General features: G+C 65.6%; 94 protein-coding genes. 46 read left to right on the top strand and 48 right to left on the bottom strand.

Annotated elements, in window-relative coordinates:
• Window positions 1-73: 73 nt before the first annotated feature.
• Together istA and istB are read left to right on the top strand one after the other, a co-directional pair.
• Window positions 74-1291: an IS21 family transposase gene (istA, locus tag DBZ45_RS20785; protein ID WP_111904276.1), complete on the top strand. Its 1218-nt coding sequence runs from the start codon at window positions 74-76 to the stop codon at window positions 1289-1291.
• On the top strand, window positions 1291-2079 hold the full coding sequence (gene istB, locus DBZ45_RS20780; protein ID WP_111904277.1) for an IS21-like element helper ATPase IstB: 789 nt from the start codon (window positions 1291-1293) through the stop codon (window positions 2077-2079). The genes istA and istB overlap by 1 nt, the downstream gene beginning before the upstream one ends.
• 533 nt (window positions 2080-2612) lie before the next feature.
• Here istB and DBZ45_RS20775 read toward each other — a convergent pair.
• On the bottom strand, window positions 2613-4184 hold the full coding sequence (locus DBZ45_RS20775; protein WP_146617547.1) for a hypothetical protein: 1572 nt from the start codon (window positions 4182-4184) through the stop codon (window positions 2613-2615).
• Window positions 4185-5152: 968 nt separating this feature from the next.
• Here DBZ45_RS20775 and DBZ45_RS20770 point away from each other — a divergent pair.
• The 3 genes from DBZ45_RS20770 (at window position 5153) to DBZ45_RS20760 (ending at window position 6799) form a co-directional block, all read left to right on the top strand.
• On the top strand, window positions 5153-5320 hold the full coding sequence (locus tag DBZ45_RS20770; protein ID WP_223257200.1) for a hypothetical protein: 168 nt from the start codon (window positions 5153-5155) through the stop codon (window positions 5318-5320).
• 83 nt (window positions 5321-5403) lie between these two features.
• Window positions 5404-6456, top strand: coding sequence for a baeRF2 domain-containing protein (locus DBZ45_RS20765; protein ID WP_223257199.1), 1053 nt, complete (start codon window positions 5404-5406; stop codon window positions 6454-6456).
• A 37-nt stretch (window positions 6457-6493) separates the two neighbouring features.
• The gene (locus DBZ45_RS20760) at window positions 6494-6799 is read left to right on the top strand and encodes a hypothetical protein (RefSeq protein ID WP_111905712.1); all 306 of its coding nucleotides are present in this window, start codon (window positions 6494-6496) and stop codon (window positions 6797-6799) included.
• 314 nt (window positions 6800-7113) lie between these two features.
• On the opposite strand, the gene DBZ45_RS20755 is transcribed toward DBZ45_RS20760, so the two are convergent.
• Genes DBZ45_RS20755 through DBZ45_RS20745 form a run of 3 tightly spaced genes read right to left on the bottom strand, consistent with a single transcriptional unit; the run spans window position 7114 to window position 10246 of the window.
• Window positions 7114-8622, bottom strand: a complete 1509-nt coding sequence (locus tag DBZ45_RS20755; RefSeq protein WP_111905711.1) for a tripartite tricarboxylate transporter permease — start codon at window positions 8620-8622, stop codon at window positions 7114-7116.
• Entirely contained in the window at window positions 8622-9269 is a 648-nt protein-coding gene (locus DBZ45_RS20750) for a tripartite tricarboxylate transporter TctB family protein (RefSeq protein WP_111905710.1), read from the bottom strand. Before DBZ45_RS20750 ends, DBZ45_RS20755 begins: the two co-directional genes overlap by 1 nt.
• Window positions 9266-10246: a Bug family tripartite tricarboxylate transporter substrate binding protein gene (locus DBZ45_RS20745; RefSeq protein WP_111905709.1), complete on the bottom strand. Its 981-nt coding sequence runs from the start codon at window positions 10244-10246 to the stop codon at window positions 9266-9268. Before DBZ45_RS20745 ends, DBZ45_RS20750 begins: the two co-directional genes overlap by 4 nt.
• Before the next feature lie 243 nt (window positions 10247-10489).
• Here DBZ45_RS20745 and tcuA point away from each other — a divergent pair, with 243 nt between their 5' ends.
• The 4 genes from tcuA (at window position 10490) to DBZ45_RS20725 (ending at window position 15186) form a co-directional block, all read left to right on the top strand.
• Complete coding sequence (gene tcuA, locus DBZ45_RS20740; protein WP_111905708.1) at window positions 10490-11983, top strand: FAD-dependent tricarballylate dehydrogenase TcuA; 1494 nt, start codon at window positions 10490-10492, stop codon at window positions 11981-11983.
• A gap of 63 nt (window positions 11984-12046) precedes the next feature.
• A complete protein-coding gene (locus tag DBZ45_RS20735; protein WP_111905707.1) occupies window positions 12047-12739 on the top strand; it encodes a GntR family transcriptional regulator in 693 nt (230 codons plus the stop codon).
• A 550-nt stretch (window positions 12740-13289) separates the two neighbouring features.
• Window positions 13290-14138 (top strand): hypothetical protein, encoded by an 849-nt coding sequence (locus DBZ45_RS20730; protein ID WP_223257198.1) that lies wholly within the window; start codon window positions 13290-13292, stop codon window positions 14136-14138.
• A 472-nt stretch (window positions 14139-14610) separates the two neighbouring features.
• A complete protein-coding gene (locus tag DBZ45_RS20725) occupies window positions 14611-15186 on the top strand; it encodes a DUF3090 domain-containing protein (RefSeq protein WP_111905705.1) in 576 nt (191 codons plus the stop codon).
• A 93-nt stretch (window positions 15187-15279) separates the two neighbouring features.
• Here DBZ45_RS20725 and DBZ45_RS20720 read toward each other — a convergent pair whose 3' ends face one another.
• Together DBZ45_RS20720 and DBZ45_RS20715 are read right to left on the bottom strand one after the other, a co-directional pair.
• Entirely contained in the window at window positions 15280-16689 is a 1410-nt protein-coding gene (locus tag DBZ45_RS20720) for a ferredoxin reductase (RefSeq protein ID WP_111905704.1), read from the bottom strand.
• Complete coding sequence (locus DBZ45_RS20715; RefSeq protein ID WP_111905703.1) at window positions 16686-17990, bottom strand: aromatic ring-hydroxylating oxygenase subunit alpha; 1305 nt, start codon at window positions 17988-17990, stop codon at window positions 16686-16688. The genes DBZ45_RS20720 and DBZ45_RS20715 overlap by 4 nt, the downstream gene beginning before the upstream one ends.
• 157 nt (window positions 17991-18147) lie before the next feature.
• Between DBZ45_RS20715 and DBZ45_RS20710 the strand changes: the two genes are divergently transcribed.
• A complete protein-coding gene (locus tag DBZ45_RS20710) occupies window positions 18148-19080 on the top strand; it encodes a LysR family transcriptional regulator (protein ID WP_111905702.1) in 933 nt (310 codons plus the stop codon).
• 134 nt (window positions 19081-19214) lie between these two features.
• On the opposite strand, the gene DBZ45_RS20705 is transcribed toward DBZ45_RS20710, so the two are convergent.
• Window positions 19215-19973, bottom strand: a complete 759-nt coding sequence (locus DBZ45_RS20705; RefSeq protein WP_111905701.1) for an SDR family NAD(P)-dependent oxidoreductase — start codon at window positions 19971-19973, stop codon at window positions 19215-19217.
• On the bottom strand, window positions 19970-21373 hold the full coding sequence (locus DBZ45_RS20700; protein ID WP_111905700.1) for a DUF6421 family protein: 1404 nt from the start codon (window positions 21371-21373) through the stop codon (window positions 19970-19972). Before DBZ45_RS20700 ends, DBZ45_RS20705 begins: the two co-directional genes overlap by 4 nt.
• Window positions 21374-21629: 256 nt before the next feature.
• On the opposite strand from DBZ45_RS20700, the gene DBZ45_RS20695 reads away from it, so the two are divergent.
• Window positions 21630-23213 (top strand): amino acid permease, encoded by a 1584-nt coding sequence (locus DBZ45_RS20695; RefSeq protein ID WP_111905699.1) that lies wholly within the window; start codon window positions 21630-21632, stop codon window positions 23211-23213.
• A 106-nt stretch (window positions 23214-23319) separates the two neighbouring features.
• On the opposite strand, the gene DBZ45_RS20690 is transcribed toward DBZ45_RS20695, so the two are convergent.
• Window positions 23320-23469, bottom strand: a complete 150-nt coding sequence (locus tag DBZ45_RS20690) for a lmo0937 family membrane protein (RefSeq protein ID WP_104137503.1) — start codon at window positions 23467-23469, stop codon at window positions 23320-23322.
• Between the two features lie 153 nt (window positions 23470-23622).
• Window positions 23623-24549 carry a LysR family transcriptional regulator gene (locus tag DBZ45_RS20685; RefSeq protein ID WP_111905698.1) on the bottom strand — a complete coding sequence of 309 codons (927 nt, stop codon included), beginning with the start codon at window positions 24547-24549 and terminating at the stop codon, window positions 23623-23625.
• Between the two features lie 260 nt (window positions 24550-24809).
• On the opposite strand from DBZ45_RS20685, the gene DBZ45_RS20680 reads away from it, so the two are divergent.
• Both DBZ45_RS20680 and DBZ45_RS20675 read left to right on the top strand, forming a co-directional pair.
• Window positions 24810-25151, top strand: a complete 342-nt coding sequence (locus tag DBZ45_RS20680) for a CBU_0592 family membrane protein (RefSeq protein WP_111905697.1) — start codon at window positions 24810-24812, stop codon at window positions 25149-25151.
• 88 nt (window positions 25152-25239) lie between these two features.
• Complete coding sequence (locus tag DBZ45_RS20675; protein WP_111905696.1) at window positions 25240-25605, top strand: hypothetical protein; 366 nt, start codon at window positions 25240-25242, stop codon at window positions 25603-25605.
• Window positions 25606-25618: 13 nt separating this feature from the next.
• Here DBZ45_RS20675 and DBZ45_RS20670 read toward each other — a convergent pair whose 3' ends face one another.
• The 7 genes from DBZ45_RS20670 to DBZ45_RS20640 all read right to left on the bottom strand — a co-directional run bounded on the left by DBZ45_RS20670 (window position 25619) and on the right by DBZ45_RS20640 (window position 34491).
• Complete coding sequence (locus tag DBZ45_RS20670) at window positions 25619-27046, bottom strand: MFS transporter (RefSeq protein WP_190243213.1); 1428 nt, start codon at window positions 27044-27046, stop codon at window positions 25619-25621.
• Between the two features lie 91 nt (window positions 27047-27137).
• Window positions 27138-28478: a right-handed parallel beta-helix repeat-containing protein gene (locus DBZ45_RS20665; protein ID WP_111905695.1), complete on the bottom strand. Its 1341-nt coding sequence runs from the start codon at window positions 28476-28478 to the stop codon at window positions 27138-27140.
• Window positions 28479-28501: 23 nt separating this feature from the next.
• Window positions 28502-30085 carry a glycoside hydrolase family 32 protein gene (locus DBZ45_RS20660; protein WP_111905694.1) on the bottom strand — a complete coding sequence of 528 codons (1584 nt, stop codon included), beginning with the start codon at window positions 30083-30085 and terminating at the stop codon, window positions 28502-28504.
• A gap of 37 nt (window positions 30086-30122) precedes the next feature.
• Window positions 30123-31166, bottom strand: a complete 1044-nt coding sequence (locus DBZ45_RS20655; RefSeq protein WP_111905693.1) for a LacI family DNA-binding transcriptional regulator — start codon at window positions 31164-31166, stop codon at window positions 30123-30125.
• Window positions 31167-31292: 126 nt separating this feature from the next.
• Window positions 31293-32240 (bottom strand): carbohydrate ABC transporter permease, encoded by a 948-nt coding sequence (locus DBZ45_RS20650; protein WP_111905692.1) that lies wholly within the window; start codon window positions 32238-32240, stop codon window positions 31293-31295.
• On the bottom strand, window positions 32240-33127 hold the full coding sequence (locus DBZ45_RS20645; protein WP_111905691.1) for a carbohydrate ABC transporter permease: 888 nt from the start codon (window positions 33125-33127) through the stop codon (window positions 32240-32242). The genes DBZ45_RS20650 and DBZ45_RS20645 overlap by 1 nt, the downstream gene beginning before the upstream one ends.
• A gap of 80 nt (window positions 33128-33207) precedes the next feature.
• A complete protein-coding gene (locus tag DBZ45_RS20640) occupies window positions 33208-34491 on the bottom strand; it encodes an ABC transporter substrate-binding protein (protein ID WP_111905690.1) in 1284 nt (427 codons plus the stop codon).
• Between the two features lie 323 nt (window positions 34492-34814).
• Between DBZ45_RS20640 and DBZ45_RS20635 the strand changes: the two genes are divergently transcribed.
• The 3 genes from DBZ45_RS20635 to DBZ45_RS20625 are packed head-to-tail and all read left to right on the top strand — an operon-like array spanning window position 34815 to window position 39522.
• Entirely contained in the window at window positions 34815-35867 is a 1053-nt protein-coding gene (locus tag DBZ45_RS20635) for a 3-oxoacyl-ACP synthase III (RefSeq protein WP_111905689.1), read from the top strand.
• Window positions 35861-38557: an alpha/beta fold hydrolase gene (locus DBZ45_RS20630; RefSeq protein ID WP_223257197.1), complete on the top strand. Its 2697-nt coding sequence runs from the start codon at window positions 35861-35863 to the stop codon at window positions 38555-38557. Before DBZ45_RS20635 ends, DBZ45_RS20630 begins: the two co-directional genes overlap by 7 nt.
• On the top strand, window positions 38554-39522 hold the full coding sequence (locus DBZ45_RS20625) for an NAD-dependent epimerase/dehydratase family protein (RefSeq protein WP_111905687.1): 969 nt from the start codon (window positions 38554-38556) through the stop codon (window positions 39520-39522). The genes DBZ45_RS20630 and DBZ45_RS20625 overlap by 4 nt, the downstream gene beginning before the upstream one ends.
• Before the next feature lie 22 nt (window positions 39523-39544).
• On the opposite strand, the gene DBZ45_RS20620 is transcribed toward DBZ45_RS20625, so the two are convergent.
• A complete protein-coding gene (locus DBZ45_RS20620) occupies window positions 39545-40207 on the bottom strand; it encodes a TetR/AcrR family transcriptional regulator (RefSeq protein ID WP_111905686.1) in 663 nt (220 codons plus the stop codon).
• Window positions 40208-40303: 96 nt separating this feature from the next.
• Between DBZ45_RS20620 and DBZ45_RS20615 the strand changes: the two genes are divergently transcribed.
• Complete coding sequence (locus tag DBZ45_RS20615) at window positions 40304-41317, top strand: NAD(P)-dependent alcohol dehydrogenase (protein WP_223257196.1); 1014 nt, start codon at window positions 40304-40306, stop codon at window positions 41315-41317.
• A gap of 51 nt (window positions 41318-41368) precedes the next feature.
• On the opposite strand, the gene DBZ45_RS20610 is transcribed toward DBZ45_RS20615, so the two are convergent.
• Window positions 41369-42076 (bottom strand): SCO1664 family protein, encoded by a 708-nt coding sequence (locus DBZ45_RS20610; protein WP_440130541.1) that lies wholly within the window; start codon window positions 42074-42076, stop codon window positions 41369-41371.
• Between the two features lie 18 nt (window positions 42077-42094).
• Window positions 42095-42745 carry an MSMEG_4193 family putative phosphomutase gene (locus tag DBZ45_RS20605; RefSeq protein ID WP_440130540.1) on the bottom strand — a complete coding sequence of 217 codons (651 nt, stop codon included), beginning with the start codon at window positions 42743-42745 and terminating at the stop codon, window positions 42095-42097.
• Between the two features lie 134 nt (window positions 42746-42879).
• Here DBZ45_RS20605 and DBZ45_RS20600 point away from each other — a divergent pair, with 134 nt between their 5' ends.
• Both DBZ45_RS20600 and DBZ45_RS20595 read left to right on the top strand, forming a co-directional pair.
• Window positions 42880-44280, top strand: coding sequence for a sigma 54-interacting transcriptional regulator (locus tag DBZ45_RS20600; RefSeq protein WP_111905684.1), 1401 nt, complete (start codon window positions 42880-42882; stop codon window positions 44278-44280).
• 44 nt (window positions 44281-44324) lie between these two features.
• The gene (locus DBZ45_RS20595) at window positions 44325-46331 is read left to right on the top strand and encodes a vWA domain-containing protein (RefSeq protein WP_111905683.1); all 2007 of its coding nucleotides are present in this window, start codon (window positions 44325-44327) and stop codon (window positions 46329-46331) included.
• Between the two features lies 1 nt (window position 46332).
• Here the strand turns inward: DBZ45_RS20595 and DBZ45_RS20590 are convergent, their stop codons facing one another.
• On the bottom strand, window positions 46333-46692 hold the full coding sequence (locus tag DBZ45_RS20590) for a hypothetical protein (RefSeq protein ID WP_111905682.1): 360 nt from the start codon (window positions 46690-46692) through the stop codon (window positions 46333-46335).
• Between the two features lie 111 nt (window positions 46693-46803).
• Window positions 46804-47685, bottom strand: coding sequence for a helix-turn-helix transcriptional regulator (locus tag DBZ45_RS20585; protein ID WP_111905681.1), 882 nt, complete (start codon window positions 47683-47685; stop codon window positions 46804-46806).
• A gap of 102 nt (window positions 47686-47787) precedes the next feature.
• On the opposite strand from DBZ45_RS20585, the gene DBZ45_RS20580 reads away from it, so the two are divergent.
• Window positions 47788-48675: an aldo/keto reductase gene (locus tag DBZ45_RS20580; protein WP_111905680.1), complete on the top strand. Its 888-nt coding sequence runs from the start codon at window positions 47788-47790 to the stop codon at window positions 48673-48675.
• Between the two features lie 111 nt (window positions 48676-48786).
• Here the strand turns inward: DBZ45_RS20580 and DBZ45_RS20575 are convergent, their stop codons facing one another.
• The 8 genes from DBZ45_RS20575 to DBZ45_RS20540 form a co-directional block, all read right to left on the bottom strand.
• Entirely contained in the window at window positions 48787-49776 is a 990-nt protein-coding gene (locus DBZ45_RS20575; protein ID WP_111905679.1) for a cyclase family protein, read from the bottom strand.
• Window positions 49773-50030 (bottom strand): hypothetical protein, encoded by a 258-nt coding sequence (locus DBZ45_RS20570; RefSeq protein ID WP_111905678.1) that lies wholly within the window; start codon window positions 50028-50030, stop codon window positions 49773-49775. The genes DBZ45_RS20575 and DBZ45_RS20570 overlap by 4 nt, the downstream gene beginning before the upstream one ends.
• A 12-nt stretch (window positions 50031-50042) precedes the next feature.
• A complete protein-coding gene (locus DBZ45_RS20565) occupies window positions 50043-51392 on the bottom strand; it encodes a TRAP transporter large permease subunit (protein WP_111905677.1) in 1350 nt (449 codons plus the stop codon).
• Between the two features lie 79 nt (window positions 51393-51471).
• Window positions 51472-52251: an NAD(P)-dependent oxidoreductase gene (locus DBZ45_RS20560; protein WP_111905676.1), complete on the bottom strand. Its 780-nt coding sequence runs from the start codon at window positions 52249-52251 to the stop codon at window positions 51472-51474.
• Between the two features lie 17 nt (window positions 52252-52268).
• Window positions 52269-52895: an RraA family protein gene (locus tag DBZ45_RS20555; protein ID WP_111905675.1), complete on the bottom strand. Its 627-nt coding sequence runs from the start codon at window positions 52893-52895 to the stop codon at window positions 52269-52271.
• Window positions 52896-52966: 71 nt separating this feature from the next.
• Window positions 52967-53968: a tripartite tricarboxylate transporter substrate binding protein gene (locus DBZ45_RS20550; RefSeq protein WP_111905674.1), complete on the bottom strand. Its 1002-nt coding sequence runs from the start codon at window positions 53966-53968 to the stop codon at window positions 52967-52969.
• 57 nt (window positions 53969-54025) lie between these two features.
• A complete protein-coding gene (locus DBZ45_RS20545; RefSeq protein WP_111905673.1) occupies window positions 54026-55525 on the bottom strand; it encodes a tripartite tricarboxylate transporter permease in 1500 nt (499 codons plus the stop codon).
• Between the two features lie 2 nt (window positions 55526-55527).
• On the bottom strand, window positions 55528-56031 hold the full coding sequence (locus DBZ45_RS20540; protein ID WP_111905719.1) for a tripartite tricarboxylate transporter TctB family protein: 504 nt from the start codon (window positions 56029-56031) through the stop codon (window positions 55528-55530).
• Between the two features lie 121 nt (window positions 56032-56152).
• On the opposite strand from DBZ45_RS20540, the gene DBZ45_RS20535 reads away from it, so the two are divergent.
• The 5 genes from DBZ45_RS20535 to DBZ45_RS20515 all read left to right on the top strand — a co-directional run bounded on the left by DBZ45_RS20535 (window position 56153) and on the right by DBZ45_RS20515 (window position 59182).
• Window positions 56153-56950: an IclR family transcriptional regulator gene (locus DBZ45_RS20535; RefSeq protein WP_111905672.1), complete on the top strand. Its 798-nt coding sequence runs from the start codon at window positions 56153-56155 to the stop codon at window positions 56948-56950.
• Between the two features lie 20 nt (window positions 56951-56970).
• Window positions 56971-57855, top strand: coding sequence for an aminoglycoside phosphotransferase family protein (locus tag DBZ45_RS20530; RefSeq protein WP_111905671.1), 885 nt, complete (start codon window positions 56971-56973; stop codon window positions 57853-57855).
• A 77-nt stretch (window positions 57856-57932) separates the two neighbouring features.
• On the top strand, window positions 57933-58190 hold the full coding sequence (locus DBZ45_RS20525; RefSeq protein WP_146617546.1) for a hypothetical protein: 258 nt from the start codon (window positions 57933-57935) through the stop codon (window positions 58188-58190).
• Window positions 58191-58247: 57 nt separating this feature from the next.
• Entirely contained in the window at window positions 58248-58652 is a 405-nt protein-coding gene (locus DBZ45_RS20520; protein ID WP_111905669.1) for a VOC family protein, read from the top strand.
• Window positions 58653-58669: 17 nt separating this feature from the next.
• The gene (locus tag DBZ45_RS20515) at window positions 58670-59182 is read left to right on the top strand and encodes a universal stress protein (RefSeq protein ID WP_111905668.1); all 513 of its coding nucleotides are present in this window, start codon (window positions 58670-58672) and stop codon (window positions 59180-59182) included.
• 50 nt (window positions 59183-59232) lie between these two features.
• Here the strand turns inward: DBZ45_RS20515 and DBZ45_RS20510 are convergent, their stop codons facing one another.
• From DBZ45_RS20510 to DBZ45_RS20485, 6 genes are all read right to left on the bottom strand, one after another.
• Window positions 59233-59919 (bottom strand): helicase associated domain-containing protein, encoded by a 687-nt coding sequence (locus DBZ45_RS20510; protein WP_146617545.1) that lies wholly within the window; start codon window positions 59917-59919, stop codon window positions 59233-59235.
• A gap of 29 nt (window positions 59920-59948) precedes the next feature.
• Window positions 59949-60365, bottom strand: coding sequence for an SRPBCC family protein (locus DBZ45_RS20505; protein WP_190243212.1), 417 nt, complete (start codon window positions 60363-60365; stop codon window positions 59949-59951).
• Window positions 60366-60526: 161 nt separating this feature from the next.
• On the bottom strand, window positions 60527-61615 hold the full coding sequence (locus DBZ45_RS20500) for a glycerophosphodiester phosphodiesterase (RefSeq protein ID WP_111905665.1): 1089 nt from the start codon (window positions 61613-61615) through the stop codon (window positions 60527-60529).
• A gap of 36 nt (window positions 61616-61651) precedes the next feature.
• Entirely contained in the window at window positions 61652-63322 is a 1671-nt protein-coding gene (locus DBZ45_RS20495; RefSeq protein ID WP_111905664.1) for a phosphodiester glycosidase family protein, read from the bottom strand.
• A 2-nt stretch (window positions 63323-63324) separates the two neighbouring features.
• A complete protein-coding gene (locus DBZ45_RS20490; RefSeq protein WP_111905663.1) occupies window positions 63325-64899 on the bottom strand; it encodes an alkaline phosphatase D family protein in 1575 nt (524 codons plus the stop codon).
• 117 nt (window positions 64900-65016) lie between these two features.
• Entirely contained in the window at window positions 65017-65952 is a 936-nt protein-coding gene (locus DBZ45_RS20485) for an alpha/beta fold hydrolase (protein ID WP_111905662.1), read from the bottom strand.
• A 94-nt stretch (window positions 65953-66046) separates the two neighbouring features.
• Here DBZ45_RS20485 and DBZ45_RS20480 point away from each other — a divergent pair, with 94 nt between their 5' ends.
• Complete coding sequence (locus DBZ45_RS20480) at window positions 66047-66832, top strand: alpha/beta fold hydrolase (RefSeq protein WP_223257195.1); 786 nt, start codon at window positions 66047-66049, stop codon at window positions 66830-66832.
• A 61-nt stretch (window positions 66833-66893) separates the two neighbouring features.
• On the opposite strand, the gene DBZ45_RS23350 is transcribed toward DBZ45_RS20480, so the two are convergent.
• Genes DBZ45_RS23350 through DBZ45_RS20470 form a run of 3 tightly spaced genes read right to left on the bottom strand, consistent with a single transcriptional unit; the run spans window position 66894 to window position 68483 of the window.
• A complete protein-coding gene (locus tag DBZ45_RS23350) occupies window positions 66894-67256 on the bottom strand; it encodes a hypothetical protein (RefSeq protein WP_223257194.1) in 363 nt (120 codons plus the stop codon).
• 41 nt (window positions 67257-67297) lie between these two features.
• Window positions 67298-67804: an NmrA family NAD(P)-binding protein gene (locus tag DBZ45_RS23345; RefSeq protein ID WP_223257193.1), complete on the bottom strand. Its 507-nt coding sequence runs from the start codon at window positions 67802-67804 to the stop codon at window positions 67298-67300.
• Window positions 67805-67838: 34 nt separating this feature from the next.
• On the bottom strand, window positions 67839-68483 hold the full coding sequence (locus DBZ45_RS20470) for a VOC family protein (RefSeq protein WP_111905661.1): 645 nt from the start codon (window positions 68481-68483) through the stop codon (window positions 67839-67841).
• A gap of 118 nt (window positions 68484-68601) precedes the next feature.
• On the opposite strand from DBZ45_RS20470, the gene DBZ45_RS20465 reads away from it, so the two are divergent.
• The 9 genes from DBZ45_RS20465 to DBZ45_RS20425 all read left to right on the top strand — a co-directional run bounded on the left by DBZ45_RS20465 (window position 68602) and on the right by DBZ45_RS20425 (window position 78438).
• Window positions 68602-69825 carry a YncE family protein gene (locus DBZ45_RS20465; RefSeq protein WP_111905660.1) on the top strand — a complete coding sequence of 408 codons (1224 nt, stop codon included), beginning with the start codon at window positions 68602-68604 and terminating at the stop codon, window positions 69823-69825.
• A 42-nt stretch (window positions 69826-69867) separates the two neighbouring features.
• Window positions 69868-70869 carry a LacI family DNA-binding transcriptional regulator gene (locus DBZ45_RS20460; RefSeq protein ID WP_111905659.1) on the top strand — a complete coding sequence of 334 codons (1002 nt, stop codon included), beginning with the start codon at window positions 69868-69870 and terminating at the stop codon, window positions 70867-70869.
• A gap of 183 nt (window positions 70870-71052) precedes the next feature.
• The gene (locus DBZ45_RS20455) at window positions 71053-72402 is read left to right on the top strand and encodes an ABC transporter substrate-binding protein (RefSeq protein ID WP_190243211.1); all 1350 of its coding nucleotides are present in this window, start codon (window positions 71053-71055) and stop codon (window positions 72400-72402) included.
• A 61-nt stretch (window positions 72403-72463) separates the two neighbouring features.
• A complete protein-coding gene (locus DBZ45_RS20450; protein WP_223257192.1) occupies window positions 72464-73456 on the top strand; it encodes a carbohydrate ABC transporter permease in 993 nt (330 codons plus the stop codon).
• Between the two features lie 2 nt (window positions 73457-73458).
• On the top strand, window positions 73459-74355 hold the full coding sequence (locus DBZ45_RS20445; RefSeq protein ID WP_111905658.1) for a carbohydrate ABC transporter permease: 897 nt from the start codon (window positions 73459-73461) through the stop codon (window positions 74353-74355).
• Window positions 74356-74418: 63 nt separating this feature from the next.
• Window positions 74419-75957, top strand: a complete 1539-nt coding sequence (arfA, locus tag DBZ45_RS20440) for an arabinosylfuranosidase ArfA (protein WP_111905657.1) — start codon at window positions 74419-74421, stop codon at window positions 75955-75957.
• A gap of 89 nt (window positions 75958-76046) precedes the next feature.
• Entirely contained in the window at window positions 76047-76628 is a 582-nt protein-coding gene (locus tag DBZ45_RS20435) for a sugar O-acetyltransferase (protein WP_111905656.1), read from the top strand.
• Window positions 76625-77170: a TetR/AcrR family transcriptional regulator gene (locus DBZ45_RS20430; RefSeq protein WP_111905655.1), complete on the top strand. Its 546-nt coding sequence runs from the start codon at window positions 76625-76627 to the stop codon at window positions 77168-77170. The genes DBZ45_RS20435 and DBZ45_RS20430 overlap by 4 nt, the downstream gene beginning before the upstream one ends.
• Complete coding sequence (locus DBZ45_RS20425; RefSeq protein WP_317616971.1) at window positions 77167-78438, top strand: MFS transporter; 1272 nt, start codon at window positions 77167-77169, stop codon at window positions 78436-78438. The genes DBZ45_RS20430 and DBZ45_RS20425 overlap by 4 nt, the downstream gene beginning before the upstream one ends.
• Window positions 78439-78521: 83 nt before the next feature.
• Here DBZ45_RS20425 and DBZ45_RS20420 read toward each other — a convergent pair whose 3' ends face one another.
• The 4 genes from DBZ45_RS20420 to DBZ45_RS20405 are packed head-to-tail and all read right to left on the bottom strand — an operon-like array spanning window position 78522 to window position 81616.
• Entirely contained in the window at window positions 78522-79571 is a 1050-nt protein-coding gene (locus DBZ45_RS20420; protein WP_111905654.1) for a sulfate/molybdate ABC transporter ATP-binding protein, read from the bottom strand.
• On the bottom strand, window positions 79568-80431 hold the full coding sequence (locus DBZ45_RS20415; RefSeq protein ID WP_111905653.1) for an ABC transporter permease: 864 nt from the start codon (window positions 80429-80431) through the stop codon (window positions 79568-79570). The genes DBZ45_RS20420 and DBZ45_RS20415 overlap by 4 nt, the downstream gene beginning before the upstream one ends.
• On the bottom strand, window positions 80406-81209 hold the full coding sequence (gene modA, locus DBZ45_RS20410) for a molybdate ABC transporter substrate-binding protein (protein WP_111905652.1): 804 nt from the start codon (window positions 81207-81209) through the stop codon (window positions 80406-80408). Before modA ends, DBZ45_RS20415 begins: the two co-directional genes overlap by 26 nt.
• On the bottom strand, window positions 81206-81616 hold the full coding sequence (locus tag DBZ45_RS20405) for a TOBE domain-containing protein (RefSeq protein ID WP_111905651.1): 411 nt from the start codon (window positions 81614-81616) through the stop codon (window positions 81206-81208). The genes modA and DBZ45_RS20405 overlap by 4 nt, the downstream gene beginning before the upstream one ends.
• 238 nt (window positions 81617-81854) lie before the next feature.
• Between DBZ45_RS20405 and DBZ45_RS20400 the strand changes: the two genes are divergently transcribed.
• Window positions 81855-82370, top strand: coding sequence for a flavin reductase family protein (locus tag DBZ45_RS20400; protein ID WP_111905650.1), 516 nt, complete (start codon window positions 81855-81857; stop codon window positions 82368-82370).
• A gap of 100 nt (window positions 82371-82470) precedes the next feature.
• On the opposite strand, the gene DBZ45_RS20395 is transcribed toward DBZ45_RS20400, so the two are convergent.
• Together DBZ45_RS20395 and DBZ45_RS20390 are read right to left on the bottom strand one after the other, a co-directional pair.
• Window positions 82471-84648, bottom strand: coding sequence for an amylo-alpha-1,6-glucosidase (locus tag DBZ45_RS20395; RefSeq protein ID WP_111905649.1), 2178 nt, complete (start codon window positions 84646-84648; stop codon window positions 82471-82473).
• Window positions 84649-84747: 99 nt separating this feature from the next.
• Complete coding sequence (locus DBZ45_RS20390) at window positions 84748-85287, bottom strand: hypothetical protein (RefSeq protein ID WP_223257191.1); 540 nt, start codon at window positions 85285-85287, stop codon at window positions 84748-84750.
• 242 nt (window positions 85288-85529) lie between these two features.
• Here DBZ45_RS20390 and DBZ45_RS20385 point away from each other — a divergent pair, with 242 nt between their 5' ends.
• Complete coding sequence (locus DBZ45_RS20385; protein WP_111905647.1) at window positions 85530-86738, top strand: aspartate transaminase; 1209 nt, start codon at window positions 85530-85532, stop codon at window positions 86736-86738.
• Window positions 86739-86789: 51 nt separating this feature from the next.
• Window positions 86790-87467: a 4-carboxy-4-hydroxy-2-oxoadipate aldolase/oxaloacetate decarboxylase gene (locus tag DBZ45_RS20380; protein WP_111905646.1), complete on the top strand. Its 678-nt coding sequence runs from the start codon at window positions 86790-86792 to the stop codon at window positions 87465-87467.
• Between the two features lie 91 nt (window positions 87468-87558).
• Here DBZ45_RS20380 and DBZ45_RS20375 read toward each other — a convergent pair whose 3' ends face one another.
• The 3 genes from DBZ45_RS20375 to nac form a co-directional block, all read right to left on the bottom strand.
• Complete coding sequence (locus tag DBZ45_RS20375; RefSeq protein WP_111905645.1) at window positions 87559-89157, bottom strand: HNH endonuclease; 1599 nt, start codon at window positions 89155-89157, stop codon at window positions 87559-87561.
• Between the two features lie 213 nt (window positions 89158-89370).
• Window positions 89371-89604 (bottom strand): hypothetical protein, encoded by a 234-nt coding sequence (locus DBZ45_RS20370; protein ID WP_111905644.1) that lies wholly within the window; start codon window positions 89602-89604, stop codon window positions 89371-89373.
• Window positions 89605-89728: 124 nt separating this feature from the next.
• Window positions 89729-90652 carry a nitrogen assimilation transcriptional regulator NAC gene (gene nac, locus DBZ45_RS20365; protein WP_111905643.1) on the bottom strand — a complete coding sequence of 308 codons (924 nt, stop codon included), beginning with the start codon at window positions 90650-90652 and terminating at the stop codon, window positions 89729-89731.
• Between the two features lie 545 nt (window positions 90653-91197).
• Here nac and DBZ45_RS20360 point away from each other — a divergent pair.
• From DBZ45_RS20360 to DBZ45_RS20325, 8 genes are all read left to right on the top strand, one after another.
• A complete protein-coding gene (locus DBZ45_RS20360) occupies window positions 91198-91986 on the top strand; it encodes a LamB/YcsF family protein (protein ID WP_111905642.1) in 789 nt (262 codons plus the stop codon).
• A gap of 1 nt (window position 91987) precedes the next feature.
• Window positions 91988-92713 (top strand): 5-oxoprolinase subunit B family protein, encoded by a 726-nt coding sequence (locus DBZ45_RS20355; RefSeq protein ID WP_111905641.1) that lies wholly within the window; start codon window positions 91988-91990, stop codon window positions 92711-92713.
• The gene (locus DBZ45_RS20350; protein WP_111905640.1) at window positions 92710-93723 is read left to right on the top strand and encodes a biotin-dependent carboxyltransferase family protein; all 1014 of its coding nucleotides are present in this window, start codon (window positions 92710-92712) and stop codon (window positions 93721-93723) included. The genes DBZ45_RS20355 and DBZ45_RS20350 overlap by 4 nt, the downstream gene beginning before the upstream one ends.
• Before the next feature lie 48 nt (window positions 93724-93771).
• Window positions 93772-95112: an MFS transporter gene (locus tag DBZ45_RS20345; RefSeq protein ID WP_111905639.1), complete on the top strand. Its 1341-nt coding sequence runs from the start codon at window positions 93772-93774 to the stop codon at window positions 95110-95112.
• Window positions 95113-95142: 30 nt separating this feature from the next.
• A complete protein-coding gene (locus DBZ45_RS20340) occupies window positions 95143-95898 on the top strand; it encodes an SDR family oxidoreductase (protein ID WP_111905638.1) in 756 nt (251 codons plus the stop codon).
• A 75-nt stretch (window positions 95899-95973) separates the two neighbouring features.
• The gene (locus DBZ45_RS20335) at window positions 95974-96915 is read left to right on the top strand and encodes a 2-hydroxyacid dehydrogenase (protein WP_111905637.1); all 942 of its coding nucleotides are present in this window, start codon (window positions 95974-95976) and stop codon (window positions 96913-96915) included.
• Between the two features lie 143 nt (window positions 96916-97058).
• A complete protein-coding gene (locus tag DBZ45_RS20330) occupies window positions 97059-97829 on the top strand; it encodes an SDR family oxidoreductase (RefSeq protein ID WP_111904666.1) in 771 nt (256 codons plus the stop codon).
• Window positions 97829-98803: L-idonate 5-dehydrogenase (locus tag DBZ45_RS20325; RefSeq protein ID WP_111904668.1), on the top strand; the 975-nt coding region annotated here is incomplete at its 3' end. The genes DBZ45_RS20330 and DBZ45_RS20325, both read left to right, overlap by 1 nt.

The raw sequence follows: 98803 nt of genomic DNA, 5'->3' as shown, positions 1-98803 counted from the left end.
TGTCGGTGACGGTCGAAAACTGAACCATTGTGACGGTTGAAAACTGAGCCACCCGTTTCAAACGATTGGGTGGGTGATCACTGTGGAGGATTGGGCGCTTATTCGGCGATTGCATCTTGCCGAGGGTGAGTCGATGAGGTCGATAGCGGCGCGGCTGGGGATCTCCCGGAACACTGTTGCCAAAGCGGTTAGTTCTGATGGTCCGCCTGCGTATGTGCGGGCACCTCAGGACTCCGGGATCAAGGCCGTCGAGCCTGCGATTCGTGCTTTGTTGCAGGAGAACCCGCGGATGCCCGCGACGGTGCTCGCGGAGCGGGTGGGCTGGTCGGGGTCGGCGGCCTGGTTCCGGGAGAACGTGGCCAGGATCCGGCCGGAGTATGCGCCGGCTGATCCTGCTGACCGGATCACCTATGATCCCGGGGATCAGGCGCAGTGCGACCTTTGGTTCCCGGAGGTGCAGATTCCCGTTGGAGCAGGCAAGACGCGGGTGTTGCCCGTGCTGGTGATGGTGTCTTCGCATTCGCGGTTCATCATGGCCAGGATGATCCCGTCGCGGATGACCGGGGACCTGCTGGCCGGGATGTGGGAGCTGCTCGGATCCCTGGGTGCGGTTCCGCGGCGGCTGATCTGGGACAACGAAACCGGGATCGGTCGCCGGAACAGTTACGCCGCCGGGGTGGCTGCGTTCGCCGGGGTCCTCGCCACCCGGGTCGTTCAGGTCAAACCCTATGACCCGGAAAGCAAAGGCGTGGTCGAGCGGGCCAACCAGTTCTTGGAGACCTCGTTCCTGCCGGGCCGGGTCTTCACCTCACCGGAGGATTTCAACGCCCAGCTGGCCATGTGGCTGCCGAAGGCCAATGCGCGGCTCGTCAGGCGGACAGGTGCCCGGCCGGCGGAGCTCATCAATGCGGACAAGAAGGCGATGCTGGCGCTGCCACCGGTTCCACCGGTCACCGGATTCACCGCCAGGGTCCGGCTCCCGCGGGACTACTACGTCCGGATGGGGTCCAACGACTACTCCGTCCACCCGCAGGCCATCGGCCGGTTCGTCGAGGTCACCGCCGACCTCGAAACCGTCACGATCAGCCTGGACGGCAGAACTGTCGGAACCCACACCCGGTCCTGGGGCAAGGGCCTGACGATCACCGACCCAGACCACGTAGAGGCGGCAAAGGCACTACGGAAGGCCTTCCAAACCCCTCAGCCGGTGGGTGAGACAGCCGGGCTGCGGGATCTGGCCGACTACGACCGCGCATTCGGGGTCATCCTTGATGACGGGCAGGTCGCCTGATGCCCGCTATCAAGGAAACCGCTGGCCAGATCGAGTACTACTCCCGGGCAATGAAAGCACCCCGGATCCGGGAAGCAGCAACCCGGCTCGCTGATCAGGCCCGGGAAGGAGGCTGGACCCACGAGGAATACCTCGCCGCTGTGCTGTCGCGGGAAGTGGCCGCGAGGGAAGCCTCCGGAGCAGAGATCAGAGCCAGGGGCGCCGGGTTCCCGGCCCGGAAATCACTCGAGGACTTCAACTTCGATCACCAGCCCGGCCTCAAACGCGACACCATCGCCCACCTTGCCACCGGAGCGTTCCTCACGGAAGCATCCAACATCGTCCTGCTCGGACCGCCCGGCACCGGCAAAACACACCTCGCAACCGGCCTGGGCTTACGGGCCACCCAGCTCGGACATCGGGTCCTGTTCGCGACGGCCATCGACTGGGTAGCCCGCCTCCAGACAGCCCACCAGAACGGCAGACTGCCCCAGGAACTCGTAAGGCTGCGCCGCTACCGGCTGATCATCGTCGATGAAGTCGGCTACATCCCTTTCGAGCAAGATGCCGCGAACCTGTTCTTCCAACTGGTCTCATCGCGCTACGAGCACGCCTCGCTGATCCTGACCTCGAACCTCCCGTTCGCCCGCTGGGGCGACGTGTTCGGCGACCAGGTCGTCGCCTCGGCCATGATCGACCGCATCGTCCACCACGCCGAAGTCATCACCCTCAAAGGCTCCAGCTACCGACTCAAACACACCCAAGTCGACTCACTGCCCTCGACAAGACCCGAAAATACGGCAGAATAACCAACGTCAAAGTGGCTCACTTTTCCACCCGCGAAACGGCTCACTTTTCGACCATCGCTGACAGGCTAGGCCTCTTCCATTTCGTGGAGTTAAACGCTGGGCAGGATCGGGCCAAGTCCGACACCGCGCAGGCACAGAGACGTCGTCAGAGTTCCAGCGCTTTCTGGCTCCATGTCGGGTGATGCCGAGGGCTCTGCCGAAATATGTCGGTTGTCGAAGTCTTCGTCTGCTGGATCCCAGACACGTGTCCACAAGGGATCCAAAACAACGTGCTTCTCGAAGATCCCCGCATAGTCACTACGGCGGGGGACCTGTTTCCCCCGCCGCAACGCCGTGCTTCGGTGAGCTGGAGCAGGCTAGTTCGGCGCGCGAATCAATGTGATGACACTTCGGGTACGCGTACCGTTTTCCCAGTACGCGTGACGCATCGACCAACGACGGGCCGGACGAAACCGCCCACGGAGCCACTGATTGCTGCCAATTCGAGGGGTAGAATCTCGTGGCCACCGACTTCCTGAATTCCGGGACTACATCTACATTTCCAGGAGGAAAGTCAGATCCTTGGTTGACTTGATGGATTGCAGTGCTACCTCGGTACGCGCTATGGCATGAAGCGGGTCCTCGCGTCGAAGATGCGCGGCGACTGCCAACCGATCCAGGAGAGCACCAACCAGTGGCCCTGTCGTCCTGATAGTCGCGGAGAGCGCAACTGGTCGTAGCTCGCCCCCATGCATTACAAGGTTTCGATGGCGATACAGCCTTCGAAGTGCTCCAGCCATATACCCTTCCACGCGTCCCAAGACCGCTTGTGGATTTTGCTTGAGCTGGGCGATTCTCTGCACCGCGGCCTGGTCTCCTAGGCTTAGATCGGCAGTGTTTTCGATTTGATCCCAGTGTTGCAACAGCAAGGCGCAGCGACGGACATTGTCGTCCCCGATTTCATCGAGGCTTGATCGAATTTTCGAGTCGAGCGAGGACGATTTAAGCAGTCGGTAGCTCATACGCGTGAATTCAGCACGAGGCCAAGCAGTGGCTAGTATCTTGGCCGCCCGAGTTGCCACAATTACTTTTCCTCCAACGGACTGGTCCGACTCGCCGGGATCGATCAGGAGGGACTCTAGTGCTGCCCATGCATTCGACACGGCTACCGGCGCGGGTGATCCAATCAGATGAGAAGCCAGTTCGAAGGCATCGTCGATCTTGCCGTGTGCGTCGCCGGCCAGGCGGTCCTCGTACAGCAGTCCAGACTTCGCTAGTGACATTGCGTTGATAGCTGGACCACGGGCTCTAAGGGAAATAGGTTTTCCCTTTTCCCGCCACCACTTGGGATCATAGGAAAGCGGCTTGGATACACGGAGAAAGCGAGTCCTGCTCAGCAATCTCTCCAGCTGGGACCGCACTTGCTCAGCGGCCGCGATTTCGTCCCTTGCACAGACTTCGAACCAGAGCCCACCAGACTGATCGCGCGGTGGCTGCTCGCCGATGCTGCGCATTAGTCGGGCCACGTCTGTCGGATCGATCCATGACGAACGTTGTTCCATCAGCGCCCGCTCGGGTACGTCCGACAGGAGGACCCACCCTGTGAACGCAGTGGTTGGGCGGGCAGCCAGACCTCGGAGTTCCTCGATAAGATCTTCTTCACTATTTCCCGAATGTGTGCGAAGAACCTTCCTCAAGTATTCGGGGTGGAATCCCAAGTCAAGAGCGTAAGAGGCCATATAGCGGGAGCCCCGCTCAAGATGGACCGATCCTTTTCTGGCTGCCTCGAACCAACCGTCGAGGTAGTGTTCAGCCACGTACTCGGTAATCCGCTCAAGTTGTCGGCGGCGCTGGCTGGCGTAGTTCAGCGGTTGCTTGAGAATTGCCTCAAGCTGAGCCCTGGTCGCTGGGTTTGCTAATCCTTGGTCACGCCCAAGCTCTGGCAAGAGGCTGGACCTTAACCATTGCACCGCCGAGTCGGAGAGCACCCCTCTAACAGACCAGCTCGACGCTTCCACAAGCTCTTGTAGGGCCAGCACAGTTCCTGTGTGCCATACCCGCCTGTCCCACGGCGTCCAAGCCTCTATCTGCTCCAAAACACGTGCCTGCAGCAGGTTCGTTACCATTACACCCCTCAAACTTTGATATGCCCCCAATGGGCGCTACTATCGTGACAGGTCCTATGGACCGAAAGCTAAGGCCGGGGAGCCGCGTTCGATGAACGCCGCTCCCCACGCCTATTTAAGAGGACGGGGTCATCTGTTGCCCGCACCGGCGGAAACACGCTGAATGGAGTCACTCGGCGCGACGCCCGTTTCTTTCCCTAGGACTAGGGTTTTGCAGCATTCGCTCCAGAATTTCACGGCCACCGATAACAGTGCACTGATAATTGACGAACCCAAGGACACTCCGGAGTCTCCTTGAATTCCGGCGACGACCCGAAAAGAGCGCGGCGAATGCCGCCCTCAACGCTGCGCACTACGGACGTAGGGCCATAGACGCAAAGTGTGGAGTTGGAGGATATGCCCCCTTACCGCACCAAATGAGCGCCGCTTCGGAGCAAAGATCCTAAGCCTAGCCAAATTCGGGTCTTTCGTTCGTTAACGGCCCAGTAGGCTGGCTTGCTTATTAACCTCGTGGAGGCATAAATGATGCATCTGATGAGATACGCAGGGCTCAGCTTGACATAAGACCGGTTATCGGCGTTTAAGTAGAACGAGTTGCGAGAACTCGTCTTATCCGCCTCAGCCGGCCTGCATCGGAGGCTCAGGCGGTCGGCAATCACAAGGTAGGCCGCGGCGCGAAGGGATCGCCAGAGGTAACAGGCGAATCCTTCCGCCCTGAAGAGCCAGCATCCTGGAACCGCTGTGCGGCGCACCCTGTGCCCCCAGCGAAAGGCAGAGAGCTGGAAGGTGAGAAAGACCTATTCGAGGCGTGCCTCTTTAGGGGTTGCGAGTCACTGCGTTCCCTTCAATCCCCGACGTCCGGGTGCTAACGTGAAACGACGAAGCGACTGTGATACAGATCGCGTGCAGAGGGGATCGTCATGGCTGAACGAGGCAATACAAAGCACGGGCAAGAGCTGGATGACCAGATGAAACACGAAGCCCAAGGAGTGGTCCACGGTAATCAAGCCGCTCACGTGGAGGAAGCACGCGAAACTGAACCGTTCGTGGATGACACTGACTCCGCCGAAATCAGGGATGCGCTTAACCCTGTGGCAGCTCCCGACCCTGTCATTGACGAGGAGGGAGAGCAGTGACGGGGAGCTTGAAGCAATACGCCGACTTATACCGTCTGCCCGGCCCTTGGTGCAGCGCCTATGTCAGTGCCGGAACTGGAACTGTGGACACGCTGGAAGCTTCCGACGTCATGCCAGGAAACGTCCGCGCCCAACTCGAGGCGCAGGGTGCAGCCGCGCCGGACTTGGACGCGATGGCGCAAGCTATCGAGCCGGCAGCAGGCGTCCCCGCTCCGGTCGCCCGCTTTGTCTTGGTACACGACGGCAAGGCAGAAATAAATGAGGTGCTCCCGGGAGAGCTGGTGCTGCCGGAGCGAGTGACAGTGGATCCCGTTCCCGATCTGTTGCCCTTGGTGAAGCACCGGCCTGAAGAGTTTCCCTATGTGGTTGCCGAAGTGAGTCGCGAGCACGGCGAACTCAAGTTGTATTACGCCGGCGCCGGCGCCCCGGAGAGCTCACGGGAGGTTCAGGGAAGCACAGAACATCTGCACAAGTTCCACGGTGGGGGCTGGGCGCATCTCCGGTTCCAGCACCACACTGAAGACGTTTGGCGCCGTAATGCCGATGAAGTGGCCGGCGAGATTGACAGGATCGTCAGTGAGAGCGGCGCCCGACTGGTCGTACTGGCCGGAGACATCCGGGCCCGTGGGCTTGTGCAGGATCAACTGTCCAAATCTACCCAGACCCTGGTCTCGGTGGTCGACTCGCATACCCATACGGCAGGTGCGGACGAGACCCTGCTCATCGACCAGGTCAACCAACGTGTCGCCGAGCAGTGGGCGGCGGAGCAGCAGGCTCTTATGGACCGGTTGGCGATGGAGGAAGGGCAAGCCAATCCGGAGTCGGCAACAGGCATCGGTGCTGTGATCCATGCCCTGCAGCAGGCTCAGGTGGAGGTCCTAATCCTGGATGATGCTGCGCTGGCCGAACGGACCCTGCTTGCGCTTGACGCCGAACCTTGGGTTGCCACCGCTCAGGAGGAATCCCTCACGGCAGGTATCTTGGGAAAGGCTCCGGCACCCGCTGCTCTGCTCCGCGCAGCGGCCTTGACGGACGCACGGGTTCTGCTGGTCCCCGGCCCCGTCCTGCCGGATGGAGTTGACGTTGCAGCCCTGCTGCGTTGGTCGACCGGTCCGGTTGTACCTTCTTCTGAATAGTTCGCAGATAGATAACCCTGGATCGGAAGGTGTAGTCGTGACCGCATCAAATGACGACCCGGATCAGGCCCTGGGCGGTGTGATCCTTCCTGAAGAGGACGCTCTTCCAGAACCAAGCCGGACCGGCCACGGAAAGTTGCCCGAAAATATAGACGACGAGGTATACCAAGCAGCAGTCGAGCAGGAACGGGTCGCTGCAGGCTTGGCCGATTATGCCCCGAGTGACGTTCCGCCGGCCACGGATCCATTGCCACCTGAGGCATCGGAGGCGGCGGACTTGGCACAGCGGGGACTGATGGACGAGGACCTGGACAACCCGGAAGAAGAAAACCCCGGGAATTAGCGTCTTTCAAGCTAGGACGAGGCCCTGCAGAATTGAATCACACCCCAGTCTGACAATAGAAGCCTCGAATCGAGGGCGACGGAGGTAGCGGTGTCCAGAGAGAGAGCAATAGGCCGCTCTTTGCTGACAGCTTCTGACGTGCGGCTTCGGGGCGCTGGGGCATAGGCCTTTCGGCGTCAGTGGCGTGGCCTATCAGTAAGCGACGTTGCAATAAGGGAATCCGGGCAAGTGCCCAGGGCAAAACACTGCGCCTCGATCGTTTGCTGGAAGCAAGCCGTCGAGGCGCAGCGTCTTTAGCGGGTTGGCGTAGACAATCAGGCTTTCCGGTTCGTCCGGTGGCGGAGGTGCTGGACTGCGCTGAGGGCGAGTGCGGCGGCCAGGACCAGGTAGAGGGTGACCGTGATGGGGCTATCTACCAGGATGCCGAGATCTCCTTCGGAGACTGCCAGGGCGCGGCGGAGCTCTGTTTCGGCCATGGGTCCGAGGATCACCGCGATCAGTACTGGCGCCAGCGGGATGTTGTAGCGGCGCATGAGGAATCCGATGAGGCCGATGGCGATGAGCAGCCATAGGTCCAGGATTGCCGAGCTGACTGCGTAGACGCCGAGCATGGAGAAAACGGTGATCCCGGCGTAGAGGTAGTGCTTGGGGATGCTCAGCAGCTTGGCCCAGACGGAGGCGAATGGGATGTTGATCATCACCAGGATGACGAGGCCGACGAACAGTGAGGCGAGCAGGGCCCAGACCAGGTCGCCGCTTCGTTCGAAGAGCAGGGGACCTGGCTGCATTCCGTACTGCTGGAACGCGGCGAGCATGATCGCGGCAGTGGCCGATACGGGCAGCCCGAGGGCGAGCAGCGCTCCCATGGCAGTGCCGGCGGTAGCGTTGGCTGCTGCTTCGGGTGCGGCGAGGCCGCGGATGGAACCCGAGGTGCCGAACTCTGGATCGTTCCGTCGTTTGGCGAGCTGTTTCTCGGTGCCATAGGCGAGGAAGGTGGGGACTTCGGCGCCGCCGGCGGGGATGAGCCCGAACGGGACGCCGAAGGCGGTGCCGCGCAGCCATGCGGGCAGGGCCTTCTTGAAGTCGGCCAGACCCAGCCGGGCGCGGCCTTTGGTGTGGATTCGGGTGGCTGCGGGGTCTCGGTGGATGCGGGAGGCGACGTGGAAGACCTCGCCGAGGGCCAGGAGCCCTACGGTGATGACGATGACGGAGATCCCGTCGAAGAGTTGGGGCATGCCGAGGGTGAATCGGGCGGTGCCGCTGGGGCCGTCTATGCCGACGAGGGCCAGGGCGAGGCCGATGCCGAGGGCGGCGATGCCGCGGATCACGGATTCGGAGACGACGGCGGAGATGGCCAGGAAGGCAAATACTGCCAGTGCGAAGTATTCGGCTGGGCCGAAGACGGTGGCCATCTTGACCAGGGTTGGTGCGAAGAAGACCACGAGGGTGGTGGCGATCAGTCCGCCGATGAAGGCGCCGATTGCGCAGGTGGCGAGTGCTTTGGCGGCCTGGCCGCTTTTGGCCATGCGGTGGCCTTCAAAGGTCGAGGCTATGGCGGAGGAGTGGCCGGGGGTGTTGAGGAGGATTCCGGAGGTGGAGTCGCCGAAGAGTCCGCCGAAGTAGATGCCGGCGAACATGATGAAGGCTGCAGTTGGCTCGAGTGAAAAGGTGATGGGCAGCAGCAGCGCCACGGCCATTGCAGAGCCCAGTCCCGGGACGACGCCGACGGCGGTACCCAGGAGGGCGCCGATCAGTACCCAGAGGAGGTTCATGGGGGTCAGGGCGTTGGCGAAGCCGCCCATGAGTAGTTCGAGTTGTTCCATTAGAGAATCGCTCCTATGAAGCCGGAGGGCAGGCTGAGGCCCAGGGCGGCGCCGAAGGCCAGTTGAATGATTGCGGAGAAGAGCAGGCCGACGCCGATGTCGAAGATCCGGCGACGGCTGCCGAGGGCGTAGGCGACGAGCCAGAACAGTGCAGCGGCGCTGATGATCCAGCCCAGGGGTTCCAGCAGTGCGACGAAGGCGATGACGCTGCCGAGCAGCAGGCCGACGGTGCGCCAATCGGAATAGGTCTTCCACGTCTTGCCCTGGGCTGGAGATGGCATGGCGTCATACGCCGCGTCTTCTTCCTTCCCAAGATGCCCGAGGTCGTGGAGCATGTCTGGGGAGAACTGGCCGTGTCCGGGGTGGATGGTGTTGTCCGGGACGTTCGGTCGGCGGAGGATTTGGATGGCCAGCAGCGTGGCTGCCAGGTACAGGACGATGCATACCAGGATGGGGAAGAATTGCGGCCCCGGGGAAGATTTGCCCTGCACGTGCATTGTCGCGGTGCCGATGGTGAGGGAGATGGCCACTGCGTAGAGCACGGCTACGACGATGAGTTCACTGCGGCCTGTTCCGAAGCTGGACTTTGGTTTGCCGTTTGGCTCCGTGGCGGATCCTGCTTCGGATTGGTGCTGGGTGATGCTCATAGGCCGAGGTCCTTTACGATTTCTTGGGCCGTTGCAACTTCGTTGGTGATGAACTGCTCGAATTCTTCGCCGGTGGAGAATGTGTCCGTCCAGCTGTTGCGCTTCAGGGCTTCCTGCCAGTGCTGGGTGCTGCGCATCTCGGTGACGATCTTGATGAATTCCGCTTTTGCTTCGTCGGTGGTTCCGGGTGCGGCGACGAATCCGCGCCAGTTGGACATGGCCGCGTCAACGCCCTGTTCCTTGAAGGTGGGGACGTCCACGCCGTCAAGCCGTTCCTCCGATGAGATGGCAAGGGCCCGGAGAGTGCCGGCTTCGATCTGGTCCCTGACCTCGTTGTAGCCGGACATCCCGGCGGCGGTCGTGTGGGACAGCAGGGAAGTGAGTGCTTCGCCGCCTCCGGAGTAGGCGATGTAGTTCACGTCTTTGGGGTCGATGCCCACGGTCTTGGCGACCATGGCGCTGAGGAGATGGTCGATCGAGCCCAGGGAGCCGCCGCCGATCGAGGTTCCTCCGGGGTCTTTCTTCCAGGCTTCGAGGAAATCACTGAACGTCTTGAACGTGGAGTCGGCGGGCACCACCAGGGCTGCGTAGTCATCGGCCATACGGGCAATGGGAACGACGTCTGCCATGGACTCGGGGTTGTCGCCGAGCTCGATGGCCCCCACCATGACTCCGCCGGTGACCAGGAGGGCATCTTCACGTCCCGGGGTCTGGACGAACTGGCTCAGCCCGATTGTTCCGCCTGCTCCGGGGACGTTGACCACCTGTGGGTTGTTGACCACGCCGCCGCTTTTGAGTGCCTGCTGTCCTTCTCGGGCGAAACTGTCCCAACCCCCGCCCGGTGCTGCCGGTGCGATCAGGGTGAGCTTGTTTCTCGCGGTGCTCGTTCCGCTGGCAGTGCCGGCATTGATGAACGCAAGCGCGGCCACGACGGCTACGACCAGGCCGAAGATGGCATTGCGTAGAGGGAATTTCATAGTTCTCGTTCCGTAACGACGTTGTTGGGCGGTGCGAAAAGTAGTGTGCCGGTTGGACTCGTCCGCTCGAGGAAGCAGTTGGCAAGCAACCGAGTATCCATCGGCATACCTTTGTACACAATGAAATACAGTTATACCTGTAATGACTGTCACCAGCAAGCCCCGACCAACAAAGGCAGGGGTTGCAAGGCTGCATACCACTGTATACAGTTGGATTCACTGAGCCACTGAAAGGACTTACGGATGTCTATTGGTAATGAAGCCAAGCCCGCGAGCACGGACAAAGTCGACGTGATCGTGGTGGGCGGCGGAAACGCTGGATTTACGGCAGCGCACGCAGCCGCTGTCCGGGGGCGGAAAGTTGTTCTGCTCGAGAAAGGCCATGAGGACATGGCGGGCGGGAACAGCTTTTACACGGCCGGCGCTACGCGCATCGCCCACAGCGGCCTGGCTGATCTGCTGGAGTGGGTGGAACCGGACGAGCGGCACAGCCGCACTGAAGTGCCGCCCTACTCTGCGGATGAATACGCCGCCGACCTCGCCAAGGTCACCGAAGGCCGAAACGACCCGGACCTGACGAAGGTTCTGGTCGAGGAATCCCAGCCCACGTTGCGCTGGCTGAACAGCCTGGGCCTGAAGTACCGCCTGATGTACGAACGCCAGGCCTTTGAACGCCCCGACGGCTCCTACCTCTTCTGGGGCGGACTCCACGTCGGCAACGTCGGCGGTGGTGAAGGGCTGATCGAAGACCATACGCGGGTCGCCGCTGAACTCGGCATAGATGTCCGGTACGGTCACGCGGCGAAAAGCCTCATCGTCGAGGACGGCCGTATCGTTGGAGTCATCGCGGGCTCACCTTCGGGCGAGTTGGAGTTGCGCGCCGAATCGGTCATTCTCACGGCAGGGGGTTTCGAAGCCGATCCTCAACTGCGCAGGGAACACCTGGGCGAAGGCTGGGAAAACGCCAAAGTCAGGGGAACGCCGAACAACACCGGCGACATGATCGCCGCTGCTCTTGAGATCGGGGCAGCACGAGGAGGCGACTGGGCAACGTGCCACAGCGTTCAGTGGGATGCCTTCACCGCCACCAACGAGAGCAACCGTGAACTCACCAACCGGCTGACCCGCCAAAGCTACCCGTTCGGAATTATCGTCAACACCGACGGCGAACGGTTCCTGGATGAAGGCGCGGACTTCAGGAACTACACCTACGCGAAGTACGGCGCCGAGATCCTGAAGCAGCCCGGATCAGTGGCCTACCAGATCTTTGACGCCACCCTCCGGCCCATGCTGCGCACCGAAGAGTACGACATGCCAGGCATATCCGTGGAAGTGGCCGACACCCTCGAAGAGCTGGCGGCCAAGCTCGGCATCGATCCCGAACGGCTCTCAAAGACCGTCAGTGACTTCAACAACTCCATCGATCGCAGCATCAGTTTCGATCCCAACATCAAAGACGGTCGCGCCGCTGCCACAGAGCCGGTAAAGAGCAACTGGGCAGCACCCATCGAAACCGGACCGTACTACGCCTACGGCGTCACCTGCGGGATCACCTTCACCTTCGGTGGCATCAAATCAGACACCCACGGCCGCGTTCTCGACGGCAACGGAAACCACATCCAAGGCCTCTACGTGGCAGGCGAAATGCTCGGCGGCCTGTTCAGCGCCAACTATCCAGGAGGCAGCGGCCTAGCTGCCGGCTGCGTCTTCGGGCGGCGCGCAGGAACGCTGGCGTAAAGTTTCCTTCGACCGCCCCGGCGGCACGAAACAAACCCAGCCCATCATTACAAGGACAACCAAGTGACGGATAGAGCATCAACCCAACGAGCGGATGGCGAAAGCATCTTCCTGACACTGCGGGGCGAAATCCTGTCCGGAGTCCATCAGCCCGGCACAGCAATACGTGAAACTTCATTGGCTGAACGCTTTGGCGTCTCCCGGACCCCAGTCCGGGAGGCGCTGTCCCGCCTCCAGCACGAGCGCCTCCTTGAAAAAGCCGCCAGAGGGTTGCAGGTCCCCCAGGTAGACCCCCAACAAGTCATTCAAATCTATGACATGCGGATCCTCCTTGAGGAAGAAGCCGCCCGCCAAGCCGCCAAATCCCGCCAATTCCCCGACCTTATGCGCCTTGAAGCATTACTGCAGCGCGACAGGCAACTTCAGGACCCCGACGACCACACCAGAATCACCACCAACTTGGAATTCCACGCCGCAGTCTGGAACTGTGCCCACAACGCCGTCCTCCGTGACCTGCTGGACCGGCTGTCGACGCACCTCATCCACGCACCCCGCTCCACCCTCTCAACAGGAAACCGCTGGGCAGAATCCCTGGACGAGCACGAAGCCCTGATACACGCCATCGAACAACAAGACAGCGACACAGCCGGAAAAATCGCACGTCAACACATGGAAACAGCACGCGCCCTCCGACTGCAGCTACTTCGAGAAACCGCCCTGCAACATCCACTGACAACCTACCGTTCCGGCGGCTAAAAGACCTCACCTACCAACTCCGAGGACACCACTCCCGTCAGTGCGTCTCGTCGACGGAGAACGCAGAATCGACGACATCAGCACAAGGAGCCCCACCGACCGCCGGATCAAGTTCCGGCATGCGTGGGCCCTGGCCTGCATTCCATCGCAACAGGCAACCCGAAAGACGGGCGCAGGACAGGGCGCACGCGACAGAGGCGGGGCGACTGAACATGCGGCCCTGCCTCCCCTCGAGACGTCCGGCGGGGGAGAACTGTGATGCTCTGATCGTTCCGGTTGTTCTACAATCAACATACCGGGCGAACCCCCATCTTGCCCGAAGTAGCACCGCCCCCACGAAGGGAGGCGCGGCCCTATGCGCCGCAATCGTGTTATCGCTGGAACGACCGCTTTCCTCTTAGCCGTCCCTGGGCTTTTGGCCCTCAGTATTGGTGGTGGGAACACCTCCAATGGAGTGCCCCAACCAACTAGGGCTTTCGCTGCACCACCCCCACCGTCACCCAAGGCCGCTTCGCCGGGGCGTGGGGTCAGGATCGCTGCTGTCGGCGACATGAACGGCCTGCGGACGTACGCACCGAATAGCCGGTCCGGGCGGAACGGGGCGGCGATCACCAGGCTTGTGCAGAAGAACGAGATTGAAGCGTTCCTGGGGCTCGGGGACTTCCAGTACGACACCGCGTACTGCGCTGACTACGTGAAGTACTGGACGCGGCTGTGGGGTGGCACGAAACCCAAGTTGTACTGGGTGTCCGCACCCAACCATGACTGGAAGCCCGGACGGAACGAAGACCTCGACAACTTCATGAACGGCCAATGCCCGGGGTCTAAGGCGAAGGCTGCGATCAACCAGCAGCGTGGATTCATCGAGAACGGGAAGCCCTACTCGAAGGACTTCGGGAACTGGCACTTCGCGTTCCTGTCCTCCGCGCACTGGCGGTACAACCCCACGCGGGCTCGGGCGTTGACGGCGTGGCTGGACAAGGACCTCGCTGCTGCTCAGGCGGCGGGTAAACACCTGGCGGTCGTGCACCATGAACCGTACTTCACGTCGAACACGAAGGAACATAAGCGGGCCGCCGACCACAAGCCGTGGATCGACGTGATGTACAAGCACCGGGTTCGGCTGACCCTGTCAGGGTCACAGCACAACTACGAACGCTCCTGTCCGGTGAACAACAGGGACCAATGCGTCAGCGACGGGATGACAGCGTTCCAGGTATCCACGGGAGGAATTGGTCTCCGCCCCTTCACCAGCAGTCCGCCGTACATCGTGAAGCGGTTCAGCAACACCCACGGGTTCCTTCGGATGACACTCCGGGACGACGGGTCTTTCACCTGGAAGTTCGTTCCTACGACAGGGTCGGGCACGGACGCAGGTACGCGTGCAGCACCGAAATAGAAGCCACCAAGCCACTGAGGTATGCAGAGAGCATTATTTAACGGAATCTCCATTATCGGCGTTTCGGCCTGGGATCTGGGCGTTAAATACGGCATGCTTTCAGCGCGACCGTGGAAGCATGACAGCAGTTGCAGGAGACCCGGGGGTGAAGGCAGACCAGGATTCGATCCGTCTGCCCGAGCCGGTCCGGGACCTGTGCGCCGCCACCTTTACGGCGGTGAGTCACGGTGACAGCTTCAAGTCAGTCCTCGCCGACTTGTTCTGCATGTACCTTGGCCTGTTCCAGCGCGTTAACCCTGGGCCCCTGCTCCGGATCGACGGTGCTTGCAGCGTAAGTCGGCGAGCCTCTAGGCGACTAACCCCGAAACGGGCGACCTGTTGTGGCTGTCGAACGGCGTCCACCCTGGCGATGCACCGTGGGAGGCGGTGCAGGCAAAAGGCATCATGAACCTCACGTGCCTAAAATACTGACATGCCTACACGTGTTCACGAGTTTGCCTGGCCCGATCGGGTCGTCGTCGGCACCATCGGCCTTCCGGGGGGGCGCACGTTCTACCTGCAGGTGCGCGCAGGGACGCAGATCGTGAGCATTGCCCTGGAGAAGCAGCAGTCGGCCCTGCTGGCCGAGAAGATCGACGAAATTCTCGACCAGCTCCTCACTATCGAGAACAATCCCTTCAGCGTTCCCACGAGCACTCCCATTGAGCTTGTCGACAATGACCAGCTCGAGGCCGTTCAGGAGCAGTTTCGGGCCGGTGCCATGAGCTTAGGTTGGGACCCAACGACGGCGCAGGTCGTTATAGAGGCCTACCCCATCACAGATGTCGATGCTGATGACAACGACGAATCCCTTGATGAGAATGGCCCTAACGAGACCGAGATGCTGCTGGTGCGGTTGCCGGTTGGCACTGCCCGCGCATTCGCCAAGCGCACCCGTGAGGTCGTGGGCGCCGGGCGTCCGATCTGCTCGCTCTGCGGCTACCCCATAGACGCCGACGGGCACATCTGCACCGTGCCCGGGGCCGGAGGCCAGCCCCGGACCTTGTGACCGCCGAGCTGACGCTCACCACGGCCGCGTCATACGCTACGTTTCCGGGCACCATCGGCGAAGTGATGATCGTCGAATGGCAACCGGAAGCGGCTAGGCGTCGATCACCAAATCGGTCTGCGCGGTGGAGCAGCAGGGCAGGAACTTGCCTGCATCGATTTCCCGTGCCCGGATCCCGCCCTGGTGGTTCATGTCGACCTCCCCTGACAGCTTGACAACCTTGCAGGAGCCGCACATGCCCTCCTTGCAGTTCGCGCCGATCCGGACACCGGCACGCTGCGCCGGGCCCAGGATGTGTTCGTCGGGATCGATCCGCACATTAATGCCGGTGCGCATGAAGGACAGGGTGAGGCTCCCCGTTCCCACGGTCTCGAAGCTGGCGGCATCGGGGGCGCTGGTTTCCGGTGCGGCGCCAGCAGCTTCCGTGGAGGCAGCAGCGTCGGGGTTGACCGCTTCCAGCGGCAGCCCGGAAGCCTCCAGGGTTCCATCCTCGTCGTAGCCGGGTTCGTACATACCGAACGCGGCGGGTTGGCTTTCGTAGTAGTCCTCGGCGGAATCGGCGATTTCCTCAGCGATTTCTTCGGCAATGTCCGCTGCAAGCGCGAGCTCCGCCTGGTATTCAAGGAGCGTCTGCCGGTCACCCGAGAAGAACTCCATGTAGATGGAGGTATCGTCGACGCCCACCTTCTTCAGCAGCTCGGTAGCGGTGTTCAGGTACCCTTCTGGGCCACAGGCGTACACCTGCCGGCCGTTGGCGTCGGGGGCCACCTCCTCGATCATCGCCGAGGACAGCCGTCCACTGAAGCCCTCCCAATCCTCCGGCCTGCCGCGGTCGCCCAGGGCGTAGAAGACCTTGACGCGCGAGTCCACGGAAGCGATGTACGCCAGCTCCCGGTGGAAAGCAAAACCTCCGGCTTCCGCACCATGGTAGAGGACGACCACGTCGGCGGTTCCGGGCAGGCAATGGATGGTCCGCAGCATCGACATGACGGGGGTGATGCCCGCACCGGCGGCGAGGAAAAGGTACCGCGCACGCCGGTCTGCATCAGGAAGGTGGAATGCCCCCACGGGGCCCAGCATGTCCAGGACCGTTCCGGGCCTGACGTTCTCGTGCACCCACGGTGAAACCAGTCCGCCGGAGTCGCGTTTGACCGTGACGCTGAAGGTCCAGGGTTCCGTGGGCGAGCTGGACAGCGAGTAGCTGCGGTCCACCGGATCCTGGTCTTCGCCGTTCACCGGGAAGGCAATGTTCACGTACTGGCCCGCACGGAACGCCAGGGGAGCCCCGTCGCAGCGACGGAACACGAACGTCATCATGCCCCCCGCTTCGGGAACGGTCTCGACGCATTCAGCCATGAACTCCTGTGGATGCCAGGGCCCCAGGGCGCGTGCGGCGCCGGCGGGTCCCTCCGTGCTGCCCATCACCCTGTTCCACGGCATCTCCAGGCCGCGGATGCGCTGCGGCTCCTGGACTGCCGCCGTTTCAGTGAGGAGCTCAATCATGCCAAGTGCTCCTGCACCCGCTGCACGTACCAGTTGATGAAGGCCTCCACCTGGTATTCGCTCTTCATGTAGGGGCCGGGCTCGTAGGCGGGGCTGGCGGCGCCCTTCTGGCAGAGTTCCACGAACGCCTTGTCCTGCAGGTTGGTCTGCTTCCAAGTGTAGGTGAGCTTCTCGAGGTCGTAGTCGACGCCTTCCTCGGCGTCGTCGGCCACTAGCCACGTGGTGCGGACCAGGGACTGGTGTTCGTTGATGGGGAAGACTCCGAATGTGATGACGTGGTCGCCAAGGAAGTGGAACCAGCTGTTGGGCTGCAGGTGCATTGAGCAGCGGCCCAGGCGGAAGTCGCGCAGGTCCCCGAGCAGCTTCTTGGACAGCCGGCGCCCGTCGGCGGAGAAGGATTCGCCTTCTCCGTCCAGGGATTCCCGGGAGATGCGGATACCCGCGATGCGCGTGTCCAGCTCCTCGACAACCTCGTAGGGGAGGCCGTAGCGGCGGCACCGCTCCTCGAGCGAGGACTGCGCTTCCTTGTTGCGGTCCCACACCTCCTCGAGGTGGGTGGGGATCAGGCCTTCCGTCAGGCCCCAAGTGGGGAAGAGGGAGCAGGCGAGTTCCGGGTGCCCGTCGCAGTGGTAGCACTCACGGTTGTTCTCCATGACGAGCTTCCAGTTGCCCTCTTCGATGATGTTCTGCTGGTAGGCAATCTTCGTCTTGGACAGGTCGTGCGGTGCGAGGTAGGGCTCGAAGATCTTCGAGGTCTCGTCGAAGTCGGTGGGCGGTTCGTCAGCGATGCAGACGAAGATGAGTCCGGCAACCTCACGGCTGTGGGCCCGCTTGAGGGCGAAGCAGTTCTTGTCGAACTTGGCTTCGCCGGGTGCGGAGGCGTGGATCAGGTTGCCCTCGGGGGAATAGGTCCAGGAGTGGTAGCCGCAAACGAGGTTTCCGGTGGAACCGGCACTTTCGGTCAGGACGCGGGCACCGCGGTGGCGGCAGACGTTGTGTAGGACGTTGACGCCGCCGTCGTCGTTGCGCAGCACGATCAGGGAGTAGGGGCCGTAGTCGACCGTAATGTAGTCGCCTGGCTCGGGCAGCTCGGCAACGCTGCCGGCAAAGATCCAGTGCTGGCCGAAGATGGCCTCCATGTCGATCTTGAAGATCGTCGGATCGGTGTAGAAGGGCGCATCCAGGGAATATCCCGTGCGCCGGAACTCGAACAACGTGGCGATTTCCGCCAGCTGCTCGGCAGGCAATGATGAAGCGAGTTTTCCGCGTGCACTGAGGGGCACGTTCACTGGAGCAGACATGTATTTCCTCCGGGAGGGGCTGAGTAGGGCGCCATTCGTGGAGACCACGGCTCTGTGGGCGCAACCGGCGTTGCTGGAAAGGTTATAGGCAAGATTACGGACAGCGGAGATGCAACAAAAGCGCAACATCTAGCAGATTATTGTGCATAATGATTGCATGATCGATCCTCGGCTCCTAACACTTCGGGTGTTCGCAAGGTGCGGCACCGTTGGCGCAACCGCGGAGCTCACGGGTTATTCACCCTCCGCCGTCTCCGCCCAACTAAGGGAGCTCCAGCGCGTGCTGGGAATGCAGCTGCTGACGAAGGACGGCCGGGGCGTGCGGCTGACAGCCACGGGGCGCTTTCTCGTGGCGGGCTCGGACGCCCTTATTGCTGAATGGGAGAGCTTGCGCGCCGCGGCCCTGGAGGCCGGCGACCAGGTGCCGTCCCGTTTCGGCCTCGGCGGCTTCTCCACGGCGGCCGCCCAGTTGCTCGCGCCGCTGGCCGCCACCCTGCGCTCAACACGCCCCCTGCTGCAGGTGCAGGTAATCGAGGCCAACCCGGCACGCTGCTTCGACTTGTTGGTTGCCGAACGAATCGACCTGGCGGTCATCGTCGCCATGCAATCCGACACCTATGTTGAGGACGATACGCGCTTCGAGCAGACCGTCCTGCTCGACGATCCCCTGGACGTGATCATCCCCTCCGACCATCCGTTGGCATCGCGGGAAACGGTGACGCTCGAAGAGCTGGCGTCGGAACCCTGGATCACCGAGGCCGCCGGTTCCACCTACCATTCCCTATTTACCGCGGCGTTCACCGCAGTCGGGGTGACGCCGCGGATTGCCCATGAGGCGATTGAATGGGAAACCCAGATCGCCTTCGTTGGTGCAGGGCTGGGCGTGGGCCTGCTGCCACGGCTGGCGCCCCTGGGAAGTGCCGAAAACGTTGTTCGACTGCGCATTACCGGCAAGGGGAAACCCGCACGCCGCATTGTCGCTGCGGTGCGCAGCGGCAGCATCGCATCGCCCCTGATCCAAGAGTCGCTCGGCATCCTTCAGGTCAGGGCTAATCGGATCCTCACCGCCCGACCCGAAGACGACCTCTGAAATCGCATGGCCGCGATCCCGGCCGACGGGCAAGCAGGTCCAGAAAGTCGTCCGAGGCGAAGCCCGGCAGTTCGCGTCGTGCAGGCGCCCCGCCAGTACCCACGGGGCGCCTGCTTTGGAATCGACGCGGGCGCTCAGGACAGTGCGCCCGCAAGGTGGCCGGTGGTGAGGGGCAAGCGCTGCCCGTTGATCTGTTCTGCCTCCAGGTGGAAGATCTGCTCTACAGCATCGGCAAGGACCCTGACATCCGTGAACCCCGGGAATTTCCGTTCCGGCTGGGCTGCGCGCATGCGGTCATCGACCAAAGCCTTGACCACGAAGACCAGGGCGGCTGAGTGCTGAGCGGAGATGGGGCTGTCTTTTTCTCCCTGCAGTTGCCGGAATCCGTCGGCAATGGCCAGGGTCCATGCCTCGGCGGCGGACTTGACGGCAGCATAGGAGGCACCCTCCGCCGTCGGTGAGGAAGCCGACTGCGCGGAAACGATAGCCAGGCGGCCCACAGGGGAGGTAGCCAAATCATCGTAAAACGCGCGGCTGGTGTTCCGCAGGGTGGTGAGGACGCTGGTGTGCAGGAAGTCCCAGTCTTCGTCCGTCTGGCCCTTAATGCCTGCACCGCCGCGCCACCCTCCTACAAGATGGATGAGGCCATCCACGGGACCCAGATTGTTTCGGACGGACTGCGCCAAGTCTTGGACGGCTTGCAGATCCGCGAGGTTGCAGACGTAGCCTGTGACGTTCTCGTAGGCGCCGGAGAGCTCCTGCACCCGGTCCTCAAGAATGTCCACGACGGCTACGCGTGCCCCTGCCTGCGAGAGGGTGCGGACCACCGTGACGCCGGCAGCGCTTGTGGAACCGGCGACGACGACGGTAAGTCCCGACAGATCCTCGCTCATGCGCCTGCCTCGCCCTCAGTCTTCACAGTGCTCTTACCGGTGATCCCGGCAGTTGATTCAATGATTGGGCGCATCTTCTTCTCCAGTGCCTCGTAGAACATTGACAGGGGAAACTCGTCATCGAGGACCTGGTCCGTCAGTCCCCGGGGAGGGCCGTCGAGCGGAAGGGCGTCCGGTCCCTTGGCCCAGACGGAGGACGGGTTGGGGGAGAGGGTTTCCGAGACGAGCCCATAGGCAGCCAGCCAGTGTGCGGTCTTCGGCCGGTCAATCGAACGCCAGTAGAGTTCCTCGATGCGTACGCCCAGTTCGACGACGACGCCGGCGGCGTCCTTCCAGTCGATGCTCAACTTTCCGTCGGTCCAGTGCAGGACCCGGTGCTGGTGCATCCAGGCGAACAGCAACTGGCCGCCCACGGCGTCATAGTTGCGGACCCGATTCCCGGTGATCGCGAAGCGGAAAATGCGATCGAAGATCACGGCGTACTGGACCAGCTTGGCGTGCTTGCGGGCGTCCTCGGAAGCCGTTTCGTCCCGCTCGATGAGTACTGATTCGCGGAAGGCAGTCAGGTCACAGCGAAGCTCCTCGAGGGAGTACAGGAAGTATGGCATCCGCTGCTTGATCATGAACGGGTCAAAGGGCAGGTCACCGCGCATGTGGGTCCGGTCATGGATCAGATCCCACATCACGAAGGTCTTCTCCGAGAGGTGTTGGTCCTCGAGCAATTCGGCGGCGTCATGCGGCAGGTCCAGCGAAGTGATGTCGGCAGCAGCTTTCAGGACACGGCGGAAACGGGCAGCTTCGCGGTCCGCGAAGATGCCTCCCCAGGTGAACGAGGGGGTGCTGCGGACGGCTACGCTCTCCGGGAAGAGCACTGCGGAGTTCGTGTCATAGCCAGGCGTGAAATCGGCGAAGCTGATGGGGACGAACAGCTTGTTGGAGTAGTTTCCTGCCTCCAGTTCAGCGACGAAGGAAGGCCAAATAACCTCGATGAGGACGGCCTCGAAATAGCGGTTGGTGCTGCCGTTCTGCGTGTACATGGGGAACACAACCAAGTGCGGCAGCCCGTCGATGCGCCACTGCTCGGGGTGGAAGGCCACCAATGAGTTGAGGAAATCAGGTACGACGAAGCCCCCGGACTCCCACCGCTGGAAGTCCTGCACGAGCAGTTCGAGGTATTCCGTGTCGTGGGGAAGGTGCGGACGCAGGTCGTTGATCGAGCCGGTAATGATGCTGACATTCCGGCGGGCCTGGTCGTGGTCAGCGGGTTCCGGAACGGAACCGTCCTGCGCTTGAACCTGCTGCAGTCCTATGACGGCTGCCTTGAGAGCCTGCCATGCCGGGAGCGCCTTGAGGTCTTCTGCCCGGGTGGTCGTCACTTCGGGGCTTGCGGTGACAGACATGTCTTCCTTCCGTTGAGGGGTCCCGAAGAACGTAGCAATGGGTAAGCATGCATGATGAGTTTTTTCTCCATACATAAGAAACTCTTATGCTCGGGCCGTCGCTTTCCGGGCCTATTCGTAAGACTTCAGGCATTCGCCGGGCAACATTCGCTTCGTCAGAGGGCTCATTCTTTCCATGTGTTAGCTTGATCACCGTCCTTCCCGGCCGGGCCCGCCGGAAAGTTCAATCCACTGCAGCTACCTTCCCGGAGGCACCATGGGACTCAACTCCCTCACGCAAACAACTTCCACTGCAATCAATGACGATGCAGTGGCACGACCCGGATACGCCCCAGGCACAGGCACAGGCACAGGGGCAGGTCACGCCCCCAAGGAAACCGCCAACGAACTCAAGCGCGGGCTAAGCAGCCGCCACCTGCAGATGATCGCCATAGGCGGTGCGATCGGTACCGGGCTCTTCGTGGCCTCGGGCGGCACCATTTCCCAGGCGGGCCCCGGCGGTGCGTTGGCCGCCTACGCGCTGGTCGGACTGATGGTATTCCTGTTGATGCAGTCACTGGGCGAAATGTCGGCCAAAATTCCTGTCGCCGGCTCCTTCCAGTCCTTTGCCACCCGATTTGTCTCCCCGTCCTTTGGGTTCGCGATCGGCTGGAACTATTGGTTCAACTGGGCCATCACAGTGGCTGCCGAGCTGGTCGCGGCCGGAATCATCATGGACTTCTGGTTCCCGGGGGTCCCCGGCTGGGTCTGGGCCGGAATTTTTCTGCTGGTGTTGGCGGGCCTCAACGCCCTCTCGGCGAAGTCCTTTGGTGAATCTGAGTTCTGGCTCTCCCTCATCAAGGTCACCGCAGTGGTGCTCTTCCTGATCGCCGGAGTGCTGATGATCTCCGGCATCCTTGGGGGCAACTCCCCGGGACTGAGTAACTGGGAAAACCGCGATGATGTGTTCCATGGGGGATGGGTCTCGATCATCTCGGTCTTCATGATTGCCGGGTTCTCCTTCCAGGGCACCGAGCTGGTGGGCGTGGCCGCAGGCGAAGCCAAAAACCCGCGTCGGGAAGTGCCGAAAGCTATCCGCACTGTCTTCTGGCGAATCATGCTTTTCTACATTGGTGCCATCTTTATCATCGGCTGCCTGATCCCTTTCTCGGATCCGAGCCTGCTGGCCTCCGGCGAGGCCGATGTTGCAGCCTCGCCCTTTACCCTGGTCTTCTCGCGCGCCGGCATCGCCTTCGCGGCGGCCCTCATGAACGCGGTGATCCTGACCGCCATCCTGTCCGCGGGCAACTCCGGACTCTATGCCTCCACCCGGATGCTTTACGCCATGGCACATGACGGGATGGCGCCGAAGATCTTCGGCCGAACCAATACACGTGGCGTGCCGATCCCGGCGCTGCTGGCGACGGCGGCCGTGGGACTCTTCGGGTTCGTCTCCGCGATCGTCGGTCAGGGCGCGGCCTACTCCTGGCTGCTGAACATGTCAGGCCTGTGCGGGTTCATCGTCTGGGCGGGGATCGCGGTCTCCCACTACCGTTTCAGGCGGGGCTTTCTCGCCCAGGGGAACAAGCTCAGCGACCTGCCGTACAAAGCGTCCCTTTTCCCCATTGGCCCACTGCTGGCCTTCGCCCTGCTGGTCCTTGTGATCGCGGGACAGAACTACGAGGCTGTGCTTGCCGGGAGGGTGATGGAGGTGCTTTCGTCCTACATCGGGTTGCCGGTCTTCATTGTCCTATGGCTGTCTCACCGATTCATCACCAAGTCCAAAGTGGTGCCGCTGCTCGAGATGGATCTCGCGGCACCCAAGGACGTGGAGGACGAAGCTAGCGCCGGCGCCCGGTGACCATGCTGCCGCTGGGCTGCCCCACACATTGATCGGGAAACAGGGAAGCCGGGTGCGACCTGCGCCCGGCTTCCCTGTTTCCGTAGAGGTCAATCGCAGCGGCAAGCTACACCCGCGAGGACCTGCCGCGGACGAAGTGGAAGATCAGGACCACCACGGCTATAACCAAAAGCAGGTGAATTAACCCGCCGCCGATGTTGCCGAGCAGGCCGAGCAGCCAGAGAACCGCGATAATGATGGCTATCCAAAGCAACATGACAGTCTCCTTTGTTTGTCGAGGATGGAAACGCTGATTCCGCGTCCCAGCCGCTCCATCGGTGGTGCTTCCACACTATGCCTGGATCAGGCGGCCGGAAATAGCCACACCCCGCCTATTTGTCCAGATAACTCCGGACAAATAGGGAAAAGCTCACGACGTCGACCGCGTGTCGAAGGCCGCAGCCGATTCGCGCAGAAGGCGGGCCACGGTGTCCACAGGCAGGCTGGCTGACCGTCGCCGGTCGAACCGTCGGAGAACGATGCGCCGCGTACCCAGCCCGGGGACGTCCAGGACATCCACCCCGTCCTGGACGAGGCCGGTCAACGCCAGGGTGGGCACGATGGCGACCCCCTCACCCGCCGCGACGAGTGCGAGAGCGGTCAGCGTGTCCTGGTACTGATGGACGGTCTCCAACTGGGCGCCCGTTGACTCACGGAGCCGGCCGAGGACCGAAGCGTTGGCTGCTGAGGACTCGACGCCGAGCCACGGCAGTGGCAGGCGGCCAAGGTCGATGTTCTCGGTGGTAAGGAGCGCACCCGCGGGAACCACGAGTTTCCAGGGCTCGTCGAGGAGGGGTTCCTCGATCATTCCGGCGCCCAGCGAACGCTGCCCGGCCGTCGTCGTCGAATCGAGCTCGATCACGACGGCGTCGAGAGCGCGCTGCCGGAGCAGCCGCATCAAGGCTGGAAAGTCGTCCTCAATCATCCGGATCTGTAATTGCGGGTACTGGACGCGCCACTCGGGCAGGCGCGGGATCACCACCGTGCGGACAAAGCTGGTGAAGCCGCCCACTCTCACAACCCCCGCGATCTTGGCCCCGCCTTCCATCCGCGCGCGGGCGACGCTGAGTGCGCGTTCGATCTCCTCGCCGGCTTCGGCTACGGCCAGGCCGGCGGGTGTCAAAACCGAGCCCTTGGGCGTGCGCACCACCAGGGCGTGCCCCGTCTCGTCCTCCAACTTAGTGAGTTGCTGGGACACAGCGGAGGGCGAAATTCCCAGTTCGTCAGCAGCGGCGAGCACCCCGCCTGTGCGGGCAACCGCAAGAAGAACTCGCAGCCGGCGCGGATCAATATCCATGTTAAGTAGTTCTAAACCATGTCTTCAGCGGAATGCAATTGATCTAAAGACCCTTCTTACTCATAATTGCTGTTAAAAGTAGGGGTAAGAGACAGGCCGGGCGGTCCAGCGAATGACGTCCCGCCCGGACGGCTGAGCACACACAGTTCAGCGATGCCTGATCCCGTCGGCAATGGCGCCCCTTACCAACAACAACATATGGCCCGTCATCTCCACTCCGCCCGGCGGATGGCAGCGGGCATCAATCCTGAAAGGACATCATGGAACTGCTGTGGGAAATCTCCGGTTGGGCAGGCGCTGTTGCGATTCTGAGTGCGTACCTGGCTGTGTCCATGGGTTGGCTGAAGGCCGGCAAGGGCTTCCAGACCGCGAATCTCCTCGGTTCGTGCGCCTTCATTGTCAATGGTGCATTTCACGAAGCGTGGCCGTCCGTGGTCACGAACGTCGCCTGGTTCCTCATTTCCGCGGTGGCGCTGGTTCGCATGCGCTCCCAGCAGGAGACGCCGGTTGCCGCTGCTGAGCCCCAGCACGTGCAATTTCCCGGTGTCCCCGAAACCGGCCAGATGGCCATCATTGACACGACCCAGGCGCGCTGCGCCTGAGCGAAGTACGACGGCGGGACGTCCCGCCCTCATCCGCTTCAGGACAATTCCCTTATGATTTCGGTACTGCCGCTATCTAGGGAGTGACGTGCGAGGTTCATCGGTCCGGCGGAATTCCGCCGTATGGCAGGTCTGGCTCTGGCTGATCGGAGCCGGATTCGCTGTGCTCCTTGCCGGGATCGTCCTCGGACTGCAGCAGACCGGCCCGCTTTGTGGCAGCCCGCTGTTACCAGACAGCCGTGCCGCGGAGGCATTCGACGCGCTCCACCGTGGCGCCAAAGCAGCGGCGGACTGCTACCGCAGGATCGAGGCCGCCGCGGTTCCTACCTGGATCCTGATCGCGCTGGGCGTAGTCCTGGTCCTGGCGGGCGTGGCCGTGCGGATCGTCGTCATCAGCCGGACCGCGGCCTCGATTCAAAAAGCAGGCGGGACCGGTCACGGCAGCACGCCGTGAAAGCGCCGTTTACTCATGCGGAGGGTGCCGCAGTCTCCGGGGCGTCCGAGGCCGCCCGCGCATACGATGCCGAAACCTGGCGGTAGACCGGCGTCAGAAAGGCCGCCAATGCGGCCACGATCAGGATGATTCCAGCCACCAGGAACACCAGCGCGATCCCGCGGGAGGTGCCCTCGCCCAGGAGCGGGGCCAGCCGGGCTGCGCCCTCGGGGGACCGCGCCCACGGGATGATCCAGAACTGGGCGATCGGGGCAATCAGGAATGCGGTGACCGGCGCCGCAGCGGCCTCGAAGGCCATGGCAAAGCCGAACACCCGGCCCTGGCGGGGCAGGGGCACCACCTGCTGGATGACGGTCTGCTCGGCGGCCTCCACGAACGGTATGAGGACCAGGTACAGCCAGATGCCCGCGACGTACAGCCAGGCCCACTCCCGCAGTGTGAACACGGCGCCGAGGAGCCCCATTACGGCCACTGCGATGAGCAGGGTGCGCAGCGGATTGGCACCAAGCCCGAATTTGCCGATCAGTGCGCCGCCCACAATGAACCCGGTGGACCCGAGAGCGAAGACGGCCCCCCACATCTCCACGGAGAACATCTCCAGTCCGTACGGATCCATCAGCGCCATGTAGACGCCGCCGATGAAGTTGTTGAACGTGGAAAACAGGATGAGCGCGAACAGTCCGGCGATGGCAAGCACGGCAGCGAGTGAACCGCGCAGATCGAATCCGCCTTGCGCATCGGTGGCGGCCGCGCGCAGTTCCTCGGGCATGCGCAGGGTGAGCAGGTGCGCGAACGCCAGGGCCGTGAGCACCAAGGCGACAGCGATCGTCCACCCCATGCCCAGCAACCCGACGGACAGCCCGGAGAGCAGTGAGGTGACGATGAACATCAGTCCCTGCACCATGCCCACCAGCCCGTTGGCGTTGGCCCTCCGGTCCGGCTCGATGAGGATGGTGACCGTGGTGGACAGGGCAATGTTCCGCATGTTTTCCACCACCGCACCCACCAGGATGATCAGCGTGAAGATCCAGAACCAGGGCTGCGTCAGGTCCAGGATCAGGGCGGTGGGTGCCAGTAGGAACATGACCCCGGCCAGCACGAACATCACCAGGGTGAATCCGGCAGCGAAGCGCATCACGGCCAGCTTGCGGTAGCGGTCCACGAAGGTGCCGAAGCTGATGCTGGAGAGGGCGATCAACAGCATGTACACGCCGCCGACCACCCCGGTGGCGATCACGTTGCGGGTCTCCAGATACACCCAGAACGTCAGCGCGAACCAGAGGTAGCTGGTGGTGAGGTTGGCAAGGGCCGTGTTTACCAGGATCCCGGCGAAGGTCCGGGACCGCTGTTGCGGACTGCGTAGGGAGGTGTCGACGGCGTCGGGATCGGCCAGAAGCGGAGCGTCGGCGTCTTCGACCTGGGCAGGTTCCTGCTCGGTCATGCGTCCCAGTGTACTGACAGCTGAGGGGCACGGATACGGCCGGTTGCGGACGACGGCGGGACCTCCCGCCGTCGTCCGCAATCTGTCCCGCCTAGGAACCGATTGCGGGTGTGGCCCGAAAGGCGTTAGCAGCCCTGTCTGCGATAACTTGGGCGTCACTTCCGGAATCAAGGATCGTATTCCGGGCTGATTCGGAATCGACCATGACGGCCGTAACAGCGAGGCCTTCTGAAGCCTCGGTCGTCAACAAAGCGTCCACCTGAGCTTCGAAGGCGGAGCCGCTAGACGTGGCGCGGACGTCCATCGCCACCACGTGGTTGTTGGAGACGAAATTGCCAGCCCCCGCCGTCAGCCGGATGACGACGGGCGTCGCACCTGTTGGCCGGATGCTCTGTGAGTCGATGATCTGGGAGAAGTGATTGCCGATGACAGAGTTGTTGTTGCCGCTGACACAGAGAAGTCCGTTGAGGTCGTCCAGTCCGTTGTCGACTCCCAGGAACGGCGTCCAAGGCTCATGGTCACGCAGGAAGTGGTTCGTGGCCACGAGGTTTTCCGAGCTGTTCGCTGCGAGCATCACCATCCCGGGATAGAACGAATGCAAGCGGTTGTTGGTAATGCTTGAACGCGTGACGCCGTTGAGGTGGACGCTGCTTGCACCACGGGGGAAGACATTGTTCGCGGTGATCAGGAGCCCGCCGTGGTTCTCGGCGTAGATCGAATGACCCTTGAAGCCTGCCCCGACCAGGTTGTCGGTGATCTTTGATGCCTGCCCCCACCCGCGCAGCTCAATGCAGCTTCCGCATTCGGCGATGAAGTTGTCGTGAACGGAAAGCGCGTCTGCGTTGTAGATGGTGAGAGCGTTTTCGAGGTAGACGAAGCCCATTCCGTTTACGCGGAATGAGTCGTTGGCGCTCGCGACATAGATCCCGGTCTTGCCGTTGACGTAGGTGTTCTCCGGATGCTTGTCCGAGCCATCCGCGGTGAAGTGCAACCCGTCGATGCAGAAGTTGGAGAACTCGACGGAGCTGATCCGCGGGCTCCCGCTTCGCTCAACGTAGAAGGCGGCTCCCCTGGATTCCTCCCCGTCTCCGCCGGGGGGAAGGTCGACGAGGATGCGGCTCCCCCCGGGCCACAATTCATGCAAGTCGGGCCATTCGTCTTCGGGAACGTTGAACCGGATGCTCGACGACGTAAAGCCGTGTCCCGAGCCCTCGATTCGGAGGAAGCTGATGTCGATCACCACCTGCGTACGGAGGTGGTAGTCTCCGGGCGGAATGTAGATCACCGCGCCTGGCTTTCCGCCGTTGTTCGCATCGGTGACGGTTTGCCGGTCCTTGATGTCAGCGATGATGCTGTTGATTACTTCGCCGACGTCCTCGGACGGATCGCCGACGGGCCACGTCGTCACGTCGTAGCAGTTGTTGCTTGGCATATGTTCTTCCCTTTGTATTGCGGTTAGGTGAGCGTTGAGACCGCGAGCCTCAGTACTGTTGCTGAACCTCCCACAGCCGAGAGCGAGTTCTCCGGGCTTTCGGTTTCGGGGAAGATGAGATCAGTCATGACCGTCCTCCCGTCTTGCGCGAAGGCCTCCACCGAGCAATGGTCGACGACGATCAGCAACTTGAGCACGCCGTCCTCAAGGACCAGCGGGGCTGACTCCGCTGATGAGAACTTTTCGTGGAAACGCGTATTTCCTGATTGGCTGCGGTCAAGGATGAGCTGGGCGGTGGTTGTGTTGTAACTAAGAACCGTGCCCTTGCTCCTGTCACTGCTTCCGAAGAGCCGCAATTCAAGACGTTCGGCGCTTCCGGGCAGTATCTCCGCCTCAATGATTTGGGCGCTGCCGGGTACGGCCTCCGGCAACCGAAGGGCTGAATCTCGCAGCTCAAACGAGTCTGCGCCCATGTGGTCCTTGACAGGAGTCAGCTCTTCTCCTGCGCAGAGGCCGGCCAGGACCGGTTGCTGGATCAGACGGGCGGAGCCGTTGACTGCTGTGAGGCGCACTTCACGGGCGAGGGTCATCGAGGAGCGCCAGGGGGCGGTGGGCAGCTCGTTGGCGTAGTCCCAGTTGTTCATCCAGCCGATGATGATGCGCCGGTTGTCGGGGGCATCGCTGAAGGACACTGAGGCGTAGCAGTCGCGTCCCCAGTCCAGCCACAGGCACTGCTGCAAGGCTGCAGAGCGCGTCTTGGGGTCGTGGATGGACGTCACCCCTGCGGGAGCCACGAGCGAGTCGGGGTCCGGTATGAACCGGTCACCGTCGAAATGCCCGACGAAGTACTGGCCGCCGGAACCTCCCGCCACTGCCCCGGGGTTGATGTTTACGATCAGCACCCATTTGATGTGGTCCGGGTCCCCGTCCACCGCCAAGGGAAAAAGATCGGGGCACTCCCATTCGCCGCCGTCGGCGTTGGCCGGGCCGAAGTCGCTCAGAAAGTGCCAGGATTTGAGGTCTTCCGAACGGTAGAAGACCACCTTTTGGTGCTGCGCTTCGACAGCGACCATGACCCAGCAGGCACCCTGGTCCCCTTGATAGCGGAAAACTTTGGGATCGCGGAAGTTCGCGGAGTTCCTGGTGAGGACAGGGTTTCCGTCGTATTTTCGCCACGTCATTCCGGCGTCTGTGCTGTAGGCCAGAGACTGGGCCTGCGTGCCGCTGTGCTCGGACGCGGATTTGTAGGCGCTCGTGTAAATGGCTACAAGCGCAGGTGCGTCCGCCGTGCCGAAACCGGACGTGTTGCCGTGGTCGACTACCACACTCCCTGAGAAGATGTCCTCCGTCTCGTCGCAGGCAATGGCAACAGGGTGCTGCGTCCAGTGCAGCAAATCATGGGAGGTGGCGTGGCCCCAGGACATGTTGCCCCAGACGTTGCCGTACGGGTTGTTCTGGAAGAAGAGGTGGTACAGGCCGCCGTAAAAAACCAGGCCATTGGGATCGTTCAGCCAGGTATCCCTTGCCGAGAAGTGGATGGCAGGCCTGAACCTGGAGGTTCCGGCCGGGGCGGTTTCCGGGCGTGCGGCGTCAAGGCAACTGGACATGTCTGGCGTTCCTCTTGGAAGTGGAAGGGCTGGCTGCCTATTGCCGGGGAGCCGCGATGGAGTCGCGGCGCACCAGGGGGCAGTCCAGGATGGTCGGGTGATGTGCCATGAGGGCAAGGTCCGTCTTGCCTTCGATGGCATCTATGAGGTTTTCAATGGCCCATGCGCCCATCTCGTAGTGGGGCAGGGCGACGGTGGTCAGGGCGGGGTAAAGATTCTCGGCAATCAGCTGCTGGTTATCGAAGCCGACGAACGAGACATCCTGCGGAATCCTCAGGCCAAGCTCGGCGGCCGCCCGGTAGGCGCCCATGGCCATGCGGTCGTTGTAGCAGAAGACCGCGGTGGGCCGGCTGTCCGTGCCCAGGAGGCGCAGCGCCGCCTCGTAGCCGCCGGGAACCTCCGAGTGTTCGGACTGGACCAGATCCTCGTGGAACGGGAGTCCGGCCGCCGCCAGAGTCTCCCGGAAGGCCTGGAGCCGTGCGTGGGTCGCCGGGACGTCGTCGGTGTTGTTGATCATGCCGATCCGCGAGTGTCCGGCATCGATGAGGGTCTGCACCGCGGACCTGGCGCCGCCAAATTCGTCCGGAATGACGCACGAAACGGTGTGGCTGATGTCCTCGGAGTCCACCAGGACGGACGGCAGGGTGGCTAGGTTTTTGGGGACGGCCAGCTTGCGGTGGTACATGGTCGCGTACAGGATTCCGTCCACCTGCCGGTCCAGGAGATCGGCCACGTCGCTCTCCCGGGAGTCGTCGGTGCCCGTGCTGGTGGAGTTGATGATCATGAGGTTGTAGCCCCGGGCGCGCGCGGCTTCCTCTGCGCCGAGGATGATCCTGCCGGCGTGCGGCGTGGTGGCAATTTCCTCGCTGATGAACCCGATCATGCCGGAGCGCTGGGTGCGGAGTGCGCGCGCCACCCGGTTCGGTCCGTAGCCCAGACGCTGGGCGGCCTCGTGGACGCGTTCCCTCGTCTCCACGCCGACACGGGCGTACGCAACATCGTTCAGGACGTGGGAGACAGTCGTGACGGAAACACCGGCGGCGGCAGCAACGTCCTTGATGCCCACTGACCTGTTATTCATCTGTCTCCCACGTCCTTTTGGTTGGTGATGCTCTGAGGGGCCGGGTTTACTCGGGATGCTTGCGGGTTCGGTACCAGTAGGCTACCGAGGAATAGCCGTTGCCCTTGTGCCAAGCCGTTGAGCGGTCTATCCCTTGACGGCGCCGAGCGTCATGCCCGCGACGATCTTGCGCTGCAAGAGAAGAGTGAGGAGGATGACCGGGATGGAGTACACGGCGGCCAGCGCCGTCATGGATCCCCAGTCCAAGCCGAACTGGGTCTGGAAGTTTGCTATCACTACCGGAGTGGTCTGGGAGCGGATCGCTGTCATCAGGAGTGCGAAGAGGAATTCGTTCCAGGAGGCCAGGAAGGCGAAGATCGCCGTAACGGCGATGCCGCCGGAGACCACCGGGATCACCACCCGCCACAGGGCACCGAGCCTGCTGCAACCGTCCACCGTGGCAGCTTCTTCAAGGTCATTGGGAACGGCTTCGAAGAAACTGGACATCAGCCAGATGGAGAGCGGCAGCGAGATTGTGGTGTGGGCGATAGACAGCGCAATGGGGGTATCTGACAACCCGATGGACGCCATCATCGTGGCCAGCGGGATGCCGATGGCAACGGGCGGCACCATGCGGGTGACGAGGGCAGCCATGATGAAGATCCGGCCACTGAGGGTCTTGTACCTGGTGATGCCGTAGGCCGCCGGTACCGCCAGCACCAGTGACAGCACCGTGCTGATGATGGCCGTCTGGACGCTGTTGATGAAGGAAGCCAGGACGCCGCCGCGGCCCAGTGCGTTGGTGTAGTTCTCCAGTGTCCATTCCCTCGGGAGGATGGTCGGCGGGACCGCGATGGTATCGATGGGGGTTTTGAAGGACGTGAAGAGCAGGTACAGGAAGGGGAACCCGTAGAGCACCATTGCTGTGGCGAGGAGGACCCAGAGCAGGGCCCGGGTACCCCGACGGCCTGCTTCCAGGCCTTCCCGGTTACGGCCCCGGCGCCTGGAGGGTCGCGTGGCTGCGTGCGCGGCGGGTTCCGTGGGCACTCTGGCCGGCGCCCCGGCGTCGTGCGTTGTTCGTTCAGCGACGCGCATCAGTTGTCCTTTCCTGGCCGCCAGATGGTGGACACCGCGACGAATGCGACGGTGAGCATGGCCAGCAGGTAGAGGGTGCCCATGGCGCTGGCCAGTCCGGGGTCACCAAAGCGGATCATGGTGCGGTAAATCAGCAGGCTCATGGTTTCCGAGGCGGACTGTGGGCCGCCGTTGGTTTGGATGAGGATGGTATCGAACGCGCGGGCTGCGTCAATTCCGCGGACCACCAGCGCCACGGCGATAACGGGCCGCAGGAGGGGCAGGATGATGCGGAACAGCAGCGCTGGTGCGCGTGCGCCGTCCAGGCGTGCTGCTTCGATCAGGTCCCCGGGGATGTTCTGCAGCCCTGCAAAGAGCACCAGGCACATGAACGATGTGGTCAGCCAGATGTCCGGGATGGCCACGGAGAACAACACGATGTTGGGATCGGAGAGCCAGCCGATCTGGTTGGGGTTGGACAGGACGCCGGCCTGGTGCAGGAGAGTCCCGATGAGGCCGAAGTTGTCGATCATCAGGAACTTCCAGAGGAGGCCTGCCACGATGGGCGCGATCATCAGCGGATACATAAAGACGGTCCGCCAGATTTGGGAGCTGCGCCCGAGGGCGGTGAACAGCAGGGCCATTCCCAGCCCCAGGGCGAACTCGAGGGTGACCACCACCAGGGTGTACGCCAGGGTCCGCCATCCGGCACCTACGAAGGCCTCGGTGGCGAAGGCCCGGAAGTAGTTGTCCAGACCCACGAAGTCGCGGGGGCCGCCGGCGATCGGGGAAATTTTGAAGAAGCTGTCCGCGACGAGGCGGAACAGCGGGAAGGCGACAAATACTGCCAGGAACAGCGCCGCTGGTGTCATCAGGAACAATGCGAAACGGCGATCGGAGATGCGCACGGTTTTCTCTTCCGCTGGTCGGGGCCGCGGCCGGCGCCGGTCTTGCTGTGCCTCTTGGGCAGGTGCCGGCCGCGGGGGTGTCATTTGAGGAGGTCCTCGATCTGCTTTTTGGCCTCGGCGAGGAGGGTGGCGGAGTCACCGCCGGCTACGGCCTTTTGCAGCATGGGCACCAGGACGGTGTCCACGATCTGCTGCCATTTCTCGGTGGCCGGGCGGGTGGCCGTGGCCGTTCCCTTGAGGGTTTCGATCAGCGGCTTGAAGCTCTCGTAGCCTGCCTTGTCCTGGTACTTCTCAAAAGCGGAGATGCGGGAGGCCAGGCCCAGGCTGGATTCGATGCCCATGCTGTTGTAGTCGTAGGCGCACTTGACGAACTTCTTGGCCGCGTCAGTGTTCTTGGTGGCCTTCGGGACGGTGAGGTACCAGGGGCCGGGAACGGCACCAACGCCGGCAGACCCGGCAATCATGGGAGCCGCCCCCACTTTGCCGGCCACCGGTGAGTCCTTGGGGATCTGCCGGTAGGCGTGGGCCCAGAAGCGGGTCATCGCCGTCTTGCCTTGGTTGAACAGGTTTTGCGCGGCGGCCCAGTCCACCTGCGCGGCACCGGAGGGGGCGGACTTGGCAAGGCTGACGTAGAAGTCAAGGGCGTCCTTGTGGGCGGCATTGTCGATGACCACCTTGTTGTTTTCGTCCAGGACCATGGGCGAGCCAGCCTGCAGGACGTGGGCGAGCCATTCGGTTTCCACACCGCCCTTGACGTCCGTGCCGAACATGCCGTCCTTCGTGAAGAATTCGGAGATGTCCTGGTACTGCTTCCATGTAGTGGGGGCGGCCAGGTCGTAGCCATACTTCGTCTTGAAATCGGCCTTGTTCTTGGCGTCTTCGAACAGGTCCTTGCGGTACAGGATGATTTCGGCGTTGGTCCAGGCGGGCATGCCGATGAAGTGCCCATTCACGTTGGCTTCCTTGACCAGGGCCGGGAAGATGTCCTTCTTCGCCTCGTCGGTGAAGAGTTCATCGATGGGCTGGACGGCATCCTTGAAGCTGGGCAGCCACACTGAGTCCAGGGCGGCGACGTCGAAGGAGACGTTTCCGGAGGAGAACTCGCTGGAGAGTCTGTTGAACATGCCGTCGTAAGGCAGTTCGACGAAGTTGGCGCTAACGCCTGTTTCTTTCTTGCACTGTTCGGCGACGCCTGTCAGTTCGGCGTGGCCGCCGGCCTCGACGAGGACGTTCACCGTGCTGGTGCCGGCACTGCCCGGCGTTTCTGCCGGGCCCCCCGCGCCGCAGGCAGTTGCTGCCAGAAGCACCGCGGTGGACAGCCCGCCAATGGCGGCGACCCGGGAAATCGTGGTTCGAGAGGACATCGCTGTCGACTCCCTTTCTTTGGACGGAATCTACGGTCGGGTGGTGGGGCCTGAAGTCAGTTCGGTGAAAAACCGTTTTGCCAAATCGACTTGGCATCACATTAGGGCCGGAGGCGGAGATGTGTCAAGCATCACTGGGAAGCCTTCTCGCGGCCCACCTGGGCGCTCGGCACCCTTCCCGGCCGCCGGCCATATCGCGCAGGAACAGCGACGACGGCGGACTCCGCCCCCAGGTGATGTGCGCGGCAAATGTGGAGGATCGGGGCTCGCAGCAGCATAGTTAAGTTCTTGAGCCTGCACTTATGGGTACAGTCACCGCATGAATGCAGGACAGAAACGAACAGGGGCTTGAATTGGCAGGGAATGCAACCTTCCGGCATAGCAACACCGCGCTACTTTCGGTAAGCAGTGTCGAGGCTCCGAAGATCGTGAGTTCCACAGATTTCGACCGGAGGCTGGCTTCGACCTTGCAGCGGCTGAAGTTCCCGCCGCGGCTGCTTGAGCGCGTTGCCGGCATCACGCACCGCCGCTGGTGGGCCGCCGGGACTTCGTTCGATGATGCCGCCGTCGAGGCGGGCGCGAAGGCCCTCGCCGAGGCCGGCGTCGAAGCGTCCGAAATCGGCCTGCTGATCAACACCTCGGTCACGCGGCGCAACCTCGAACCGTCCGTCGCGGTGAAGATCCACCACGGACTAAGCCTGCCGTCGTCGGCCATGAACTTCGACCTGGCCAACGCCTGCCTTGGATTCGTCAACGGCATGACCCTGGCGGCCAACATGATTGACTCCGGGCAGATCAAGTACGCGATGATCGTCAACGGTGAGGATGCCCAGGCCACGCAGGAGGCCACCTTGGCCAGGCTGCAGCGGCCCGAGACCACCCGCGAGGACTTCAGCCGCGAGTTCGCCACCCTCACCCTGGGCTCCGGTGCCGCCGCGGCGGTGCTGGGTCCGGCGGACCAGCACCCCGGCGCGCACCGGATCGTGGGCGGTGTGGTGCGGGCCGGCACTGAGCACCATGAACTGTGTGTGGGCGGCATCGACGGCATGGCCACCGACACCAAGGGCCTGCTCGACGGCGGCCTGCAACTCGTGGTGGACGCCTGGCACGAGGCCCAGCCCGAGTGGGACTGGGGGTCGATGGACCGCTACGTCACGCACCAGGTGAGCAATGTCTACACGAAGGCCATCATCGACGCCATCGACCTGGACCCGGACAGGGTGCCCATCACGTTCCCGCACTGGGGCAACGTGGGACCGGCGTCCCTCCCCATGACCCTCGCCGCCGAGGCGCAAACCCTCGAGACCGGGAACCGCGTGCTGTGCATGGGCGTCGGTTCCGGCCTGAACACCGCCATGATGGAAATCATTTGGTAGCCGCCGACTGGCCCGGCGCCGACTGGCCCGGTGCCGGCTGGCCGGGCGTCGACCCCGAATGGTCGCGGGAAATCGCGGTGGCGTCCACCTCCGCCGCGGATGACCCCGGAACCGTGCGCCGCTGGCATCTGCTGGACAATGGCGCCCAGCTCTCCGGCCGCGGGCTGACTCCCGCCGGCACCCTGCTGTGCGTGCACGGCAACCCGACCTGGTCCTACCTGTGGCGGACCCTGCTGGCCGCCGGATCCGACTCCGCACGTCCGTGGCGCGTGGTGGCGGTGGACCAGCTGGACATGGGCTTTTCTGAGCGCACCGGCACGTTCCGGCGCCTGGCCGACCGGATCAACGACCTGGGCGACCTTACCGATGCACTCGGCCTGGACGTGCCGGTCGTTTCGGTGGGCCACGACTGGGGCGGCGTGATCAGTTTGGGCTGGGCCCTGGCACATCCGGAGCAGCTCGCCGGCGTGGTGCTGACCAACACCGCCGTCCACCAGCCCTCCGGCTCGTCCATCCCGCCGGCGCTGCGGCTTGCCCTGCACCCGGCCGTGCACCGCTGGGGAACGACGACGTCGGACTCCTTCCTGCGCGTGACGCACTCCCTGGCCCACCCGCCGCTCGCCGCCGATGTCCGGAGCGCCTTCATGGCCCCTTACCGTGGTGCCGGCCGCCGCGCCGGCGTGGGAAACTTCGTCGCGGACATTCCCGTCGACGCGTCGCATCCCAGCTTCCCAGCGCTTAGCGGCGTCGCCGAAGGGCTCCGCGGGCTGGAGGTTCCGGCCCTGATGCTCTGGGGCCCGCGGGACCCGATCTTTTCCGACCGGTACCTCAAGGACCTCATCGGCCGGCTGCCGCACGCGAAAGTGCACCGCTTCGAGGGTGCGGGCCACCTGGTCGCGGAAGACCGGGACATCGCCACGCCTGTCTTCGACTGGCTTGCCGAGCTGGGCCGGGACGGCGGACCTGAGCTTCAACGGCCAAACGTTCCGGCCGACGGCGTCCCGCCGCTGTGGGCGCCGCTCATCGAGCTGGCGGCAGGAGCCGCCGGCGGGGACACCGCCGTCGCGGAAATGGCCGCGGACGGCAAAGTCGCCCGCTCACTCAGCTGGCGGGAGCTGGAACAGGGCATCGACGCCCTCGCCGCCGGTCTGACGGAAGCGGGCGTAGGGCATGGCAGCCGGGTTAGCCTGATGGTTCCGCCGGGCGTGGACCTGACCGTGGCCCTCTACGCCTGCCTGCGGTTGGGGGCCGTGGTGGTCGTGGCCGACGCCGGGCTTGGCCGCCGTGGACTGAGCCGTGCCGTGAAGGGCGCCACCCCGGATTTCCTGATCGGAATCGACAAGGCACTGGCGGCTGCCGCGGTGCTCGGCTGGCCGGGACGGCGCATCAGTGTGCAGGACCTGCGGGCCGGCCGCCGTCGGCTTCTCGGCGTCGAAACCTCCCTGGCCGCCCTCGCCCGGCGCGGATCCGGCGTCAGCCCGAAGCTCCCTTGCCGGGGTCCGGCCCATGCTCCGGACCCGGATGCGGACGCCGCCGTGCTCTTCACGTCCGGCTCCACCGGTCCCGCAAAGGGCGTGCTCTACACGCACCGGCAGCTGGCCGCGATGCGGGAGACGGTGGCCGAAACTTTCGGGATCAGCCCGGGCGCCCGGCTGGTGGCGGGCTTCGCGCCGTTCGCCCTGCTGGGTCCGGCGCTTGGAGCGGTTTCGGTGACGCCTGCCATGGATGTCACTGCGCCCCGCACCCTGACGGCCCGCGCTCTGGCGGACGCCGCCGCGGCCATAGACGCTACCGTGGTTTTTGCCTCGCCGGCGGCGTTGCGCAACGTCCTTGCCACCCGGGACGGCGTGAGTGGGGGAGGGCGTAAGGCCTTGGAAGGTGTCGAGTTGCTGCTGTCTGCCGGCGCCCCCGTCCCCGAACCGCTCCTGGCGGAGGTGCAGCGGCTGCTGCCCCGGGCCTCGCTGCACACGCCGTACGGGATGACCGAGGCACTGCCGGTCACCGACATCAGCCTCGAACAAATCCAGGCAGCCGACGCCGACGCTGCTGCCGGCACTGTTGCGGGAGCGGGCGATGGCGTGTGCGTAGGCCGGCCCGTGCACGGCGCCCGTGTGGCCGTCATCCCGCTGGCGGCGGATGGCACCGCACCCGTGACCGAGCCAGTGACAGAAGCCGGCGTGACCGGCGAGATCCTCGTCAGTTCCCCGCACGTCAAGGAAGCTTACGACAGGCTCTGGCTGACCCAGCTGGAGAGCAGCAGCCTGCCCGGATGGCACCGGACCGGCGACGTCGGGCACTTCGACGCCGCCGGCCGTCTCTGGGTGGAAGGACGCCTCGCGCACGTCGTGACGTCGCCCGGTGCCGTGGTCACGCCCGTGGGCGCTGAGCAGGCCATCGAACGCCTGGACGACGTCGGGCTGGCCGCCGTCGTCGGGGTGGGTCCGTCCGGAACGCAGGCCGTCGTCGCCGTCGTCGAGACCGTACCTCCCGCCCGCAAAGCGGGCCCCGCTGCGCCGCAGCTTGCCGGACGTGTCCGCGGGGCGGCCCTTGCGGCGGGCGTCAGTGTCTCCGCTGTGCTCGCTGTGACCGCGCAGCCCACCGACATCCGGCACAACGCCAAGATCGACAGGACGCGCCTGTCCCGCTGGGCTTCGCGGGTGCTGGCCGGCGGGCGGCCGGGCCAGCCATGAGGGTCCTCGTCACCGGCGCAAGCGGGCTGCTCGGGCGGGAGGTGACCCGGCTGCTGGTGCGCCAGGGCCACGAGGTCGCCACGTTCCAGCGGCGCCCCTCAGGAGTCGACGGCGCTGCGGACTTCTGCGGGTCCGTCACGGACGATGACGCCGTCCATCGCGCGGTAGCAGGCGCCGAGGCCGTCATCCACCTGGCCGCGAAAGTCTCTTTTACAGGCCGTGCCGCGGAATTCGACGAGGTGAACGTCGAAGGCACGCGCCGCCTGCTCCGGGCCGCCCGCGAAGCAGGGGTGCGGGATGTGGTGTTCGTGTCCTCCCCGTCCGTGGCCAACTCCGGCGCCGCCATCGCCGGGCTGGGCGCGGAGCCGGCTGACCCGGAACGTGCGCACGGTGACTACTCCCGCACCAAGGCCGAGGCGGAACTGCTGGCCCTGGCAGAGGACGCTCCGGAATTTCGGGTCGCGGCTGTGCGCCCCCACATCGTCTGGGGCCCGGGTGACACGCAGTTGGTGGAACGGGTCCTGGCACGCGCCGGCCGCGGCCGGCTGCCGCTGCTCGACGCCGGGGCGGCGCTGATCGACACCACCTATGTGGACAACGCCGCATCGGCCATCGTCGCCGCGTTGCACCGCATGGAGAACATCCACGGCCGGGCGCTCGTCGTCAGCAACGGCGAGCCCCGCCCGGTAGGCGAGCTGCTGGCCGGTATCTGCGCGGCGGGGGGCGTGCCCGCGCCGTCGTGGAGTGTGCCGGGCGGGGTGGCACGGGCGGCGGGAGCGGTGGTGGAGAAGCTCTGGACGTGGGCCGGCCGGAAAGATGAGCCGCCGATGACCAGGTTCCTTGCTGAGCAGCTCTCCACCGCCCACTGGTTCGACCAGCGCGAGACCCAGGAACTCCTCAACTGGACGCCTGCCGTCTCGCTGGACGAGGGCCTGGCGAGGCTGACCGAGCACTACAGTTCCTGATCGGCGGCCCGGGTTCACTAGGCTACTGAGCCGGTTCCAGCGCGCTGAGGATCAACTCCAGCCCGTAGGCGAACTCGTTGCCGTAGTCGTAGCCGGGCTGCATGACAACCTGCGTGGCGATCTCGACCATGTGCGGGTATTCACCGGTCGCGAACCGTTCCATGATGGGACCGGCCACCTCCGCCATCGGCTCGTGCCCTGCTATGGGCAGTGCGGCTTCCTGGAGGGCGAACCCGTAGATGTAGCTGTCCAGTAGCGAGTACGCCCGGGCGGTCTGTTGGACGGTGAAGCCCGCTGCGCGCAGTGTTCCCAGGGTTGCCTCGTGGTGCTTTAGCGTTGCCGGGCCGGGGGCTTTGCGGGATTCGAGCAGTCCGACCGCCCATGGATGACGGCGCAGCGCTTCCCGCGCCGAGTGGGCCCGTCGTCGCATCTGTTCCTTCCACTCACCTCCGGCCTCCGGCGTGTCGATCTCGGTGAAGACGAGGTCCACGAGGCCGTCAAGGATCTGGTCCTTGTTGGCCACGTAGTAGTAGAGCGTCATCGGTTTGGTGCCCATCCCCTGGGCGAGCGCACGTATCGACAGGGCAGCAATACCGTCCCTGTCCGCCAACTCCAGAGCCTTCCGCAGTACTTTCTCCCGGCTGAGCCCCGGCCGGTCCCTGCCGCCCGCGCCTGCGTCCTTCATTATTTGCTCCTCCCAGCCCTTCCGCTTCCGTACGCCGTACGATACCCTGTTCGTACATTGTACGAAACACTCCCTGCAAGAACAGAAAGGAACGTTATGAAAACGCAGGAGCATCCTCAACGAAAGGGCACCGGGACGGTGGACGACATGCGCGCTGTCGTTCGGGAAACCTACGGAGGGCCGGAGGTGCTGCGCCTGGATCGGGTGCCCCGCCCTCTTGTCAAAGGCGACGACGTGCTCATCCGCGTCAGGGCTGCCGGCGTCGACCGCGGAGTCTGGCACTTGATGACCGGTCTGCCTTACCTCGGCCGTTTGGCATTCGGAGTCCGGAAACCGAAGGACCCTGTTCTGGGCCTGGATCTCGCGGGGACAGTAGAAGCCGTAGGTCCCGACGTCACGCGGTTCGCCGTCGGCGACGCGGTGTACGGCAGCGGCCGCGGCTCCTACGCGGAATACGCTATTGCGTCCGAGACCAAACTGGCCGCGAAGCCCCGCGCCCTCTCCTTCGAGCAGGCCGCGGCGGTGCCGGTCTCCGCGGTCACTGCTCTCCTGGGCCTGCGCGCCGGGAAGATCCGGGAGGGGCAGAAGGTGCTTGTCACCGGAGCGTCCGGCGGCGTCGGCAGCTACGCGGTCCAGCTGGCCAAAGCCTACGGTGCCCAGGTCATCGGAGCCTGCAGTACCGGCAAGGTCGAGTTTGTCCGTACCCTCGGCGCCGACCACGTCATCGATTACACGCGTGAGGACTTCGCAGACGCCGGCCCGTACGACCTCATCCTGGACATCGCCGGAAACCCATCAATCTCCCGCCTGCGCCGCGCCCTAACCCGTACTGGAACCGCGGTCATCACCGGCGGTGAGGGCGGCGGGAAGCTGACCGGAGGCCTGCACCGCCAACTCGGCGCCCTGGCGCTGTCACCCTTCATCAGCCAACGGCTGACCACGTTCCTCGGCCTCGTCCGCGCCCCCGAACTGCAGGACCTTGCCCCGCTCATCGAGGCCGGCAAAATTGCGCCAGCCCTCGACCGGACCTTTCCGCTGGCTGAGGCTCAGGACGCGATCCGTTTCCTGGAAAACGGCCAGGTGTCCGGCAAGGTAGTGCTCACCATCTGAAAATGCACCTAAGGCTGCACGGGCCCAGAGCTTCCTGCAGCAAACACTCGCCTACACCAGCGGCCACGGGTACCGCATGCCGGTGCGGTCCACTGGCAGCACGGGCTCATGCAGCAGGCGCCGCACGCGGCGTTGCAGGGCGGTGACCTCCGAGCCGTCGAGGAGTTCGGCCACGTCGTCGGGCACGGACTCGGCGAGCGGAGCGATGTCCTCGAGCAGGGCCTCCGGGATGGGGTCGCCCGCGAAGTCCCAGATCACGGTGCGCAGTTTGAAGATTGCCGAGAAGCACAGCCCGTGGTCGATGCCCCACACCCGGCCGTCGTCGCCGCGCAGCACGTGCCCGCTTTTGCGGTCCGTGTTGTTGGCGACGTAGTCGAACAGTGCGATCCGTGCCAGGTCCGGGTGCGTCTCCGGGATGTCGGCGTACAGCGTGAAGTAATGCTCGCCGAAGTCGCAGTCGATGAACCACTGCAGCGACCCGACTCCCAAGGGTGCCTCCTCGCGGATCACGGTCGTCGGCACGAATCCCCAGCCCAAGGACTCGCTGAGCAGGTACGCCGCGCGCTCCCGCCGGTACAGCCCGGGCTCAAAATCGGACAGCGGCCGTTCTCCCGCTTCCGGCTTGTAGACCGCAAAGCCGGAGCCGTCCGCGCCGGAAATCTCCACAAGGAACGTCTCGTTGCTGCTGCGAGGGATGCGGCCCAGCAGCTCGACCTGGCCCTCGTTCAGGAGCGTCAGCTCGCGTCCACACACAGCCATGTCACGGCACCATGACCTTCACGCCCGCAGCCCGCTCAGCGGTTCCGACGTCGAATTCACCATGTGCACGGCAGGCGCCTGGCCGTCTGCGTAAGAGATGGCCGAGACGGACCCCGGGCTGATGACAATCCGCTGAAAGTGGTCAAGATCCGTGCCCAGGGCGTGGGCCACTGCCGCCTTGATCGGGTCGGCGTGGGAAAAGCAGACGACGACGCCCCCGGCGTGTGCTGTCCCCAGCCCCTCGAGCGCCCCCACGATCCGCGCCTGCATCTCCGTGAAGCTCTCACCGTCGGGGAAGCGGAAGGCCGAGGGGTTCTGCTGCACCGTCTGCCATTCCGGCAGGCCGGACAGTTCGGCGAGGGCGACGGCAGTCCACTCACCGAAGTCGCATTCGAGCAGACCGGGCTCCTCGCGCACCGCCAGTCCCACAGCGGCCGCCGTGGGTTCCGCCGTCTCGCAGGTGCGCTCCAACGGCGAGGAGTAGACGGCGTCGACCTTAAGGCCCGCGAGCCGTTCCGCCACCCGTTCGGCCTGGGCCCGGCCCCGGTCGGAAAGATGCAGTCCCGGCGTCCGCCCGGGCAGCACCATGCCGGTGGTGGGCGTTTCCCCGTGGCGCACCAGAAGGAGAAGCGTGCTTTCCGGTTTCGACGGCGGTGATTCTGCGGTCACAGCAATAAGCGTAGCGGCAGGGGACCCCGCCCGAGCTTGCGAGGGTGGGGGGCCGCGGAGCGCTATCGTTCTGGCGGGTAGGAATCGGAGGGAATCTCTCGATTCCCCGCACAGTCGAGGACTAACGTAGAGGGGTGAGTGATCGTCCAGATATCTTCACCGTTGGCGAACTGCGTGCATCGGGCCATGTCCACAAGGACCTGCGCCACGAAATCCGCGACAACCTGATCGCGGCGCTCGCCGCCGGGCTCGATCCATGGCCCGGACTATACGGGTTCAGTCGGACCGTCCTTCCCCAGCTTGAGCGCGCGCTGATCGCCGGGCACGACGTCGTCCTCCTCGGCGAACGCGGGCAGGGCAAGACCCGGCTGCTCCGCACCCTGGCCGGTCTGCTGGACGAGTGGTCGCCGGTGATCGAGGACTCGGAACTCAACGAGCACCCGTACGACCCGATCACCGAGCAGTCCCGCGCCCGTGCCCTCACCGAAGGGGACCGGATGCGGGTGGCCTGGCGCCACCGCTCGGAGCGCTACGTCGAGAAGCTCGCGACGCCGGACACCTCCGTCGCCGACCTCATTGGCGACGTCGACCCGATGCGGGTTGCCGAAGGACGCCGGCTCGGGGACCCCGAAACCATCCACTACGGACTGGTCCCGCGCTCCAACCGGGGCATCATCGCCATCAACGAGCTGCCCGACCTTGCCGAGCGGATCCAGGTGTCAATGCTTAACGTGATGGAGGAACGCGACATCCAGATCCGCGGATACGTGCTGCGGCTTCCGCTGGACGTGCTGGTCGTCGCGTCAGCCAACCCCGAGGACTACACCAACCGCGGCCGGATCATCACACCCCTGAAGGACCGCTTCGGCGCCGAGATCCGCACCCACTACCCGATTGAGCTGGATGACGAGGTCTCCGTCATCCGGCAGGAGGGGAAGCTGGTGGCCGACGTCCCGCCCGTCATCCTCGAGATCCTCGCCCGTTACACCCGGGCGCTGCGGCAGTCCCCGGCCATCAACCAGACCTCCGGCGTTTCCGCCCGCTTCGGCATCGCGGGCGCCGAGACCGTCGCCGCTGCGGCCCTGCGCCGGGCCAGCGTGCGCGGGGAGGACCAGGCTGTCGCACGCATCATCGACCTGGAGACCGCCGTCGAGGTCCTCACGGGCAAGATCGAGTTTGAGTCGGGCGAGGAAGGGCGCGAACAGGGCATCCTCGACCACCTGCTGCGCACAGCCACGGCTGAAGCCGTGCGGGCGCATTTCAAGGGGATCGAGATGGGCCCGCTCGTGGCCGCGCTCGACGGCCACACCACCGTGACCACCGGTGACCAGGTCACGGCGCGAGAGTTCCTGGAGAATCTCCCGTCGCTCAACGGGTCCGGGAACGGGTCAAGTCTCTACGACAAAATCAGTGAGCGCCTGGGCGCGAAAAACGACGGGCAGCGCGCCGCCGCCGTCGAACTTGCGCTGGAAGGCCTCTACCTCGCCCGGCGGATCTCCAAGGAGTCCGACGACGAGGCAACGGTCTACGGCTAAGTACAGTTTCTGCCGGGTGCAGATTAGCGAGTACAGGAGGCATCATGACCCTGCACAACCGGTCCAGGTATGGCCGGTACGCCGGAGGTCCGGATCCGCTTGCCCCGCCGGTTGACCTGGCGGAGGCGCTGGAAGCCATCGCCGAGGACGTCATGGAAGGCTACTCGCCGCGGCATGCCCTGCAGGAGTTCCTGCGGCGCGGCGGCCGGAACCGCGACGGGCTCGACAACCTGGCCCGCCGGGTCCAGCAGCGGCGGAGTGAACTGCTGGGCCGCCATAAGCTGGACGGCACCCTTAACGAGGTCAGGAAGCTGCTGGACACTGCCGTCCTAGAGGAGCGCAAACAGCTCGCCCGCGACGCCATGATGGACAACAACGACCGCGCCTTCCGCGAGATGCAGCTGCAGAACCTCCCGCAGTCCACGGCGGCCGCGGTCAACGAGCTCGCATCCTACGACTGGCAGTCGAGCAGCGCCCGGGAAGCCTACGAAAGGATCAAGGACCTGCTCGGCCGCGAAGTCCTTGACCAGCGGTTCGCCGGCATGAAGCAGGCGCTGGAGAACGCCACCGACAAGGACCGCGAAGCAGTGAGCGAGATGCTGCGTGACCTCAACAAACTGCTCGGCAAGCACCGCCGCGGCGAGGACACGGATGCGGATTTCCGGGAGTTCATGGCCAAACACGGTGACTACTTCCCGGAGAATCCGCAGTCCGTCGAGGAGCTGGTGGACGCCCTCGCCAAGCGCGCCGCCGCGGCCCAGCGGATGCTGCAATCGATGTCCCCGGAGCAGCGCGAAGAGCTGATGCGGCTGTCCGCCCAGGCGTTCGGCTCGGCCGACCTCATGGCCCAGCTCAACCAGCTCGACGACAGCCTGCGGGCCCTGCGCCCCGGTGAGGACTGGAGCGGCTCCGAACGGTTCGGGGGCCAGGAAGGACTCGGGCTGGGTGACGGCACCGGCGTGCTGCAGGACATCGCCGAACTCGACGAGCTGTCCGAACAGCTCTCCCAGCACTACAACGGATCCACCCTCGACGACCTGGACCTGGACGCCCTGGCCCGCCAGCTCGGGCAGAACGCCGCCGTGACGGCCCGGACCCTCGCGGAGATCGAGCGGGCGATGCAGGACGGCGGCTACCTGCGCCGCGGGGCCGACGGCGACCTCCGGCTGTCGCCCCAGGCCATGCGGCGGCTCGGGAAGTCGCTGCTGCGGGACACCGCCAAGCAGCTGTCCGGCCGGCAGGGCGGCCGGGACACGCGCGTCGCCGGGGCCGCCGGCGAGCAGACCGGCTCCAGCCGGCAGTGGGAGTTCGGCGACGCCGAACCGTGGGACGTCACCCGCACCATCACCAATGCCATCCGGCGCACCATGGCCGACGGCGGTGATCCGGGCCGCGGCCTGCGTCTGGCGGTGGGGGACATCGAGGTGACGGAGACGGAGGCGCGTACCCAGGCCGCCGTCGTCCTGCTGGCCGACGTGTCCTTCTCGATGGCCGCCGAGGGGCGATGGGTGCCGATGAAACGCACGGCGCTGGCCCTGCACCACCTCGTCTCCACCCGGTTCCGCGGAGACCGGCTGCAGCTGATCACGTTCGGCCGCTACGCGCAGTTGATGGACATCGGCGAGCTCACGGCCCTGCCGGCGTTTCGCGAGCAGGGAACCAACCTGCACCACGGCCTGCTGCTGGCCGGCCGGTTCTTCCGCCAGCACCCGTCGATGCAGCCCGTCCTGCTGGTGGTGACCGACGGCGAGCCCACCGCGCACCTGCTGGGCGACGGCGAGTCGTGGTTCTGCTGGCCGCCGGACCCGGAGACCATCCGCGTCACGGTCGCGGAACTGGACCGGCTCGGGCGCGCGGGCACGCAGGCCACGTTCTTCCGGCTCGGCGACGACCCGGGTCTTGAACGGTTCGTCCGGCGGCTGGCCCGCAGAATCGACGGCCGGGTGGTCGCACCAGACACCGGGGACCTTGGCGCCGCGGTTGTGGGGGAGTACCTCCGTGCCCACTTCCGCAGCCGCTATTACGACGACGACTGGGCCGCCGGTATTTAGCTCAGGCGGCTGCCAGTACAGGTGCGGCGACCGGGAGGGTTACCAGTTTCGGCGCTGCGATCTTCGGTGCGGGGAGTTTCGGTGCCAGGATGCTGAACCGGTAGTTGCGCTGCAGCGGATCGACCTGCAGAGGAAGGTGATGGGAGCGGGCGCAGCCGCGGAGCTCCTCCATGGCCTGTGGTTCCACCTCGGCCAGGGTCATGTCCAGCTCCAGTGCCAGCCCCGGGACCAGCGCGTCGGCACGCTTCATCACGTCGTACAGGCCCTGGATGCTTTGGACAGTCACGTGACCCTGGGTCTTGACCTGGGCCTTGGCGCCGTCGAGGTCAACGCTGACCAGCACCCGCAGCTTCTCGTTCACTAATTTTCTCCCCAATTTAGAAAGGGCCACCACGCTGTGGCCCCCGACTACGATAGACGAATGTGACGTAGCTAACAAGTCGGCGGCCTGCGGGGCTGGAGCGACGGCCGGTTACTTCTTCTCCTCAACGGGGATTTCTGCCGTTGCCCGTTGGGTGGCGGCCCAGCTCGCGAGGACTTTCAGCGCATCCTCGGACGGGGTCCCGGGCTCTGCCGTGTACACGTTGATCCGCAGCCCGGGGTCAGCGGGGAGCTCGAGCGCCTCGAAGCTCAGGTCCAGGTCCCCGACGACCGGGTGGTGGAGCTGTTTGCGGCCGGTGCGGTGGTACTTCACGTCGTGCCGGGCCCACCGGATGCGGAACTCCTCGCTGCGGGTCGAGAGCTCACCAATCAGATCCGTGAGGTCCTTGTCGTAGGGGTTCTTCCCCGCGGTGGAGCGCAGGACCGCGACGATGTCGTCCGCGGCGCGCTCCCAGTCGGCAAAGAACTTCCGCGCCTTCGGGTTCAGGAAGGTGAAGCGCGCGCTGTTCGGCGGGGTGACCTGTTCCGCCATCAGGTCCAGGTACAGCGCCCGGCCGAGTTCGTTGGCGGCCAGGACATCCCCGCGGTCGTTGCGGACCCAGGCCGGCGCCGTCGTAATCGCATCTATGACCCGCTGCACGCTCGGCCGTACTGTCTGGGGGCTGCGTTTGCGCCGCACGCGGGGGGAGGCGGTGGCCGCACGGGCAAGGTCGGAGAGGTGGGCCGTTTCGGCGTCGTCGAGCTTCAGGGCCCGGGCGAGTGCCTCGATGACGCTGTCCGAGGCGCCGGAGAGGTTTCCGCGCTCCAGGCGGATGTAGTAATCGATGCTCATTCCGGCGAGCATGGCGACTTCCTCGCGGCGCAGCCCGGCGACGCGCCGGTTCCCGCCGTAGACCGGTAAGCCGGCTTCGTCGGGCGTGATCCTGGCCCGCCGGGAGGTCAGGAATTTCCGCACGTCGTCGCTGTGTGTCATGGCACCAACGCTACGCGGCGGTCCCGGAGCGAGGGAGGCACTGGCGTTACCCGGAACGACAGGAACTCCCGGCCCCTGGGAAATCACGGTTGCATTGGAGGCATGAAACCTGAACTTACACTCAACAACGGCATCACGATGCCCGCCCTCGGTCTGGGCGTTTTCCAAAGCCCTCAGGAGCAGACGACGGCGGCGGTCGAGGCCGCGCTGGCGGCCGGCTACCGGCACATCGACACCGCCGCCGCGTACGGCAACGAACGGGAGGTCGGCGAAGGCATCCGCAGTTCCGGGGTCGATCGGGGGGACGTGTTCATCGAGACCAAGGTGTGGGTCAGCGACTACGGCTACGACGAGACCCTGCATGCCTGGGAGAAAGCAGTGGGCAAGCTCGGCGTCGACTACCTCGACCTGCTCATTCTGCACCAGCCGGCACCCGACCGGTTCGAGAAAACCATCGCGGGGTACAAGGCGCTGGAGACCCTGCTCGCTGACGGGCGCGTCCGGGCGATCGGCGTCAGCAACTTCATGCCGCACCACCTGGAACAGCTGCTCGCCGCTACCCACATCGTCCCGGCGGTGAACCAGATCGAGCTGCACCCCTATTTCACCCAGCGGGACGTCCAGGCAGCCGACACCGAAAACGGCATCCTCACCCAGGCTTGGTCACCCATCGGCGGCATCACCTTCTACCCCGGCTGGGGCGAGGACCGCCGCAACGTGATGGAAGACCCCGCGATCGCCGCTATCGGGCACGCACACGGCAAGAGCCCTGCCCAGGTGATGCTGCGCTGGCACCTGCAGCAGGGCCGCTCGGCGATCCCGAAATCGACCAACCCGGCACGCATCGCGGAGAACTTCGCCGTCTTCGACTTCGAGCTCAGCGCCGAGGAACTCGCCTCGATCGACGCACTCGACGCCGGGGTGCGCAACGGACCGGACCCGGACGAGGCCCGCATTGAGCGCTTCGCCATGGTGATCCCCGAAGCCTGAAACAAAGAAGTAGGAGTCACCATGGAGTACCGTCCGCTTGGCCGCACCGGTGTGCAGGTCAGCCCCTTGTGCCTCGCCACGAAGTTCTTCATGCCCAAACCGGTGGGCTAGTTATGTCACCGCTGTCGCGTTGGCCGGGGAGCCGGTCGCTCCCGTGATGTTCAGCGGTTTCACGGTAACCAGCGCGTCCCAGTTGCCGGTGGCCTTCATATGCCGGCTGAGCGGGCCGAGCTGCCAGAGTTCCCCCAGCGGCAGGCCGAGCTTTGCGAGCAACTGCTGGTGCATCATGCCGTGGTCATTGGGCGCCGTGCTCCGGAACGGGCTGGAGGAGACCGGCGGCAGGCACTCCACGGCGAAGTTGTCTGCGGCGATGACGGAAAGCTGGTTGTCCCAGGCCCAGGCGACAAACTCTGCCGATTGTTCGATGCCGCTGGCCCGGCGGCTGGCGCGCAGGCTCTCCTTCTCCCCGGCCGGCAGCGCGAGGAACCACTCGGACCACCCCGTGTGCAGCATGAGGATGTCGCCGGACCGCAGAATCAGAGACTGGGCCTCGGCTGCGGCCTGAACCAGGCCAAGCCCAAGAGGCTGCCCGGCCGCATGGTCGATCGGCGTGTCCTGGCCCCGGCAATATCCGTCGAGATCCACCAGCACGCCCCGTCCGACGATGGGCTGCTCGGCCCAGGCCTGGATTCCGAGGGCAGCGGTTCCCTCCCGGATCTCGTCGTCGGGGGTCCCGTTGTAGAAGCCGACGTCGTCCGCCCGGCGGTGCCGGAGCCCGTCGATCTGGCTGGAGCCCTGCAGGTAGTACCCGTCGAGGAAATCGTCGCGGTGGGCGGGGTGCGCCGAGTAGATCGTGTGCCGCGGAGCCCTCCGTTTCAGGGACATGCCGGGGTCGAAGGCGTCGGCGGGGTAGTCGAGGCCGAAGACGGTTCCGGTCCGGACGCAGCCCGCGGCTTCCCGGACGGAATCGGGCCGGATGAAGGACGGGGTGCCGCGGTCGCTGTCGGGAAACAGGTCCCAGGATGTACCCGAGAGGCGCCCTTCCCGTTCCAGCAGGGCCTCATAGGACGGATAGGTTGTGCCGGATTCCGTGGAGGTCATGGGGTGCGTGCTTCCTGCTGCGGGTTGTTCTGTTTCGCGGAGGTCTTGTAACTGAGCAGGAATCCGGCGAGGGCACAGACGGACGCGGCGATGCACGCCGGGCCCTTGACGGCTTCGTTGAGGACTGCGAGCCACCCGCCCTGCCCGGTGACCAAGGCGAGCGCCTGCCCGGCCACGAAAACTATTCCGGCGATGAGGAGTACCGCCAGGCTGATCACGAAGACGGCGTTGGTAGTGTGTCGTAGCTTCTGCATTTCCACGCTTCCCTAGGTAGGCAGGACACCGATCGGCAGGACGCCGACGGCGATCAGCACGCCGATGGCCAGCAGCGGCAGGGCGTAGAGGACGAACAGGCGGGCAAACGTCTTGTACGGGTCTACGTCGGCGATGCCGCACGCGACGTAAAGCGGAGCGCCGCCGGGCGGCACGGCTGCCTCGCAGGAGGAGAAGACCAGCACCGCGACTGCCGCCGTGGTGGCCGGCACGCCGGCGGCCACCAGTGTGGCCACGCCCACGGTTCCGACGGCGGCCATGGTCGCCGTCGCGGACAGGGGTGCGGCCACGGCGATGACAATCAGGCCGATCAGGATGGCCAGCAGCCACAGCGGCAGGTTGAACTGGTTCAGGAGTGCCGTCATCTGCTTGGGCAGCCCGGTGGCGGCCAGGGCGTTGGCGCCCGCGAAGGCGAAAACCACGGTAACGCCGACGACGCCGAAGCGCGGCGCGGACTGCTGCAGGAAGTCCCAGTACGCTTTCCCGCCGCGGGGCAGCCGTTTCCGTCCCAGTATGAGTCCCGTGAGGATCAGGACAACGGGGATCCAGACGATGACGCTGACCGTCTTGGCCACGTCCGAGCCCGTCCAGTCCGACAGAGCATCGGCGATTGCGCCTGAGGTGAGGATCAGCGGGACGGCCACCACCACGAACAGGATCATGGTGGCCCAGCCCTGGGCGAAGGCCCGGCGGACGGGTGTCCGGTGGGCCGCATCGAGGGGTGCCATGTTGCTCTTGCGGATCAGCACATAGGTGACGATCAGGCGGTGCAGGAAGCACCACAGCCCGCCGAGCAGCAGGGGAAGGACGAGGTCGTTGACCTTCAGCAGCGGCCCGACAGTCGAGGATCCCACGAGGACGAACATCGAGGCGCTGAACGGGAAGGTGATGCCCATGCCCGCGTTGCCCGCTACCAATGTGGCCGCGGATGGCTTGTCGAGGCGGGACCTTTCCATCCACGGGATGGTCACCGAACCCACGGTGGCGGCGATCGCGGCCTGGTTGTGCACCACGCCGCCCAGGCCGGCCGACGCGACAGTGGAGACCCAGGCCGGGCCGCCCTTGACTCCGCCGATCAGGGAGTTCAGCAGGTCGATGAGCCGGTCCAGCACGCCGGTCCGCTCCAGCAGGTACCCCATGAAGACGAACGCCATGGTGGCGTACACGATCTCATCGGTGATGGCATCGTAGAGCGCGTTCCAGCCGGTCTGGGCGGCGGCCCCGGTAAACGGAAGGACAACGAGGAACCCTAGGAGCATCGCTTCGCCCACACTGCGCTTGATGACAGTCGTCCAGAGCAGGATGACAGCCAGGTAGGCTCCCAGTGCCCAGATGCCGATCATCGGGCTGCTCCTTCGGGGTGTTGGTTTGCTTCCGGATTCATCGTTGACTCCCTGTTCATTGATTCTGCCTCATGCGCGTTCAGCGCAGGGCGGCCTCCGGTGCCGCTGCGATCCGCGTCAGCGCTGCCGCCGAGGCTTCCGTCATTTCCGCGGGGACGCCGAGCTCGGCCAGGTATTCCGCGGTGTCCTGCATTTCCCGGGACCTGCGCACGGCGTGCTTCGACGTTCCTGCGAGGAACCGGTCGATGACGGCGTGGCCGTCGCCGGCGAGCTGCCGGGCGATCTGCTCCCGGATCCAGCTTTCCAGTCCGGCCGCCCGGCCGGCGGTGACCGCTTCCACCACCACCGATGCCATGCCCTTCATCAGGACGCTGCGCAGCAGCTTGTGGGACATGGCCGCCCCCGGCCCGCCGTCAGCAATTTCGACGTCGACGCACAGGGGCGTCAGCAGCTGCGCCACCGCGGTGGATCCGGGGCCGCTGACCATGAGCGGCGTTTTGGCGCCCAGGGCGGCGACGGGCCCAAGGATCGCGACGTCGGCAAAGCTCGCCTGGGTGGGCACCTGGCCGAGCTCCTGCATCACAGCGGGGGATGAAGACGTGAAGTCGGCATAGGTGCTGCCTGCCGGAAGGACCGGCAGGCACTCCTTGGCGACGCTGCGGGCAGCGGCCGCGCCGGTGAGGACCAGGACGACGTCTGCGCCCTCGCAGGCTTCCGCGGCGGTGGCTGCCCGCAGGGTTCCCGCCGGGGTGGCGGCGGCAACGGGGTCAAACCCGGTGACTTGGTGGCCCGCTGCGGCGAGTGCTTCCGCGTAAGCCGCACCTGCTTCGCCCAGGCCGATGATGGTGCACTTTGTCATGGGATGTGTTTCCTTACTTACTGGCCGCGGGCGGCGACGATGGACGCCCGGCGGTTGGTTTCGTCGGCGAAGACCGCTTCGGCCGCTTCCGCCACGGCCTCCGCTTGCTCCGAGGGGATTACCACGACGCCGTCGGAGTCACCGATGATGATGTCGCCAGGCAGGACGGGAACGCCGCCGAAGGCGACAGGACCGCCAATGCGGTGCGGCCCGTTCTTGTACGGGCCTGCAGGGGTGACCGCCCGGGCGAAGACCGGCATGCCGATCTCGCCGAGGGCCTCGGCATCGCGTGCCGCACCGTCAAGTGCGAAGCCGGCGATGCCGAGGTTGATGGCGCGCTCGCCGATCAGTTCGCCCAGGAGCGCGCGGGACTCGTCGCCGCCGCCGGAAACCACGATGACATCTCCCGGCTTGGCCAGTTTCAGAGCTTCGTGGATGCCCTGGTTGTCCCCGGGGCGGGTCCAGACCGTGAAGGCGGGCCCGGCGATTTTCGCCCCGGGCCAGATCGCCTGGATCGCGGAGTCGGCAACTCCCAGCCGGTCCATCGCGTCACCGATGTTCGCGGCAGGCAGCTTGGCCAGCCGGCCGACCAGTTCCTGGTCCGGGCGGGTAAAGGAGGTGTCCTGAAGGGCGGGGGTGGTCATGGCGGTGTCTTCCCTGATGGTGTTGGTGGGCTGGAACGGGCGGTGTGTGTGGGCTCGTCCTTCTTCTGGACTCAGTCTTTTTTCTGCACCATCGGCAGGACCTTCTTGAAGTCCGACTCCTGCCCGGCCCAGAACGTCTCGTAGTCCTTGCCGGAGAGGTAGCTGGTCTGCAGGCCGAGGTCGTTCATCTTCTTGACGACCTCCGGGTCCTCGATGGCTTTCTGGAGGGCGGCTTCGAGCTTCTTGGCGACGGCGTCCGGCAGGCCGGCGGGGGCGGAGTAGCCGCGGGCGGTACCGGCTTCGACGTCGTAACCGCTTTCCTTGAACGTCGGGACGTCCGGAAGCGACGGGGACCGCTCGGCGGTCATAATGCCCAGCACCCGGGCCTTGTTCTGCTTCGTCAGGTCGGTGACGTCGCTGACGTTGGCCACGAGGATGTCGACGTGCTTGCCGAGGAATGCCGTGGTGGCCTGCGATGCGCCTTCGGAGAAGTGGACCGGTGCGAATTCGGCGCCGGTGGTCTCCTGGATCTGGGCCAGGGCGAAGTGCTCGCCGGTCTGCAGTCCGGTGGCGCTGGCGGTCATGGACTTGGGCTTGGCCTTGGCCGCGTCCAGCAGTTCCTTCAGCGTCTTGTACGGGCTGTCCGGCTGGACGGCGATGACGGCCGGGTCGATGACCTGGCGTCCCAGCGGCTGGAAGCTGCTGCGCGTGTACTTCGCGCCGCGGGCCGGGTCCAGCGGGGACACGACGACCGACGGGGAACCGGTGGCGCCGATGGTGTAGCCGTCGGGCTTGGCGCTGGTCAGCTGGGTGTAGCCGATCTGGCCGCCGGCGCCGGGCTTGTTGATGACCTCGACGTTGGTGCCGAGTTCCTTCTCCAGCACGGGCTGGACCAGGCGGGCTGCGGTATCCACGGCCCCGCCCGAGGAGAATGCGACGACGAGGTCGATCGTCTTGCCCTTCTTGGGGAAGTCTTCGCCGGCGGCGGAGGTTGCGCCGGCGTTGGCACCGCACCCCGTGAGCGCGAGCAGGGCGGCTGCGGCAAGGGCCGCGGTTACTTTCTTGCGAGACATGTGTCTTCTCCTTCGAAGAGGTTTGTTTGTTGGTTAGCGGGGAATGCGGGAGGGGGTCTAGGTTTCCGGGTCGTCGGTCAGGGCCTTGGGCTTGCGGAGCTTCAGCAGCGGGCTGCAGATGATCAGGAGGCCCAGCGCGATGAGCACGGCCGAGATGGGGCGGTTGAGGAAGATGCTGAAGTCACCCTGGGAGATTTCCAGCGATTCGCGCAGCGACCGCTCCATCAGCGGGCCCAGGACCAGGGTGAGGACCATGGGGGCCAGCGGGATCTCCAGGTGCCGAAGGGCCAGGCCCAGCAGGCCGAAGCCGATCATCACGAAGACGTCGAAGACGCTGAAGTTGATGGTGTAGGCGCCGATGACCATGAACAGCAGGATCAGCGCGGTCAGGATCGGAGCCGGGACCCGCAGGATCGAGGTCCAGAGACCCACCAGGGGGACGTTGAGCAGCACCAGCAGGAGGTTGCCGATGAAGAGGCTGGCGATGATGGCCCAGGCGATTTCGGAGTGCTCCGTGAACAGCGTCGGTCCCGGCGTCAGGCCCTGCTGGAGGAAGGCGCCCATGAGGACGGCGATGGTGGGCGAGGCGGGGATCCCCAGGGTGAACAGCGGGATGAGCGCGGCGTTGGCGTGCGCGTTGTTGGCCGTTTCCGGTCCGGCAACGCCTTCGACGGCGCCCTTTCCCAGTTCGTTGCGGTGCTTGGAGAACTTCTTCTCGGCGCCGTAGGAGAGCAGGGACGCGACAGAGCCGGTCATGCCGGGGATCAGGCCGAGGCCGAAGCCGATGCCGGTTCCGCGGGCCATGGAAGGAGCGCTCCGGCGCCATTCGTTCCGGGTGGGCAGCAGCGAACGGAAACCGGGGGCGTGCACCACGGTCGACTCGCCCTTGCGGTAGGACAGGATCTCGGACAGGCCGAAGACGCCGACGATGACGGCCACGAAGCTCACGCCGTCCAGGAGCCGATCCATGCCGAACGTGAAGCGGGGTGCGCCGGCGACGGGGTCGATGCCCACCATCGAGATCAGCAGGCCCAGGGCTCCGGAGATCAGGGCCTTGACCATCGATTTGCCGGCCAGCGCCACGAGCAGGGAGATGCCGACAACCATCAGGGCGAAGAACTCCGGGGGACCGACGAGCAGGCCGAGTTCGCCCAGGGGCTTGGCGGCGGCGACGAGTCCGAGGGTGGCGATGGTGCCGCCGACGAAGGAGCCGATGGCGGCGATGGTCAGGGCCGCGCCGGCCTTGCCCATCTTTGTCATCGCGTGGCCGTCGATGGTGGTGATGGCCGATGCCGCCTCACCCGGGGTGTTCAGCAGCACGCTGGTGATGGTTCCCCCGTACGCCGTGCCGTAGAAGATGGCACAGAGCATGATGATCGAGCCGGTCGGGTCCATGTTCAGCGTGAGCGGGATGAGCAGGGCAACGCCGGCCACCGGGCCGATGCCCGGCAGGACGCCGATCACGGTGCCCAGCAGGCAGCCCAGGAACGCGAAGATGAGGTTCTGCCAGGTCAGCGCGGCCGCGAAGCCGTTCAGCAGTTCGTTGAGGGTGTCCATGTCTAGAGTCCGATCAGGTTCAGGACGGGAATAGATGAGACAGGCAGGGCCACGTTCAGTCCGTAGTTGAAGGCGTAGAAGGCGCCGACGCTTCCGGCCAGGGCGGTCAGGAGGGCGGACAGCCAGCCCCGCTTCCCCCGGATCTTCAGGTGGTACATCAGGAAGAGGAACATGCTCAGCTGGAAGCCGAGCAGGTCCAGCAGCGCTGCCAGCAGCACAAGGCTGACGACGACGGCGAGCACCAGCCCGCCGTCGGCCCCTTCACCCGTTGTGCTGGGGCGCTTGAGCTCCTGAAGCAGCCACAGGACCGACATTGCGGCGAGCACCGCGCCCATGGCGAACGGGAACAGCCCGGGGCCGGGACCCAGCGAGGTCCACAGGCCGAGGCCCACCGAGCTGACAAGTACGTAGGCGCCCAGTGCCCCGACGGCGGCGATCCCGGCCAGGACGCTGCGCGCTGGCCTCGCCCGGGTGGGGGACTGGGTCATGGTCGACTCCGTTGTCATCAAAATGCCTTCCAATTGCTTTCATAGAATGAAAGTCTCTTACGTCAGAAGAAATAGTGACACGGCCCACAGGTGCTGTCAAGCGGGGTGGCGGCGCGTAGAAGTTACATAGAATGAAAGAATGACGGTCACCAATACGCAGCCCGGCACCGCAGCGGACGATGGCGGCAAGCCCTCCAACATGCGTTCGCTGTCGCGGGCCATGGAGGTGTTCGCCGAACTCCAGCGGGCCGACCGGCCCCAGCGGCTGAGCGACCTGGCGCGGAACTGCGGGATGAGCCTTCCCACCACCCTGCGGATCCTGCGCGTGCTGCAGGATTTTGGCATGGTCAGTCAGACCGACAAGACGTACCGGATCGGCCCGGCCGTGCTGCCCGCGGCGCGCAGCTACATCGAGAACGATCCGCTGGTCACGGTGTCGCGTCCGGTGCTCCAGCAGGTGGCGGCGCAGACCGGAATGACCGCGTCCCTGTACACCAGGCTGGGTTTTGAGCGCATCCTGGTGGTCCGCGTCGACGGCGATGCCCCGCTGCGGTATGACATGCCGCTGGGCAAACGGCTACCCCTGACCGTCGGCGCCGCCGGCAAAATCCTGCTGGCCGGGGCGCCGGACGAACATCTCCAGGAGGTGGTGAAGGGGGCGGTGGCAGCAGGGCACGAAGAGGCCGGCTTCAGCCTGGCTGAGCTCAAGGCCCGCCTGCCCGAGCCGGGAACCGACTATGCCTACTCGGCCGATGAGCGCGCCACCGGAGTGCTCTCGGTGGCGATGGCAATCAGCAGGTCAGGGCTGCCCAGCGAATCCGTAGCCCTGACCAGCCCGGTGGAGGCGGCCACCGAGGAGGGGCTCCAGGCAGGGGTGCCGGAACTTCGCCGCGCTGCAGCCCGGCTCGCTGAACTGCTGGAGGGCAGCGTCTACTAACGGACAGAAAGGCAGGTCCCATGGCAGGAATGCCGCCGGCCACGGTGGAGGTGAGTGCCGCCGTCGTCCATGCCCTCATCCGGGACCAGCGGCCGGACCTTGCCGGCCGCTCCCTGGTGCGGGTGGCCAACGGCTGGGACAACGCGACCTTCCGGCTCGGTGACGATCTGGCGGTCCGGCTGCCCCGCCGGGCCGAGGCAGTACCGCTGATCGTGCACGAGCAGCGGTACCTTCCCGGCATCGCCCGCCGGTCGCCGGTTCCGGTTCCTGTGCCCGTCCATGCCGGCCGGCCGGCGTCGGACTTTCCCTGGCCGTGGAGCATAGTCCGGTATGTCTCCGGCACCGCCGCTGTGGACGCCGGACCGGCGGACCGCGCGCCGGCCGTTGACGGCCTGGCCGCCTTTCTCAAGGCGCTCCACGTGCCCGCCGAAACGGGAGTTCCGGTGAATCCTGTCCGCGGGGTGCCGCTGATGGATCGGAACGCGGTGGTGCTGGAGCGGCTAGCGGACCGGGACCGCTACCCGCAGTCGGCGGAGCTGGGGGCGGCATGGGCGCAGTACTGCGCAGCTCCCGTCTGGGACGGCCCGGCGATGATGCTCCACGGGGACCTGCATCCGGCCAACGTTCTGCTGGCCGCTGACGGGTCGCTGGCCGGTGTGATCGACTTTGGCGATGTGGGGGCCGGGGATCCCGCCGTCGACCTTGCGGCGGGATGGTTGATGTTCGACGCCGGCGCCCGCCAGCGCTTCATCGGCGCCTTTGGCTCCGCAGTGGACCGGAACACCTGGATGCGCGCCCGCGGCTGGGCACTCGTCCTGTCCACCGCGATGCTCAGCAACTCCGACGACAACCCGCCGATGTTCTCCGTGGGGGAGTTTGGACTCCGGCAGGTCCTGGGGCGGTGACCAGCGCTAACGGGCCACCCTATAACGAATTGATAAGTTTACTTACCACTCACGGTGGACGCCCCTAAACTTGTTGCATGGAACCGCTGGTGTCGATCGTATTGGTGTTCGCGGTGGCGCTGCTTTGGCTCGCTGTTCCGGTGCTGCTGCTCTCCAGGATTAACCGGGATGCGCGGCGGGCCTGGCGGCAGCAGAGAAAGGCGCTGAGGATGAAGGAGCGCGATAGCCACAGGAGCCACGTCCCAAAGCGGGCTGTTCTGGCACGGAAGCGTGGCCTCAAGGCTGCCAGGCGTCGTTCGGAGTCGAAACCGCCGGCACTCCCGTCCGCCAGCTGAGCCGGTCAGGGACGAAAATAAGCGTATACGCTGCCCGGGCGGCGGTAGGGTGGGCGCATGGAGATGCGCCTTGAAGTTGTGCAAGTGCCGGTCGCTGATGTGGACGCGGCGAAGTCGTTCTACGTGGAGAAGCTGGGCTTTGTCCTGGACCACGATGTGGAACACATCCCCGGCATGAGGGTGGTGCAGCTGACGCCCCCGGGATCCGCCGCCTCGATCGTCATCGGCACCGGAATGACCAGTATGGCGCCGGGGAGCCTGGAGGGGCTGCAGCTCGTCGTCCCCGACATTGACGCGGTGCGCTCCGAACTGCTGGAGCGCGGCGCCGGCATCAGCGATGTCCAAGACATGGGCGGGGTTCAGTTCGCCTTCCTCAGCGACCCGGACGGCAACCGCTGGGTTCTCCAGGGCGCAACACACCCGGAGGTCAAGAGCGAGCACCTGGACCCCGCCACTTCATAGCGGCATCGGGTGATCCGATGGGTGATCCCTTTGACCGAGACGAGGGCTCTGCGTGGACACGCGGACCCCTTATCGTCGGCGTGCCATGGGCGCCGCCGCAGCGGCTGATTGCGCGCGCTTCCGAACTCGCGGACGGCCTGGACGTGCACCTTGTCTGCGCGTTCGTGGACCCGTCCGGGTACCTGGCCGAATTCGATGCCGCAAGCACGAGGACGGCGGGCTCAATTGACCCGCAGCCCAATCTGGAGTCGCTGTTCCCGGCAGCGGAGGTGCGGTCAGTGCTGGAAGCGGTCCTGGGCAGCCCCGGAGAAACCTGGTCCCTCCGCGTGCTGAACGGTGCAGTCCCGGAGGCCCTGGCTCGGTTGGGCGACAGCATCGGGGCCTCCGCCATCGTCGTCGGAGGTCCGCGCTACGGCGCCCGTGCCAGCTTCAGCAGGCTGCTGGAGCCGTCCGTGTCCGCCCGGCTTACGCGGATCCAGCGCCGTTTGGTGATTGTCGTCCCGGCCCTAACCGCGTCGTCCCGGCCCTGACGCCGGAGATCAGGTCACACCTGTGCCGATAATGTCCAGGGCGGGGCCCCTCAACGCGTACGGAACATTCCCGCCCTGCTCTGGTCCACGTCGTCGTCGGAGGGTTCTGCCGCTGCCTTGCGGCCGGTGAGCCATCCTGGCACAGCGGCGTCCAGCGCATCTGAGCGTGCGGGGGAGAGGTCGCCGTGGCGGAACTTATACCGCTGGCTGCGTAGCCACCCACCGAGATCCTTTTCCAGCCCAGTCACGCCGGGAGTGGCGCGGGGCCAAGGATGTCCGGCGGCCGTGTACGCGGCCAGCTGCTGCAGGTGGTCCTGCCATTGCTGATCTTCCCGGGCCTCGCGGGGCTTGCGCCGCCAGTCGGGCAGGACGGACAGGCCTGCGCCGATGACAGGATTCAGGATGCCGGCGTCCGCATCACGGCGGCGGCGCCGAAGCCACTCGGCGAGTTCCCGCTCCGCCTTGTCCTCGGCGCTGCGTGAAGGGAAACGGCCCGTCGCCTCGACCATGGCGAGCAGCTGATATAGCCGTTTGATGCCGGGCGCCGCGTTCCTGGCGGCATCGTCCACTGCTGCCCGGTGCTCGGCTTTCAGACCGGGATCTGCGGCCTTGGCTGCCGTGACGTGGGACGTGACGGCCGAGACCTTGACCCGGGCCAGTTCGGCGATTTTCTTCCTGGACAGGCCCTTGCGGTACATCAGGGTCCACTCCGGATGCGCATTCGCTTGGCTCTTCAAAGGACTGACATGTTGCTGCTCCGCCACGGTCACGACGTCCTGTCGAGCAGTTCGGCGCGGTGCCGGGCCGCGGCCACGAAATCGTCCAGATCCTGTTGCGTGGCAGGCGAGGACCAGCGCAGGAGCAGGCCCGATGCTTCGACGGTTACCTTCAGGAGGGTCCGTCCTGAGACGGGTATGAGGCTAAATGAACGGACGACCCGGAGCAGCCGCATCGGCAACTCGGAGGTCCAGGTCATGACCTCGCCCGTGTCCTGCCGGACCCGTGCCCGGACCGGACGGTCGTGCCCCAATGTGGTGATGCGGACCGTTTCACCGTCCCGCAGGTCCCCTTCGATTTCCGTGACACCAGAGTTCCAGACGGCCATGTTGCCCGAGTCCGTGAGCACGTCCCACACTGTGGATAACCGTGCATTGATCAGCACCTCGGATGTTTGGAGAACCATGGGCCAAGAATAGCCACGGGACCCTGTGCCCGGCCGGGATTCCCAGACCATTCATCCAACATTCATCTTGACCAACGAGGCTGAATGCGAAAGGCCCTGCCCCCGGCGAACCGGAACAGGGCCTTTCAGCAGCTGTAACGCTTGAACAGCTGGAACTAGGGTCAGTTGGTTGCGGCGCTCGACGCTCGGGGTTCCAGCGTGTATTGCTTGGGTAGCTTCAGCGACCGTTCCGCCATGACGTCGCGGAGCCTGTCCGGGTAGTCCGTGATCAGGCCGTCCACCCCGGCGTCCATCAGTGCGCGCATCGTCGGCTTGTCGTCCACCGTCCACGGGATGACCTGCATGCCCTTAGCATGGGCGCGGCTCACCATGTCAGCTGTCACGTAGGGGACGTAGCCGGCGTCGGTGACTTTTCCGTCCTGGGGTGTGCCGTGGACCGGGGAGATGGCGTCGAAGCCGAGCGAGGCAGCCGCGTCCACGAGGTCGCCGCCGAAGTCGTCGGAGTCGATGCCGCCCAGCCACGGTGAGGCGCCGGGCTGGCCGGCCTGCAGGAAGTCCTTGTTCGTGAGGGCGACGGTCCGGATGCCGGGTTCGCGTTCCTTCACCAGGCGCAGCGCGCCCCAGTCGAAGCTCTCGATGGAGACGCGGTGCTGCATGTCGGCGGCTTTGATTTCGCGCAGGGCGACGTCGACGAACTGTTCCCGCGGCGCGGTCTGCTCGGGCGCTCCTGCTTCGACCTTGGTCTCGATGTTGAACTTGACCTGGCTGGCGCGGTAACGCTCCGTCAGGTCGAAGACCTCGGCCAGGGTGGGCATCTTGGCGCCGGGCGAGGCCTGCTGGCCGGGGAACTTGGCCAGGGTCCGCGAGCCGCAGTCCAGGCTGCGGACCTGGGCGAAGGTGAGGTCCTTGATGTACTTCCCGACGTAGGGGTACCGCGGGTCCCCCGGGGTGACGGGGGCAGTGTCCTGGCATTTCTCGCCGCTGATCCTGCGGTCGTGCGTGATGACTTCACGGCCGTCCTTGGTGATCTGCAGGTCAAGCTCGAGGGTGCTCACGCCGACCTGCAGTCCCTTGGCAAAGGAAGCGAGGGTTGATTCGACCGTGAGGCCGAGTCCGCCGCGGTGTGCTTGCAGGTCGAAGTGGTTGTCCACGCCGTTGGGGTTGGTGTCCGCTGCCTGGGCCGGGAGGGATGTTCCCAGGGCCAGTCCGGCGGACAGTGCAGCCGCGGTCAGCAGCCTGGTGTACTTCATGGTTGTTCTCCAGTCGATGTGAGGGGATGGAAAATTTCAGGACCTGCGGCCGGGAAGAAGGAGCAGGGCGTCGCCCACCGGCCGTTCACCGGTGGCATCGGAGGGCGAGTTCACAACCTGGCCGTCCTGGACCATGGTGGTGGACCCGCCGCCGTCGAGGTTGATGGCGCTGACCATGCCGAGCGAGCGGGCAACGTCCGCCGCTTCCTTGATGCTCAGGCCAAGGGACGTTGTTTGGCGTCCGTCGGCGGTCACCAGCAGCGTGCGGCCTGCGGCGTCGACACCGGCAATGGTGCGCGGGTTCCGCTTGTGTACCCAGCCGTAGTAGAAACTGTTGCTGTCGCCGGAGCGGACCATGCCGTCCCGGGCAGCCGTCACGTGTTCCCTGCCGTTCTCGACCAGCACGGGACCGCCGTTGACGACGTCGGTGGTGGCGCCGGTCCTAAGGGGCTTGCCGTCGCCGTTGATGAGGTCCGTTGCGACTTGCAGCCGGGAGCCCACCTTGGCCAGACCCGCGAGCCTGTCCGCGTCCGCGCCGATGGCCTGCAGGGTGTGCCCGCCGGCAGGGACAGCTGTGCCGCGGATGGTGTTGACGGCTGTGACCACCCCCTGGACATCCAGAACAACCTCCAGCCCGGGGCCGGACGGCGTTGAGGAACCGAACTCGGACGTGAAGGCCACAATCTCGTCCGCGTCCCTGCAGGTGAAGTCGTGCAGCGGCAGGGACGTGGGGGTATCGTCGGTGCCGCCGCAGTTCCGGATCAGGCCGGGCACGCGGTTGATGCCGTCCAGGGCCAGTTTTCCGGCGTTCCCAAGAGCGGTAACCGAGCCGTCCCAGTGCAGGCGCTGGATGGAACTCCCGTTCCTTGCGCCAATGACCAGGGAGGGCCGGTCGCCGACAGGTTCGCTGAGCACCTTGCCGTCCCGGACTGCGGTGCCGGCGGGGTCGCCGGGGGCTCCGGCCTTCGGGTCCAGCACAAAGTAGCCGCCGTTCACGGCGGCGAGGGCTCCCGCGGCGGATCCCAGCTGGCTGGTGGTTTCCCGGTCCTGGAGGTTCGGGCCAAAGGAGGAAGTGAGGTCTCCGCGGAACACCTTCGGATCAATGGTGAGGACCTCCAGCTTCCACTGTCCGCGGGTGTTATCGCTGGTGCCAGCGTCGCCGTCCCAGCCGGTGTAGATCACGGAGGACGCGTAGCCGGCGGCCTTGATCTCCGCGACGGTGGCGGACCCGTCGGCTTTGGCCGGGAACTGCCCGACGCGCACCCGGTAGCCGAGGTCTCCGCCGGCATCGGCCAGCTGCGGGGACCGGACATGCTCGATGCGGGCGGGAATGCCTGCTGCCTGGAGCTTGCCGGCCACCGAACGGGCCTGCGCCTCAGTGGAGAGTGCTGACGCGGGCGCGTCGGGGTCGGGGGACACCGACGGGGTGGCCACCTCGGCGGTCCACTGCAGGTTCGGGTTGGGGGCCCCGCGGGTGATCGATGTCCGGGTCAGGCCGGGCGCCAGGGTGGTTGCGGTCCGCAGCTCGGGCAAGTCTGCGGCGCCAAGGGCGAGGTTGCCGGATGCCACAGGCGCGACGGCTTCGTGGGCCGGGTTCGACTGCGCGGCGGTGGAAGGACCGGCGGGGACGATGAGGCAGGCCACGGGGAGTCCCAAAGCCAGGGCGGCGATGGCGGTCCTGCTGAGGCGGCGGTTGAGGATGGGCATGGTCAGATGCGCTCCGCCCCTGCGTGTCCGTTCCGGACCCTGAAGGAAGCATCGACGACGGCGGGCGAGACCGTATCGGCGGCGGATTCCACCACGAGGTAGTCGCTGCGGAACCCCTCGGGCGTCGCGGTGCAGCGGGTCCAGCCGCGCTTATCCGGGTTGATATAGCGGGTGTGCGGGTTCGCCGGCAGGCCGTTCTTGATGGCCTGCGCCCAACCGCAGCCTGAGCTGATCGACGTTCCGACAAATTCGGTGGCCACCACTTTCGAGGCCGGGTTGGCGTAGTCGCGAAGGAGGTCATTAGCGAAGGCGGCATGCCAGTCTCCGCTGAGGACGACGGGGTTGGCCGGTGCCTGCTGGGCGATGAAGTTCGTGAGCCTGTTGCGGGAGATCACGTAGCCGTCCCACTGGTCGTGGTTGACCGACAGGGTTTCACCGGGGTCGTAGTCGTACTGCGCCATCATCGTCTGCTGGGCGATCACGTTCCAGCCGGCGGGCGAGGAAGCCAGCCCCTGGAACAGCCACTGCTCCTGCTCGCCGCCCATCAGCGTGCGGGAAGGGTCATACACGTCCGGGTGCTGCGGGCCGCCGGGGAAGTTCTCAGTCAGCTGGTCCGAGCGGTACTGCCTGGTGTCCAGGACGTGGAACCTGGCGAGGTTCCCATAGTCCAGCCGGCGGTACAGGACCATGTCCGGGCCCGTCGGGCGTTGCGGGCGGCGCAGCGGAAGGTGTTCGTAGTAGGCCTGGAAGGCGTTGGCCCGCAGTTGGAGGAAACGCTCCGGATCATTGGAAGACTCGTTGTCCGGCTGCGATATGCCGTCGGCCCAGTTGTTCTCGACCTCGTGGTCATCGAACGTCACGACGAAGGGGAATTTGGCGTGCGCGGCCTGCAGGTCCACGGAGCTCTTGTACTTGGCGTGGTTGTTGCGGAAATCGGCCAGGGATTCGTGGTTCCTGCCCTCGTAGGTGTAGTCGCCCACGTGCACCACGAGATCAAGATCCTCCTGGGCCATCGTGCGGTACGCAGCGTAGCGGCCGCCGGCCCAGGACTGGCAGGACGCCAGGCCAAAGGTGACGCGGCTGGGGTCCGAGCCGGCGGCCGGGGCCGTGCGCGTGTGACCCACCGGGCTTTCCTCGTTGCCCACGCGGAAGCGGTACCAGTAGTCTGCTGACGGCCGCAGCCCGCTGACCTCGGCGTGCACGGAGTGGGCAAGTTCGGGTGTGGCGCGCTCGCTGCCGGCCTTGACCACGTTGCGGAAGCCCGGGTCCGTGGCAACCTGCCAGTTGACCTGGACCTGGTAGGGCGGCATTCCGCCCATCCCGTCGGCGGCCTGCGGTTCAGGCGCCAGACGGGTCCACAGCACGATGCCGTCCGGGGTGGGGTCGCCAGAGGCGATGCCCAGAGTGAAGGGGTTCTGCGGAAAACGCGGATCCGCCCAGGCGGGGGCTGCGGAAAAGCCGTAGACGGCGGCAGCCGCGACGGCGCCGCCGGTTGCCGCGAGGAATCCGCGGCGGGACGTGGTGAAGGAACGGGACACGGTGTCTCCTGAAACAGTGACGGGGATGGTCCCGTCCATTCAGGCAAGGGCACCTGATCGGATCATGAATGTCCGGTGAACGCGGCCCGAACGTTACTGGGGGGTAATCGGGAATGTGAGGTCCACAACCTTGAACTGCTCTGGTAATAGAGAACCTCACGTAGATCGAAGGGCATCGAGCAGCCGTTGTACATGCTCCGGCTGCTCAATGTTGGCGAAGTGGCCGCAACGCGGGATGGTCTCCAGCCGGACGTGCGGGACGACGGCGGCCAGCCGGAACAGGTCAGACGGCGGCGTGAACACGTCACTGTCCCCGCGCGTTGCCAGCACCGGACAGCGGATGGAGCGCCATTGGCCAAAGTCGTAGGCCCCGGCACCCCGGACAGCCGCGGCGAAGCTGGCGGGCCGGGCATCGAGCGCAAGCCCGCGGATCACATGGCCGGGGACAGCTGCCGGGTCGCGGAAGAACGGTGACATCAGCAGTCCCATCACCGGGGTGGTGCCGACTGCCCGTATCACGGCCGTCCCGGACGGGCCGAAGGCTGCCATGGAGCGCATGGTGAGCAGCATGCCGACAAACGGCGGGAATCTTGAGAGGCTCCGAAGCGGCCGCCGCGCCGCCTCGGACACGGCGAACGTGGTGGCCGAAATGGCTGCGACGCTGGCAGCGCGCTCCGGCCACCTCGCGGCCAGGTGCAATGCCAGGAAGCCTCCCATCGAATGGCCCACCAGGTTCCACTGCTGGTATCCGAGCGAATCCAGTATCTCGACGACGGCGCGCGCCATCGTTTCGACGCTGAGCTCTTCCAGCCGGACGCCCGCCGTGGATGCACCCCAGCCCGGCAGATCGATAAGTACGCGGTCAGTGTCCGGCGCCTTGGACAGCAGCGGCCGGAAGGTGGTCCAAGATCCCGCGGCACCGTGCAGGTAGACCTCCGCTGCCGAGCGCGCCGGGAACCCGCGCGCCGCGTGAACACCTCCGGCGCTCTGCTGGACACGCACGGAGACAAGACCCAGCTCCGTGGAAACAACGCGCCGCTGTAGCGCGGGTGCTCCGGTGCGGGCGGTTTCCTGCTGAATGCTGATGGTCATCTGCTGCTCCTGGGTCTCTGGAAGGTATTCGGAGCCGGGGGAGGACCGGACGGGAACCCTACCCACCCGAAGCCACCGGGCGTTAGGATGCCCTGTGAGTTTCACCCATGGATACGCGGCCAACGGCGACCTGCGCATGTATTACGAGGTTCACGGCCCGCCAGCACTAGGCAAGACGCCGCTGCTCCTCATCCCCGGCGGCGGCTCCACCATCCAGACGAACTTCGCCAGCCTCATTCCGTTGCTGGCCGCACAGAGGCAGGTGATCGCCGTCGACGAGGAAGGCCACGGCCGCACCACCGCGACCGATCGCCCCCTCACGGCCGAGAATTCCGCCGGAGACGTCCTGGCGGTCCTCGACGAGCTGCAACTGGATTCGGTGGACGTGCTCGGTTTCAGCGCCGGCGGCCACACCGCCCTCGCCCTGGCCCTGCAGCACCCGGCCAGGGTGCGCCGCCTCATCGCCGCCTCCACGTTCTTCAGCCGGGACGCCGTGCCCGACGAGTTCTGGGAGGGCATGAAAACTGCCACTCTCGACAACATGCCCGCCGTGTACCAGGACGCCGACCGCAGCCTCAGCCCTGAACCCGGGCACCTTGAGCGGCTGTTCGAGCTGGACCGGCAGCGCATCGTCAGCTTCCCCGGCTGGTCCGAGCAGGACCTCGCCGGGATCACCGCGACAACCCTGGTGCTCTGCGCCGACCAGGACGTGATGGGCCCCGAGCACGCCGTGCGGATGTCCCGCGCCATCCCCGGTTGCCGGCTCTTGATCGTGCCCGGCGGCCACGGCGACTACCTCGGCGAACTCGCCGCCAGCGACGGCGACCTGCAGCCGATGCTCGCGACCCTCCCGTTCCTACAGCGCTTTTTGGACGCCTAAGGCAGGACGACGACGTCGGGAACCTCCCGCCGTCGACCGTTCCCGACGGCGGCCCGCGGAACTATTTCCGGACGGTATGTCCGAGGCTGCTCAGGAACCTGGCCACGGCATCATCCGCCGTAGGCGGCGGACCGAAGACCTCCTGCTGGCGGGTGGTGTCGGCGACATACTTGCCGGTCTGGAACCAGTCGATCATGGCGCTCATGTCGCGGGCCAGGGGAACCGCAGGCCCGAGGACCTTGCCGGCAGTGCGCAGGAGGCCGGCGGGGATGGAGCGGACGCTGATCCGCTCCCCGAGAAGGCGGCCGGCGATATCGGCAATTTGGTGCATGGACACCGGGCGGTCCCAGCCGATATCGATCCGTGATCCGGGCGCCACGTCCGCGTCGACGGCGGCTGCGAGATAGCCAGCCAGATCGGACATCAGCACGAAGGTCATCGGAACCTGGTCCGAGCCGAACCAGGTCAGCCGTCGCTTCGCGATCGGGTCACCGCCGAACCGGGTGACCTGGTCCAGGAAGGCGCCGGCCGGAGCGCCACGAACGGCACCTGCAGCTGTTCCAGCCGGTCTTCTGCGAGCCTCTTGTGCCAGAAATGCGGGACACCTGGCGTCTGGTCGCAGGTGAGGATGCTGGTGAGCACGAATCTGCGGACGCCGGCGCGGGAGGCGGCGTCGGCAAGGTTGGCGTTGCCGGTGATGTCAATGGCGGCGGTGTCACCCTTGCGGTGCCGGGTGTATCCGGCCGCCGTGGTGATGACGGCGTCAGCCCCCTGCATGCTGCGGAGCAGGGATTCCGGGTCCATCATGTCTCCGCGGACAACCTCCACGCCGCCGCGCTGAAGCCCGGCAGTGTCTGAACCGGGCCGGACCAAAGCCCGCACCTGCTTTCCGTTCGCCTGTAACGCGGAGATTACCTTGCCGCCAAGCATGCCGGTGCCGCCGACGACGAGTACTGGACCTTCGTTGCTCATTGTGCTTCCTCACGGATTGGTGGTTGGTGGGACATCAGTCCCGTCCTTGCCACGTGCAAATGTCCACCACGTTGCCCTCCGGGTCGATGAGGGACACCCAAGCGGGGGCATAGCGGTCGCCCAGGACGCGGCCGCCGGCGGCCAGGATTGCGTCGATGCGCGCCTGCGCCTGGTCATGCGGGACCGAGACATCCATGTGGATGCGGTTGCGCGGCGGGACGAACTTCTTGTCCTGGAACCACGCGGGCGGCCCGATGAGGTTGGGTTCGATCAGGTCCTCGTCCCCGACCGCGACATAACCCAGGGCGGCACGCCAGAACTCCATGACGGCCGGCCGGTCCTCGGCGTCGAACGCCAGCTGGACGTGCTGCACGGCCGACGGATCCGGTTTCAGCCCCAGCCGGTCCGCAACGCGGGAGATGCTGCGGGCAAGCTCGAGGTCCCGGTCGCTCAGCCCGACGCCCGGCGTGATGACCTGGACCGTGACGGTGTCCGGCCGCAGGTCCACCAGTGGGGCATGGCCGAGGGTTTCGGCAACCTCCGCGATCGCGGCAACGAACTTGGCGCCGGTGGCGAAGTCACCCGTCTCGTAGAGGGTTTTCGCACCCCAGAAGAGCACGCGCCACTCAGCCACACCGTCGGCGGATGAGAACTCTGCATCGGAAATCCCTGTTGCCATGCCCCCACTATTGGGACTCCGCTGCCGGCGGTCAATGGGCCTGTCCCGGTGACTAGTAGGCTTCTTGGGTTGGCTTCGCGTCGAAGCGCTATTGGGGAATCTGTTGGGGGAAAATTTCATGAAGTACCGCTGGGCCGCTATCACCGCCATGGTTGGGGCATTCCTGTGCCTGGGGACGGCGGCTGCCGTGGCAGCGCCCGGGAAAGCCATCTCCATCTACGGCACCCCGGTCCGGGTGGCCATTGCTGCCGACGGCACGGCCTACCTCGGCAATTACGGCCAGGGTGGTGGTGTCTTCGTGGTTCCCGCCGGTGCGACCAGGGCTAGCCGCACTATCAGTACGGGAGGCCACTCCACCACCGGGCTCGCGCTCGGTCCGGATGGCACGCTTTATGTGGCCATGGCAGACGGGGACCAGAGCGCGGTCGGCGTCATTCCGGCCGGGGACGCAGCCATGGCACGGAGCATCCCGGTTTCCGCCGGGCTTCACCCGCTTGCCGCCGGACCAGATGGAACGGTGTACGTGGCCAACCCCGAGCGCAACACCGTCTCCGTCATTGCACCGAACGGCACCGCAGTGGACCGGACAATCAAAGTGGGAGCGCGCCCGTCGGAAATAGCGGTAGGGAAGGACGGAACCGCGTTTGTGACCAACCAAACCACCGGCTCCGTCTCTGTGATCCAGGCCGGGGCGGACACCGTCTCAAAGACCATCGAACTGGTCTCGGACACCGGGACGTCCCAGGAACCGCACGGCATTGCGGCAGGACCCGACGGAACCGTTTACGTAGCCAACATCAAGTCCAATGACGTCGCCGTCATCAAACCGGGCGCCAGCACCGTGGCTGAGCGGATCTTCGTCGAGGGCGGGCCGCAGGACATCGCCGCTGCGCCGGACGGCTCCCTGTACGTGACGAGCCTGCTGAACCAGAAGCTGTCCATGATCCGTCCGCAGGCCACGGAGGTGGCGGGCTCCGTCCCCACCGACGGCGGCCCCGGCCACCTGGCGGTGGCCCCCGACGGCTCTGTCATTGTCATCAGCCCCGGCTCCGGCTCCGGCTCCGGCGGCGCGGTGGTCCGGTACTCCGCGGAAGCCTTGGCAGCGGCGTCGCAGGGTTCGACGGCGTCAGCGCCGCCTGCGTCGCTGGAGCCGACGGCGGCTGCACCGGCCGCAACCCCGGCCGCCGAAACGGCGGCACAGCCAGCCGCCGGCTCTTGGAACGCCCTGCCCGCACTGGCCGGCGGAGCGGCGGCCGCCGTCGTCGCCGTCGTTGCTTTGATGCTGGCGAAGGGCCGACGCCGGAAGGCCGCACTGGCTGCCGGCGCCAGCCAGGCGCGGTAGCGGGCTGTAACATCGTTCACATCCGTCGTTGAAAGGGGAGCAGTGCGCGCAACCGTCAAGGACGTCGCGCGCCGTGCCGGAGTTTCACCCAAGACTGTGTCGAACGTGATGAACGGCGTGGTGCCGGTCAGCGGATCCACCCGGCTCAAGGTGGAGCAGGCCATCCTCGAACTCGACTACGTGCCCAACCTCTCCGCCCGGGGCCTGCGCAACGGCAGGTCCGGCGTCATTGCCCTGGCGCTGCCGGACCTGGCCACGCCCTACTCTGCGGAGATCGCGCACCACGTGGTGGAGGTCGCCCACGAACAGGGCTGGAGCGTCCAGATCGAGGAAACCGGCTCCGATCCCGGGCGCGAATACGAACTCATGTCCCGGGCGCGGTCCAACCTCGTCGACGGCCTGATCCTCAACCCCGTGGTGCTCGATGAAAGTGCCGTTAAAGTGGGCGTCTCCCTGCCGCCGGTGGTCCTGCTGGGGGAGGTCTCCCAGCAGCTGGCCGACCGCGTGTGGGTGGACAGCGTTGCCGCCGCCCGCGACATGACCCGCGCGCTCGCCCGGACAGGCCGTCGCCGCATCGCCGTGCTGGGAACTGCAGAAGGCCGGCACTCGGCAGCGGCAGTTCTGCGCACCCGCGGCTACCAGGCCGCGCTGGATGAACTCGGCATTTATCCTGATGACTCGCTGCTGATCCCCTGCGAGAAGTGGACGCCCCAGGCGGCTGCGGACGCACTCGCCTCCTACCTGGACGCGCACCCGCTCCCGGACGCGCTGTTCTGCTTCACCGACTCCATGGCCATCGGCGCGCTCAGCGTGCTGTGGAAGCGCGGAATCAAGGTTCCGGAGGACATCGCGGTGGCCGGCTTCGACGACATCGCCGACGGGCAGTATGCCGTCCCGTCGCTGACCACCGTTTCCTTCGACAAGCGCCTGGTGGCCAGCGAGGCCCTGCGCCTCCTCACCGCGCGGATGGCGGACCGTGCCAGCGAGCAGCAAGTGGTGACCGTGGATTACAGGATTGTGGAACGGGACAGCACCGGCACCTAAACGAGACCACCCCATCACATTGTTGGCGCTAACAATTTTCTCTTGTGCCGGGTTTTACAACGATGTAATGTGAGGCCTGCATCACACGCCAGCCTCTGCCGGGCCCCGAAATGCAGCGGACCGGAACGCCTGGCGCGGTGCCACAAGGATTACTTTCAGCGGACCCATCCAAAGGAGTGACGGGTGAAGCAGTTTGATTTTTTCGCGGGGAATCAGTTGCCTGGCAGACAGGTTTCCCGGCGACAGTTACTGGCAGGAACCGCGGCCCTGGGCAGCGTCCTTGCCGCCGCCGGACTCACGGGCTGTGGCGGAACCGCCTCCGCGGCGGCTGTTCGGGACATTGCGTTCTGGCATCTGCTGTCCGGCGGCGACGGCATCAAGATGCAGGCCATGATCAGCGCGGCGAACGGGGCCAACCCCGGCTTCAAGGTCCATCCGACCGTCCTGGCCTGGGGCCCGCCGTACTACACCAAGCTGGCCATGGCGTCGGCGGGCGGCAGGCCGCCGGAACTGGCCATCATGCACGCGAGCCGGGTCCCCGGGTACGCGCCGGGCGGGCTCATCGACCCGTGGGACATGTCCCTGCTGGCTGAGTACGGCGTGACGGCGGAGAGCTTCGCGCCGAGAATCTGGGACAAGAGCCAGCACGGCGGCCAGGTGTTCTCCATCGCGTTGGATTCCCACCCCTTCGTCATGTTTTACAACACCGACGTCGCAGGCAAGGCAGGGTTGCTCGCCGCCAACGGCCAGCTGGAGGAGGTGAGCTCCCCGCAGGACTTCCTCGCCATGGCCCGTGAGATGCAGAAGGTGACGCAGGCGCACGGCCTGTCCTTCGGCTACCTGGGCAGCGGTTCGCAGATGTGGCGCCTCTTCTACACGCTCTACAAGCAGCACGGGGCCGACATCGAACTCACGCCCGGCCAGCCGATGAAGGCCGACCGGGAGGCCGCGGTCGAATCCCTGGAATTCATGGCCTCGCTCTTCGATGACACCGTCGCCGCAAAGAGCGGGGACATCGGCACCGGGATCGCCGAATTCGCCCGCGGCGGTTCGGGGATGCTGTTCAGCGGCGTCTGGGAACTCCCCACCTTCAAGAAGGCCGAGCTGCCCGTCGACGCCGCCACCATTCCCACGCTCTACGGGACGCCGGCGTCGTACGCGGACTCGCACTCCTTCGTCCTGCCGCGCCAATTGAACGTCGACGACGGGAAACGGCGCGACGTGTACAAGTTCGTCAGCGACATCCTCAAGGGGTCACTGTCCTGGGCCGAAGCCGGCCACATCCCGGCCTACAAGCCCATTGTGCAGTCTCAGGCCTACCGGGATCTCACGCCCCAGATCCACTACGCCAACGCCGCGGACATCATCGCCTATGACCCCGAGTCCTGGTTCAGCGGCTCGGGTTCCGACTGGCAGACGTACTTTGCGGAAAACGTGCAGAACGTACTCCTCGGCCGCGACAAGGCCGACGACGGCTGGGACGCCTTTGTCCGCCGCACCAACACCCTTCTTTCCCGGCCCAACCCGGTCTGAGGCCACTGAGTATCTGAGAGCACTGAGCATCTGAGACCACTGAGCGACAAAGGAGTCCCCAATGAGTTCCTTAGCAACATCCGAAAGTGCTGAGCAGGCGCCGTCCTTGCCCGGCCAGCTCCGCAGCAACCCGTCCCGCAAAAGACCGTCCGGGACAGGCCGGCCCAACGCATCGCAGTCCTGTCCCCGCCGGACCCGGGACAACCTCAACGGCTGGGGCTTCGCCGCCCCGTTCTTGGCCTTCTTCCTGGTCTTCCTCGTCTGGCCGCTGCTGTACGGCGTGTACATGAGCCTCACCGGCAAGTCCCTCACTGGCGCGAATGACAGCCTGATCGGCCTGGCCAACTATGCCGAAGCGCTGGCCGACGCCGACATGTGGCACTCGCTCGGCAACACGCTCTACTTCACGGTGATCAGTACGGTTCCGCTGGTACTCGTCGCCCTCGTTATGGCAGCACTGGTCAACGTCGGGCTGCCGGCCCAGTGGCTGTGGCGGCTCTCCTACTTCGCCCCGTACCTGCTCGCGTCCACAGTGGTCTCCCTCTTCTTCTCCTGGATGTACAACCCGCAGCTGGGCCTGATCAATGACTCGCTGGCGAAGATCGGGCTTCCCAAGGTGGCCTGGTTGAACGACCCGAACGTGGCCATGTGGGCCATCGTCATCGCCACGCTGTGGTGGACGGTGGGGTTCAACTTCCTGCTGTACCTGGCCGCCATGCAGAACATCCCCGCCCAGCACTACGAGGCTGCGTCGCTGGACGGTGCCGGCGCCTGGCGGCAGTTCTTCTCCATCACCCTGCCGCAACTGACGCCCACCACCGTGATGATCGTGCTCCTGCAGATCCTGGCCTCGCTCAAGATTTTCGATCAGGTGTACCAGATGACGGCCGGCGGCCCCGCGGGTTCCACCCGGCCCGTGGTGCAGTACATCTTCGAAACCGGGTTCACCGGCTACCGGCTGGGCTACTCCGCAGCCATCTCCTACATCTTCTTCGGGCTGATCGTGGCCGTCTCGGTCATGCAGTTCTTCATCACTCGCCGCAGGAGTGCATAATCATGGCAACCCAGACCCTCACCCGTCCCGCCCTTCGCGGCACGTCCGCCACACATCTCCGCCAGCCCCGCAAGAAGATGACCGCCGGCAGGGCCGCCGTCCTGGCGGTGGCCGCGATCCTCGCCGTCCTGTGGCTGATCCCCTTCGCCTGGGCCACGGTCACCGCTTTCAAGAGCGAAACGGACGCCGCAGCGCCGAAAGTAAGCTGGATCCCGCCGTCGGGCTTTACTGCCGACGCGTTCATCAAGGTGTTCCAGGACGGCAACATCCCGCTGTGGACCTGGAACTCGCTCTACACCTCCGCTGCCATCACCGCGATTACGCTGGCTATCTCCGCGCTGGTGGCCTACGCCCTGTCTCGCATCGACTTCCGCGGCAAGAAAGTGCTGATGACGGTGATCATCGCCTCCATCATCATTCCGCCGCCGGTGCTGATCATCCCGCTGTTCTACCAGATGGTGGCGCTGCACATGATTGACACGTCGTGGGCCATCATCCTGCCGCAGGTCATTCACCCGGCCATGGTGTTCGTGCTCAAGAAGTTCTTCGACCAGATCCCGCGCGAGCTCGAGGAGGCCGCGGTGATGGACGGCGCCAGTCGGATGCGGATCTTCACCCAGATCGTCCTGCCGCTCTCACGGCCCATCCTGGCCGCCGTCGCGATCTTCGTGTTCATCGGCGCCTGGAACAACTTCCTCTGGCCCTTCATCTCCACCAACGACGGCTCCATCCTGACCCTGCCGGTCGGGCTGCAGACCATCAAGAGCGCCTACGGCATCCAGTACGCGCAGAACATGGCGTCCGCACTGCTCGCGGCGCTGCCGCTCATCCTCGTCTTCCTGTTTTTCCAGCGCCAGATCATCAAGGGCGTTGCGACGACGGGACTCGCCGGCACCTGACGCGGCACCTTCGCTTTTCATTCCTCTCACTGAACCTGTTCCACAACCAAGGAGATACCCCACATGTCCCGCGCAAGGATCACCCTCGACCGCGACTTCACCATCGGGGAAGTACCCCGCCGCCTTTTCGGCTCCTTCGTTGAGCACATGGGCCGCTGTGTCTACACCGGCATCTACGAGCCCGGCCACCCGGAGGCCGACGAGAACGGTTTCCGGCAGGACGTGCTCAAGCTCGTCAAGGAGCTCGGCGCCACCGTCATCCGTTACCCCGGCGGCAACTTCGTCTCCGGCTACAACTGGGAGGACGGCATCGGCCCCCGGGAAAACCGCCCCCGGCGGCTCGACGGCGCCTGGCACACCCTGGAAACCAACGCCTTCGGCCTGCACGAGTTCGTCGACTGGTCCCGGCAGGCGGGCACCGAAATCATGGAGGCCATCAACCTGGGCACCAGGGGAGTGGACGCGGCCCGCGAGATCGTGGAGTACGCCAACCACCCCGGCGGCACCTACCTGTCCGACCTGCGCGCCAAGAACGGGCACAAGGACCCGTTCAACATCAAGCTGTGGTGCCTCGGCAACGAGATGGACGGGCCGTGGCAGATCGGCCACAAGACCGCCGAGGAATACGGGCGGCTGGCCCAGGAGGCGGCCAAGGCGATGCGGTTCGTGGACCAGGACATCGAACTGGTGGCCTGCGGCAGCTCCAACTCCGGCATGCCCACCTTCGGGGCCTGGGAGCAGACGGTGCTGACCCACGCCTACGAGGAAGTGGACTACGTCTCGCTGCACGCCTACTACCAGGAGCACGACGGCGACGTCGGCAGCTTCCTGGCCAGCGCCGTCGACACCGACTACTTCATCGAGTCGGTGATCGCCACGGCCGACGCCGTCCGCGCCAAGGGCAAGCACAAGAAGCACATCAACCTGTCCTTCGACGAATGGAACGTCTGGTACCAGCGGGGCCTCGACACCGAGGACCAGCCGCACAACGTGACCAAGGCTGGCTGGCGCGAGCACCCGCGGGTCATTGAGGACAAGTACAACGTGACGGACGCCGTCGTCGTGGGCACACTGCTCAACTCGCTGCTCCGCCACGGCGACCGGGTCAAGATCGCCAACCAGGCGCAGTTGGTCAACGTGATCGCGCCGATCTTCAGCGAGGAAAACGGCCCGGCCTGGCGGCAGACCATCTTCCACCCCTTCGCCCGGATGGCCGAACTGGCGAAAGGTCAGATCCTGCGCCTGTCCGTCGACTCCGACAAGTACGGTAATGCTCGGTTCGGCGACACCGACCTCGTGGACGTCAGTGCGACGTGGAACGAGGAAACGGGCAGGGTGGCGCTGTTCTTCGCCAACCGCGGCCTGGAGGAGGCGGCCGACGTCGAGGTTGCCCTGCGCGGTTTCGATGCCCGCCAGGTGCGCCGCGCCGAGGTCCTGGAAATTCCGGAGGGCGGCGACCGCTTCACGATCAACGCCCAGGAGAGCCCGGACCGCGTGGGCCTGAAGCCCCTCGAAGGCGCGAAGGCAAGCGGCTCCGAACTCCGGCTGAGCCTGCCGGCGCTGTCCTGGGCCGTCGTCGAGCTGGACGTGGTGAAGAAGTGATCCCTTCCCGCTCAGGACCTTCGGAGGGCGTTATGTACATCCGTACACAAAGAATGTACGTTTGTACATAACGCCTTTCGGAGGGATTTATTGTGGAGCAGTACTTTGCCGGTGACAGCAGGACGATGCAGGAACGGATGCAGGCCGGAGACCTGTACATCGCCGACGATCCGAACCTCGCCGCCGACAACGCCCGCGGCATGGAGCTCGCTGACCGCTACGGCAGGACGTGGGCGGGGGACCGGGATGAGGCGAAGCGGATCCTGGCCGACCTCCTCGGCGCGGTTGGCGAGGGCACGGACATCCGGCCGCCGCTGTTTGTCGACTACGGCAAGTACATCCGGATCGGTGCCCGGACCTTCATCAACTTCAACTTCACGGCGTTGGACGTTGCTCCCATCACCATCGGCGACGACGTGCAGATCGGTCCCAACGTCCAGCTGCTAACGCCCACCCATCCCGTGGAGCCCGGTCCGCGCCGGGACAAGCTCGAGGCAGCGCAGCCCATCACCATCGGGAACAACGTCTGGATCGGCGGAGGCGCGATCATCCTGCCCGGCGTGGCCGTGGGGGAGAACTCGGTGATCGGCGCCGGGGCCGTGGTGACGAAGGACGTGCCGGCTAACGTCGTCGCCGTCGGCAACCCCGCCCGCGTCATCCGCAGCATATGAGCGTGCGCCGCCACGACCCCAACCGCCGGCGGCGGCTCATCGAGGTGGCCCTGGACGTCATCGCCGAACACGGCGTTGCCGCCACCACCCACCGGAAAGTCGCCGAGGCAGCGGACGTGCCCCTCGGCTCGCTGACCTACCATTTCAAGGGCCTCGACGATCTGTTCGCGGCCGCCTTCACGAAGCTCGCCGACGACACGGCGGACGGGTTCGAGGCGGCCCTGGCCGGAGCGCACGGGCGGGACGGGGCCCGGGAAGCCGTGGTGGGCCTCATCGCGGGGGAGCTGCTCGGGGAACGCCGGAACATCCTGCTCACCTACGAGCTCTACGCCCTGGCCGCGCGCCGCCCGGACCTGCGCCGGGTGACCGATACCTGGATGGCCAGGAGCCGCGCCGCCCTGGAGCGGCACTTCGATCCGGCCACAACGGTGATGCTGGACGCCCTGATTGAGGGCCTCTCCATCCACCGGGCGCTGGCCCTGGAACCCATGTCCGTTGAGACCGTTCGCGACGCCGTGAACAGAATAGTGACTCCGCAGTGAACAACTCTTCAACCGCGGCGCCGTCCGCCGCCGCGATCACCGCCCCGGCCGGGCCCGGCAAGGCGCGTGCCGCCGTCGCCATCCTCTTCCTCACCAACGGAGCGCTCTTCGCCAACCTGGTGCCCCGGTACCCGACCATCATGGCGGAGCTGGGTCTGAGCAACGCCCAGTTCGGGCTTGCTGTGGCGGCCTTCCCGCTGGGTGCGCTGATTGCGGGGCTCGCGTCGGGCGCGTTGATCCGCCGCTTCCGGTCCTCGCGGGTCGCGGTCGCGGGCACCATCCTGACCAGCCTCGGGATCCTGTGCGCGGGCATGGCGCCGTCCTGGGCGATGCTCGCCGCCGCGTTGTTCTTCGCCGGAGCGATGGACGCCGTCACCGATGTGGCCCAGAACGCCCACGGGCTGCGTGTCCAGCGGCTGTACCAGCGCTCCATCATCAACTCGCTGCACGCGGTGTGGAGCATCGGAGCCGTGCTGGGCGGCCTGATGGGGGCCGCTGCGGCGGGCCTGGATCTTGCGCCCGGAATCCACCTCAGCATCTCCGCCGCACTGTTCGCGGCGCTGACGCTGTGCTGCTGCCGCTTCCTCCTGGCCGGGCCGGAATCGGACGACGACGGCGAGCTCGCCGCCGCTGATGCTGCGGACGGGACAGCGGCACCTGGCTCGGAGCCGTCCACCGCCCGGGGAACAGTCGCCAAGTACGGGGTCCTGGCTGCGCTGGTGCTCATCGCAACGGCTGGGGCTTTGGTGGAGGATGCCGGCAGTTCGTGGTCCGCCATCTACCTCAGCGACAGCCTCGGCGCGGCCACCACACTCGCAGGGTTCGGCTTCGTGGCGCTGACGGCCGCGCAGTTCGTAGGCCGCCTGATGGGTGACCGGCTCGTGGACCGCTTCGGCCAGCGGACGGTTGCGCGAGCCGGCGGGATCATCGCCGCCGTCGGCATGGGTACCGCCCTGGCCGTTCCGAGCATCCCGGGAACGATTCTCGGCTTCGCGGCCGCCGGCCTCGGCGTGGCAACGCTCGTTCCCGCGGCCATGCACGCCGCGGACGAACTACCCGGGCTGCGGCCCGGAACCGGGCTCACCATGGTCAGCTGGCTGATGCGCGTGGGCTTCCTGGTGTCCCCGCCCGTCGTGGGCGCCATCGCGGATGCCGCCAGCCTGCGCGCCGGCCTCTTCGTGGTGCCGCTGGCCGGACTCCTGGTTCTGACGCTGTCGGCGGTGCTGGCCAAACGAATGGCGGACTTACCCCGTCGAACTGGCATGTAATGACCCCAAAATTGGATTTTGCGGGCATTAGCTGCCAGTTCGCGCTGGGGGTCGGAGCAGCCGCCGAGCCGCGTTCCGCCAACCTACGCCGGATAAACCGCGATGGCCGTGGCCTTGATGACGAAGTAGACGGTCATCCCCGGCGTGAGTCCCAGGTCCGCCGACGCTGCCGGGGTGATGTCCGCGGACAAGCCGCCGGCGTGGACGCGGATCTGGTCGCCGTGGGGTTCAAGGTCCGTGATGGTGACGGCGAAAGAGTTCCGCGGGCTGCCGTGCTCAGCGCTGAGGAAGACCGAGACCGCGGTCGGCGAAAATACGGCGACGCCGTCCTGGCCGGGGACGGCACCGTCCTCGGGGTGGGCAGTGATGTCCAGTCCGCCGTCGGACGTTAGCCCACGGCCGGTGATGGTGCCGGGGAGCAGGTTCATGCCCGCCAAACCGGCGGCGAACTTGCTGCGCGGTTTCTCCAGGACCGCGCGCGTGGGCCCTTCCTCCGTGATCCGTCCGCTCTCGAGGACGACGGCCCGGTCGGCGAGCATCAGGGCGTCCAGGACGTCGTGCGTGATGATGATGGCCCGGCGGTTGGCGAGGACCCGCTTGAGCAGCCTGCGGAGCATGGGGGCGGCATGGATGTCGAGGGCCGCCATGGGCTCATCGAGCAGCAGCAGTTCGGGGTCTGTGGCCAGGGCACGGGCGATGGCGACGCGCTGCGCCTGGCCGCCAGAGAGCTGGCCCGGCCGCCGGTCCGCGAACTCCGCGGCCTCCACCTCGGCCAGCCAGTGCCGCGACGTCTGCAGCGCACTTGCCCGGTTCGCGCCGGCTGCCCGCGGCCCGAAGGCGACATTCTCCAGCACGCTCATGTGCGGAAACAGCAGCGGTTCCTGTGCGAGCAGCGCTGTTCCCCGGGTGTGCGGCGGCAGGAAGTGGCTGTTCCCGCCGTCGAGGTTGAACAGCGTTTTCTGTCCGAGCACGGCGTGCCCGCTGTCCGGGCGGAGGAGCCCGGCGATGATCCCCAGCAGTGTCGACTTGCCGGCACCGTTGGGGCCCAGCACGGCAACGGTTTCGGCGGGTCCAAGCGTGAGGGAAACGTCGAAGTTGCGCACGTGCAGCGCGGCGTTGAGCGTGAAGGTCATCCTGTCCCTGCCTCCGCCGCCAGGGCCCGGGGGCGCCGGTAGGAAAGCCCGACGACGGCGACCGCCACCGCGACGAGCACCAGTGAAAGCGCGACGGCGGCATCGGCGTCGGTTTCCCGCTGCAGGTAGATCTCCAGGGGCAGGGTGCGCGTGACGCCCTGGAGGCTGCCGGCGAAGGTCAGGGTGGCGCCGAACTCACCCAGGCAGCGCGCGAACGACAACACGGCACCGGAAGCCAGCCCGGGCAGGACCAGCGGGATGCTGACGCGGCGCAGCACCGTGGTGGGACGGGCGCCCAGGGTCGCAGCGACCGCCTCGTACTTGGTGCCCGCGGTGCGCAGGGCGCCCTCGAGGCTGACCACCAGGAACGGCAGCGCCACGAACGTCTGGGCAAGAATGACGGCGGTGGTGGAGAAGGCGATCTGGATCCCCGCCAATTCGATGCTGCGCCCGAGCATGCCCTGGCGGCCGAACGTGTACAGCAGGGCGATGCCGCCGACGACCGGCGGCAACACGAGGGGGAGGAGCACGAAGGCCCGCAGCAGGCGCTGGCCCGGAAAACTGGCGCGGGCCAGGACGAGGGCCAGCGGCACGCCGAGCACTATGCACAGCACCGTGCTGGCGGCCGAGGTCCGCAGGCTCAGGCCCAGCGCGGTGAGGGAGGATTCGGAGGTGATGAGCGGGATGAACTGGCCCCAGTTGACCTTGGCCACCATGGCGGCCAGCGGAAGCAGGACAAACAGCGTTCCCGCTGCCGCGAGGGCGAAGACCCACGGCGGGACGCCGGTGTAGCCGGTGTCCCGCCGGTTAGTTTTGCGGGCTGTCCCGGCCTTGCTACGGGGTGCCGAAACCGGCCTCACTGAGGACCTTCCTGCCTTCGCTGCCGGTGACCGTGGCGATGAAGGCCCTGGCCAGTTCCTTGTTCCTGCTGCTGCCCGCGGTGGCGATCGGGTAGGTATTCACTGCCTTGCCTGATTCGCTGAACGGGATGCCCTGGACCTTGTCGCCTGCGTTTTTTACGTCGGTGACGTAGACCAGCCCGGCGTCGGCTTCCCCGGACGTGACCTTGCCGAGCACATCGGTCACGGAGGATTCCTCGCTGACGGGTTTCAGGGTGGTTCCGGCGGCCTGTTCCACGGTCTCGGTGGCGGCGCCGCAGGGAACCTGGGGTGCGCAGACAACCACCTTGACGCCCGGCTTCGCCAGGTCGGCGAAGGAACTGACCGACGCCGGATTTCCCGGCGGGACGGCGATCTCCAGGACGTTCGTGGCGAAGTTGCTTGCCGTTCCGTCGATGAGCTTCGCGTCGGAGAGTTTGGCCATGTTCCTGGTGTCGGCGGAGGCGAACACATCGGCTGGGGCGCCTTGGGTGATCTGCGTGGCCAGGTCCGAGGACCCGGCGAAGTTGAGCGTGACCTTGGTGCCCGGGTTTGCGGCCTCGAACTCGGAGGCGATCTTGGTGAACGTCGGCTTGAGGGACGCGGCGGCGAAAACGGTCAGGGTGCCGGTGCCGGCCGCCGTCGAACTGCCGCTCTGGGTTCTGCCGGCCGCAGTGTTGGAGGCGGCGCAGCCGGCCAGACCGGCGGCAAGGACTCCGGCGGCCAGCAGGGCGCCGATGCGCACGCGGATGGTGCTCATGTGATGCTCTTTCCCTGCGGCGTTTCGATGATGACGGTGGTGGCTTTGACGACGGCGGTGGCCACGGACCCGAGTTCAAGGCCGAGGTCACGGACGGCTTCGCTGCTCATCAGGGAGACAACGCGGAACGGGCCGCACTGCAGCTCCACCTGGGCCATGACCTTGTCGGCGGTGATGCCGGTGACCAGGCCAACGAACCGGTTGCGCGCCGAGCTGCCTACCCGGGTGGGGTCCTCGGGCAGCTGCGCCTGGTTGCGGGCGAGGTGGGCGAGTTCGAGCCCCTCGACGGCCAGCCGGCCGGAGGCGTCCTTGACCGGGGTCAGCATCCCGTTCTCGGTCCAGCGGCGGACGGTGTCGTCGCTGACGCCCAGAAAGCGAGCGGCTTCGGAGATCCGGATTTTCGGCATGTCACCATAATCCACTATCTGCGGCTGTTAATGGGAGTTTCTTCCGCAAATTCGGAACACAATAAGAGCGGAGCGGCTGCAGAACACCAAGCGACCGACCCGGAAGTTAGCCGGTTTTGTTACGCCCCGCTTCGGCCGGTGAAGCTGCGTTTCAGTGCGCGTCAGTACGTTGCAGCCGGGCTTGGGAAGCCGCCAGAGAGATGCTTGATTGGGTCTACACGCTTCGAAAGGACTCGCCATGACGGAACTCTCAGACCTCAGCCCGCGCCGGATCCGCAACGTGTTGGGCCACTTCGCCACAGGCCTGACCGTGATCACCGCTGCCACGGAGAACGGCCCTGCCGGGTTCACCTGCCAGTCCTTTGCGTCCCTCTCACTGGAACCGGCGCTGGTGACCTTTAGCCCGGCACGGACCTCCAGCACCTGGCCGCTGCTGCGTCAGGTGGGCCGCTTCACCGTCAACATCCTTCCCGCCGACCACCAGCATCTGGCGGCCCAGTTTGCGCGGTCCGGTGCGGACAAGTTCGCCGGCGTCGACCACACGCCCTCGCCGCTCGGCAACCCGGTCCTTGACGGCGCCCTGGCCTGGGTGGACTGCGAGCTGCACCAGGAGTACGACGGCGGCGACCACACCATCGTGGTGGCGGCGGTCCGCGCGCTCAGCGCCCGTTCCGACGTCGATCCCCTCCTCTTCTTCAAGGGTGACTACGTCTCCGTGCAGCCACGGGTCAAAATCCTGGAGGGCGTCGCATGACAGGGGGGGGCGGCGTGGCCAAGGTCAAGGCCGCGTCGACTCCAAGACGTACGGGAACCGCGACGGCGTTCGCCTCCTCCCGGTGTGACCTTTACTCCGGCTACCTGCCCCAGTTTTCCAACCGCTCCCTGCGACGGTGATCGGCCTGCTGGACCAGTTCGACCATCCACGGCCGGTGCCCCTGGTGAAGCGTCATCCCCTCAGACAGCCCTTGGACCGACGGGACGGAATTGGCGATGTCGATGGTGATGCGGCCGCCGCCCAGGGGAGCGTTGGTGATGTGCAGGTCCCCAAAGGACGGAGGAAGAACCGGGTCCATCCAGACGCCGCCCGCGGAAACGACGGGGTCGTACCGCATCAGGCTTGTCACCAGCTGGATGGGTGCGGTCGCTGCCCAGGCCTGCGGCGAGCACGCCGTCGGATACGGGACGGGGGCGGCGAGCTGCTCACGGCTGAAACCGCAGAACAGCTCCGGGAGCCGGCCGTCGGAGTATTCGGCAGCATCCATCATGCCGGTGGCGATCCGCTGCGCCTCCTCGACGAAGCCGTAGCGGAGCAGCCCGGCCGCGACGATGGCGTTGTCGTGCGGCCACACCGATCCGTTGTGGTAGCTGGCGGGGTTGTAGGCGCCCATGTCGCTGGCCAGGGTTCGCACGCCCCAGCCGCTGAACATCTCGGGGGACATCAGCCGTTCGGCCACCTGAGGGGCCTTGTCCTCGTCAATGAGGCCCTGCAGCATGCAGTGACCCATGTTCGAAGCGCAGGCATCCACCTGCCTTTTCTTCCCGTCCAGGGCAATGGCGTAGTACCCGCGTTCAGGGATCCAGAACTGTTCGTTGAATTGTTTCTTCAGCCGGGCCGCGCGGTCGGCGAGCTCATTACCAAAAGCCGTGTCCCCGGCGTCGTACGCCAGCCACGCGCGCGAAAGGTAAGCGACGTACACGTAGGCCTGGACCTCGCAGAGTGCGATCGGCGGCTCGGCCAATGTGCCATTGGCAAAGTTGATCCCGTCCCACGAATCCTTCCAGCCCTGGTTGATCAGGCCCTGGTCGTTGAGGCGCTCGTACTCGACGAAGCCGTCGCCGTCCCTGTCCCCGTATTTCATGATCCACTCGAGTGCGCGGTCCGCGTGGGGCAGCAAAGCAGCGATGGTGTCCGCGGCGAAGCCCCAGCGGCTGACCGCACCGAGCACCATCAGGAACAGGGGGGTCGCGTCGACGCTGCCGTAGTAGGCCGACTTGCCGCCCAGGGACAGCCCGCTGGAAACGTCGAGCCGGACCTCATGGAGGATCTTGCCCGGTTCCTCCTCGGTCATCGGGTCCACGACGGATCCCTGCCGGTCGGCCAGGGTCTGCAGCGTGCCCAGGGCCAGGGACGGGTCCACCGGCATCGCCATGACCGAAGCCCAGAGCGAGTCCCTGCCAAACAGGGTCATGAACCAGGGCGCCCCGGCGGCCACCACAACACGTTCAGGATGCTCGGGGTCCTCGATCCGCAGGGCACCCAGATCGTCGTAGCTGCGGCGCAGGGTCCGTTCAACCGACCGGTTGCCCATCTGCAGGACCGGAATCTTCGCCACCCAATCCCGACGGCGGAGGTCCCTGGGGGACAATCCGTCCCCTTCGGAATGGACGAAAGCCACCGCCGCATCGGATTCCTCGCTGCTGGGCAGCACTGTCAGGACCGTGCTCCAGTGTCCGTGCGCTGGAACTGTTGCCCGGTACGTCACGGCGTCCGCGGAAATGTCCGCACCCGGTGCCTGGATTACCACGCCCTTCCGGACGTCCTGCCACCCCGCCCGAATGGTGAGCGCGCCGCCGTCGGCCTGCCGCTTTTCGTCCCAGCGCCGCAGGATCCGGGCCTCTTTCACCTCGAATAGGTCCGCGAAGTCTGCCCCGATCTTCAGAGCGATCATGCAGTCGACCGGCTCGAGGGAAAAGTTCCGGACCGTGACCTGCTCCTGGATGCCGGCCCCCACCTCCCGCAGCCGCTCCACGATCAGGGGACTGTCGGCGTAGCCGTCCGAGCGGGGAACCCGTCCCACAAACAGCGCCCGGTAGGGCTCCTTCGTCTCTGCCGCCAGCGGCTCCAACGCCAGGCCGTCGACTGTCAGGCTCCAGCCCGAGAGGATGCGGGCGTCCTGCACAAAGAGGCCATGCGGATGGTCGGCGCTGATGTCGCCGTTCGGCAGGGAAATGCAGAAGGACGATCCCTCGACCAAGGTGACCGTCCCGGGCCCCAACGGGCCCGCCGCCGTATCAGCATTCCATCCAGCCATTGCGCCACCTCCGAGCAACCAGCAACAGCGTCCAGTTCGACGCTACGCTTGCGCGCTACGCCTAGCTAGGGCTTGACTCGCACGACGCCGGATGGAGACTTACGCCGGGATCGCCCCGGATTCGGGGTGGACGCCCCACGTCATCTTCCGGATGGTCTCCCGCTGCAGCCCGCTGAGGGCGGCGAGCTCGTAGTCATCCAGGACTCCCCGCCGTCGTGCTGCTGCCAAAATGTTCAGGCGGCGGTCTTCCAGAGCGGTTTTGGAATGTTCAAGTTCAGCCAGCTCCGACTTTAGCTGGCGGATCGAGGCGAGGTGCTGCTCCGCCGGCGCCCCGGAAGGGAGCAGGTCGTCGGACGACAGGCCCACGGTGCGGACCGCCCAACGGGAGAGTTCCGCGGCTTCTGCAAGGCGGGTGACCTTCATGCCGTCGCACAGTGCCTGCGCGATCTGCTGGTTCAGCCGGACCGAGAGGGCGCGCATGCTGGTGGCATTGAAGGAAATCCGCTGCCGGCTGTCCCGGAGCAGCTTGCGCGTCTTTTCCGCCTGGACAGCGGCCTTGTCGGGTTTCGCCGTCCCCCGGTAGCGGTAGCGGTAGTAGCCGTCGCCGCGGTCATCACGGTGCAGAATTTCCAACAGCACTCCTCGGATCGGATTTACGACTCACCTAGAAGGCTAGGCAGAACGGACGGAGGGGCGGAAATACCTATACTGCGTGGAGCCATAATCAATTAGTTTGGGTTGGGTGCTTAGGCAGAAGGACGACGGCGGTCCATAAGAGACGCTTATCCGTCCACGCAGATTAGGTCTTATCCAGACCGGCCGGGATTCCCTAGTGTCGAAGGAACGAATATAGCTTCGTCCTGACTCCCTAGGAAGAGACCATGTCTGAATTTGAACCTGCATCGCGAGTGTCCCGCATCAAGCAATCTGCCAGCGTGGCCGCAGCGGCCCGCGTGCGTGAGCTGAAGGCAGAAGGGCGCCGGATCCTGGACCTGACGGTCGGTGAGCCGGACTTCGATACCCCTGAGCACATCAAGGCGGCAGCGGTTGAGGCCATCAGCAAGGGGGAGACGAAGTACACCTCGGTCACCGGCACGCCGGCACTGCAGAAGGCGATCCTCCAGACCATCGAGCTGCGTAGCGGCGTCCACTACACGCCGGCCGAGATCACCATCGGCGGCGGTGCCAAGCAGGTGATCTTCATGGCGTTCATGGCCTCCCTGGACGCCGGCGACGAGGTTGTGGTTCCCGCGCCGTACTGGGTTTCCTACCCGGACATGGTGCTCGCGAACGAGGGCACGCCGGTGATTGTCGCCTGCGGCGAGGAGTCGGGATTCAAGCTCACCCCCGAAGCATTGGCCGGCGCCCTCAACGAGCGGACCAAGTGGGTCATCCTCAACACCCCGTCGAACCCCACGGGTGCCGTGTACTCCCGGTCCGAACTCCGGGCGCTGGCGGATGTCCTCGCGAACTTCCCGCGGGTTTATGTCCTGACGGATGAGATCTACGACCAGATCTACTTCGGCTCCGGTCGGATTCAGAGCCTGGTGGAGGTTGCTCCGGAACTCAAGGACCGCATCCTTGCCGTCAACGGCGTTTCGAAGGCCTACGCCATGACGGGGTGGCGGCTCGGTTACGCCGCCGGCCCCGCGCCCCTGATCGCTGCAATCAACAAGCTCCAGTCTCAGATCTCCTCCTGCCCGTCCTCGGTGAGCCAGGCCGCCAGCGCTGCCGCGCTCACCGGCGACCAGTCCTTCGTCCGGGAGAGCGTCGAGGTCTACCGCAACCGGCGCGACGCTGCGGTAGCCGCGCTGAACGCCGTCGACGGCCTTTCATGCGCGACGCCGGAAGGTGCCTTTTACGCGTACGTCAACTGCGGCGGTGCCATCGGCAAGACCACCCCGGAGGGGAAGGTCATCGCCAACGACGAGGACTTTACGCTCTACCTTCTGGAGGCGGCCTCCGTCGCCGTCATCCAGGGCTCGGCCTACGGACTGGGCCCGTACTTCCGCATCTCCTACGCCACCAGCCTCGACGTCATTGAAGAGTCCATCGCAGCCATCGACAAGGCTGTCCGCGCCCTCAGCTGAGTTCCGCTAGCGGGCCCCCAGCCAACCCCCAACTAAATTAAGGAAAATTCTGTGATCCACGTAAAGACCAACATCGAACGACCCGACGCCGACGCCGTCCGCCGTCTGGCGCAGTTCTCATCAGCCACCATCCACGAGGCACAGGGCCGCAAGGGCGCGCTCAGCTCCAAGATCAAGCCGATCGACCGCAGCATGTCCTTCTGCGGCCCCGCCACTACGGTCCGCTGCGCACCCCGGGACAACCTCATGCTGCAGGTGGCCATCCACTACGCCGAGGCCGGCGACGTTATCCTGGCCGCGGCGGGGGAGTACGAGGAAGCAGGCACGTTCGGCGACGTCCTCGGCAACGCCATGAAGGCCAAGGGCCTCGCGGGCCTGGTGACGGACTCCGGTGTCCGCGACACCCAGGACCTCATCGAGTTGGGCCTGCCCGTCTTCTCGGGAAGCGTCTCCATCAAGGGCACCGTCAAGGAAACCATCGGCCCCATCAACCACCCTGTGGTTTTCGGTGACGAAATCATCTACCCGGGCGACGTCCTCCGCGGCGATGCCGACGGCGTTGTGGTTGTCCGCAAGGACGAGATCGAGGAAGTCATCCGCCTCTCGCAGGAACGCGACGACGCCGAGCGCGAGCTCATCGGCCTTTACAAGGCCGGCGGCACCACCATCGAGCTGTGCAACCTCACCGAAGTACTGAAGGCTAAGGGCCTGCTCGTCGAGCACGCGTAGTCGCGTAGACGTGATCAGGCCGCGGTGCTGCCCCCTTAAAGCGGTGCTGCCCCCTTAAATAGGAAGCAGCACCGTGGCCTGATGCTTTTTGTTACGGCGCCGGGCCGGTCTGTTCGGCCTGGTGTGTTTCGCGCACCCAGGTTCCGGGCAGCCCAGTTCCCGGTAGCGGCGGTGCGGTGGAATGGTAGCTGTGGCCCGTGGGCGTTGTCAGTTCGATGGTGTGTCTCGGACCCGGTCTGGGTTGGGCTTTCCAGCCGGGGAGTTCTTTGGTGTGGTTGCAGGCTTCGCAGAGTCCTTGGCCGTTACTCAGGGACGTTGGGCCGCCGTCGTGCCACGGGGTGATGTGGTCGTGGTGGCGGATCGGGGCGTCGCAATAGGGCGTTCGGCAGGTGTCGTCGCGGATTTGGATGAAGCGGCGCAGCGGTGCCGGGAAAAGACGCCGCCGCGAGTCCATGGCCACCAAATCGCCGCCACCAGGCGAAGTGTAGAGGCGCCGGACCCAGGTCTCGAGTTCTTGTAGACCCTTGGCTGAATCGCGCGCAGCGGGCTGGACGCGACCCTGGACTTCCTGCCCTTGCGTGAGCAGGTGACGGGCGAAGTTGGCGGGGACGATGCCGTAGCCGGGGATCCGACCGGGTTCGGAGTCGCCTTGGAAGAGTGTCCGGTCGGTCATGACGAGGTTGAGCTCGATGCCGGTGATGCCGCCGGGGGTGCCGGTGGTCCTTTCAACGAGGGTGTCGGCTTTGATCTGGTCGCGGGAGCGCGGGTCTCCGGCGGCGTGCAGGGAGTCGGCGTTCCGGGTGAGCGCCGCGAGAACTGCGACACCCTCGTGGACGGGCAGCAGCGCCGTCAAATAGGTCATGCAGTCCGGGGCGGGGCGCAGGCTCACCCTCCGGTCCGATGTGGCGTGGCTGGCGCGCTGGGCGACGGAGCGGGGATCCCGCCGGATCGCTGCGGCGCGGACAGCGGCGATGACGGCCCGTGTCCCGGCACCGTTGAAGGTGCCGGTGTCGGCGGCGAGTTCCTCGTCAACGGCCGTCCGGTCCTCGACGCGCAAACAGGCGGTCTCTTTCACGATGTGCGTGACGCGTTCTTCGTTCAGCTGCCCGTTCTCCAGCGCTGCCTGGGCGTGGGGCATCTGCACCAGGGCTTTGGCCGTGCCGAGCAGCCGTTGTCCGCGGTTTGGGGACTCGCCTCGGGCCAGTGCGATCTGTTCAGCCGCGCCCAGGCCACTGTCTTTGCCGCGGTCCTTGCCCAGGTCTTCCGCGGCCAGGGGCCGCCGGTCGGCGGATTCCTGGCGGAGTCTGGCCTCGAAAGTGACGGACAGCCTCGCCTGTTGCCCGGCGGCCCAGCACTTGACGTTCTCGTAGGCGCGGACCTGGTCGATCAGCCCCGCATTGCCTGCCGTGAGGTCAGCTGTCGGGAGAAACCAGCCCGAGGTTGCAGCAGCGATGAACGGGACGCTGTCGTCAAACAAGAGGTCTTCATCGAAGGGACGGTCTGCGAACAGAGCCTCAGGAAACGGGTCCTCCGGCAACGATGCCGGATATACGGCGTCGAGGTCGTCGTCATACGGGAACCCGCCGTCCGCGTACGCGTCGAAGCGGAAATCGGCGTCGGGAACAGCGGTAGCCTGCAGAACGACGCGCGGCGCCGCTGCTGTCAGTGCCGAATTCCCGATGCCTTCCATGGACACAGTCTGCCAAGGGGGACTGACAATAAAGGGCCGATCAGGCACCAGAAGCGGCCGGCATCTAAAAGTTTTTTAGGTCCACCCGAGCACGCAAACTGGGTAGCAGCATAGGGCGTTCCCAGCCCTGAGAACGCCCTGTGCTGCTACTCAGTTGGGTGCTTTGGTGAGCAGACAGCCCAAGCCGCGGCAGCTCCGCCGTCGTACGAAATTTTAGACGCGGTGGGGGACCGGGTAGGCCGGGGCGCCGAACACCGCGTCCTCCAGGTGCCAGACCGTCGACCCGCCTCCGCTGACCGGCATGATGCTGCCCTCGAATACGAAGATGGGCGCTGCGGACTGGTCCTCCGGCCGCCAGAAACCGTTGGTCGGGCAGTGCGACCCGGTTTTGGCCATAAGCCCCAGGCTCGGGTCGGAAGTTCTCCTGGCGGTGCTGATCTTTTTCATGGCTGGCTCCCCGTTGAATTATCTGCGGAATATAATTCACCGCAATTTCTTGGCTTGCCACCAATACTAGAATCACGGGCACTCGTTTACTAAGACAAATGATGAGTGCCCTAATAAGCCAAACCTATGAGCGGCCGTACTTGTCGTTAAGCATTTCCTGGAGCATCTCCTTCAGCACCAGGAGCACTGCCGATGCCGCCTCCGAGAGCGGGTCGTGGTCGGGTGTGCACAGCGCGATCTTGCACTGCAGCGCCGGGTCCACAATCCGCAGGACGTGGAAGTCCTCCTCGTGGAACAGTGCGTCCGCAGCCGACTTGGGCAGGATGGTGGCCCCCAGGTCGGCGCGCAGCAGCCGGGTCAGCGAGGGCACCGATTCCACCTCACCCACGAGATGGAGTTTGAGCCCCTTGCTGTCGAAACCGGCTTCGACCGCCTGGCGCAGCGTGTGAATCTTCTCGGGAAGGAAGAGCCCCAGCCGGGCCACCTCCTCCAGCGTGATCTCGCCGTTCTCCGAGTTAACGTCCGCTCTGGCGGCGTTGACCACCAGGTGCAGGTCCTCGACGATCATCGTGGTGAAGAGGACGCCGCGGATGGGGCCGGGCTCATAGATGAGCGCCATGTCCAGCCGGCCGTTCTTGATGGCCTCGCTCAGGACTCCACCGTAGATTTCCGTGACGTGCAGGACAATGTCCGGGTACCGGCGGGCCACTTCGCTGATGATCTGCGGGGTCAGGCTCGATGCCATGCTGTAGGGCGCTATGGCAATTGAAACGCGGCCGGACGGCGCCGCCCCCGACTTGGCAACGTCCACTCGAGCTTGCGCGACGAGCCGCAGGATGGACTGGGCATGGCGGTACAGCGTGTGTCCGGCGGCCGTAGGCTGCACGCCCTGCTTGCTGCGGATCAGCAGTCGCTGCTTCAGTTCTGTCTCCAGCGCCGAAACCTGCTGGCTCAGGGCCGGCTGGGCCACGTGCAGCGCAGCCGCGGCCTTGGTGATGCTCCCCGAGTCCACGATCTGTACGAAGTACGCCAGTTTCCTGGTATCCACGGCCGCCCTCTCTCTTTGCGGCGTCCTGAACCCGAAAGGTCATAACGGGATGCTATGGAGGGACACGCAATAGGTCTTTGTGTGATCCACATCGCTGACACTAGGTTGAACCCAGAACGCTATTTCATTAAGGGTACATTCTATCCCCTCGGGGGACATGCAATTTCCCGATGGGGCCAGATGCATTTTGCATAGAAATAGATTTTATTGAAATAGGCGAGCTGTTTTACATTCCCGAAATAAACGCTCCATATGTTCAATGCAACGAGGACGGGCCAGCAAGGGTCGAACCCTCCTAAGTGGGAAGGAGATGGTCATGGACTCCACTGCGGCGGTGGTCATAACCACCACCTATCCCGTGACACCGATTACGTCTTTGTGTGAGCCAAATCCCGGTGTCAGACTTTTTTCAGAAGCCGGTAGCCCGGCAGTGCCGAACCGGGAAGCCCTCACGGGGCCAGTTCGGACCCACCTCATCACCAGCGCAGCTGATCCCTTTGCCCCGGCGGGCAGGGCCGCTGCTAACCACCCCAGGAAGGCAGATAATGGGACCCACAGTTGATCTCGTCGCAGATCTCGGAGAAGGCTTCGGCGCCTACTCGATGGGCGACGACGCTGCCCTGCTCGAGGTGGTTTCCAGTGCCAACATCGCCTGCGGCTTCCACGCCGGTGACCCGGACATCATGCACGCCACGGTCGCCGAATGCGTCCGCCGCGGCGTCAGCGTCGGGGCGCACCCGAGCTTCCCGGACCTGCGTGGTTTTGGCCGGCGCGCCATGGACCTGACGGCGGACGAGGTCCGCAACGACGTCCTGTACCAGTTTGGCGCCCTGAGCGCCTTCGCCGCTTACCACGGCACCACCGTGGCCCACATTGCGCCGCACGGCCGCCTGGGCAACCTCGTTGCCACCCGGGCCGACTACGCAGCTGCCGTAGCCGATGCCGCCGCCCGCCTGAACCCCGGCCTCATCGTCCTGGCCCAGGACGGCGAACTCGCCGACGCCGCTGCCGAACGGCAGCTCCCCGTCGGCATCGTCGGCATCGCCGACCGCGCCTATGAGGCAGATGGCACCCTGGTGCCCCGCGGCCGCCCCGGTGCCGTGATCCACGACCCTGCCGTCATCGTCGAACGTACGGTCCGCATGGTGTGCGAGGGGCTCATTGCAACCGTCGCCGGCACGGACCTACCGATTGTTGCCGACACCGTCCTCCTGCACGGGGACACCCCCGGTGCGGTGCAGCTGGCCCGTCGGGTCCGCGCCGAACTGGAGAACGCCGGCGTGACCATCGCCCCGCTCGCGCAGGTGCTGGCCGCCAAAGAGAAGGTCGCGTGACATGGCTGCCACCCCAAATCCGACTCCGGTGGAGATCTTCGAGTCCGGGGATTCGGCCCTGCGGGTCGTCGCCTCCTCCGATGACACGGAGGCCAACTGGGCCACCGTCCATGCCCTCGCGCAGTGGCTTGAGACTGCAGGGGCCGACGGTGTACACGGCGCAGTGCCGACGTACGACTCGCTGCTCGTGGAATTTGACCCCGGTGTCACCTCTGCGCGCCAGGTCCGGGCCTTCGTCCTCCTTGGCCTGCGCCAGCTGGAGCACGTCGGTGCACCCGCCCGCACCCCCCGCGATTTCAGCGTCCCGGTGGTCTACGGCGGCGAATACGGCCCGGACCTTGAGCGTGTTGCCGAGCACGAGCAGCTCTCCGTGGAGGAGATCATCGCGCTCCACACGGCCAAGTCCTACGTCATCCGTTGCCTCGGTGCCCCCGCGGGTTCACCCATGATGGACGGCCCCGACTTTCCTCTCCCCGTTCCGCGGCTGAAGGATCCCCGGCTGTCCGTTCCGGCGGGTGCCGTGGCCGTCGCCGGCCGGCAGGCAGTCATCGCTCCGGCGGCGGCCCCCGGCGGATGGTGCGTCATCGGCCAGACCCCGCTGACAGTCCTTGACGCCGCCAGCGAGCCACTGGTTCCCTACCTTCCCGGCGACCGCCTGACGTTCCGCCAGATCCAGCCGGAAGAGTTCGCAGAGTACGCGGGCCGGAAACTGGAGGCAGCACGATGAGCGGGTCACTGATCATCCAGCAGCCCGGAAACTCGGTGGTCACGGACCTGGGCCGGTTCCGCGGACCCCGGTTCGGGCTCCCCGTCAACGGGGCACTGGACCAGTTCTCGGCACGGGCGGCGAACATCCTCGCCGCCAACGCCGACAACGCCCCGCTGCTGGAAATAACCGCCCTCGACTTCCGGATGCAGGCCACCACGGATCTCCTCATCGCTGTCACCGGCGCACCGCTGACCCTCACCGTCGGCGGGCGCGAATGCCAGCAGTGGGAACCGGTGTCCGTCCGTGCCGGGGAAACCGTGGCGGCGCGCCGGATCACCGGCGGCCTCCGCGCCTACCTTGCGGTCCACGGTTCCGTGGAGGCTCCGGAACTGCTGGGAAGCTGCGCCCCGGACACGGTCGTCGGCTTCGGCCTACGGCTCTCCGAGGGCACCGAGCTGAAGACTGGCAGGAGCGTCGGACCCATCCGGCAGCCATACTTTGACCTTCCGCTGTTCCGGCTGGGGCTGACCCGGCCCGAGTTTGGCAGCAGGGCGGTCATCGACGTCACGGACGGACCGGACGTTGAAGAATTCGGCGACACAGCAGAGCTGCTGTACACCACCGAATACACCGTCAGTGCCCGGAGCAACCACATCGGGCTGCGCCTCGGCGGGGCGCTTCCCGAACGCCAGTCGTCAGCCGAGGTGCTGTCCCGCGGCGTTCCGGTGGGAGCCATCGAGGTTCCCTCCAGGGAAGAGCTGCTGGTGCTGCACCGGGGACGCGGCGTCACCGCCGGGTACCCCGTCCTGGCAGTGGTCACCAGCCGCTCGCTCGACACTCTCGCCCAGGCCCGCCCCGGGCACACCATCACTTTCCGCAAAACCACCGTCCCCGAAGCCACAGCAAAGCATCGGGCCGCAATAAGGGAACTGGAAAACCTCCGGTCCCGCGTCAGCACAATCTTCGCCCTCCTTGGCATCGGAAAAGAGCCCGGCTGGCCGGAACTTATACCGGCAGCCGGCAGCTAAGGATCACCGATGACCTCCCCTCGAACTAAGTCCAAGTTAGGAATGAAAATGTCTACACCAACGCGTGCGACTGCACCGCAGCACGACCGCCTCGATGCGAGGCAGACCCGGAAAGTCGTCACCGCCGGGTGCGTCGGAATTTTTGTTGAGCTCTACGACAACGGCATTTTCGCCTTCATGGCCGGAACGCTGGCGCTCGTGTTCCTGGCACCCGGCAATCCGGACAACGCACTGCTGTTCGTCTTCGCCGGCTACGCTGTGTCCTTCTTCGTCCGCCCCCTCGGCGCGGTCGTGTGCGGCATCCTGGGCGACAAGATCGGACGCCAAAAGCTCCTGGTCTTCGTCATCCTGCTGATCAGCATCGCCACCGCCGGTATCGGGCTCCTGCCCGCCTACTCGGCCATCGGCATCGCAGCCCCCGTGCTGCTTGTGCTGCTCCGCCTCCTCCAGGGTTTCTCCGTCGGCGGCGAGGCTGCCGGCGCCATGACCTTCCTCGCCGAGCACGCCCCTGAAGGCAAGCGCGGCATCATCACGTCCTACGCCCAGATCGCCTCCTTCGCGGCTCTCCTCACCGGCACCCTCGTGGCGTTCTCGATGTCCCCGTGGCTCACTGCAGCAGCGATCGACGGCGGCGGCTTCGGCTCGTTCGCATGGCGCATCCCGTTCCTCGTCGCCATCCCCATGGGCGTCATCGGCTGGTACATCCGCAAGGCCATCGCGGACACCCCCAACTTCGTGAAGCTGAAGGAAGAGGGCGGCCTGTCCAAGAACCCACTCAAGGAAGCCTTCGCCTCCGCCGAACACCGCCGCGCCATGCTCCTGGCCCTGTTCATCCCGCTCATGAACGGCTCCGGCTACTACGTCCTGTTCTCCTACATGCCCACGTTCCTCAAGGGCAAGCAGCTCAACTTCACCATCGGTGAGGCACTCCTCGTCACCGCCTGCAGCCTGGTGGTCATCTGCATCGCCATCCCGTTCATGGGTGCCCTGTCTGACCGCATCGGACGCAAGAAGGTCATCGCCGGCTCGGCAATCGCCATGGCTGTCCTCGGCATCCCCTCCTATGCACTCATCGCCACCGGCAACATGGCCCTGGCCATCCTGGGAGCCTGCATCATGGCCATTGTGTTCGCCGGTCACACCGCGGTGATCCACATCCTGATCGTGGAACTGTTCCCCACCCGCGTCCGGTACTCGGCCTACGGTCTGGGCTACAACATCTCCTCGGCACTCTTCGGCGGAACCGCCCCGCTGCTGATGACCTGGCTGATCTCGTCCACCGGCAACGTCTACATGCCCGCCTTCTACGCCGTCATCACCGCGCTGGGCACGCTGGCGGCCGTCAGCACCGTCAAGGACCGCGCGCACCTGCCGCTGCGCGACGCCTAACACTCACCACTGCACTAACAGGAGACTTACATGCCGTTTTCAGACTACTCAACAGCCCTCGTCACCGGTGCCTCGACCGGGATGGGTGCCGCGATCGCCGAGCGCCTCACCAAGCGCGGACTCACCGTCCACGCCGTTGCCCGCAACGAGGAACGCCTGAACGACCTTGCCGACAAGACCGGCGCCATTCCCCACGTCGTTGACCTGACCGACACCGCGGCCCTGACGGCCGCCGTCGGACATCTCAAGATCGACGTCCTGGTGAACTGCGCCGGCGTATCCCGGCCCGGCAACATCCTGAACTCCTCGGAGAACGACATCGACGAACTCATTGACGTCAACCTCCGCGGCCTGCTCCAGCTCACCCGACTGGTCCTGCCCGGCATGGTGGAACGCGACCGCGGCCACGTCATCAACGTCAGCTCCATCGCCGGCCTGTACAACTTCTACGGCCACACGGTCTACCACGCCACCAAGGCAGCCGTGCACCAGATCTCCCGCCAGCTGCGCAACGACACCGTCGGCAAGCGCATCCGCGTCACCGAGATCTGCCCCGGACGCGTCGAGACGGAGATTTTCGGCCGCAACATGGGCGGCTCGCCCGAGGCCATGGAAGAGGCCTGGAAGACGTACTACGAGGGCTACGAATCCCTGACCACCGACGACATTGTCAACGCCATGGACTACGCCATCGAAACACCGCGCCACGTGAATGTGGGCATGATGGAACTCATGCCCACCTTCCAGGTCCCCGGCGGGCTCACGTTCGACCGGCGCCAGGCCTAAGCTGCCCAAGGTGGGGCCATCCCAAAACTGGCCCCACCCTGTCCACCCCAGATCCACAGAATCGATAGGTTTCCGATGCAACCAGTACGCACCGTCAGCTTCCCCGACCGGCAACTGCTCGCCGATCTCTCGCCCCTCCCCGAAGGGCTCAAGGGAATTGTTTGGGACATGAAATCGGATCCCGACGGCGGGACGCTGGGAGAGATCGACGGCGTCATCCTCCCTTACATCAACGCCGGCGCGGTTCTGGGATCGCTCGCCCAGGTGGACGAACTGAAGTTCGTCCAGACACAGTCCACCGGATACGACGGCGTCATTGAAGCCGCCGGTCCGGCGGCCGGCGTCGCCAACGCCTCAGGCGTGCACGCGGCGGCGACGGCGGAACTGGCGGTGGGGCTGATCCTCGCCAAGCTGCGCGGCATCGACCAGGCGGTCCGCGACCAGCAGTACGGTCTCTGGCGGCCGGAGCGGCGCCAGTCCCTCGCGGACCGCCGCGTGCTCCTGGTGGGCGTCGGCGGAATCGGGCACGAGATCGCCCGCCGCTTGGAGCCCTTCGAGGTCACGGTTACACGGGTGGGAAGCACGGCGCGGACCGACGAGCACGGCGAGGTCCACGCTTCGGCGGACCTGCCCACGCTCGCGGCGACCCACGACATCCTGGTCACGGTGCTGCCCCTGGACGGCCACACCCGCCACCTGATCGGTGAGGAAGTCCTCGCCGCCCTGCCCGACGGCGCGCTCGTGGTGAACGTGGGCCGCGGCCCGGTAGTGGACACCGCAGCCCTGACCAAGGAAGTCCTCTCCGGCCGCCTGCAGTGCGCCCTCGACGTCGTCGATCCGGAACCGCTTCCGCAGGACCACCCGCTGTGGTCCACGCCCGACGCCCTCATCACGCCCCACGTGGGCGGCAACGCGTCCGCCTTCCAGCCGCGGATCCTGAAGCTCCTGCGGCAGCAGCTCGAAGCGCTGGCCGCGGGAGGAACCCCGGCCAACCTCGTGCAGCGCGGTCCCTTCTAAGACAGCAGCTTCCGAAACAAGCGCGAACCTACAGTTGCGGCCCGGCATGGGACCCGCAAATGGGGCCACAAGTGTACGTTCGCGCGAAACTGAACCATCATTTTTGGCGCACTGCGCAGACCGCGGCGAAGGAGCTGCTCTTCATGACTTCACTTTTTGATTTGACCGGGCGGGTTGCTTTGGTGACTGGTTCGAGCCGGGGGATTGGTAATGCGTTGGCTCGGGCGTTGGCTGATGCGGGTGCGACGGTGGTGTTGAACGGGGTGAATCCGGAGCGGTTGAAGGCTGCGGAGGCGGTGATGGCGGCTGAGTACGCGCCGGGCCGGGTGCACGGTGTGGCGTTTGATGTCACGGACGATTCGGCGGCCGCGGCCGGGGTGGCCTGGGTCGAGGAGCATGTGGGGCCGCTGGAGGTCCTGGTGAACAACGCCGGGATCCAGCACCGGGTGCCGATGCTGGAGCTGGACGTGAAGGACTGGGAGCGGGTGATCTCCACGGACCTGACCAGCGCCTTCCTGGTGGGCCGGGAGGCGGCCCGGCACATGATTCCGAGGGGTCACGGGAAGATCATTAACATCTGTTCGGTGCAGACGGACCTGGCCCGGCCCACGATCGCCCCGTATGTGGCGGCGAAGGGCGGGTTGCGGAACCTGACCCGGGCGATGACCGCGGAGTGGGCTGGTGCGGGGCTGCAGATCAACGGGATCGCGCCGGGGTATATCCATACCGAGATGACGCAGAACCTGGTGGACGATGAGCAGTTCAATGCCTGGATCCTGGGCCGGACCCCGGCGGCGCGGTGGGGCACGGTGCAGGATTTGGCCGGCCCGGCGGTGTGGCTGGCCTCCAGCGGGTCTGATTTCGTGAACGGGCAGACAATCTTTATCGACGGCGGAATGACGGTGGTGGTCTGATGACACACACAACAGAATCTTCAGCAGAAACAACGGCAGCAGCGGCAACGGAACTGCCGGTGTCGGGTCCGGCGGTGGTCGCGCATGCGAAGGGGGATCTGCGGATCGATGATGTCCCGCTGACGGCCCCGGCCCCGGACGAGGCCGTGATCGAGGTGCTGTATGGGGGGATTTGCGGGTCGGACCTGCATTACTGGCTGCACGGCGCGGCGGGGGAGTCGATCCTGAAGGCGCCTTTGGTGCTGGGCCATGAGATCAGCGGCCGGGTGGTCAGGGCTGCCGCGGACGGTTCCGGCCCGGCCGCCGGGACCCCGGTGGCGGTGCACCCGGCCACCCCGGGCCCCGGGACGGGCCCGGACGCGCCAAGGTACCCGGCGGACCGGCCGAACCTGTCACCGGGGTGCACGTACCTGGGCTCTGCGGCGCGGTTCCCGCACACTGACGGGGCGTTCAGCCGGTACGTGAACCTGCCGGTGAGGATGCTCCGGGCCCTGCCCGAAACCCTGGACCTGCGCACCGCGGCCCTGATCGAACCGGCCAGTGTGGCCTGGCACGCGGTCGCACGGGCGGGGGACGTGGCCGGCAAGACCGCGCTCGTGATCGGGTCTGGCCCGATCGGGGCGTTGGTGGTCGCGGTCCTCAAACGTGCCGGCGCTGCCCGGATCGTCGCGGTGGACATGCACGCCAAACCCCTGGAGATCGCCACGGCGGTGGGCGCGGACGAGACCCTGAACGCCGCCGATGGTGAGGCGATCGCCAGGGTGCAGGCCGACGTCGTGATCGAATCCTCCGGGAACCACCACGGCCTGGCCTCCGCGATCCAGGGCGCCGCCCGGGGCGGGACCGTGGTCATGGTCGGGCTGCTGCCCACCGGCCCGCAGCCGGTCCTGATCTCCCTGGCCATCACCCGCGAACTGGACCTCAAAGGCTCCTTCCGGTTCAACGACGAAATCGACGAGGTCATCACCGCCCTC

The sequence above is a fragment of the Arthrobacter globiformis genome (assembly GCF_003261175.1).
Classification (GTDB): Bacteria; Actinomycetota; Actinomycetes; order Actinomycetales; family Micrococcaceae; genus Arthrobacter; species Arthrobacter globiformis_A.
This window is presented reverse-complemented; position numbering and strand designations above follow the sequence as displayed.

Coding starts and splice junctions, on each gene's coding strand:
- istB (WP_111904277.1), top strand. CDS start 1,291: ATGCCCGCTATCAAGGAAACCGCTGGCCAGATCGAGTACTACTCCCGG.
- DBZ45_RS20775 (WP_146617547.1), bottom strand. CDS start 4,184: ATGGTAACGAACCTGCTGCAGGCACGTGTTTTGGAGCAGATAGAGGCT.
- DBZ45_RS20770 (WP_223257200.1), top strand. CDS start 5,153: ATGAAACACGAAGCCCAAGGAGTGGTCCACGGTAATCAAGCCGCTCAC.
- DBZ45_RS20755 (WP_111905711.1), bottom strand. CDS start 8,622: ATGGAACAACTCGAACTACTCATGGGCGGCTTCGCCAACGCCCTGACC.
- DBZ45_RS20750 (WP_111905710.1), bottom strand. CDS start 9,269: ATGAGCATCACCCAGCACCAATCCGAAGCAGGATCCGCCACGGAGCCA.
- DBZ45_RS20745 (WP_111905709.1), bottom strand. CDS start 10,246: ATGAAATTCCCTCTACGCAATGCCATCTTCGGCCTGGTCGTAGCCGTC.
- tcuA (WP_111905708.1), top strand. CDS start 10,490: ATGTCTATTGGTAATGAAGCCAAGCCCGCGAGCACGGACAAAGTCGAC.
- DBZ45_RS20730 (WP_223257198.1), top strand. CDS start 13,290: ATGAACGGCCTGCGGACGTACGCACCGAATAGCCGGTCCGGGCGGAAC.
- DBZ45_RS20725 (WP_111905705.1), top strand. CDS start 14,611: ATGCCTACACGTGTTCACGAGTTTGCCTGGCCCGATCGGGTCGTCGTC.
- DBZ45_RS20720 (WP_111905704.1), bottom strand. CDS start 16,689: ATGATTGAGCTCCTCACTGAAACGGCGGCAGTCCAGGAGCCGCAGCGC.
- DBZ45_RS20715 (WP_111905703.1), bottom strand. CDS start 17,990: ATGTCTGCTCCAGTGAACGTGCCCCTCAGTGCACGCGGAAAACTCGCT.
- DBZ45_RS20710 (WP_111905702.1), top strand. CDS start 18,148: ATGATCGATCCTCGGCTCCTAACACTTCGGGTGTTCGCAAGGTGCGGC.
- DBZ45_RS20705 (WP_111905701.1), bottom strand. CDS start 19,973: ATGAGCGAGGATCTGTCGGGACTTACCGTCGTCGTCGCCGGTTCCACA.
- DBZ45_RS20700 (WP_111905700.1), bottom strand. CDS start 21,373: ATGTCTGTCACCGCAAGCCCCGAAGTGACGACCACCCGGGCAGAAGAC.
- DBZ45_RS20695 (WP_111905699.1), top strand. CDS start 21,630: ATGGGACTCAACTCCCTCACGCAAACAACTTCCACTGCAATCAATGAC.
- DBZ45_RS20690 (WP_104137503.1), bottom strand. CDS start 23,469: ATGTTGCTTTGGATAGCCATCATTATCGCGGTTCTCTGGCTGCTCGGC.
- DBZ45_RS20685 (WP_111905698.1), bottom strand. CDS start 24,549: ATGGATATTGATCCGCGCCGGCTGCGAGTTCTTCTTGCGGTTGCCCGC.
- DBZ45_RS20680 (WP_111905697.1), top strand. CDS start 24,810: ATGGAACTGCTGTGGGAAATCTCCGGTTGGGCAGGCGCTGTTGCGATT.
- DBZ45_RS20670 (WP_190243213.1), bottom strand. CDS start 27,046: ATGACCGAGCAGGAACCTGCCCAGGTCGAAGACGCCGACGCTCCGCTT.
- DBZ45_RS20665 (WP_111905695.1), bottom strand. CDS start 28,478: ATGCCAAGCAACAACTGCTACGACGTGACGACGTGGCCCGTCGGCGAT.
- DBZ45_RS20660 (WP_111905694.1), bottom strand. CDS start 30,085: ATGTCCAGTTGCCTTGACGCCGCACGCCCGGAAACCGCCCCGGCCGGA.
- DBZ45_RS20655 (WP_111905693.1), bottom strand. CDS start 31,166: ATGAATAACAGGTCAGTGGGCATCAAGGACGTTGCTGCCGCCGCCGGT.
- DBZ45_RS20650 (WP_111905692.1), bottom strand. CDS start 32,240: ATGCGCGTCGCTGAACGAACAACGCACGACGCCGGGGCGCCGGCCAGA.
- DBZ45_RS20640 (WP_111905690.1), bottom strand. CDS start 34,491: ATGTCCTCTCGAACCACGATTTCCCGGGTCGCCGCCATTGGCGGGCTG.
- DBZ45_RS20635 (WP_111905689.1), top strand. CDS start 34,815: ATGCAGGACAGAAACGAACAGGGGCTTGAATTGGCAGGGAATGCAACC.
- DBZ45_RS20625 (WP_111905687.1), top strand. CDS start 38,554: ATGAGGGTCCTCGTCACCGGCGCAAGCGGGCTGCTCGGGCGGGAGGTG.
- DBZ45_RS20620 (WP_111905686.1), bottom strand. CDS start 40,207: ATGAAGGACGCAGGCGCGGGCGGCAGGGACCGGCCGGGGCTCAGCCGG.
- DBZ45_RS20615 (WP_223257196.1), top strand. CDS start 40,304: ATGAAAACGCAGGAGCATCCTCAACGAAAGGGCACCGGGACGGTGGAC.
- DBZ45_RS20610 (WP_440130541.1), bottom strand. CDS start 42,076: ATGGCTGTGTGTGGACGCGAGCTGACGCTCCTGAACGAGGGCCAGGTC.
- DBZ45_RS20595 (WP_111905683.1), top strand. CDS start 44,325: ATGACCCTGCACAACCGGTCCAGGTATGGCCGGTACGCCGGAGGTCCG.
- DBZ45_RS20585 (WP_111905681.1), bottom strand. CDS start 47,685: ATGACACACAGCGACGACGTGCGGAAATTCCTGACCTCCCGGCGGGCC.
- DBZ45_RS20580 (WP_111905680.1), top strand. CDS start 47,788: ATGAAACCTGAACTTACACTCAACAACGGCATCACGATGCCCGCCCTC.
- DBZ45_RS20575 (WP_111905679.1), bottom strand. CDS start 49,776: ATGACCTCCACGGAATCCGGCACAACCTATCCGTCCTATGAGGCCCTG.
- DBZ45_RS20570 (WP_111905678.1), bottom strand. CDS start 50,030: ATGCAGAAGCTACGACACACTACCAACGCCGTCTTCGTGATCAGCCTG.
- DBZ45_RS20565 (WP_111905677.1), bottom strand. CDS start 51,392: ATGATCGGCATCTGGGCACTGGGAGCCTACCTGGCTGTCATCCTGCTC.
- DBZ45_RS20560 (WP_111905676.1), bottom strand. CDS start 52,251: ATGACAAAGTGCACCATCATCGGCCTGGGCGAAGCAGGTGCGGCTTAC.
- DBZ45_RS20555 (WP_111905675.1), bottom strand. CDS start 52,895: ATGACCACCCCCGCCCTTCAGGACACCTCCTTTACCCGCCCGGACCAG.
- DBZ45_RS20550 (WP_111905674.1), bottom strand. CDS start 53,968: ATGTCTCGCAAGAAAGTAACCGCGGCCCTTGCCGCAGCCGCCCTGCTC.
- DBZ45_RS20545 (WP_111905673.1), bottom strand. CDS start 55,525: ATGGACACCCTCAACGAACTGCTGAACGGCTTCGCGGCCGCGCTGACC.
- DBZ45_RS20540 (WP_111905719.1), bottom strand. CDS start 56,031: ATGACAACGGAGTCGACCATGACCCAGTCCCCCACCCGGGCGAGGCCA.
- DBZ45_RS20535 (WP_111905672.1), top strand. CDS start 56,153: ATGACGGTCACCAATACGCAGCCCGGCACCGCAGCGGACGATGGCGGC.
- DBZ45_RS20530 (WP_111905671.1), top strand. CDS start 56,971: ATGGCAGGAATGCCGCCGGCCACGGTGGAGGTGAGTGCCGCCGTCGTC.
- DBZ45_RS20525 (WP_146617546.1), top strand. CDS start 57,933: ATGGAACCGCTGGTGTCGATCGTATTGGTGTTCGCGGTGGCGCTGCTT.
- DBZ45_RS20520 (WP_111905669.1), top strand. CDS start 58,248: ATGGAGATGCGCCTTGAAGTTGTGCAAGTGCCGGTCGCTGATGTGGAC.
- DBZ45_RS20515 (WP_111905668.1), top strand. CDS start 58,670: ATGGGTGATCCCTTTGACCGAGACGAGGGCTCTGCGTGGACACGCGGA.
- DBZ45_RS20505 (WP_190243212.1), bottom strand. CDS start 60,365: ATGGTTCTCCAAACATCCGAGGTGCTGATCAATGCACGGTTATCCACA.
- DBZ45_RS20500 (WP_111905665.1), bottom strand. CDS start 61,615: ATGAAGTACACCAGGCTGCTGACCGCGGCTGCACTGTCCGCCGGACTG.
- DBZ45_RS20495 (WP_111905664.1), bottom strand. CDS start 63,322: ATGCCCATCCTCAACCGCCGCCTCAGCAGGACCGCCATCGCCGCCCTG.
- DBZ45_RS20490 (WP_111905663.1), bottom strand. CDS start 64,899: ATGGACGGGACCATCCCCGTCACTGTTTCAGGAGACACCGTGTCCCGT.
- DBZ45_RS20485 (WP_111905662.1), bottom strand. CDS start 65,952: ATGACCATCAGCATTCAGCAGGAAACCGCCCGCACCGGAGCACCCGCG.
- DBZ45_RS23350 (WP_223257194.1), bottom strand. CDS start 67,256: ATGTCCGATCTGGCTGGCTATCTCGCAGCCGCCGTCGACGCGGACGTG.
- DBZ45_RS23345 (WP_223257193.1), bottom strand. CDS start 67,804: ATGAGCAACGAAGGTCCAGTACTCGTCGTCGGCGGCACCGGCATGCTT.
- DBZ45_RS20470 (WP_111905661.1), bottom strand. CDS start 68,483: ATGGCAACAGGGATTTCCGATGCAGAGTTCTCATCCGCCGACGGTGTG.
- DBZ45_RS20465 (WP_111905660.1), top strand. CDS start 68,602: ATGAAGTACCGCTGGGCCGCTATCACCGCCATGGTTGGGGCATTCCTG.
- DBZ45_RS20450 (WP_223257192.1), top strand. CDS start 72,464: ATGAGTTCCTTAGCAACATCCGAAAGTGCTGAGCAGGCGCCGTCCTTG.
- DBZ45_RS20445 (WP_111905658.1), top strand. CDS start 73,459: ATGGCAACCCAGACCCTCACCCGTCCCGCCCTTCGCGGCACGTCCGCC.
- arfA (WP_111905657.1), top strand. CDS start 74,419: ATGTCCCGCGCAAGGATCACCCTCGACCGCGACTTCACCATCGGGGAA.
- DBZ45_RS20430 (WP_111905655.1), top strand. CDS start 76,625: ATGAGCGTGCGCCGCCACGACCCCAACCGCCGGCGGCGGCTCATCGAG.
- DBZ45_RS20420 (WP_111905654.1), bottom strand. CDS start 79,571: ATGACCTTCACGCTCAACGCCGCGCTGCACGTGCGCAACTTCGACGTT.
- modA (WP_111905652.1), bottom strand. CDS start 81,209: ATGAGCACCATCCGCGTGCGCATCGGCGCCCTGCTGGCCGCCGGAGTC.
- DBZ45_RS20405 (WP_111905651.1), bottom strand. CDS start 81,616: ATGCCGAAAATCCGGATCTCCGAAGCCGCTCGCTTTCTGGGCGTCAGC.
- DBZ45_RS20400 (WP_111905650.1), top strand. CDS start 81,855: ATGACGGAACTCTCAGACCTCAGCCCGCGCCGGATCCGCAACGTGTTG.
- DBZ45_RS20395 (WP_111905649.1), bottom strand. CDS start 84,648: ATGGCTGGATGGAATGCTGATACGGCGGCGGGCCCGTTGGGGCCCGGG.
- DBZ45_RS20385 (WP_111905647.1), top strand. CDS start 85,530: ATGTCTGAATTTGAACCTGCATCGCGAGTGTCCCGCATCAAGCAATCT.
- DBZ45_RS20375 (WP_111905645.1), bottom strand. CDS start 89,157: ATGGAAGGCATCGGGAATTCGGCACTGACAGCAGCGGCGCCGCGCGTC.
- DBZ45_RS20370 (WP_111905644.1), bottom strand. CDS start 89,604: ATGAAAAAGATCAGCACCGCCAGGAGAACTTCCGACCCGAGCCTGGGG.
- DBZ45_RS20360 (WP_111905642.1), top strand. CDS start 91,198: ATGGGACCCACAGTTGATCTCGTCGCAGATCTCGGAGAAGGCTTCGGC.
- DBZ45_RS20355 (WP_111905641.1), top strand. CDS start 91,988: ATGGCTGCCACCCCAAATCCGACTCCGGTGGAGATCTTCGAGTCCGGG.
- DBZ45_RS20350 (WP_111905640.1), top strand. CDS start 92,710: ATGAGCGGGTCACTGATCATCCAGCAGCCCGGAAACTCGGTGGTCACG.
- DBZ45_RS20345 (WP_111905639.1), top strand. CDS start 93,772: ATGTCTACACCAACGCGTGCGACTGCACCGCAGCACGACCGCCTCGAT.
- DBZ45_RS20340 (WP_111905638.1), top strand. CDS start 95,143: ATGCCGTTTTCAGACTACTCAACAGCCCTCGTCACCGGTGCCTCGACC.
- DBZ45_RS20335 (WP_111905637.1), top strand. CDS start 95,974: ATGCAACCAGTACGCACCGTCAGCTTCCCCGACCGGCAACTGCTCGCC.
- DBZ45_RS20330 (WP_111904666.1), top strand. CDS start 97,059: ATGACTTCACTTTTTGATTTGACCGGGCGGGTTGCTTTGGTGACTGGT.